The organism is Phyllobacterium myrsinacearum, from assembly GCF_014138285.1.
Classification (GTDB): Bacteria; Pseudomonadota; Alphaproteobacteria; order Rhizobiales; family Rhizobiaceae; genus Phyllobacterium; species Phyllobacterium myrsinacearum_A.
The window spans coordinates 1-115,343 of record NZ_JACGXN010000010.1 but is presented as its reverse complement, the minus strand read 5'-3'; the positions used below and the strand labels follow the sequence as shown (position 1 = coordinate 115,343).

The following is a 115,343-nucleotide window of genomic DNA, read 5'->3' as shown; positions in this document are numbered from 1 at the left end:
TCGCCCGGCACGCTGGCGAAGTGCTTCACCGGACGATGGCGGGCGAAATCCAGCCAAAGACATTGCTCGTCCGGAGGCCGATGCTTGAGGAAGCCAACGCAGGACGAACCGATGTTGGTCCCATGATCGGCTGGATCAGTGCAGCGCGGACCCATGAGAAGACATCCGGCGCGCTAGCGGTCAGTATCAACGGGGCTTTCCCGAATGCCGATATACCCGAGGTTGGCCCGACGGTGCTGGTCACATATGACGGCGACCCTGCTTCGCATCGGCACTTTGCCGAGAGTATTGCTGACCAGATCTGGGAAACCCGCTTTGACGTGTTGAACACGTTCCATACCGTGGAAGAGGCTGCGGAAATTGCCCTGAACTACCGTGGCGACCGGCCACTGATTGTTGCCGATTATGCCGATAATCCCGGTGCTGGCGGCTATGGTGATGCAACAACATTGCTTGGCGGCCTTCTAAGAGCGGGGGTCACTGATGCTTGTTTCGGTCCAATCGTTGATCCCGAAACAGCCCGCATGCTCCACGGCGCAACCGTCGGCGATATCATACATCTGTCGCTTGGCGGCAAGACCGACCCAAGTTTTGGCGGCTCACCTTTGCAGGTGAGTGCCAAGCTGATGCATCTCAGCGATGGCAAGCTTGTTGGCGACGGGCCCCAATTGGGCGGACTGACCTTTACCTTCGGCCTAACCGCAGTGGTCAAGATCGACGGCATCAGCGTGCTCGTTGTCAGTGAACCATCGCAAATGCGTGACCTGCAGCAGTTTCGTGCTTTCGGTATCGACCCCGGCACCCATCGTGTGGTCGGTTTGAAATCGATGCAGCATTTCCGGGCAGCCTTCGAACCCATCGCTGGCAAGATTATCGTCTGTGATAGCGGCGCTTTGTGCACGATGGATTATGGAAAGATGCCCTATCGCAATGTGCCGCGCCCGATCTTTCCGCTCGATCGCGACATGACGATTTGACCTGTCAGGATACATGATGTCTCAGACAGCGAATGAAGGAGAAGTCATCGTTCTGGGCGCCGGCATCGTCGGCGTCTCAGTTGCGTTGCACTTGCAGCAGCGCGGACGGACGGTGATATTGGTGGATCGGCGGGGAGCCGGTGAAGAAACAAGCTATGGCAATGCCGGTCTGATCGAGCGGTCGAGCGTCATTCCCTACGGTGTTCCCCGCGATCTTTCGACACTGCTGCGGTACGGTTTCAACCGGTCCGCGGACGTGCATTTTGATTGGCGCTACCTGCCTCGTATTGCACCTTGGCTTTGGCGCTTCTGGCGTGAATCCGCTCCCAGTCCACTTGCCCGGGCAGCCGATGATATGTGGCCGCTGATTGAACGTTCTGTCATCGAACATGAAAGCCTGATGTCGCAGGCTGGCGTGTTGCCCGTGTTGCGCAAAACCGGCTGGATCGAGGCCTATCGTACAGAAGAGACATTCCAACGGGCGCGCAATGCTGCTACCGCGCTACATCGGTTCGGCTTGAACTATGATGTGCTCGACACGAAAGCGCTACAGCAACGCGAACCTCATTTTTCCAACGTGCATGCCGGCGCCATACATTGGCTTGATGCAGCCACGGTGCCTGATCCCGGTGCTGTCGTAAAAGCTTATGCCAAACTATTCGTGGATCGTGGAGGTATATTTCTTTGTGGCAATGCGCGGGATCTCCAGCAAAAAGAAACTGGCTGGAGCATCACTACGGAGTCTGGAACTGCACATGCGCCGCAAATCGTGGCAGCTTTGGGACCCTGGTCTGATATGGTATTTCGGCCGCTTGGCTATAAGATTCCTCTACTGATGAAACGTGGATACCACGTTCATTTTGGCACTGAAACCAACGCCGTTCTCAACCACCCACTCGTCGATGTCGATGGTGGTTTTCTGATTGCGCCAATGAATCAGGGAATTCGGCTGACAACAGGCATTGAATTTTCCCGGCGTGACAGCGATCCTACGCCAATTCAGCTTGATCGCACGGAACCACTTGCCCGGGAAATCCTTCCACTGGGGCATCGGATCGAAACTGTACCCTGGATGGGCTCACGTCCGTGTCTTCCCGACATGCGCCCGGTTATTGGCCGCGGCTGGCGGCACAAAGGTCTGTGGTTTGCGTTCGGACACAATCATCATGGTTTCACACTTGGTCCAGTAACAGGACGATTGCTGGCCGAGATGATGACCGGCGAGAAGACATTCACCGATCCCACTCCTTTCGCCTTGAAGCGTTTCGAGAATGGGCGTTCTTGACGCCCCGTTATTCAACTGGGAATCAATCAACGCGTCAAAAACTTAAAATCATAGAGCGGAGAGCTTTATACTGGACACAAGTTGCTTAGAGACGGCATAGGGGGGGTTAAGGAACTGCATCCGCGCTGATAAAGCCCTTGGAAATCAACTGCTGGGCCGATCCATCCAATTTTGTGCGCTGTCGCCATACAAAAACGCCCGCGTTGAAAGCGGGCGTCGAACAGTTGCTGGTCAGTTGGTCCAGTGTGATTAGCGGGTAACCGATGCGCGGGCAACACTACGGATGTCGGCGCGGTCAATACCCAGATCCTGCAGTTCACGGCTGGACATGCGGCCAAGTTCGGTAACGGTCTGACGGAACTTGAGCCAGTTGTTGAAAGAGCGTGCTACGTTCATGATAATCCCCTTTCTGAGGGCTGTCTGACGTCAGCAGCCTTGCCTGGCCCCGGCGTCGTTTCGATGAGTGGGATATAGGCCTTTCAATCGGTTTAAAACAGGCACAATCCCTCATTCCACCTATGCATCCGGCGCAATGGTCATCAGTTCGTGGAGATTGAGAATGTCGTCAGCAAGCGAACATTTCGCTCTACCCTCAGCCGAGCGATGGTACGGCGTTGTGGCTTTGTATTATTGCTTGCTTAGCACGAGGGTTATTGCTGACGAGGCACTACGGCATCCGAAAATGCTGCCGGTCGCGCGCTCGTCCAGAACGGAGAGTTGCCCGTCCCTACATAGCTTAGTCAAAACGACCAATCCATTTCATGGTTTCTTCAACAGCATCCAGCGGCTCTGGGACAGGAAAAAGGCCGACCTGGTAGTCCTCAAAACGAATTGATTTTAACGCATCCGCGACACGTCGATAATCGTCAAGGACCAATCCCCTGTTTACATCGCCAATCTGGGCTTGATCACCTGCCTGAATAATAATCCCACCTTCATAGTCATGAATTGGACAAGTCGGGCCCATAACCGCCACCAGTTTTTCCTTTCCTCCGACCTTTTGTGAGAAATCCGCCGACAGGACAGTCAACCAGTTCGTCGTGAACAGATATTCACTGCTGTGGGGCTGAATCTCCACAGTGAACATACTGCTGTCACCACAATGAAGTCCGGGGAACCGTTTGATATAGGGGAAGGAATGAAGTTTCGCTGCAGTACTGGAATAAATGATATCAAAAATGACACTTAAACCGCAGATGCCATGAAACGGTTTTAGCTGTGAACTCCAATCGCGTACAAGTTCGAGCAACCGTGCATGACCGTGCTTTCTCACCCAACCGGCCGAAATAAAGGCCGATAACGAGGACCGGTCAACCGGCATAAGCTCGCCCGGTTGGTCGGGAGCAACACAGCTGGCTGCGAAACCAAAGTGACCAACACCGTCATCATCCTCGGCCTTCCCCGTCTGCCCATGGGAGAAAACAGCAAAATCAAGCGGCTCCTTTTCTGGAATTCTTTCGATTTTGGCTTCACTCTTGTCCAGGAACGAGAGATCGTTGAGCCGGCGAACACTATCAGAGCCCGGAGCTTGGTAATGGCTCAAATGATCAACGAACAAACTGCAGTAGTGTTTGTATATATTGAATGCGGCGCGGCGCTTCTCGAGTGTGCCACCTTCACCAAAAAACAGGGTGACACAGTATCCGATCCGCGCCGAAACATTGCCTTGATTGTCTAGTATCTCGAGGTGGTCGAGCTCGGCGATAATTGCCTGCTTCGCCTCGTCATGTGCTTGGCCTGACGTGCTCACCGATCTCTCCTTTTGAACATTATGAACCAGCAGCAGCTGTGGCCAGCCCGCCAACGGCAACTGCCCCTGCTGCCGTGCTGGCAGCAGTAGCGGCAGCGCCGGCGACGATCGCTCCGCAAGGTTCCAGAATAAAGCACGCGATCGCACCCACCACCGCGAGAGCGCCTACGCCAATAGCAACCCCCTGACCCGTCGTCAGTCCGGTATCCGAGGCGGGCGCTGTTTTCTTTTCTTCCTCCGTTGCGGGAACCGGTACAGGCTTCGGTTTTGGATCGACGCAGATACAATCGGTAGCAACCGTAATTTCATTTAACTGTTTGCCATGCTTTGCCGCTATCGCCTGATACCGGGACCGCTGGCTTCCCCTGAAACGATCACCCGGAAATTTCATCTCGACAAAGCTCGTCGGTTGTCCGCCTGCTACGGCGATAACGTCAAGCCGTGACCCGGGAACCCCCATGCGCGTCATAGGTGTACCATCAGGCAGCGTATACATATTTCCCGATGGATCGAACGTCACTTCAGAGAAAATACCATTTTGCGGTGTGTGTGGCATTGCCTTGATGGCCACGTCGACACATGTTTGTTGTGCGGTACCCGCCGCCTTACACTCACAAGCTATGTTGCATAAAACGTCCAGCAGCGGTTTGTCCGGTCCTGTCACAGGACCGGTGTAATAACCTCCCGCGGAAATAGTGTTGCCTTTGTTGAGCAACATGCGATCCGTCAGTCGGGTAACCGGTTTGCCTTCCATGAAGACATTTGGTGACCAGGATAAAAAGGTGGCGCGATGTTTGTTGACGCCGGATATAACGCCGCCGCCAACTCCGGGTTCATCACCATAGGATATCGAAAACTCCGAACCCTTTATCCCATTCATCGCGCCGCCGTTCGAGCGCACGGTTTTTGTCCCTTTGGCAAGATCCCGGGCAAAGGCTATGTTGGTATAGGGAACAGGTATGGTCGGGCTTTTGCAGACGTCCGGCAAAGTCGAACGGACCCAACCGGTGGAGTTCTTGTGGCACAGCGTTATGCCGTTGATCGCAACTGTTTCGTTCACACCGGATTCTCCGCAACGTAGCGCTCTATGATACCGACACAACGCAACCCGCTGCGCTGGCTAATGGCAATATGCGTTATAACACTTTTGGACGATACATTTGACAGTGTATCGGGTGGAGGGACGAGTGATAAAGCGGCCATAATCGCGTCTGTAACAACACCGCATTCACCGCAATAAAGAGGTGGAGTTTCAAAATCAGCAGCTAAATGGTCCGGTAAAGGTTGGGAAGCAGACAGAGCAACAGATATGTCTTCCGAACGCCAGCGCTCCCCGTTGAGATTGACCATAAACCGATCCGGCAGCACATCACGCAGTGCGAGCGCCAGCGGCTTCGCAAGTCCGCGGCCAAGAACACCTATTGGTTTTCTGAAACTTTCCTCTTCATACCCTCGATAAGCGGCAAGCACGGTGCCCAATGCCCCTTCTGTCCCAGGGTCTACCTGCGCAACGTACGCAATGACGGCGCCTTCACCTGGGATAACGCCATGTGGATTGTCCTTCGTCAAAAGGCGATCCTGAAGTGTCAGGATGTCGATCAACTCGGCATGCATCAAACTGTCAAGAGCTCCAACAAAGCAATCACTTGAGTTCTCCTCGGAAACGGATTGGAGAGCCCGTGCCAACTCAGCCAGAAATATCGTTTCCTTGCCGGAGAGAAAAGTTACCGTACGAATCCAGGTGCCGAACTGTTCAAGAATCCAGTTTTGCAAAGGCTCGCGCAGCGGATTTTCCATAAACCAGTCCGGAACGATCAATCGCAGATCAGCCGCCACTGTCTTCTGAGGTAATTGGGATTTCACATCATCTGCCGCGGTTTCAAACAATCGCTGCAGACGCAGTTCGAAATTCCGTGGCTCATTAAAGGCAAACACTGGAGCGATACGAACAGGTAGACCATCTGGCCCGATGACATCTGATGATTTTACAAAATTGCGCACGCCATTTTGATAGGATGTCGCTGTCTCTTTGAGTGACATGCCAAGCGGGCAGCATACCCCAATGGCGCGAATATCTGCGAGCGATGCCGTCATCACGCTACCCCGGCCATCTGCTTCACGATGACACTGCAGTTTCTTATTGCCGTATCACGCCCATTACATGGAACTGTTGTGTTCCACACCATATCGACCATCTTGTCTTTCGCATTCAAGCTCACGGCAATCAATCTGAACCGTGTCTCTACCGCCGACTGGCCAATCCACGTGGTGGCGCGCAGCACAATTTGCGGCAAGCGGAACGAGAAAATACCATCCGGATGCAGTCCTTCTGCCTCGACAGTTTCACCACCCTTCAAATCGAGTATCTGGTCCTGTGATGCTGCCTGATAAAAACGATCGGAAAAATCGTCGGGGAGAAGTGGTGCTTTCGTTGCCCGCCACTTTTCATCATACGTACCCGCGTGGCTGCGTCTTGGTTCCCAGGCAGGCTGCAATGGCCCAAAGCCATGCGGCTTGGGCAGAGGCCTGTCATACCGTATCAGGTTTTTGGGATCCTCGATCAACGGCAGGGCCATCTCAGAGCCCAGCGGGAGTTTGCCCCAGGCGGCTGTCCAGCCGGTACCGATCGGATTGTTGGAAAGTGGTTCGGCATCTTCACGACGATCAAACGGATCAGCACCACCAAGGCTGTTTTTCCATGTAAGAGCAATACCGCCAAATTCATCAGGCTCGGAAACAGCCGCACCGTTTCGCGAAACTTTCAAATGGCGCTGACCAAATACCACTGCATTCTTGTGGAGACTATTGACTGAAACGCGAATGGGTAACCGTCGCACTGCTGCCATATCCGGGGCGCAAGCAAAACCTTGCACGGTAAAGTCAGTTTGGGGACGGAACGGCGAAATGTCTGTTTCAGCGGTCAATTCCGCAGCATCGTCTTTGCGGTAAGTCGGTGCCAGTCTTACGGGCCCCTGCGCATCAGCCAGAGCAACGAGACCATCTCTCTGCACTGCGAACGTGGCGCGAACAGCAACCACCCAATGCTCCGCGCCATGCCTGTCACGCACGAAATAGCCCTGTTCAGAAAAGGGTGTCCGGTTGTTGACGTCCCACATGGTATGCGTACTCAGTTGAGATCAATAACACCGGCATCAAGAACAATATTGCGAGCAGCCAATTGTCTGATCGATTCTCCTTCGACGGTAATAACCCCATCTTGACGCAGAACCAATCGTGATTTGCCGTTCTGGATTGTCAGCGTTCCCGTTGTCTCATTGACAGAAATCAACTTCGCGAGTGCCATCAAGGTAGACCAAGCGTCGTTCGTTGCTTCATGCGAACGGGCATTCCGTTTGTCAAATTTAGGCTTGTCGTTCACGTTGTTCTCCTCTCAGCCCCCGTGGCCGGAATAACGGCGAAACATCTCAATACTTGCGTCGGGTTGCACTCAACCACAGGGAGAAACTTGGGTCAAATGGTCAGAACACATGCAAGAGCTTCTTCAATGGGGGGAAGTCGGCTCCGCTTCTGATGCATCCTGCTCATCATGGTGATCAGCAGCGAGCAGCATGTAGACCGCAGGCACTACGAAGAGCGTGAACAATGTACCGATGGCCAGCCCTGTGGCGATCACCAACCCTATGCTGAAGCGGGCGGCCGCACCGGCGCCGGCAGCCAGGATCAGCGGTGCCACGCCCAGAACCATGGCGCCCGTGGTCATCAGGATCGGACGCAGCCGAATACCGCAGGCTCCTTCAATCGCCTCACGCTTTGATTTTCCGGAAGCTTGCAACGTGTTCGCCACCTCGACGATCAGGATACCGTGCTTACTGATCAGCCCCATCAGCGTGACCAGTCCAACCTGAGTATAGATGTTCATTGTTGCGCCACCGATGCCAAGGGTGATGAAAGCGAGCGCGCCTGCGATCGACATGGGCACCGATACAAGGATAATCAGGGGGTCACGGAAACTGTTGAATTGTGCCGAAAGAGCCAGGAAAACGATAATCAGCGCGAGAGCGAAGGTGGTCGCCATACCGCTCGATTCCTGAACGAACTGACGGGACTGGCCGCCATAGTCAACCGCATAGCCTTGCGGCAGTGAACGTGCCGCGATCGACTTAAGGGTATCCAGTGCATCGCCGACGGCAACACCTGGCGCTGGTACGCCGGAGATGGTCGCCGAGTTCAACTGCTGGAAATGGGCGACCGAGCGCGGCGTTGCTTCGAGTCTGGCCGTGGCGATCGCCGAGAGCGGAATCTTGGCGCCGTTCACGCTTGCAACCGGATAATTCATTATCTGATCGATGGTTTGACGGGAGCGTTGCTCTACCTGCGGGATAACCTGATAGGAGCGGTTGTCAATGCTGAAATAATTGACGTAGCCGCCGCCCAGCATGGAGGCGAGCGCTGCGCCCACATTGTTCATGGACAGGCCAAGCGCCGATGCCTTGCTGCGGTCGATCTGGATCGAATATTGCGGATTGTCAATGTTCAGATCCTTCATCAGAAAGATGAACATGCCGGACTTCTGCGCTTCCTGCAAAAAGGTGTTGGACACTTCGTTGAGCTGGTCGAAACTCCCGGTACTGCCGATGGCGAACTGCACCGGCAAACCGCTGGCACCCGGCAGCGGCGGCATCTGGAAAACGACAGCCTGACCGCCCGCGATATTGGCCATTTCGGCCTGCACCAGCGGCTGCAGATCATTCGCTGTTCTCGTGCGTTGGTCCCATGGTTTCAGAACCATACCCTCGAACGATGTGCCCGGTGCCTCAACCTGCAGGGTCTTGTCGGTCTCTGGGAAGCTGCGGAAGATCTTGGTGACCTGGTCAGAATTGAGAAGCTTTTGTTGGAGCGTCGCATTGGGGGCGTTGGTCACCTGCGCGCCAAGAAACCCCTGGTCTTCGTTGGGAGCCAGTTCGCTCTTTGCACCGGCATAGAGGAAGTAAATGCTGCCGAGAATTATCGCAGCGAACATCAGGGTCACAGGGACCGTGTTCAGGCTGCCGTGGAGCATCCGCATGTAGGGCCGATGGATCTCCGAGAAGCGGCGATCAATGAAATCCGAGAGCCGCTCCTCCCAGCCGCTGCGGTCGGTGAGGTGCGGCTTCAGGATGCGCGAGCACATCATGGGCGTCAGCGTCAGCGCGATTATCATGGAAACGCTGACGGCGCCGACCAGTGTAAAGGCGAATTCAGTGAACAACGCGCCGGTCAGGCCACCCTGAAAGCCGATTGGTATATAAACGGCGATCAGGACAACTGTCATGGCAAGGATCGGGCCGACCAACTCGTGCGCTGCAGCCAGCGCCGCCTGCATCGGGGCCGCGCCTTCTTCGATGTGGCGGTTGACATTCTCAACGACGATAATGGCGTCGTCGACCACAAGACCGATAGCCAGCACCAAGGCGAGCAGTGTCAGCAGATTTATGGAGAAGCCTAAAATAAGCATGAGCGCGAAGGTGCCCACCAACGACAACGGTATGGCGATGATAGGAATAGCAACAGAACGGGGTGAACCGAGAAATGCGAACACCACAAAAATGACAATTACCAAGGCTTCAACCAAGCTCTTTACGACTTCGTTGATCGACGTCGTAACGAAAGTACTGGAATCATAGACGATGTAACCTTCCAGCCCTTGTGGCAGTTGTGCCTGAATGCCCGGAAACACCGCCCGCACACCCGCGATTACGTCGAGCAGATTTGCTGTCGGCGCGATCTGGATACCGATGAAAACACCGGTCTGTGCATCGAACCCCACCTGGACATCGGTGTTCTGAGACCCGAGTGTAACGGTGGCAACATCCTTCAGGCGCACGATCGCACCATCAATCTGCTTGACCACCATTTCTTTGAATTCGTCGGCTGAATGCAGATCCGTCTGCGCCGTCAGCACCGTCTGGGTCATTTGACCGCGCGTGGTACCTATGCCGGAGATGTAATTGTTGGCCGCAAGTGCGGTCCCCACATCACCTGCCGTCAATCCATAGGCGGCCAGCTTGTCGGGTTTCAGCCAAGCCCTCAATGCGAAAGTTCTGCCGCCCAGAATTTCAGCTGTCTGAACGCCGTTAACCGTTTGTAATTTGGGTTGGACCACGCGTGCCAGATAATCGGTGATCTGATTGCCCGCCAAAACGTCGCTGCGGAAACCAATGTACATCGCATCGATCGTCTGGCCGATGGAAACCGACATGGTGGGCTGCTGTGTGCCGGACGGCAATTGATTGATCACCGAGGACATCTTGGCGTTGATCTCGGTCATTGCCGCGTCGGCATCATAGTTGAGACGGAGGTTGACTGTGATGGTGGACGTGCCGCTTGTGCTCGACGAGGTCATGTAGTCGATGCCGTTGGCCTGGGCGATGGCATTTTCGAGCGGCGTCGTGATGAAGCCGGCAATCACGTCGGGTGCCGCGCCCGGATAGACGGTGGTCACCGTGACGACAGCATTCTGTGTGCGCGGAAATTGGCGGACCGTCAATGTGCGGAAGGACTGATACCCGATAACGACAATTAGTGCGCTCACCACTAAGGCAAGGACGGGGCGCCGGATAAAAATGTCGGTGATGTTCATCGCCGCGCCTCAGTTGGGATTTGCCGGATCAGCATTTGGATCGTTCGCTGGCTGCACCGAATTGTTGACAATGACCGGCGAGCCGTTACTCAGTTTCAACTGGCCGGAAGTCACTACGATCTCTCCGGCACTTAATCCCTTCGTCACCGCAATCTGATCGCCGCGCGCCTGACCGGTCGTGACAAATTTCTGACTGGCGACGAGTTGTGGCTTTCCGTCCGCTCCCTTGCCCTTGTCGGTCACCACATAAACGACATTGCCATAAGGATTGATGGTAACGGCGGTCTGCGGCAGGGTGATATAGTTTTGCGGTTCACCGACCACCACGGACACATTGCCGAACATACCGGGCAAAAGCTTGCGATCGGAATTGGAGAGACTTGCCCGGATCGTTAGATTGCGGCTCTGGCTATCCACCAGCGGGCTTATCGCCACGATCTTGCCGTCAAATGCTTGATTGCCGTAGGCATCCAGCGTTGCGGTCACCGGCTGACCAACTTTGATTTGTGACAGAGCCTGCTGGGGCATTGAGAAATCAAGTTGAATGGGATCCAGCAGCTGCAAGGTTACAACAGCGGTTCCGGCAGCAAGATACTGACCAAGGCTAACCAGCTTGACGCCAAGGTGCCCATCAAAGGGCGCACGGATCAAATATTGATCAACCAGCGCCTGCTGCGCCACAACTTGCGCCTGTGCGGCCCTCAAAGTTGCGAGATCACTATCAACCTGTGACTGCGGAATGGTGTTCGACTTGATCAGTTTAGAATCGCGATCATAGGTGATCTGCGCATTATCCACGGTGGCTTGATACTGCTGCAGTGTGGCGATCTGCTGATCGGCAAGCAACTGCACGATCAGATCGCCTTTCTTGGCATCCTGACCATCCTGAAAGCCGATTTTCTGCACGATGCCCTGAACCTGTGCCGAAAGGTTGGCACCTTCGACGGCATTGAAACCGCCCACGGATTGCAACGTCGTCTGCCATGGGCTCATCGCCGCAGTGATCGTCGAAACGGTTTGCGGCGGTGTCTTGAGATTGGCCAGATAGGCCGCGATCATGCGATTCTTGAATGCCTGAAAGCCGAAAATACCACCCAGGATCAGACCTATGACGATCAGCATTATAACCATGCGTTTTATCATGGCTTCAAACTCTACTCTTCAAGGACAGGCCGGTACGGCGCTTGATCAGTGCCACCCCCGCCGCGTCTTACGGTAAATGCTGCTCCGCCTGCGCTGCCGCAGGCTCGCCGCCGCCCTGGTTGAAGCTTGCGGCGTTCAATTCGGTAACCCTCAAGCACAGCGGACCAGTCAAACGTCATTGCAGACCTCCTTTTCTGAGTGAGTAGGCGTTTAGTACCAGAGGTAAAGATGCCTCGATTCTCAATAGAAGAACTTGCCGCCGCTTGCCCCGCCCTGGTAAGTAAAACTTAAAAACAGTGGCATAGCGATCTTCAGCGCATTTGGAATGCTAACCCGACGAATCCTAAAAAACTCGAAACAACACGTAGCTGAACGTTATTGTATGAACCTGTTGCGTGAGAACTCAAGCACAGATTTGCAATGTGGCAACCCTCGGGACATGAATTGGCACAGTTCCATCCGTCAAGAACTATCGATATCCCATTTACGCGACGCGTCATTGAACTCATGTATACGAGGAAAGTTCAACCGGCGAAACGCTGTTCTGGTACTCCAGTTACACCAAGCCCGGTGACGGAAAACAGGCTGCCGCGCAACACTCCATCCTCGGGGAAGCGCGGCAGCGGCGGTTTTGCCATGGAAGTAACATAGAGGATGTCGAGATTTGGCCCGCCGAACATCACACTCGTTACCTTTTTGACCGGCATCTCTATGATGCGGTCGACAGTCCCGTCTGGTCTGTAACGTATAACTTTTCCGTCATAGACCTGCGCATTCCAAAGGCATCCCTCGGAGTCAACTGTGGATCCATCCGCGGCCCCGCCGGTTGATGTATCGAGCTTGGTGAAGGTTCGCCGGTTGGCAACGGTTCCGTTGGCTTGATCATAGTCATAGGCCCAGATTTCACCGGACCAGGAATCGGCAAAATAGAAAGTTCCACCATCGGGGCTCCAGCATGGACCATTCGAGACGATGATTCCGTCATCCAGTTTTTGAACGCTAAGATCAGTGTCGATCCGGTAAAGCGCACCATTTGGCCCGCTTTCCATAGTATCCATGGACCCGGCAACGAAACGCCCCTGCTTGTCGACCTTGCCATCATTGAGGCGGTTGGCATGTTTCTCAGGTTCCGGGTCGTGGATCAGTTCGACGTCGCCGGTCCTGAAATCCAGGAGATGAAAACCTCTCGCCAACGCAACGAGTGCGCCGGTTCCATCCTTGCGCAGGGCCATCGATCCGATCTTCATCGGAACATCCCATGAGCGGATTTCGCGACCGTCAGCCGTGGCGCGGAAAATGCGGCCATCAAAACTGTCGATCCAGTAAAGCCGCTGCTGATCCACGTCCCACAAGGGTCCTTCACCCAGCGTCGTTTTCACGTCCACTACAACATCGATCTTCATCTTCTCTCCTCATCCCCTGAAACGTGGTTCCGGCAATCCGCGAACGCCGAGCCCGTGAACGGCAAAGACACAGCCCGCCTCCCGTTCGCGCGGATAGGTATTGCTGAATGGTCGTGCCATCGACGTGACGAACGCAACATCAAGATCGGGCCCGCCAAACGTGATACTCGTGGTGGATTGGGCGGGCAGACCGACAATGCGGTCCACAACGCCATTCGGATCAAAGCGGATCAATCGTCCCGAATAAACTTCAACACTCCAGACATAACCTTCCGCATCGACGGTCGCCCCATCGGGGTAGCCGCGCAAGGCGTCGAACGTGGTGAACACGCGCCGGGACAGAACCGCCCCGGTAGCGGTGTCATAATCATACGCATAGATCGTTTTTCTATGGCTGTCGGCGAAATAGAGGATTGACCCGTCCGGGCTGAAACAAGGGCCATTTGAACAGATGATCCCCGTATCCAGCGTATGAACCGAAAGATCAGTATCGAGACGAAAGAGCGTTCCCAACGGGTCGCGTTCTTCAAAATCCATCGAGCCTGCAATGAAACGGCCCTGGCGATCCACCTTTCCGTCATTCAGGCGCGGCCGCAGTTCACCCGGATGCGTTTTATGCAGAACGGTTGCTTCTCCGCTGTCGAAATCAAACGCATAAAATCCGTCTCTCAACGACAAAATTGCTCCGCCACCTTCCCGTAGCGCCAGAGATCCGATTGGCTGATCAAGCTTCCAAACTTTTAGGTGGCCGCCATTGAAATCACAAGAATAGATAGCCGGGCCGTAGGAATCGATCCAATAGAGACGTTGCTCTTCCACATCCCAAAGTGGACCTTCACCGAGCTGGTTTTGATCCGTACTGAAGACTTCGATGCGCAGCATGGTGTCCTCCTAGAATGCGACATTGTCGCCGCCCTTGAGTGCAAGTATGTCTCTGGCTTCGTCGGGTGTCGCAACTTCCATTCCGAGGCCTTCGATGATCTTGCGTGCGAGCAGCACCTGCTCGGCATTGGATTTCGCAAGTTTGCCTTTTCCCGCCCAAAGACTGTCCTCAAGTCCGACGCGAATGTTTCCACCGATAGCGGCGGCCTGTGCGGCAATGCGCAATTGGCTCGCCCCGGCTCCCAGGACCGACCAGCGGTAATTGTCACCAAACAGGCGGTCTGCCGTGCGCTTCATATGAGCGACATCTTCAGGATGTGTCCCGATGCCGCCGAGCAGCCCAAAGACCGACTGCACGAAGAACGGCGGTTTCACCAGATTGCGGTCGGCAAAATGCGCCAGATTGTACAGATGCGCGATATCGTAGCATTCGAACTCGAAACGTGTGCCATTGTCGTAGCAGGTAGCCAGAATATACTCGATGTCCTTGAAGCTATTGCGGAAGACCAGGTCGCGTGTGGCCTCCAGATGCGGCTTTTCCCAGTCAAACTTGAACTGCTTGTACTTGTCGGCCAGGTGATAGAGCCCGAAATTGATTGAGCCCATATTGAGCGAGGCCACCTCCGGCTTGAAAGTCGCAGCGGGTTTGACCCGTTCCTCGACCTTCATGTAAGGGCTGCCGCCTGTCGTTATATTGATCGCGGCATTTGTGTTCTGTTTGATGCGCGGCAGAAACTTGGCGAAGGCCTCAGGTGTCTGGTCGGGTTTTCCTGTTTCGGGGTCGCGGGCGTGAAGGTGAAGGATTGCCGCTCCGGCTTCTGCCGCTGTCAAAGCTTCCTGTGCGATCTGGTCCGGCGTGATGGGCAGATACGGTGACATTGTTGGTGTATGGATTGCACCGGTGATCGCGCAGGTGATGATAACCTTGCCCTTTAGGCTTGAACCATTGGATATCTGTGTCGTCTCGCTCATTGTCCGAACTCCTGCGTTGATTTTTTCTTGTGTGCGGCAAGCGCCATGAGATTGCGATCACGCCAAATCTGCCGTTCGATCAGTTTATCAGCTGGCAACCGCGCGCGCCGGTCAGCCTCGACAGAATTCAGGACGTCACCTGCCCAATCGACACGCCGCAGCATCTGCGGAAACAGTCGCTCGTAAATTATCTGGTAGCGATCCACGTAGTCACGCACACCACCCGGCGCGTTTAGATCAATCGTCTCAAACGGCCCCATGAACGACCAGCGCAGGGCAAGTCCATCACGGATACCGATGTCGACATCTTCGACCGTTGCATAGCCATCGGCAACGAGCCGGAATGCTTCCTCCAGCAATGCGCCCTGCATTCTATTCATAATAAATCCGTCCAACTCGCGTTTCATCACCAACGGCGCGTGACCGGCAGCGACAAGGAATGCGTGCGTACGCTCAATTATCTCCAGTGACGTCCATGGAGCGGGAACAACCTCAGCCGCAGGAATGAGATAGGGCGGATTGATAGGATGAACGACAAGACAGCGATGCCGACGCGTTAAGTGTGCCGTAAACGCTGAAGGCAGCAATGCCGATGTCGAGCTTGCTATGATAGCATCGGGATCTGCTGCTTCGTCAAGCCGAGTGAACACCTTGATCTTAACGCCGAGATTTTCAGGTGTATTTTCCTGGATATGGACGGCATCCTCAAGTGCCTTGCCGAGATCGGTTTCCGGTTCGATCCGCGCCAGCACCTCTCCCGGCATATTACCATTCAAAAGATCGTGGTGTTCGAGATCACCAAGTATATCGCTGATATAACTCAGGCCCTGTCCGACGGCATCCGGGGACTGATCCCACATGCTCACCCTGTAGCCAGCTCTGGCAAAGCTTATAGCCCATGCCCTGCCGATGAAGCCGCACCCGACGATGGCTATCTTTTGCATCACGCGCTCCTCCTCAAAGGGTTTCGACATTACCGTCAACACCGAGCGACTGGCCCGAAATGTTGACACCAGCATTGGACAACAGGAAGGCGACCATGCTTGCCACGTCGTAGGGGCTGACCATGCGCCGGAGCGAAACATTCTCCAGATAGCGTTCCGTCATTGCTTCGTGGGAAAGTCCAAGCTGCTTGGCCCTGTTGCTGATGACATTCTCGATACGTGGCCCCTCGACAATACCGGGCAAGATCGCATTGACTCGGATCGAATGCGGCCCAAGTTCCTTTGCCAGACTCTGGGTGAAACCGATCACGCCAAACTTGGCCGCTGAATAGGGTGTACGGTACGCATAGCCGTGGCGACCGGCCGCGGACGACATGTTGACGATCGACCCGCCTCCAGAGGCTTTCAACAGTGGGACAGCAAGGCGCGTGCAGAGGAATTGTCCGGTAAGACAGATATCGATGCATCGCCGCCAGTCATCTGTAGTGATTTCATCCACGCTCCCCGTTGGTCCGGCAATCCCGGCATTGTTGATGAGCGCATCGAGACCGCCGAGGGTACTCGTTACTTCAGCGAACATGCGTTCGACATCGTCCTCACGCGACACATCTGCGAGCATAGCGTGAATTGGTGTGATTGCCGTGCGCGCTTCGTCGAGCGCCGTTTGCGACACGTCGCAGATGACAACGCGAGCCCCCAGTTTCGAGAGCGTGGCAGCGATTGCGAACCCAATGCCTGAACCACCTGCAGTGACAAGCACACGCTGGTTGCGCAAACCACCCAGGAATTCATCAGCCGATGCCGGAGCAATCCTGTTCATTATTTTTCCTTTCGTTAAGACCGCTTTTCGCGAAGAGCCATGACAGCGCCCAGCACCACCAGACCGAACAGAATCGCTCGTGTTGCGTAGGGCAGTGTCGTTCCCGCCAGAAACATTTGCAGTGCCGTGAGCAGAAGTACGCCGCCAAGCATGCCCAGATAGTGGCCGCGCCCGCCGGTGATCAGTGCACCGCCAACGACGACCACAGCGATGGATGGCAACAAATAGTCATCACCCATGCCAAGGCTCGCCTGTCCGGAGAATCCCGTCAGCAATATGCCCGCAAGCCCTGCACACAAGCCTGAAAGGACATAGACAAAAATCAATGTACGGCCGACCGCGATGCCGGAGAGTTGTGCGGCGCGCAGGCCATTGCCGATGCCATAAACCCGTCGGCCAAACGCCGTGCGTCCCAACAGCAAAACTCCGGCAATCACGAACATCACCATGAAGACTACAACCGGAGTAACGGCCAGTATCTTTCCGGTCATGAACCAACGCAGCATCGGTGATGAGAAACCAGCCGGTGTGCCCTGCGAATAGATCAAAGCGCACCCTTGCAAGATGCCGTTCATCGCCAGCGTCATGACGATGGGCGAGATGCCGAGCACGACAATCCCGACTCCGTTGATCAAACCGATGAGGCACGCAACCAGCAGGACAAGTGGCAAGGCATAGAACAGGGCCGCGTCCGAACCGTTAACGATCCCTGCCAGCAATATGCCGGATAGCCCAATTGTCCAGGGAACGGACAGGTCAAGGCCGCCTGTTAGAATAACTGTCCCCTGCCCCAGGGCCAACACGGCTAGAAAGCTCGAAAGAACAGCGAGAGAATTCCAGTAAGTCGGGTTGAGAATTGTTCGCCCAAGCCAAAACTGGGTTACGAGCACAACAAGAAACAGACAGAGATAGGCGGGCAAAGCATAACGGATTGTCTCGCCGTTGCGGGAGAGAAAGGGTACCGGGCTCAGATTGCCGGTAACAGGCTGCGTTGTCTTCAGCCGCCGGTCTGCCTGATCAAGCTGAGACGGTAACAATCCCTGCCGCCATGCCGTCAAACGAGATTTCACGCCGCGTAACTGCAGCGCGAGGACCGACTGACCGGAGATAGAGCTGGCCAGTACGGCAAGGATCAGAATTGTCCCTTCTGCAATTGTCGAATAATAGGCAGACACATTGAGAACCAGCAGGATATTGACGACCATCATCAGAATATAGGCACCGAAAACAGTACCAACCGGACCTCCACGCCCGCCTCCCAGACGTGTGCCACCGACGACCACGGCGGCAAACATCGACAGAAGCAGCGGATTACCAACCAGCGGGTCTCCGCTCCCGGTCTGTGCACTGATGAATACGCCTGCGAGGCCATAGCAACCACCCGCAATGACATAGACCAGAAAACGTACGAGCGGCACACGTATGCCTATGGACGCTGCCGCGTCGGGATCGCTCCCAACCGCATAAAGTGCTGTGCCAAAGCGCGTATTCTTGAGCCACATCCACGCAAGGATAACCGCTGCGATGACAACCAGCGGCATTGGAAGCCAGCCAGGTATAGCGTCTCCCAGATAGAAGTTCGCAAGTTCCGGGGCTACGAACCCGCCCGGCTTATCCATGACCAGCAACGTCACGCCCTGTATGATGAACATGGTCGACAGTGTGACGACGATGGGCTGCAATCGAAAGAAGGCGATGAAGATACCGTTGAAAGCGCCTGTTGCCATGCCGATACCCACGCCGACACAGGTCCAGTAGAACACGCTCGTTTGCGCAACGGCCGGGTCCATGCTCTGTGCCAGCACAGCATTCACAAGAGAAATAACGGCACCGGCCGATAGATCAAATCCACCCGAGAGTACCACGATGGTCTGACCAATTGCCGCCAATGCAGATGTTGCGCCGCCACTCGACAGAAACGAAACATCAAAATAGCTGAGCGGACCCGTACTGACGAAGTCCACGATGCCCAAGAGACCAAAAAAGACGGCAATCGCGATCAACATCGCGCGACGTTCGGCTGGCATCTTGAACAACCTGAGACGATTGCTGCTTGCAGAGGTAATGCTGTTCATCGTCATTCGGCGGCCCCCTGCGCTGAAACCACATGACCCAATGCCGGGCGCATGATTGCAGCCTCCGTCAATTGATCGCGTGACAGGAACGCTGCCGAACGCCCCTCGTAGAGGACCAGAACACGATCACACAAATGGACAAGTTCAGGAACTTCGGTCGAGTGCAGGAGGATAGAGCCGCCGGCGGCGGTATAATTGCGCATCATGAGATAGAGCTCGTGCTTTGTACCAACATCGATGCCGCGTGTTGGATCGAACAGCAGCAAAATCCGGCTTTGCGCAACAAGCCACTTGGCGATGGCGATCTTTTGCTGATTGCCGCCGGAAAAAGCCCCGGCCCGTGTCCAAAGGGCGCGCTTGTCAATCTCAACGGTCGAAAAGGCTGCCCGAACGGCTTCCTCCTCTAACTTTCGCCTGATCAGGCCAAACCGGGAAAAGCGGTCTATGACCGGCAGAGATGCATTCAGGGTACCGTTCAACTTGAGAAACAGCCCCTCGGTCTTGCGATCCTCAGGAACCAGTCCAATCGCAATATTGGGCTCAAGGGCATCAGATGGCGAGCTGAATCTGACCTTGCGGCCGTCCACCAGAATGTCTCCGTCTTTCACTTCCGTCATACCAAAACAGGCAAGAAAGAGGTCGAGTTGTCCCATCCCTTGCAGCCCTGCAATGCCAAGAATTTCCCCTCTGCGCAGATCGAAACTGACATCGTGCAATTTGGCTCCTGCCCGCAGGCGCCGCGCGCCAAGGACCGGATCTCCAAAAGCAAAATCGCTCGGCGGACGCTGCGGAAATGTCTGGGCGATGGTCCTGCCAACGATGCTTTCGATGACCTGCGCGTCTGTAATCCCGGCCACAGAACCAGTGGTTATGTGACGCCCGTTGCGCAGGATCGTCAGCGTATCGCAAAAGGCTCTTACTTCGCGCATGCGATGCGTGATAAAAATGACCGTTGTGCCTTGCGCTTTGAGTCTGGAAATAATCCGTCCCAACCATTCGACATCACTTCCGGCAAGCGTCGATGTTGGCTCATCAAGTAAAAGGATACGAGGCTTCCGGTAGAGCGCACGCGCTATCTCGATCTTTTGTTGGACAGCCAGATCAAGCGTACCAATCTCTGCATCGAGATCGACGGAAAATTCCAGATCCTCCATATGCCGGATGATTGCACGCCGTGCCCGTGACCGGGGGATGATACCGGCAAACCCGATGGGAGCGTATGGCATCAGCATATTGTCCAGCACACTCAGATCGCGGACGAGGCTCATTTCCTGGAAGGCTGTTTGTATCCCGCAAGCATGCGCAATACGTGGAGATTTGAGCGTCACGATCTGCCCGAACACAGAGATATGCCCCTCATCGGGGCGAAGCAGCCCCGAGAGCAGTTTGACAATAGTCGACTTTCCCGCACCATTCTCGCCGAGCAAGGCATGCGTACTACCGGGTGCGACGCTGAATGAAACCGCATCGACGGCCACGGTCGCACCGAACGTCTTGCGCACGTTCGTTACTTCAATGGCCGATTGTTTGAAGTCGCAATTCATCGTGCTGGTCCCGCTCACGTGATTCAAATTTCGCCCTGTGAAGAGCGGTGAACCGCTCCTCACAGCAGCAATCAATTTTCAGGCTGGCCGACCAGTGCAGCGTTCAGACCGATTTCGGGTGTTTGTTCGGAGAAGATCGAGGCAAACCAGCCAGGATTGGAAACAATTGCCGGTTTGAATGCGTTGCAGCCCGCTTTCATCTCTGCCCAGCTCCCTTCCTGGCAAAGCTTGATCGTCTCGTTTGTGACAAGTGGCAACGGCAGGACCGTCTTCTTCGGAACGTCCTTGCCCTCAATTGCCTCGACTGCAAGTTTCAGGGCCAGCGCACCCGAATAGGGTGGAGACGCATAGGAAATTCGCGGCGCTCCAAGCGGAAGATATGGCGATGTTGCTCCTTCGGCTTCCGTACCCGCCGGCAGCATCTGTATACGGCCGCCGTTCGAGCCCTCACCCGCACATGGCAATAACTCAGTGGGTTTTTTGCCCGCTTCAAGTTGCATCGAGTTTGCAGTGAAACAGCCGACCTGCATCCACAGACCGTTAATGTCATTCCAGTTGCGGGTCGCGAGGATCTTGGACAGTTCAGTGCGGGCAACGGCCTGGCTCCACATACCCACCGCTTCTCCGACAATCTTGATATCCGGGTATTTGGCAAAAACTTCTTTTGCTGCTTTCGTGCGAAGGTTGTCCACCGAAGTGCCCGGTACGCCTGTAATGGCGATAATATTGCCCTTGCCATTCAGTTTCTTGACCAGCCATTCTGCAGTGACCCGCCCGGCCTCTTCCTGGTCTATCGCAACGTTATAGGCACATGGTTCGGTAATTTCGCCATCATAGGCGAATACCTTCACGCCCTTGTCGCAGGCGTTTTTCACCACCTGGTTCAAAGCCGTTGGGGAGATGGGGAAGACGATGATTGCCTCTGCACCCGCCTGCACCATCGCATTGATCTGCTGAATCTGGCGCTGTGCGTTGGGACCTGCGACCTGAACCTGCAAATCCACCTTGTCGGCAAGGCTCTTATGCGCTGCCATGGCCTTTACCATATTGGCGGCTTCAGCCTGCCAGTCATTTCCGATAAAACTCATGCTGAGAAAAATTTTGTGCTTTTCTGCCGCGTCAGCATGGCCAACGAGGGCTGCACTTGCCGCAATACCTGCACAGACGGCTACGCGCCGGATGCGTGATCCAATACTCATAATCTTCTCCTCCCCACAGTCGAAACGTCTCCCAAGAAGCACCTCACTGCCACTTGCCGTCTCGTTGGTGAAAACGTAACACCATTTGATCAAAGATCAATGATAAAATATGATTGATCAGAAAACCGCGCTTGAATGCTCGCAGAGCTCTTGACGCATCATCATGAAGGCTGCATTTCCAAATGGAATTGCATGCTACGATCCCGGAAAGGTGAGAATGCTTGGGAATGACTGAAGCCGGTTACAGAAAGCCAGGAGTTGAAATCCTGCCTCTTTCTAAAGAAACGCTGCAGGACAAGGTGTACCGTCAGATCACAAATCTCATCCTTGAAGGCAGTATCGTGCCAGGCGAGATGGTTACTGTGCAGAGTCTTGCCGACGCGTTTGGTGTCAGTGCCATGCCGGTACGCGAGGCATTGCGCCGCCTGACCGCGGCCAACGCATTGACCGTAGTTTCCGGACGCTCAATCGGCATCCCGCCTCTGAGCCACGCCAAACTGACAGACCTTCGGGATGTCCGAAGTGAGGTGGAGGCGATTGCCGGTGCCTGGGCGGCAAAACGGATCGGCAATGATGAAATCGAAGCATTGAGATTGTTGCTGGATACACTTGAGAAGGCCAATGCCGCAAGCGATGTTAAATCTTACCTGCATGCCAATCACGCATTTCATTTCTCAATCTATCGGGCATCCGGCTCCGAAAGCATTCTGAACATCATTGAGAACCTGTGGCTTCAGGTCAGCCCATATTTCAACATGCTTCATGACTCCGGCAATTACACAACGGCCAATACACACCATCAGGCCATGTTCGACGCACTCTGCGCGCGCGATGAAAATGCGATCAAGATCGCGATTAAAGCGGATATTGAAGCAGCCTATGACGTTCTTGCAGAACTTATGAACTAGAGCGGAGAGATTCCGGATCTGCCGCAAAGTTTGTGCAAAAGGGGTGGCTGATTGATCCTATGGCACTGTCTTTAAAAACGATACCGTATGCCGAAGGTGTTTGCATTCGAGCCCTCGCCCATATTCCCAAAAGTTCCATCGCCTCCGGACCGGTGATGCAATTGCCACGTTACTTCCAGATTGGGAGCACCGCGCCAGCGTAGCGATACCTCGGGTCCGAGAAATCCGAGGAACGATGCATCGCCATTATACCGGATTTCGCGTTGCTTTTCGATTTCGGTCTCGCCTGTAACCGCGCTAAAACCAGCAGTAAAAGCAGGTGAAATAACAACGTTGCCAATCACCAGGCCTTGATATTTTAACCGAACGCCTGCCCAAGCTTCGCCGGACATATCGTCGTCAGCACCAAAACGCACTGCCGCACCAGCAACCCCGCCCAGCAGAAATCCGGCTCCAAGATCATAAACATCCCGCCCATAGGTCACCCCCAGAAAATAGTTTTTGGTGTAGTCAACGCCAATAATGTGAAAAGCACCTCCTGCCGTGTTTCTTGCAAAAGGCCCACCCAGAACGGTTACGTCGTTGCGAGTGGCCGTTTGACCGGGTGCCAAGAAAGGATCTGAGGTTGCAAAGTGAATGAAAGGGTGACTTTTTTCAGCGGCGACGGCGAGAACCGGGTGAAAGCCGGAAATTGTAACGCTGAGGAACGCGGCCACCGCAAACGAATGCAAAGACTTCATGCTTGCTCCCCCGTGTTAAATGGGTGAACGAATCATTAACCTAATTGAGACCCCTGCCAGGTCGAAAAATCAACAACATCTTGGTCGCATCCTTACGGCTGCCGACACAAGACACGGTTCAAAACGTGCCGGCATATTGGGCGCTGAGACATCACTGACAATCGCGCAACATACTGCCAAAAGCCGTATGTTCCCGCGTGGCATTTACACTCGGACATCCGGCGTCGGACCAGAACTTGCTCTGCTCGGATTGCCTGGTGGGAAATCTGCACTCGTCTTGGCCGTTCACCAATCCCATGCTCGATAATAAACCATCGCCTTTACTGACAATGCCAGGAGACAAACGTTACGGCACGTCACAAAGGGGTATCGGCTGCAGGGGGCGTGCCGGATGATCTTTGCCGTACTGAGCAATGATCGGCTCCAGATTTTCTTTCGGCCAAAATTTTGGAACACCGATTTCTTTCAAACAGGATTCATTCCAATATAATCCTGACTTCGATAGCGACCGGCCGCTCGCCACGGCTTTGGCGATGGCAGCTATATCGGCTGACTCCGGGTAGATGTAGAGCGTCGTTGGATTGTCTTTCACCATGGAGATTATTTGTCCAGCGTCCGATTCAGTCCAGCTGGTGCAGCCGTCGCTGCGCCCGCCAGCGTATTCCACCAGCTTTCCGAGCGGAACGAATCCATCCCGATTTGCGTAGCGGCTCTCCGGATTTTTCTTCAGGCAAACGCCTGCCACCACTGCGGCTGCGTGCCCGCCAATAGCGCGCTGTCGCGCGTTTGCCGTCTCGCCCTCGCCATCAAACTGGATAAACGAGCGAAGCAGCGCCGCATCTTTCGTCCCCGAGACACGGTAATAGCCCTTGAAAGATGTTTTTGTTTCGCCCGTCACGTACATACCGCCGGCCGTAAGGTTCGAATCCATCGCATTACCGAAGTTCCTGGCACACTCTCGACCGTTGGCAAAATCTGCAACGCCCTTTAAATTCCGGCCACTGCCGTGCCCGGAGGAAATGACACGAAACGTCTGGGCAGCTTCACAGATAGTGTAAAACCGGCCTCCCGATTTACCGTCATTCAGATCGTTTGGACGCGTGGCGTCCATCGCAAAGTAGCAGGGATTCTTGACCGTGCCTTCCCGCACCTTTCGCACGTAAAGCGCGCGTGCCCGCTGCAAGACCGGTGGAGCGATTTGACCCTCGTTTTCACCGATATGGACTTTCAACCAAAGAGGAGTGTCCATTTGTCGTTCTGCGGCAAATAATTGCGGTGAGGCCGAGAATACCAGGGCGCCGACGCAGAGGCAGAGTAGACTGATGCTGCTCAGAAAAGTGTATCTCGACCACACTAGTTCACATCTCCTATTGAAACATTTGCCGTTCTACATCTTGTTACGGGTCGAAGTCATCAGGGGAGGAAGCTGACCCTGCACAAGCGGCGTAGAGACATTGCTTTGGACGTCGTTGAGAGGAATTTGTCTCATCTCCAAATATGAACAAGTCTTCGATGATTTTGTATATCCTCTACAGAGATAAATTCCTTGCCATCCCAACCTGCTTCATTGGCCAAGCTGATAATTTCTGGCTGGTCATCGAAAAATAACGGTTTCTCATCGGGTGAAATATCGAGGGCCCGATTGATAGCTTGGAAGAATTGGCGCTCTTTCTTTGAGAAGCCGATGCTGGCGCTGTAAAAGATGCCATCAAAGTGGTGTCGAAAACCAAGATCATCCCATAGATAGCGTGCTCGATAATGTTCCTGGCCCGTGGCAAGAAACAGCTTAATTTCTCCGTCATCAGCCAAGCGCCGCACCAGCTTCATGACGTCATCATTAATGAGGGAATCTTTCTCGAACCAATATTTGACAAAATCATCAACGGGGCCAGAGAAGCCGACCGAAGGCAGAATTTTGCGCAGGGCTTCCTTCAAATCACGTCGCCCGCTGGCACACTCCGCCATTGGTGAAAGATGACGAAAACCATCTATTCCAAAGAATCTGCGTTGAAAGCCGCCGCGGTCAACGCCAAGGTCTTTCTCTATGTTCAAATCCCAGGGTTTTCTCAATGATGGGTTTGCGTGCCATCCATTTATAAGAACGCCATCAACGTCGAAGAAAATGATCATACCGTCCTCCAAACTGGTATGAGGAGAATCTAAGCGATGTTCGGTTGTTCAATCAAATCACGTTAAATTCGCTCGCAGTTTTAGTTAGAAAACCGATCGCAAAAAGATGAGGAACGATACGACCAGCTTCAACCATCATCTATCCTTCGCGATCGAGGCGCACACAACGGAGAAGCCGTCACCGCTTCCAAAAGCACACGGAAAAAGCCGCAAGGTGCGTATTATTCCGAGCCTCGTTTCTTCAAGCATAAATTTCATATTATAATTCATATTATGTGTGTGTATCCGCACACTTCTTCAAAATTTGCGCGGAGATACGCACATAATCAGACGTATCCAAAACACATAGTCTGGAGAAATCATTGAAATTACAAATAGTTATTAAACATCACACAACTGGCACGGAGCTTGCTTCGGTATAAACCCAAGGACAGTTGATCGTTCCTTGTTACTGATTTTGGGAGACTGACAGGCATACTCTATCACAGTTAGGCTTATATGAGGGGGATAGGCCAAGTTACTGAACAGCGTGCACTCACAGAGTCTGTTGTGATAGCGAAGTCATGTCGTCCGGGAGTAATTCCAAATAGTTGGAACTTTGCTTGTTCTCAGTTGCTGTGAAAAAATGGAGGAATCTTTCATGACCTTACCGACAGTGAAGTCACAAAAAGCCAATACCAATGAAACGCCGTTATCTTTTGATGCTTCCAAATGGAACGCAATTATTTCTGTTGCGACAAAGGAACCGTCGGACGACAGCAAGCGCAAGCAAGCCGAGGCTTTGGGTATCGAATGGGAGCGGCCTAAAGGCGACAACCGATCGGCCAAATATATCATTGAAAACTCTCCCATGCTGAAAGACCTGATTGATCACAAAAACGGAGGCAAGAGCCGCCCGGACGTTGGTGACATGAAGGATGGCCTGAAGAAGCTTGTTGGCGACTACGAGAATGACTCTGATGCAGCCTTCAGGGCTGACCAGGTGCTTGAACATATTGAAAAATTCGACAGCGACGGGAAGCTTATTTCGGGCAAAGATGTCGGGAATGGAAAGATCGACGGGATCACTGATTCCGATCAGGTAAAGCACGGAACGGAAGCTGGCCGACTGAAGGATCTGGGCAAGTATGGATTTGAAAATCTGAAGGGTGATCTCATAAAGTCGAACACGTTCTGGGGTGATCAGAAAGCCCGTGAGGATGCGGCACGCCTCGGCATCAAGTGGGTTAGTCCCGAGGGCGATAACCGGTCAGCTGAGGACATAATCAACGACAATCCCCTTCTCAAAAACCTTGGCAACCAGAGCGGTGTAAAGGATAAGCTGAAGGATCGCGTCGGCGACTTCGAACATGATCGCGATGCTGCCTATCGTGCCGTACAAGTTCTTGAGCACATTGAGAAGTTCGACGCTGACGGCAAGATTCAGGACGGCAAGAACGTCGGTAACGATAAAATCAATGGCTTTACCAAGAGCGGTGAAGCCGAACACGGGACTGAAGCCGGACGTCTTCAGGATTTTGGTAAATACGGTTTTGAAAATCTGAAAGGTGAGTTGCCGGATCAGCTCGATCCGAAAGATAACAAGGAAGCGCGCAAGGAGGCAGAAGGGCGTGGTATCGAGTGGGTTCGTCCGGAAGGCGACGAACGATCTGCCAAAGAGATTATCGACGACAATCCCCTGCTGAAGAACATTGAGAACCATGGCAATGCAAAGGATATGCTGAAAGAGCGTGTTGGTGATTTCGACCGGGACGCTGATGCTGCATTCCGTGCGGCACAGGTTCTCAAACATATCGAGAAATTTGACGGCGACGGCAATCTTCTGGACGACAAGAAGGTCGGCAACGAAAAAATCGACGGCTACACCAGCAGCAACGAGGCCAAACACGGTACGGAAGCTGGCCGTCTGCAGGATTTCGGAAAGTATGGCTTCCAGAACCTGAAAGGCAATCTGGACGAGGTGCCCGCAAAGAAGAACGATAGTCCTCCAGCAGCACCGGATCAGGAACCACCGGCGGACGGGAAACCCGGATCAGGCGAGATTACCGACGAGGAGAAAGCACGCAAACAGGCCGAAGCTCTGGGTATCGAGTGGAAGCGCCCGAAAGGTGATGACCGTTCAGCCAAATCCATCATCAAGGACAGTCCCATGCTGAGCGACCTGATTGACCGGAAAGGCAGTAAGGGTCGTCCGGATATCGAGAATATGAAGGAGGGTTTGAAGAAGCGGGTCGGCGATTACGAAAATGATGCTGATGCCGCTTACCGGGCTGCACAGATTCTCAAGCATATCGAGAAATTTGATTCCGACGGGAAGACCAATTCCGGCAAAGATGTTGGGAATGACAAGATCGATGGGATTACTGATTCCAATCAGGTACGGCACGGAACTGAAGCCGGACGACTGAAGGATTTTGGCAAATACGGATTTGAAAACCTGAAGGGCAAGTTTCCTGAGCGATCTGAGTCAGGTAAGGACGAGGCTGCTCGCAAGCAAGCGGAAGCACTGGGCATCAAGTGGGATCTGCCGAAATACGACAAGCGCGATGCCGGGCAAATTATTGACGATAGTCCGCTGCTCAAGAATCTCGGCAATCAGAGCGGCGTAAAAGACATGCTGAAGGATCGCGTTGGCGACTTCGAAAATGATCGCGATGCTGCCTATCGTGCCGTGCAGGTACTTGAGCGTATCGAAAAATATGACGCCGAAGGAAAAATGCTTTCCGGCGATGGTGTCGGCAATCACAAGATCGACGGTTTCTCCAAGAGCGGCGAAGCCGAGCATGGCACGGAAGCTGGACGCTTGCAGGATTTTGGAAAGTTCGGCTTCTCAAGCCTGGCGGGCGTCAGTGACAAATATGGTGACTATCTGAAAAAGAACGGGGATGCCGACGACGCGTCTAAACTGATCGCGAAATATGGCTCTGCTCTTTATGAGAATTTCGACTCCATCAAGGATGCCACGGGGGCCGGGGATCAACTGACGATCAAGGATCTTCAGAAATTCAAGGAAGAGAACCCCAAGCTGATGAGCGACGACCTGAAGAAGGCCCTCGATTTCTGGAGCAAGCCCGGCAGCTTTGATATTCTTGAGACCAGCCACGACAAGCTGCGAAACGGCTCCGACGGAAAACTCTCCCAAAAGGACATATCGGACTGGTTGAGCAATGACGCACCGAAGGATGCAAAAGGCGCAATCGAGTTTGCTGTACGCGCCGCAGACGGCAATGCCGTATCAGGCGTGGAGGTAGAGAAATTTGACGACGAGATTTTCAAAAACCCCGGAAAATACAGTGCTCAGGAAAAGGCCGCCGTCGTACACGATTTGCAGAAAGCATATGATCTCGTCGGAATGGGCAAGCAGGCCGGCATGTGGGACAAGGACCACATCATAAAGAAACTTGGTGACCGGGCCGGAGTTGGCGGAGATCCAGAAGCTGTCCTGAAAGAAATCGAACAGCGCATTACGACTCTCAAGAAGGATCCGGAGGTTGCCAAATTCCTGAATGAGACAGGCGAGAAAACGCTGAAGGACTTTGTCGATAATGATAAAGACCTGAAGAAGGCATTGACGGGCATCTACGACAAGGACATCAAGTCCGGCGCAGAACTCGACAAGTTGTGGAAGTCGAAGTCGGAAGATGGAAAAACCATCGGTCCAACAGAGAACCTTGCGAACTTCTTCCAGGTCGGGAAGATGTACCAGGGAGCTTTGGGAATCAACGATACCAAGGCTTTGCAGGGCGCAGTCAAAAACTCCAAGCACAACGGTGAAGTCCAGGACGTCTACGAGAAATCAATGGTCTCCGGCGATCGTTTCAAGGAACTACTGAAAAACCATTCCGCCGAAGAAGCAATGAGCACTTTCAGTCTGGAAACCGCTCTCTACAACGCTGCTTTGGATCCTGAGTTTACGGGCAAGCACGATAAGAAACTCAATGAGAATTTTACCTCCATTGCTGAGGACGGTGCGTTCAAGGATGCGTCGTTTGACGACCTCAAGAAGGCATTCGGTGTAAATGGCAGCGATAAGCTGGATGAAAATCAAGTCGAGAAGATGATCGAGGAAATCGGCAAAACGAATCCCGAATCTCTCATCAATGCAAATGGTGAACCTGCAAAGCCGGATCAGATTCTGGCCGCCTTCCGTGGGCAATGGGAGTTGCTGCGGCAAGGCACCAAAGGGCTTGGGGCCTATGGTCTGATCGATGCCAACAACTCGGCCAAACAGCTTTTTGACAAAGGTATCCAGCATGGGGTGAGCGGACTGCTTCTGGGCGGTATCACCATAGCCAGAGGTATCGGGGCGAACGGCAGCCTGACGGATCGCCAGAAAGCCGATATTGCGATTGGCTCCGTCCAGACGGCCGCACTTTTCGCTGAGGGCGGGGTGAAGAATTACCGCGATTACCTGAAGAGCGCGGGAGTCGATCCCAAGAAAATCGATGATCCAAAGACTTTTAACGAGTACTTGCAAAAGAACGCAAGCCGGTTCGAATTCGGATTCAGAGGGCTTGGTGGAGGACTGGCTAATCTTGCACTCGGGGCCTACAGCATCTTCGATGGCGTAAAGGCCATTAGAAATGGCGATGTAGCGACCGGCGGTGTGAGTATCGCGACTGGTTCCATTGGTCTGCTCGGCGGTGCAGCGGTTACTGTGGAAGGCGGAATGGGTGTAGCCGGTCTTGTGGTTCCGCGCTTGATCCAAGGGTTAGGTGCAGGATTTGGCGTCGCGGGTGGCGTCCTGAGCTTGGCATCGGTGTTCATTTTTGCGGCTATTAACGAAAGCAAGGCTTCGTCTCTCCAGAATGACTATGGAGATCTTTTGGGAGATTATCTGAAGAAATATAAAATCGACGGTAAACCGGATGACAACGTTTGATGTGACTGATCAAGTACCGGTTGCGGACGCCGGAATGGTTCCATCACCGTCGAGATACACGATCGTGGCAACGGCATTGCAAAACCGCAATGCACAGCTCGAAGTGGCCAATACCCGCAGCAGCAAACGCACTTGGTATAAGTACAGCGGCGTTGAAGTTCTGACCTCGGTGGTGAATATCGGCTTGCCGATGCGACGGCATGCCGGATCAGAATGGGGCTTCACTCGGGAGAAATGGTGGTTGGCGATCTCGGTTATGATGGCCGTATTGACTACACGGTTGTTGGCGAAGTGGTAAATCGTGCGAAGCGTGTGGAAAGCGCCTTGCGTGGATTGGCACCAGAAAAACTGGTCGTAATGGCGGCAACTGAAATCACTCTGCAATCGGCAAGCTCTGACATAAAAGTCGACCGACTTGAGCCCTTGGTGATCAATGATGCGTGGCGGATTGGACGTGCCGATTCTGATCGTAGCTGATTCAGTTACACTTTTGTTGTCGTCACCGTTGATCCCCACCCGACAGATGACAAGTTGCTGGTATTATCGGCATGTTTCGGCCATGGATCGGGATTGGGCGGATAGCGGCCTGTCCGCTTCTTGCGACCGAAAGGGGCGGGCCACCATCCAAGAACGCTATTTCAGCGGCAGAAACAGTTCCGCGACCGCCTCGTGCTCCGGCACTTCGGGAAAGAAGCTCAGCCGCTGGCAATAAATCGGGAAGTCGCGTGCTTCCTCGCCGCTGGCCGGAAGCCAGTCACGATAAAGGTAGAGCGCGGCGGGCTCCAGATTGTCGGTGTTACCGACGACGCGCAGCACCGCGCAGCGGCCACCAGGGATCTCGCCGGCCTTGATCTGCTCGCCGTTTGCCTCGATCGGCTGGTCGGTCCCTGCACATAGATCCATGCTGTAATCGGCAGGCGACGCAGGACGCCGCTCGGAACGCCAGACAGTGAAGGTCGGACTTGTCTTGGGGTGCAGGCTCGCCGCCTTGCGCCACGCGATGAACCGTTGGATGGTGGCACCGATCATCACCGGGTCACCCCGATGTTCCATGATCGCCACCGGCGTCGGGGCCACATTGCGGATCATCACGTCGTCAGTGGTAAAACTCTTCTGCATGAGCTTGCTCCTTGCGTTGTCAAGAGGCCCGAGGGCCGCAAACCACGACTCCCATTCGGGAGATTTCCGGAACGACGAAGGCGATTGTCCGAAGCGTTGCCGAAAGGCGCGGGCGAAGGCGTCGGGTGCATCGTAGCCGGCATCCATCGCTACGTCCGTGACGCTTTGGGCGTCCATATAAGCCAGTCGGTGCGAAGCGCGCTTCATACGGGCGAGCTGGACATAGCGATGTACGGACAACCCGAAGGTTGACATGAACTGCCGGTGGAAATGGTATTTCGAGAACGCCGCAACGCCGCTCAACGCTTCCAAGCCGAGATCGTCGTCAAGATGCTGGTCTATGTGGTCCAGCACCCGTTGCATCCGGGCATGGTAGTTTTCAAGTGCTGCCTTCATTGTCAATTCGTCTCTTCCTGCGTGGCAACACCAGCTACACCCTTCCGGATATGCCGCGCTCGACCGATCTTGCGATTTTGGCGTGAATCGATCTGAAATATCCGACGAGTACTTACAAGCAAGTCTGATCTTCGCACGATCCTGCGGTCCGTTGCACGATAGCTCTCCTCAACCCTAAGCACGGTCTTTCAGCCCGAACGGCCGACAGCGTTTGGCTTCGGCTCAAAGAGTTGAGTGCGGCAAATGCCTTGTGCCCGGATTCAAGCCTATGTCGTTCGAAGAGTTCGCCCTCAGGTGAGCAAACTGGAAACACTCTGCTCGTTTGCCGCCCGCCCGATTGCCTCCCCAATCAGAGATGCAACGGATATCCGTCTGATTTTCGATGGCAGATCAGCGGCTACCGTTCTTTCGACAGAATCTGTAACCACCAGCTCTTGCAGGCCGGATTTCATAATGCGCTCAGAAGCACCGCTGGAAAGAACCCCATGAGTCGCATATGCGCAAACTCTTGCTGCACCTTCCTTGAGCAGAGCATCGGTTGCCGCCGCCAGGGTATTTGCAGAATCAACAATATCGGCAATGAGAATACAATCACATCCTGCCACATCGCCGATGACGTCCATGCCTTCCACTGTCAATGCTTGTGATCCACGTCTATCAACAATGGCCAATCCCCTTCCGAGCCGTTGCGCGATGGCCCTGGCCCTTGCTACGCCGCCAACGTCAGGAGAGACGATTATGGTAGTTTCCATATCGTGATGTTCTTTAATATCTCGTACAAAAATCGGCGCGGACAAAAGATCGTCGCTTGGAATATCGAAAAATCCCTGGATTTGGGCGGCATGCAAATCCAGCGTCAAGACACGATCAACACCCGATCTTGCAATTAAATTTGCCACCAGTTTTGCAGAAATCGGTGTGCGGGAGGCGGATTTCGAATTTTGCCGGGCATAGCCAAAATAAGGCAGAACCGCCGTTATGCGGCCGGCAAAGGATCGCTTGAGAGCATCCGTTATAATGAGAAGCTCCATCAAATTGTCATTGATCGGGTATGATGTTGACTGCAGAAGATAAACATCTTCGCCTCGGACATTTTCACGGATCTCAACAAAGATTTCATTGTCATGGAACCGCTTGACCCAACAATCCACCAATGGAAGATGGAGGTAGGCTGCGACTGAATTTGCCAGCGCGCCGTTGGAGTTTCCTGTAATCAACTTCATGGATTGATCCTGCAGTGACATTGACGGGGGCATAGCCAGTCGAATGTTACAGCATGATGACAGTAACCAAGGTATAAAAAACAACCTCATCGTCACGTCTGTTTTCATACAACTTTTAATCGCATAGTTCGCAATATGGTATTACGCCGACGCCACGGAGAGACATACCAGGGAACTGAGAATCTCAAAGAATTGTCCTGCTGAAAAGATCAGCCAGCCAATCCACCATGACCTGCAAGCGAGGAGACAGATGCTGGCGATGCGGATAAAGAATTGCGATCGGCATCGGCTCTGCCCGATGACTGGACAAAACCTCGACGAGGCTACCAGCACGCAACTGCATCTCGACATCGTAGGCCGGTATCTGAATAAGCCCAAGACCAGCTTCGCAACAGGCTATATACGCTTCCGCAGTGTTGACTGTCATGAAACTACGCATCGAAATTTCGGCCGAATGGCCATCTTCGGTATATTCCCACCTTGCGATCCTGCCAGTTGTCGGTGATGCGTAATTGACAGCAAAGTGCCGTCCCAGATCTTTGACCGTTTGAGGCAAGCCGTAACGGGCAACATAATCAGGACTGGCACAGTTTATCAGTGGCAGGTTGCCAAGTTTACGGGCCACCAGACTTGAATCGTTCAGTTCACCAACGCGAACAACGCAGTCAATCCCCTCCTGCACCAAATCAACGGCCCGATCGGTCACTCCCATATCCAATTCGATATCGGGGTATTTGTTGAAGAAGCCGGGCAAGGCGGGAGCGATGATAAGGCGTCCCAAACGGCCAGGTACGTTAATACGCAATCGGCCCTTGGGATTCATCGCACCATGCGTGAATATGGTCTCCGCATCATCGTAGTCTGCCAGCAAGCGAACGCATAAATCATAGTACGCCCGGCCGTCTTCCGTAGCGGCAACACTGCGCGTTGTCCTCTGCAGCAGTCTGGCACCAACCAGTTGTTCCAGTTCGCGGATAGCAACGGAAACCGTTGATCGCGGGACTTGCAATATGTTGGCAGCTTTTGTGAAGCTGCTACACTCAACAACCCGGACAAATATTCTCAGTCGATCGATACGATCCATGCCACGCTCATTGTTCGCTCATTCTGATCAGTGATATCAGAATTTAGCCCTTTATTGATCTAACTTAAACCAACCATATTGCGCATGGAAGACGAGGCATTCGGTCTCGTTTCAGAAAAGCGGCAATAGCAGTGCTTTTTTATGGAGAATTGACATGGTTGATCACAGCATCAAGGGAAAGATCGTGCTTATCGGCGGTGGTGCCAAGAATCTCGGCGGGTTGATTGCCCGGGATCTGGCAGCACAAGGCGCGAAAGCCATAGCCATTCACTACAACAGTGCGGCAACACAGGCCGCCGCAGATGAGACTCTTGCCGCAATCAAGGCGGCCGGTGCCGACGCGATCGCCTTTCGGAGTGATCTGACGACTGCTGCAGCTGTTGAAAAACTGTTTGAAGATGTGAAGGCAAACTTCGGTGCCATCGACATTGCCATCAATACAACAGGCAAGGTGCTGAAAAAACCTTTTGTCGAGATCACTGAGGCCGAATATGATGAGATGTTTGCGATCAACTCAAAGGCCGCGTTCTTCTTCATCAAGGAGGCCGGCAAGCACCTCAGCGACAACGGAAAGCTGGTAACGCTGGTAACCTCGCTGCTTGGAGCCTTTACGCCTTTCTATGCGGCCTATGCCGGCGCGAAAGCACCGATCGAACATTTCACCCGGGCTGCTTCCAAGGAATATGGCTCACGCGGCATATCAGTAAGTGCAATCGGACCCGGCCCGATGGACACGCCATTCTTCTATCCTGCGGAAGGTGCCGATGCGGTCGCCTATCATAAGACGGCCGCTGCACTTTCAGCCTTCAGCAAGACGGGCCTGACGGATATTCAGGATATCATCCCCTTTATCCGCTTCCTCGTTTCCGATGGCTGGTGGATTACCGGTCAAACCATTCTCATCAATGGCGGATACACGACCAAATAGAATTGTTATACCCTCACCCGCCACCCATCTTCCGGTGGCGGGTGAGGCTTTGACTGAACGCGGCGACCACAACCGCAGCGTTGCTTGAGTCGATTGGTCGCTGTCATTGAGCCTACGTTCGGGCAAAACTTCTGTGCTCAAATCCGGGCTCCTCTCCCAGTTGCTGCTTAAACAAAAGCTCGCATAAGGGTTCAATTCTTCGACCCGTTGTGATAAGAACAAATATCCCATCGAGAAAGCAAATGTTTGGCACTGCCCCGTGCGAACAGTGTTTATTTTTGCGCATCAAGAAGGCGAGTAAAATAATGGAAAAGCTCAACCATGACGTAACAGGCAAGATAAACTTGAATTCTGCTTACGATAAACATGAGCTAACATCCTGTTTTCCCATATCTTGCTTTGATTACAGAACTCCTCGAAAGGCGAAGCCTCGTTTCCAGCAATTGATTGAAGCGCGCCGCATACCTGATGCTGGCATTTCAATCAACTTCGAGCAGACAGCCCCAGATATGGCTGCAATTAAAAACGCTGATCGTATTATTTCAACCGGATTCACCTACATCACGGAGAATTCACCAGGACAACTGATCGACTTTTCTTTGCAAAAATGGATTTCGACATGAAACTGGATATCAATTTTCCACCCGATTTCCAGCCCCGCTACGGTTATGCTCGGGATATTTCGAAGCATATCCTGGCGATATTCTCGCATCACAATCCCCAAATGAACAAATTCGTCGCCGATCTGAAGAAACACCGCAAATGTTTCTCCGCGATTCCTCTCGAGGCTGACGCCAAGAGCCTGGAGCCGCGCTGGTTCAATGGCTGGTTTCCAAGCCTCGACTGCATGACACTCTATCATCTCTTGGCCGAGCGCAATCCGGCGACATATGTGGAAATCGGCTCAGGAAACTCCACCAAATTCGCGCGTCGTGCGATCAAAGATCACCACCTGCGCACACGGATCATTTCGATCGATCCGGAGCCGCGCACCGAGATTGACGCGATCGCTGATGAGGTTATCCGCTCGGGCGTTGAGTTCGTCGATATCTCCCTGTTCTCGCAGCTCGACGCCGACAGCGTGGTCTTTTTCGACGGCAGCCACCGCTCCTTCCAGAATTCCGACGTGACTGTCTTCTTTATCGACATTCTTCCGGAGTTGAAGGCAGGAATCGATGTCGGCGTCCACGACGTCTTATGGCCATGGGACTATCCGCCGACATGGGTAGAGCGATACTACAACGAGCAATATATGCTTGGCACCTACATGCTGGCCTTCGGCCGCTCGTTCCCGCTGATCTTCTCATGCGCGCATGCGGCGCGGACGTTCCAACCCGAACTTGCCGAGGTGTTGCCCGAAGAATTGTTTACCGCCTTGAAGGAAAAATCCGGTTATATCGGCGGCAGCGGCATCTGGTTCAAGAAGCCGGCAATTGACTACGGTGTGCATTGATATCCATCCAAATTTCGACGACGAACAACACCAATCGTTGATTATGTTGTCAGCGGCACCGTGCCTTCACCAAGAAGGTCGAGATAACTGCGATACGCAAAGACACGGCTGTCTTTCGACGCATCACTTCTTCGACGATACCAAGAAAGAACTCGAGCCAGGCTTCCCATGCTCCTTGTTCACGAACTCCGTATGCGCTGTGCGGTATCAGGGCGAAAATGTCCTTGATGTGCGCAGCGACAACTCGAAAGTGCCACCTGGCGTTGGGAAATGGCTAGATATCATTTCCCCGACCAAATGATCCAGAGCAGGTATGCGAACAGCCGTACAAAGCGGTTTCACGCGCACGGAGACAGGTCCCATCCAGCAACACTTGCTTGAACCTATCTCAGTTTCGCCTCAGGTTCAGATAATTTCCCCTTCAGCTTCCCATGGTATCGAGCGCCATGGTCTCCTTTGAACAACCCAAGGATGGATAGTTCATTCTTCGATGAACCCGCGCGCCATATCTTACTTGGTACAGAAAGCGGGTTTTGTCTGTTTCCCTCACAAAAGGTTGCAATATGTCAAATCATCCTGATAGCCATCATGCGCGTTCAAACCTCCTTGAATTTGCCAAGGAAACCAACCGGGCCCAGCGATGCTATGAGAATTTCCTGCAGAGCGAATTGACACGATGCGGGATATTCAACCTCGCGCCTGCGCATTTTCAAATACTTGTTGCAATTACCGAAGCAGGATCGACGGTCAAAAATCTGATGGCCAATTCCGGTGTGCACGGCTCCAATCTCTCCTATTATCTCAAACATCTGGAGAAGTACGATTATATCCTGCGAGCGAATGCACGCGATGATCAAAGGTACGTGTTTATTAAGCAAACCAAGAAAGCAAAGGCGTTGATCGCCGATTTGTCGCGCGATGCATCCCGTCGGGTAGAGGCTGCCTGGAATGAGTTGGAGGACAAGAACGCCCTGCATGACGTTCTTGTCAAAATATCGCTTGGTCTGGCAACCATAACCCCGCCCCGCAGAACGTGATTATTGACCAAAGGCAAACGCGGTCAACGCTCTTTTGGGGCCTAGCAGGTTCGTAAGTTGTCGAAAACGATGAATTCCATATCGGATTTGATCGAACTGCCGAACAGGTTAGCATCCACTTCAGGCCAATTACGATCGGGCTCGCTGATGGTGTTGTCACGAAGTTGGCTGTTGTTTCCATTCAGCACTGATCGAAAATTTTGCCACACCTGTCGAATTTGGCTCATTTCATGCGACTATCACAGTGAACAATCATTTTCCTGAAAGGAAACTAGCTGTGGAATATTTGTGTCTCGTCTATTTTGCCGAAAAGAAACTTGCGGATCAATCGGATCAAGAAAAGACCACGTTGGGACGAGAATCGAAGGCATATGATGAGCAGCTTGCTGCAAGCGGACATCTTGTCATGGCCCATGCTCTCGAAAGTCCCAGCAACGCAATAACCGTTCGCGTGCGCAACTCAAAAGTGTCAACAACGGATGGGCCATTTGCAGAAACCAAAGAGATTTTGGGCGGATTTATTTTGATTAAAGCTGGTGATCTCAACGAAGCCATTCGCATTGGCGCAGGTATTCCTTTGGCAAAACTTGGAAGTGTCGAAGTCAGACCAATTCACAACTGGTGACTCTCAATTCAGATGGATGCGGCGTCTGTCACAAGTTTGAGTGAAACGATGCAAGAGGTAACCAGCAATATTTATCGCATGGAATCCCGCCGGATTCTTGCAACGCTGATCAGGCTTCTCGGCAACTTCGAGCTCGCAGAGGAAGCTTTACACGACGCCTTTGTCGCGGCAGCAGAACAATGGCCTCGCGATGGAGTTCCCGTTTATCCTCGTGCGTGGCTTATTTCAACCGGCCGTTTCAAGGCGATTGACAAACTTCGAAGACGCGCTCGTTTCGACGCATCCCTGACTCAGCTGGCTCTCCAGATCGAACTGGATGGGGCGGAAAAACCCAGTGATCGTGAGGAAATAAAGGATGACCGGTTACGCCTGATCTTCACTTGCTGTCATCCATTGCTGACGCCAGACATGCAGCTGGCACTGACTCTGCGCGAGGTATGTGGTCTTAAAACAGAAGAGATAGCACGAGCGTTCCTAACCTCGGCCCCCACCGTGGCGCAGCGCATTGTACGGGCGAAGGCTAAAATACGAGAGGCGTGCGTTCCTTATGAAATACCCGCACTCTGCGATCTGCGGGACCGGTTGGAGATAGTGCTTCATGTCATCTATCTTATCTTCAACGAAGGTTATTCCTTCACATCGGATTCTGTATCCGAACGGCAAAACTTATGTGATGAGGCCATTCGGCTCGGATGTTTACTGATCGAACTGGTACCCGATCCGGAAGCTGCAGGGCTTTTGGCATTGATGCTTTTGCAAGGTTCCAGACGTGATGCCAACAGATCCCCCGACAAGCAAATCATTCTTCTGCATGATCAGGATCGATCGCGTTGGCACATGGAAGATATTGTGGAAGGAACAAAGCTGGTCAACAAGGTGATGGCCGGTAACGCTGTAGGTTTTTACACGCTACAGGCAGCTATTGCGGCCGTTCACGCGCAAGCGCGAAGTACGACAGAAACCAATTGGAACAGGATAGTTGCTCTCTACGACCTCTTACTGCTGGCCGATCCATCGCCTGTAATCGAACTCAACCGTGCTGTTGCTATCGCCATGCGCGACGGGCCAAACGCCGGGTTATCCTTGATTGATGCTCTTCTGAATCGTGGAGAGCTTCACAACTATCATTTAGCTCATGCCACGCGGGCCGATCTGCTGCGACGATTGGACAAACCCGCTGAAGCACAACAAGCGTATCAACAAGCGCTCCATTTGACGGTGGCGGGCCCGGACCAACGTTTCATCCAAGGAAAATTGGCTGAACTTAAAGTGCTGTTTTAAACCGCCCTCCCAGATCTGTTACACAAATATAAACACCCGCCCACATGTCGAATACCTGGAGATCCAATCGGCTAACTGCGTTGAGATTGCGTTCGACCGCGACCAGCAACCGGGTTGAAAGCTCGACAAACGCTCATAGGTGGAGAGTAGTTTAATGAAGAAACCAGTTTTTAAACGGTTGGAAGGCGGATGTGCATGCAATCATGTGCGATATCGGCTGGAGAGAAGCCCGATGATTGTGCATTGCTGCCATTGCCACAGCTGCCAGAGGTTGAGTGGCTCTGCATTCAGCATCAATGCCATGATTGAAACTGATCAAATCACACTGATTGGTGACGGCGCGCCAACAGCCCTTGAAGATGATCCATTGATGCATCGGTGCCCTAAATGCTTGCTGCCTTTGTGGGGCAATCATCCCATGATCGGGAAGGCGATTGCCTTTGTTCGCGTGGGGAATCTCGACAAAGCCGATCATCTGATACCCGAAGTTCATTATCATACGGCCAGCAAACTGCCTTGGGTCTCGATTCCGCAAAACGTGCCGACCTTCGAGCACGGCAATGAAGGGGATTCCTTGATGGATAAGGAAGCACAATCCCGCCTCAATACTAAACTGGAGCGCAGTGAATTGCCGCCTGATCGGGTCGATTAAACTTCAATCTTGGACGGTCGTCATCACTGCCCAACGGAACGATCCAGTCGAGATGCCGAGGCAATCCCTGCTTTGCGGTTCACTGCCACTAAGGCACCAATAACGGCTGGCACGTTTGGACCAGGGTTGAAAATTCCGGCGCTAACGCCGCAAAAGCGAATCCAAATTGCGAAAGATGCTCCGGCAGCAGTTTGCTGCGGAATACGCATGTTGGTTGGAAGAATAATTTGAGTTGACCGTTTTTGATAGCGAGGCGACACTTGCAACCATAACAGCCAGGAGGAAAAATGATGGATGAACCTGACCGCTGGCGGCACATGGCAACTGCCCCGAAAGATGGCCGTCGGATCCTCGTCACGATCCGCCCGTCCGAACAGGGGCCGGCAGAAGTTGACCTCGCGTATTGGTCGAATGGCGATCAATTCGGTACAGAAGGCTGGCGTGCTTCCGATTCCTCGCCCGGCCGCCTTGTCGAATATGCCGAGCCAGAATTGAAGTGCTGGATGCCAATGCCCACTGCCAATCTTAATGGCAGTTCCATGCCATCACCTTGGGAAGGCGACGACGCCCAGCAGCTCGATGGGACAGGGATTTAGCCACCCGCGCCGCTATGTTGCGGGGGACTCGATAGGGGTTTGGCGCAAGCACTGGAACTGGCTGCGATTACCAATCAGATGGGGTGACCTCCTCCGCTTGGCCCTACCGCGCCGGAACGGCGTTCATATCGATGGGCAGATCGACGTTCATCTCTGCGTCCGCGAGCTTGATCTCAAACACGGGCGCATCACTTTTGGCGAAGGTCAGTCTTATAAACTTTTCATAGGCCTTATCACCTTGAACACCTCCCTGGAGCAGTTCAAAGGTCAGCTGGTATTTTCCAGCGCCGAACACCGTGGTCCGCTCGTCCATGACCGACCCGATAACCAAACGATCTTGCGGCACGTCGAACGGCACCAAAATCACCCGCGTTGGCTCAGCCGACAATTGACTGTCTTCCTGTTCGGTAAGCACTTCAACAAAGGCAGCGTTGCCGTCTGGCACGGCAAAGGAAACACTCCCTTCGCGCCAAGAAAACCCTTGAGTGTAATGACGCTGGTTCCAGGCGTTGAAAGAGTTCTCGAGATCGGGATCGAACACGGCGATCTGCGCATAGCTGATGGTAAGAGGAAAGCATTCGGTCATTCTTTATGGTCCTCTTGCTATAGTTATCCTGCACCAGACTCCGGCTTCAATCCTGTCGAACGATGGTGCCGATAGCGTTGACGATAATGCGCGCCGCGGTCAGAGCCGATATGCCGGCGATATCGGCGGGTGGATAGAACTCGACTAGGTCGAAGCCTACCAGTCTGGCCCGCCTGCTTAAACCTGCAATAAGGTCAATCACCTGTGTATAGGTGAGTCCGCCAGGGGTACGCGCTGCCACGCCCGGCATAATGCTGGGATCGAGGCTGTCACAGTCGAGAGTGACAACAACCCTTGCTCCTTCCGGAATATGCCGGAGAGCGGCTTCAACCCCACGGGTGTGAATCTCGCGAGCCGTGACAAAGCGGCTGCCGTATCGTCGCGCCGCTTCGATATCAGTGATGCGCGCGCTGCCGACGCTACGCAGACCGACCTGCACCATGCCGCCGACATGCGGCATCTCGCTCGCCCGGCGCATCGGACTTGAATAACCATAGCGTTCGCCATGCACCTCATCGCGCCAGTCAATATGGGCGTCAATCTGCAGGATCCAGATCGGCCCGTAGTCCGTAAACCCTGTGAGGAAAGGAAAGGTCACGGAACAATCACCGCCGAGCAGGATCGGTACGGCTTGCAACGCCAGAACCTCGCGCGTCTTCGCCTCGATCCGGTTCCGATTGCCGGCATTGTCATGCATGGTGGTCTGTATATCGCCAGCATCAATGCAGCATCCGAACTCGCCATTGAAGAGTGGCCCTTCGAGATCGAAATCCCAGTGCTCTACGAGCGGTGCATCATCCCGGCTTCCAGCGCGAATGGCGCCAGCCGCCAAGGTATAGCCACTACTGTCCTTCACCGGATAGGTGCTGCCGTGACCGGCTCCAAATATCACCACACGGGGCATTCGGCCATTGTCGAGTTGAGCAGGAAAACCAAGAAAAGCGGATGAGACATTCATTTGGATGGTCCTTAGGAAGCTGAAATTTCGATTTTAAGCATGCAGAATGTGCAATGGACAGGTGGATGGTCAAATTGATCGCCTGAAGACCCAATGAACATCACTTCTTTGCTTAGTCACCAATGCCTTGTCGAAGCACGAAAGTGATTGGAAATCGATTGGTTGTTTGTGGAGCTAACGCCTCGATTGCGGCAAGTTGGTTTGGATGCGCCAGAAGGATGGCACTCAGGTGGCGACGTCTGAGCCTCCATTCCCGCCCACACCATCGCAGCGAAGTCTCAGGGTGAGGATGGCCGTGTAACACCGATTTGTCTGATTGAAGTCGAGCACGGCTGGCTTGCAAAAGGCGCTGGACAAACACATCATCCGTGATTATATGGCCGGTCATGACCTTTGCATCCGCCCCGTATTTTTTCTGGTATTTTGGCTTTCGCAGGCCGCAGGCGGAGGTAGGGGTGCGCTCGATCTAGAGATAGCAGCAAATAAGTCCCGAACAACCGCCAGCCCATCTGGCGGTTTTTTTGTGCCGCCAGCCGGGAACCAAGCAGCCCCCCGAGAAAATCCCAGAGACTGGAACCAAGGCCATGTTGAGCACTACTGACGATCTTCGCATCCGTGAAATCAAAGCGTTGACGACCCCCGCTGTCGTGTTGGGCGAGTACCCGCGCACGCTGGAGGCAACCCGCACCGTCACACAATCCCGCCAAGTATTCCACAACATCCTGCGCGGCAGCGATGACCGCCTGGCAGTGGTGATCGGTCCTTGTTCCATTCACGATCCAGTGGCAGCACTCGACTATGCCAGCCGTCTGGTAAAACTGCGGCAGCAGCTTGGCTCGTCGCTGGAAATCATCATGCGCGTCTACTTCGAGAAGCCTCGCACCACGGTGGGCTGGAAGGGTTTGATCAACGATCCTGATCTTGATGGCAGTTTCCAGATCGACAAGGGTCTTCGCATTGCACGCAAGGTCCTGCTCGACGTCAACAATCTGGGCCTTCCGGCAGCCTGTGAATTCCTGGACATGACGACACCCCAGTATATCGCCGATCTCGTCGCCTGGGGAGCGATCGGCGCCCGCACCACGGAGAGCCAGATCCATCGCGAACTTGCGTCCGGCCTGAGTTGTCCCGTCGGTTTCAAAAACGGCACGGATGGCAATGTCCGCATTGCCGTGGATGCCGTAAAATCGGCCTCGCAACCGCATCATTTCATGGCGGTTACGAAGGAAGGTCAGTCCGCAATTGCTTCGACCACCGGCAATGAGGACTGCCATATCATCCTGCGTGGCGGCAAGACGACGAACTATGATGCGTCGAGTGTCGAGGCAGCCAGCGCCGAGTTTGTGAAGTCCGGCCTCTCGCCAGTGGTAATGATCGATGCCAATCATGGCAACAGTTCAAAAAAGCCCGAGAACCAGCCGGTCGTGGTCGAGGACGTTGCCGGACAGGTCGCGGCCGGGGACAATCGCATCATCGCATTGATGGTTGAGAGCAATCTCGTAGCCGGAAGGCAGGATCAGGTAGAGGGTAAACCACTCGTCTATGGCCAGAGCATCACCGATGGCTGCATTGGCTGGGACAGCACTGTGCTCGTGCTGGAGCGCCTGGCACTTGCCGTCCAACAGCGTCGTATCGTCAACCGCACGGCCATAAAGGTCGGGGCATAGTCAGGGCCCGACTGCCGGCGAGAGCCAGGCAGTCGGGCTTTTGCAGGCGCAATTTTGGTGTCAGTCGTGTGTTGCAACGTCTGGATCCGTCGCTTAAACAGCACCAGATCGCCGTCCTTCCTGTAATTGAGCGAACCCAAGGGGCCGTGCCGTCGTCCACCTCAAGCATGCACAGCGAGCCTCAACGCACAGCCGGAAAATCAATATGGATAGCACTCAGCCCGTCAGAGACAGCGTTCTTCGCCATCCAGGTTATCTCAACTTCGCAGCATCACGGGTTTTCTCTTCGCTTGGATTTCAATCGACAGCAATCGCCGTGGGTTGGACCGTTTATGACCAGACCCACAGCGCTTTCGCCCTCGGACTTGTCGGCCTCTGTCAATTTCTGCCAATGGTGATGTTGACCTTCGTTGTCGGGCAGGTCGCTGACCGTTTTGACCGTCGGCGGATTGGCCTGGTCTGTCAGATCATTGAGTGCATGACCGTCCTGACGCTTGCCCTCGCCGTCTGGCAGAATGTATTGAACCCTGTAGGCATTATGACCGCAGTCACTATTCTTGGCGCAGCCCAGGCGTTTGAACGACCGACAATGGCAGCGCTATTGCCCAGTATTATTCCAGCGACACTGCTCCAGAGGTCGATCGCGACCACGACATCGATGATGCAAACGGCGCTCATCGTCGGACCTTCACTCGGCGGTCTGCTTTACGGTATCAATGCCGTTGCTCCCTTCGCAGTCTCCTCCGTACTTTTTCTCATCGCCAGCATCAATGTCATCTCCATTCGTATGGAGCGGCGCGTAGTTACGCGCGCTCCGGTAACCCTTGCTTCGGTGTTTGCTGGTGTGTCCTTCATTCGCCGCAAGCCGATCCTGCTTGGCACAATCTCGCTCGATCTCTTCGCCGTGTTGCTCGGGGGTGCGACGGCTCTCATGCCGATGTTCGCGCGCGACATTTTGCATGCGGGGCCATGGGGGCTCGGCCTTTTGCGGGGGAGTCCGGCAATCGGCGCATTGGCCATGTCCATCATGTTGGCGCGCTACCCGCTTAATACCGGAGCGGGCCGAAAAATGTTCTGGGCGGTTGGAATTTTCGGCCTCGCAACCATCATCTTTGCACTCTCGACAAACATTGCATTATCAGTCGCGGCGCTGTTTGTTGTCGGAGCATCCGATACTATCAGCGTTGTCGTGCGCAGCTCATTGGTGCAGTTGCTGACCCCGGACGAAATGCGCGGCCGCGTCAATGCGGTCAACTCACTGTTTATCGGCACCTCGAACCAATTGGGTGAATTTGAATCCGGCATGCTTGCAGGCCTGCTGGGCCCCGTGTTGACCGGCGTCGTTGGCGGCGTTGGCACGATCATCATTGTGCTCGTCTGGATACGTCTTTTTCCTGACCTCGCGCGGGTCAAGACATTGGCTGGCGAGTAATATAGGAGCTCTATCTGGGGTGATCTTTTCGGTTTCTTGGCAGCGGTTTAGGGACGCCTATCCAGCGGCTCCAAAGAACGAGAGCATTAATGAGTAATGACTATTTGTAGATGCCGACAACTGGCAGTTTCAGGCATCGAACCCGGACCTGCTAATTGTAGTTGAAACCTCTAGATAGAACTCCGGCTCTTTTGTTCGGCCCAAGTATTCTGATCGAGGCCCGTTGCGTATCTTGAGTTCCTGTGAAGGTTCGCTTGTTCCTTATTTTTCTCCGAGGATGATTTCTACGAACAACCACTTAATGAGGCTTCCATCCCCTGATATGATAGGTAATCTTCGATTTTATTAAGAGAACGGCTACGTTCAGAGGTTTGAAGGCCCATGCAAAACTTTCATAAAGGTCTGTTTATCGCCGTGACCCTCTTAGCTGGCGGTATACTGGCCTCTTTCCTCTTTCTCTACTTCACAGGACACGATCCCGATGAGCGGCCGCTAACCGTGACTGAATGGGTAATAGGCGGGATCCTGATTGGCCCAGGATTTGGCTATCTCGTGAGGTGGAGAAAGTTAAAAGATGATTAAGGTCGCCAAGTGCCGCCGGCAAGTGGCTGAAGCGCAGTGCCGTATATCTGAAGGCTGAGCGCTGGGTCAGTGGTTTCGTCTATATCGGCCTTGGCTCGACGGCCGCCTTTGCTGGCAATCAAAAGAAATAGACCACCGGTGTTGCCCTAAACGGCTAGCCTGTCGGTGACTATCTGGAATCGACGGCACGCCATCGTAAAAATCAGATAGCCGTTCGCGTTTTTGGGTTCACGTCCTAGTTCAAGAAAACGTACTGGTTTTATCCGTGAGTAAAGGATCCTCGCTTTCAGCCTGTGCATTCAGCGTCGGCTTCAACGAGACTGCCAATCATGTGATAGAAATGACGGCAAATCGCACGATATTATCTGTTACTTGTTCATCTTGTTGGCGCCGACTTCGCGGTCCCATTTTTCAAACGCGGCAACGAGCGACCGCGGCTTTAGCGGTACCTCAACGGGATATTTTGCAATCAGCGCTTCATAGGTCGGCCGGCCGAATTCTGCGATGACATCCTGACTTTCCTGTGGTGCCAGATTGAGCGGTACATCTTTCACGGCGGGGCCGGGATAAAAGTAACCCTTATCATAGGTGTAAGCCTGTTGTGCCGGCTCAAGCATAAAGGACATGAGCTTCAGAAGCACCGCTACCTTGTCATTGTTCACGCCCCGCGGAATGCACATGAATTGCGTGTCGGGGACCCAATGTGTGCCCTCAAGCGCGAAAGTTTCCGCCTCTTTGGGAACGACCCCAAGGACACGCGGATTGATATCCCAGCCGAAGGTCGACACAACCATATCACGTGTGCCTTCCGCAAACTCCTTCATGGTCGCAGTGGTGCCCGGCGGGTAGTAATCAATACCCTGATCGAGTTCCTTCAGATAGGTCCAGGTTTTCTCCCAGCCATTGATAGGATCGCTTGGATCCTTATCGCCGAGAATGTAGGGCATCGCCATCAGGAAGGTCCATCCCGGGCCTGAATTAACGGGACGGGCATAACAGAAGCGCCCGGGATTTGCCTTGACCCAAGCGAGCAGCTCTTCAGCGTTCTTCGGTGCCGTCTTGACCCGTTCCGGAGCATATTCGAACAACGGCCCAGAGGGCGAATAGACGACAGCCACCCCTTCATTTTGGCCGAAATTCTTCTGCATCATAAGTGCCTTCTCATGATAGATTGCATCGGCTCTCGGTAGAAGATCCGGGTATTTCGTCCAGACATCGATCCATAGTCCTTGCGTGATACCGTCCGACATGGCGCCCGGGCCGGTCAGCACTAAATCAATATCGACACGATTGGCGGTCTGCTGCGCTTTCAGCTTTGCAGGAAGTTCCGGCGAAGGTGCCCTTGAAAAGATCACCTTCGATATAAGTGACTGGTTTTCTTTGGCAAATTTCTCGATTGCGGCCTGCGTCAACTGCAGATTTCCGGCCACATCAATAATGTTTAGCGCTACCGGCGATGACGGCAAAGCCAGAGATTGCGAGGAAGCAAAGCGCGGCAAAACGCTTATTCCTGCAACGCCAGCCAATCCCCCGATTGCTTGTCGGCGATTAATTAGAATCATTCTTTTCCTCCCAGAAATGTCCGATTATTCTCGCTTCTCCCAAAACAAGAATAACATATTAGTATATTATTTAAGGAAAATGCAACTCGCCCTTGGGCTTGGGTTGTAGGGCGAAGCGCTGGTCGAAATGGTGACGTTTGAACATTTGAAATTCCTGGCTTAACTAAAACCAGCATCAAACCATCACTCAAATTGACAAATATTTGCTACAGATCCCGCACAGTTACCTTGGTCATAAAACACCAGCAGAAGTCTTCCTATAAGAGCCGCTCGCACCGATGCAACGGATGCACTCATCTTGAACACCCACGCGAGCCGCTCTTCGACAAGAACTCACGCCAGCTAATTGAGGGCGAATGGCCAAATCTGATTGATAGATTCTGACCGTTAAGTGCTCAACAAAGCATAGCACTTGCGATGCAATAGCTGTGAATGTTGTGGTCCGTCATTTCAGGAATTGTTGGATCGGCTTTTCAAACCAAATCGGGATTTCAAGAGAGCGTTATGGCGCGAGCTGATGAAAATTGGTGACCGATAACGAAACTCAGCAACTTTGCGCTACTAGCCTCCTATATGTTCACTGGCTCGCAGCCGTTTGGCCGCAAAATCGACAAACGCCCGCATTCGTGCGGAGGCAACCCGTCCTTCTGCATGGACAACATGGATCGGTACGGGTTCTTCTTCAAAGTCTGCCAAAACGTGTTGTAACCTGCCAGACTGAATATCGTGTGCCACCTGATATGACAAAAAACGCGAAATGCCCCAACCCGCTGCAACCGCATCAATGGCTGCTTCATTGGTGTTGCAAAGGAAGCGGCTTGTGACTGGAATTCTGATTTCCGAGTTCCTGCCGAAGCTCCACTCCAGAGTTCCGAAGAGCCCGCTACGCGCAACGAACCGATGGACATGCAAATCTTTCGGTGTCTTGGGAATACCATGTTTTTCGAAGTAGGCAGGCGCTCCACATATGACACGCCTGACGTAACCAACCCGCAATGCGCTTAGCCCGGAAACAGGAAGATGGGCGATCCTTACTGCCACATCAATGCCTTCGTCGATCAGGTTGGTGACGCGATCAACAAACGCGGTCCGAATGCTGATCCCGGGATATTGGTCGAGAAACTCTAGAATAATTGGCAAAACATACAGACGCCCAAATATTGTGGGAGCTGTGATTGTCAGTGTGCCGGCCGGCGCCGAAAAACTGCCAGCAGCCTGCGCCTCAGCCTCATCTATTTCTGCCAGAATACGCCTGCAATCTTGCAGATATCGAAACCCCACCTCCGTGAGTTTTACCGAACGAGTGGTCCTTACCAAGAGTCTGGCTCCGAGGGAGTGTTCGAGCATTGCAACTGCGCGCGTTACCGTGGCAGCGCTCATCCCCAAAGTCCTGGCAGCACTGGCAAAGCCTTCCTGCTCCGCGACCAGACTAAATATTCGCATACCATCCAAACGGTCCATCAGCTGCCTCTGATCTTAATTATTTCAATTTCTGGAATAGTGAAGTGCACAAAGTATGGATTGAGTTACCTTTGGAAAGCAATCACATTTGACGGAGTTTAATCAATACTCCGAGGTCAGAGCCATGCAACTCCACTACCACCCTCTTTCAGGTCACTCTCACCGGGTGCTCCTGTTTCTTTCACTCATCAGTGCCGATCACGAACTGGTCCTTGTCGATATCAAGAGTGCCGAGCATAAGAGTGATGCTTTTCTTGCACTCAATCCTTTTGGCCAGATACCCGTACTGGTTGACAACCAGAATGTTGTCGCTGATTCCAACGCCATTTTGGTTTATCTGGCCAAAAAGTTTGGGCGTACGGATTGGCTGCCGGAAGACGCGCTCGGTGCCGCACGAATCCAGCGTTGGCTCTCGGTCGCGGCAGGACAGATAGCATTTGGTCCGGCTGCTGCACGCCTCATCACACTCTTCAACGCGCCATTTCGCCCAGAAGAGGTAATCGGTCGAGCCCACGCCATTTTAAAGCTGATCGACTTCGAACTGGCATTGCATAACTGGATTGCTGCTGACCGGCCGACGATCGCCGATGTTGCCCTTTACAGCTATGTTGCGCGTGCGCCTGAAGGGAATATTGATCTCACCGTCTATGGCGCAATCCAGGCTTGGCTACAGCGCATGGAAGCACTGCCAAATTTCATTCCTTTTGTGGAAACACCGCTCACAACAAGAGCCTGATCCTTAACCAGTCCGGAGTAACGCCATGACAGACCACAACGCTTTATCGCCTTGGCACTTAGGAGAAGTGGCACTTCAGAACGCGATGGGCGTTGCCGATCGCATGGCGGAAATTGGAAAAAAGGTTATCCGGACTGAACTGATCGAGCAACATCGGCAGTTTTATCCACTATTACCAATGGTCGTGTTGGGAGCCATCGATCCGGCCGGCGACGTGTGGGCAACAGTCCGAGCCGGTCCTCCTGGCTTCATGACTGCGCCCACTTCCCACTCACTCCACGTGCACTTGCCGCGGGACCCGTCAGATCCAGCTGACGCAGGTTTGTACGATGGCGCGCCATTGGCTCTACTTGGTATTGATCTGCGAACTCGCCGTCGAAACCGGTTGAACGGACATATCGCACGCAGCAGCAATGACAAGTTCCAACTCGATGTGGAGGAGAGCTTCGGCAATTGCCCGAAATACATTCAACTCCGTAGCATGGACCTGCTCGATGATCCTCGACGGCCCTATACCGGGACAATCGAGGAAATCGAGACCTTGGATGCTGCAGCAAAAAGCCTTGTAACCCAAGCCGACACCTTATTCGTTGCGTCTTACATTGGCGGGTCTGACGCATCCAGACGGATTGATGTTTCACACCGCGGTGGACGCTCTGGCTTTGTTCGCGTCGAAGGTGATGGAAGCCTCATTATTCCCGAATTCATGGGCAACCGGTTCTACAACACTCTCGGAAATTTTCTGGTGAACCCACGTGCTGGCCTTGTTTTCACAAAAGCCGGCCAGTTGCTACAGATGACAGGCACTGCCGAGATTAGCGAAACGGAACAGACCCGTGGTTTCCAAGGCGCAGAGCTGTTCTGGAGGTTCTCTCCCAAGAGAGTTATACGCCGGGAAAACTGTTTGCCCCTGCAGCTCGAAATAGCGGATGATGGCTGGTCACCAAATTCACTGGCAACGGGAATCTGGCCGGAAAATGCAATCGCAGCTTCCACGGGTTAAGGATGGGATTCGGGTGGCATTTATAGCTCAATCGTAAAACCGCACATCACCATTCCCGTCATCTCCGCTGGCGCAACGGCAACCGTCAGAGTGAAAGTCGAGGCCAACATAAACCATTCTTTCCATCAGCTCCTTCCTAGGCTTGCAACTGGCGTTTCGTGCAGATGTCGCCATTGGAGCGAGCCATCTGCAGAGGCTTCGAGCAGCACTGTCGAGCGCCGTACGGTTTGAAATCCGTCTGAATCTGCATGGGTTTCGCGATAGGTGAGACAAACTCCACCTGGCCATTCGTGGCTGGTATCCATCTGATCGATGGAGATGCGCAGTTCGGGGCGCTTTCCGTGCATTCGTCCGAACAGTTCGGCCACCTCCTCTTTGCCGAGCGTGTTCCCTTGCATGGAGACCATCTGAAACGTGGGCGAGAAACGGGCGAGCAGCGGTACGAGCTCGGCAGGCTCTGCTCTGCCGGTGAACCAGCGTTCAATCGCCCTATGGATATCGACGATCTCATGGAAGAATCTTGTCGTTTCGGTCATGTTCGGCTCCTTGTCGGACAATATGAAAGAATGAACTAGACGCTTGGCTCAAGCGGCTGTAGGCGCAGAACGAAGGGCAGCGGCAGCACGATCAAGATGGAGGCAATCACGAAACAGGTGCGGTAAGGCATGGCTGTGCCCGCACCGCCGTTTGTGACAAGGAAAAGCCCGAGTAAGCCCCCGAGCACGCTGCCTCCAAGCGAGAAACTGAGTTGGCGGTTGATGTTCCACAGCGCACTAGCCTCTGCCGTCCGCTCGGTGCGAATCGACGTAAAAGCGGCCGTCTGCGCAGTGCTCGTACAAAGACTTGCGCCGAAGCCCATGGCGATAAAGGACGCGATCCTGACAAGAAACTGGCCAGCGAACGGCGTTGCCAGCAGCAGCACACCAACTGAGGTTAAGGCCATGCCGACAAGGAAGAGCGGGCGTGGGCCCCGCGATGCAAATAGCTTGCGCGTGGACATGATCGCGACGAAAGCCGCACCGGCCCATGGGAGCATCATCATGCCCGTCTGCGTAGCCGTCAGGCCAAGACGATCCTGGAAATAGAGCGAGGCAATCAGATTTACGCCCGTGAAGACCCCCGGTACGCAGAGATAGATGATGCTGCCGGTCCTGAGCATCGGATCGGACAGCAGGCGCAGGTCAAGCAGAGGCTCGCGTGACCGCAGCGCATGGCGGACATAGGCAACGCCTGCGACTGCCGCTATAACGAGGAGGATCATCGCCTGAGGGCCGCTTCCCGTTTGGCTGATTAGGGTCAGACCCAGAGGAAGACAGAACAAGGTGATGGCGCTCAACAGAAAGCCTTGAATGTCGAGTGCGGGCTTTGCGCCCGTCAGCCTATCGACCGGGGCCCAGACAAGGGCCAACACGGCGATGGCTGCAGCCAGCGGTGCGATGCCGATAAATACCCAACGCCAGGACACGTGATCGGCCGCGACCCCGCCAATGGCAGGTGAAAGCGCCGGGACCAGTAGAGCGACAGTCATAACCACCGCTGTCAGATGAGCGCGGTCCTCTGGCGGATAGGCGCGATAGGCCATGCTCTGGCCGACCGGCACGAGCAGGCCGCCGCCAAGACCCTGAACCAGGCGCCAGGCGAGTAATGTTGCAATCCCGCTGGCCTTGCCCCCGCCGATGCTGCCTACTGCGACAATGAGCAGCGAGGCGACCAACACGCGGCGCTCGCCAATCCGGCGTGCGAGCCAGCTTCCCAACGGAATAGCGACGGTCAGACCAAGCATGTAGATCGTGCCGACCCAGGCAAGTTCTGCAACCGATGCGGCCAGCTCCCGCCCTAATGCCGGCAGGGCGGCATTGAAAATGAACATATTCGCTAGATCGATGGCAAAGCCGAGTAGATAGAGGGTGGCAATTCGGGCACGGGCGGACAACGGGGAAACCTTCCAAAGAGACAATACCCCCAAGATATTCCCTTTTCTTACGTCAAACGAGACGATATAATTCTACATCACTTGTCGAATATGTTTACCAATGGATCGCGTATATGGGAGTAAGCCTTGATCGTCTGACGGCCTTCCGGGCCGTGGTTGAAACCCGATCATTCACGGGGGCAGCCAAGCAGCTCAATCAGGCCAGAGCCGCGGTTAGTTTCAATGTGAAACAGCTTGAAATCGAATTGGGCGTCACCCTGCTTCACCGCACCACGCGCAGCCTTGCTCTGACCGATGCCGGTGAACGGTTCTATGCACGTGCTTTGCGGATTCTCACCGAAGCGGAAGAGGCGATCGCCGAAGCGCGTGCGGAGCAAACTGTGCTGAGCGGCAGTTTGCGGCTGACATCGACTGTTGAATACGGCGTTGCGGTGATCGCTCCGGCGCTGCAGAAATTCACCACGCTTCACCCGGACCTTGACGTGCAGTTCGAGGCCTACGCGACGAATGTCGACCTCCTGCGGGACCGTTTTGATGTCGCAATACGGTTGGGGCGCAACGAGCAGTTCCAGATCACGCCTTATGTCGGGATTCACCTTGGTACCTATCAGCTCAGGCCTGTCGCATCACCGAGCATCATTGCCGGACTTGCGGCAGGGGCTGTCGGCACACCTGAAATGCTGAGTGCGCTACCATTCATTAGTAACGCCACCGTCGCTCATGTGAAGAGCTGGACAATGTTCGATCCAGATGGGGGCGAATGCGCCATCGAGCTGTCTCGCCATTCCCGCCTTCTTGCCAACAACGCATCGGTGGTCAAAGCACTGGCGAGTGCGGGTGCAGGTGTCGCGCTCTTACCGGATTGGTTCGTCAAACAGGAACTAGCCGATGGCACCCTGGTCGATGCCCTGCCATCCTACCGCCTCCCGGATCAACAGATTTACGCGATGCACCTGCCCATGCCGACGGTCCCACAGAAAATCAAGGCATGGCTCCGTTTCCTTAAGGATCATGTCCGGCGTTGATCCCATTTCAGCATGGCAAGTTGAAACATTCATAAAGATGCAGCCCAGCGCGCTCTGAAGGCCCCTCAATTTCCATCAGGCGGCAGCACTTTGCGTTGTGCGAAATACTGCGCCGGTGTTCTTCCGGCTTTTGCAGGTCAAGGAAGCAGACCTCATCCAGCCCGATATCTGCGTTGTCGGCGGCATCAGCGAGATGCGCCGGATAGCAACGTTGGCCGAAGCCTTCTTCGTCGGCGTGGCTCCGCATCATCCGATGGGACCGCTGGCGACTGCCGTCAATGTTCATTTCTCTGCCGCTGCTCAAAACTTCCGCATTCTCGAATACCGGCTGCCGAAGGGTCAGCCTTAGTCTATGGCGGAAAAGATATCGAAAAGCGGCAGGGCGAAACCCGCTGTGTCGTTGACCCCTACCTTCCTAAGGACGGCTATCTGGAGCTGCGCCCTGACAGGCCAGGCTCGGGGGTCGAGATGGACGAGAAGGTAATGACAGAGGAAGGCTACCTTCACTGGCAACGACGTGTGCCGAAGCGACCCGACGGCTCCTATGCCTTCGCCTAGCAATATTGGCAGTCGAGCTAAAAGCTATTGTGAAGGTCAGAAAAAGCCTGCAACCAGAATGTCGAATCGCGGGTAACACCGACTTCAGGTGGAGCGGTCGAACTAATCAACGTCCTCTGCAGGGTCTTGGACACCAAGCAATTTACATTTGTTCGGGACGATCCCCTGATGTCGCTGCCCCTTTGTACAAGGGTGCAGTTATAAAAAAATGGCATTCGTAGTATCCGTCGAGAAGCGTATCCGGGTGCTGGTCACAGGATAATGAAAAACTCTCTCCAAGCAGCAATCAAGGGCAATGAAAGGCGTTCATTTTCACTTCAAAGTCCAAATCGCCGCTTGAGTTTGGTTTTCCGTGAAGAGCATAGTCCTTGATGTTGGAATAAGCGGCCGACGGCGTAAACCCGTGTATTTCAAAAAACTTCGTCATCTCTGGGCAAACGAGCCAGAACGGTTTACACTCAACCCGCACCATCAAATGCCGGGACTAAACACCTAGCTTGTTGCGCCACTGCAGCTTCAGAAGCTACGACAACCGCCAAGTTCGCAGAGGCCGCTCGAAATATAGTCCTGTCCGAGTTCGGTCACGCTGAGCTGTCGCGTCGATCGGTTCAGATGGCGTGCACCAAGCTTCTCCTCCATTCACCATACAGTGCGGCTCACTCCGGCTTTGTCCGTTTCGAGGCGTTCCGTCGCTGCCGTGAACGATCCATCCGTCACCACAGCGACAAAAGCCTGCATTTCAGAGAAGTCTATTGTTGTTGTCATGAGCAATGACGTGTCACTTCATGATCGAACTTACGATATCCGCTTCACCTTATGCCATCGCATGCAAGGAGGCTATCGCACTACTGGTCGCGGCACGTGCGGCTAAAAAGCCGGTGCCCAAGCTTAGAGAGGATTGGAACCGAGAGCGATGCGATTAACAAAAGGCTTTAGCCGATCAATGCCACCCCAATCACGGTACGGGATTTATGGAGCTCCACGTGATCAACTCACCATATATCAACGATTTCTTATTCCGTTCGATCAACATCTCTCCGCTCTGGTTGAGCTGTCCCGGCCCTCAGAATTTTCCGATGACATTGAGGAAGACGCCCTGGTCATTGAGGGTGAGATCTCTCAGATCATCGGAGAACGAACCAAAGTTATACCCAACGCCGACTTTGAAGTTTTCGCCCACATGGCGGTAGAGCGCCACAAGCGCACCGAAGTCGGTGGTCTTGGCTTCGGGCATATGCATCACTCGCCCTTCAAGCAGACCATCCCAGTTCTTGACGATGTGCAGGTCGGTGCGAACGATACCGAGATGCGCAGAGGACGTTTGCCAGGAGTCGAACTTGTCGCGGTCGCCTTCGAGCAATCGCTGGCGCACTTCGCCATAGCGGAAGCCGTATTTGCCGCCGACGGAAAGCCAAGGGAACAGATCATAGGTAAAGTCCGCCGACAGGATATGGCTGCGCTGCGACGGTCCGTACTCGTCGCCCGTCACGGCACTGACCTGGTTCTCGCCCGGCGAGTCATAGAGCCAGGTATATTTGAACAGGGCGTTCAGACGGTCATTGTTAACCGGCCGGTAGGCATATCCGAAAGACGCTTCAACATAGTTGCCATCGCGAAACGAGGCATTGGAATCGGAATCAGACAGGACCGCATCGACATTGAACAGTACCCGCCAATTGTCATTCGTCTTCCAGTTCACACCCGTGGCGAACAGATATGTGTTCCTGTCGCGTGTGCCGTCCTCTGAATCTTCAAATCGCGCTTCACCGCGAATGCGGGCAGTTATCTTGTCGTTGTCCTTGTATCCGACGGAGAGCGACACGGCTTTCCGGTCGAAGTCGGAACGGTCGAGACCGGTATCCAGATCAACCGTGTTATCTTCGATTGTTCCCGCTTCAAAGCCGCCATCCAACGTCCACTGCTTGTCAGGTGTATAGACAACACCATAGGTCTTGGTCAGAGAATCCCTGCGGCCGAAGAGGTCGTAATTGTTCTCCGCATAGGCCGACCAGTACTCGTCGAACTTGCGCCGCGCGCCGATAACAATGGCGCCCTTGTCAACGCCGGAAAGATCATAGGACCGCTCAAGGTCATAGGCGCGGTCAGGATCCAGGCGATACCCGATGTAATAGCTGTCATCCGCTGTCGGATTGTAGACTATTCCCGCCAGTGCCCCGAGACCATTGGTGCCGTATGAGATCTCGCCCTCGAGATCGATCTTGTCAGTCAGCTTGTATTTCGATCCCACGCCGATCCGGTCGCCACGGTCGATGTCGCCCGAATGAGTCAGGGTTCCCTGGCCAAAGACGTAATAGGTGTGATCCGCATCCGGGGCATACTCAAGACGTGCGCCTGCATCGAGACGCGATCCGTTATAGCCTGATTTGCGCACCGACGAAGCACGCGGATTGGACAGGTCCGCGTAGGTGACACCGAAAGACACCTTCCAGTATTCATCGAGTTGCCGGCTGACGGCCGTACTGCCCTTGCGTTTGATTCGTCCTCCCAATTCCCGCCCGTCGAACTCGCTGCGGGCATTGGATTCCGTAAAGTCGTCATAGGCAAGGTTCAGCTTGGTATCCTTGGCGAGGTCCACATCCGCATGGACACCCCATATACGCTGATCCACGGATATCTGATCGGAAAGCGTGGAGAACCCGGCCTGCTTCTGCTCGTAATAGGCACCAACAGTACCCTTTACGCCGCTCTTGCTGATATCCTCCAGATCGACCTGCCCCTTCGCCCGCCACGCCATGGCGGCACGATCGCGGGTGCCGGTTGTATCGACATCGCTCAGGGTAAGCCCGCCGTCGGTCGACCGCGACGAGCCAAACCCCGGACCTTTCGAGTGAGATACTTCCGCCTCGAGGAACGTCTTTTCCGAATGGCGGATCTGGATGTCGGCACCATAGGCCTGCTGGTTGGCAAGCCCGGTGTTCTCATTCATGCCGGTCACACCGATACGGACCTTGTCATCGAACCATTTCTGGGCGCGCCCGCCATAGACATAGCCATCGAGATCACCGGCCACGGGAGTAAATTCGTACTGCGATATCAGATAGACCCTGTTGCCGCCAAGCGCGCCTTCGCGCACCGGCCCTGTCGTCCCCGTTGACGAGGAGAGCGGCCGCTTGAGGATGACCACACCCTGCAGATAGTCGAAGGAGTAGTCCTCGCCATAGCGCAGCGAACGGCGCTCAATGATCTGGTTCGTGGTGGAATCGCGCACCTCGACAGTCACCGTTTCGGAGCCGACGGTAATATCCTGCCGGCGCATGAAGTAGGCCGAGCCGCCGGTTCCCAGAAACTCGTCGCGCTGCGGCAGCGTGTCGGGCTGCGCCGCATACAGCGTCACTTCCGTTTTGCGCTCGCCAAAGGGCGTCGTGGCTTCCGAGCGATACACGCCGCTTGCGCCATACAGTGCTCGTTCGGAGCGCATGAACTCCGTGCCCTTGATGATGGCCTTGTAATTGCCCCACATCACATGGCTGTCACCCCGGTCAAGGCGCACGAAAAACTTGCCGTTGGTCGGCGCATCGTCGATCACGGTCGAGTCGTCACCATAAATCGGATAGAACTGGTTGGGATCAATCCGGCGCAGCAACTGCCGCGGATCCTTGGAATCAAGCCCGCGGAACATGTTTTCCAGTTTGTCCTCACCGGTATCGCCAGCTGCAGTCAAAAGGTATTTTCCCTGGATTTTGCCTTTCACGTAAAAAGCCAGCCTGCCCTTGGTATAGACATCGTCATATTCGCCCGAGCGAACTGTCTCGATGTTCTTGTCACCAAACCGCTTTCCGACGGTAAGGTCAGCGATGGCCACATAGAACCAGTCATTTTTCGGGATGTTGATCTGGCGCTTGAAGTCGAGCGCGCTTCCCTTCAATGAACCCAGAACCGCCACATCCACATCGTGATCGCCGGGCGGCAGGATACGCTGCATGACAAAGGCATGATCAGGGTCAATCGGGATCGTGTCGTTCAACGCCCGCACCTGATAGCCCTGCGGGACATTCCGGCCATAAACGGTGACTGCACCGCCATAGATCGGAATATTGCGCAAGGCGGTGTTGTCATCACCCATGCCGGGCGCGACGGCATCGGTTACCTTGCCCTGATTTTCCGGCGGAAGCTCTCTATCCGTGCGCGCGAGCGAGCGCGGCAAGGTCTCGTCATAGCGGCCCTTGTCGTCATAGACACGCAAGACATATTTGAAGCGCGTTTCATCGTTCTTGGTCAGCGGCATGACCCAGCCCGCCTCGCCATTGACAGCAACGGGGATAACAGAAACCGGCTTCTCGGTGATCTGATCCTTCGCTTCAAAAATCCGGATTTCCGAGCGCGTGATGAAAGCAGGATAATTGGATGTGGCGAGGAACCGCACCGGTTCGCCCACCCGGTAGGACCGCCTGACCGGGGTCGTCGATACATTCAGCAGCGGCTTTGTATCGAGACCGTCGAACTTCACCTGGATGTCGACAGCACTCAGACCCACGTCCGCCTTGCGTGCACGATCCGGCGTCTTTTCCGTAAGGGCCTGCGCTGGCTTTGCCGGCGCTGTTCCAGGCTTTTCGGGCTTCTTGCTTTCGACGACAGGTTCGCCGTCAACACTGATCGAGAACGGGATATTTCCGATTTCGCCCGGTTTTTCCTGTTCGACGTTCGGGGCTATGCGCGCGCCTTTGACAGCGGTACTGTCGTCCAGAACCTTGCCGCGCAAAGCGCTCGTGCAGGCCGCATCCAGACATTCCGGCTTTGGTGTCTGTTCCTGTGCATGGGCGGGATTGCCCGCAAAGCCTGCGCCAATGACGGCACAACCGGCAAGCAGCATAAGGCAGTACGATTTTGACGATACGCGAGAGACGTCGTGAAGGGATGAGTTGGCGCGGGTCCTGATCATTTGCCTGCCTCCACGCGTGTCTCAATATTCAGTTCGTAGTCACCTCCAGCTGATTTCCAGCGTTTTGCGATTTCCTCCTGAATGGCATCCATCCGGTCTTTGGCGATCTGTGTATCGGAGTTGGCGACATAGCTGATGCGCAAGGTCGATGGCTTTTCCTTCAGCACCACGATCAGCTGGTCGATGCCCTTGTCCCATTGTTCCTTCAGGATGGTGTTACCGGACTGGAAAGCCTCATCCTTCAGATCAAGCCGCACCACGCGGCCGAGCGATGCACCGAAGTTCAGCGACGACATCTTGCCGGCCGTCAACCGGATGACCCGCGGGTTTTCCGTCGTCAGACGGTAGCCGGTCGGCAGGGTGCGCGGATCAAGCTTCATGATGAAGTTGGAACCGATGCGGCTGTCGGGCAGATCCGCGCAAGCCACATGGAAGCGCCCGAACTTGTCGGTCGTGATCAGCAGGCCGCGAACCGTTGCAACCCGCACACCCGGTAATCCGGGCTCGCCCTCGTCCTGATAGCCGTTGCTGTTCAGATCGTCGAAGACCTTGCCAACGATATCACCGCAATCGAAGACCGGCTCGACCACGATCTCGACCGCCGCACTTGCCTCGGGCGCAAGCGTGTTGCCGCCCGGGCCGGTTACCCGCGCCCGGTTGACGTGCTTGCCGGGACCCGCCGTGCTCAGCGCCAGCATCTGCAGGCGAATGACAACCTCGGCCTTCGGTCCGAGCGCAATGTTTTCGAACAGAACATTCAGGCCATTGATGACAGGCGTCACCGCAACGCCATTGATCGACGCCGAGCCGTCCACGTAACGGAAGCCAGAAGGCATGCGGTCGATCACATTGACACCGCCCACATTGCTGTTGGTCTTGTTCGTTACCTTGATGGTGAACGGGGCTTTTTCGCCGCGACGGATCTGCCGCAGCCCCGCCTGTTTGGTGATCGTCACATCGGACGGTTGCGCAGCCGGCAGATCAAGAACCGCCTTGGCCTCGGCCGCATCCACGGCCGTCCCACCCGTTGCGCCGCCCTTGTAGTAGCCGCGTGCAGTCGCCTTGTTGAGAACGCCGTCCTTCACACCTGCGGCATCATCCACATCGGACTGGGCCAGTTTATATGTCGCGGTAAACGTATGGTTCTGACCGGGTGCGACAGCTGCGGGTCCCGATGAGAACGCACTGAGCTTGTTGGCTGCCGGACGTCCGTTGAACGTCGGTCCCGCATCAAGCGGTGCAATATCATTGACGACGACGTTGCCGCTGTTCTTCACCACAAAGGTATAGGTGATCGTATCCTCTGCGTCGACAAAGCCGTTGCCGTTCACATCGTTGATCTTGCCAGCCTTGGTGACCTCAATCTTCGGATTCTGCTGGATCGGTGACACCGTCGAACTTGGAGCGCTTGTCACCGCCGTCCCGCCACTCGACGGGGTGCCCGAAGCCGTAGCCGAATTGGCCACCTGCCCTGAATCAAGGTCAGCCTGCGTCAATGCATATCGCGCCGTGATCGTCGTGCTGTCCGTCTGGCCGGGGGTAAGCAGTGCGATTGGCCCGCCTGTGAGCACCACGTTTGGAAGCGTGTCAGCCACTGTGACATTCGTCAGATCCACGTTGCCTGTATTGGTAATCGTGAACGTGTAGTCGATTGTCGAGCCGACAGTGTTGCCCGATGGCGTACCGGCCGTCTTGACGACAGTGAGGGCTGCATTCGGCGTGACCGGCGTCGTTACCTGGCTCGGCGGACTGGTGAACGGATTTCCACCCGTGGCCGGACTGCCGGTGACCGTCGCGGTATTGACAACCTTTCCGGTGTTGAGATCGGCTTGGGTCAGTGTGTACTGTGCCTTGAAGGTCGTCGTGTCCTGTAGACCTGGTGCCAGATCGATCGGTCCACCTGTCAGGACGATGTTCGGAAGACTGTCGTCAAGCGTGATACCCTTTACCGTGACGTTGCCGGTGTTCTTGACAACGAATGTATAGTCGATCGTCGAGCCAACCGTATTGCCCGACGGGGTTCCAGCTTTTTTCTCAACGCTCAGACCAGCAGTCAGAGCGGCCTTGACTGTTGCCGTGGCAACCGGTGATGTCGTGGTACCGTCTGTTGCAGTCGCCTTGTTCGTCACCGTGCCTGCATCAAGATCGGCCTGTATGACCGTATAGGTGCCTGCGCAGGTCAGTGTTGCCTTCGGAACGAGGCCACCGGTTGGCAGTGCTGGGCACGACACCGCCGCGATCTTGTCGTCAGTAACCGAGATGGCCTGAGTAATCGTGACATTGCCGGTGTTGGTCACAACATACTGATACGTGACCTTCCCGCCCACTGCGGTGTAAGGATCACCAGACGTTGCCTGCTTGACCATGGTGAGCGCCGGCGTTGCCGCAATCAGCGCTATTGCCGTGCTTGATGCAGACACAGCTGCGCCCATAGGTGGAGTACCAGTGACAGTGGCGGTGTTCTCAATCTTGCGGGCATCGATATCGGCCTGCGTGAATTTGTACGCGGCCGTAAACGTTGTGGTGTCTTCCTGAGTTGGTAGGAGCTCCTTGATGGGCCCGCCCTTCACTTCGGCACCGAGCAGCGGATCAGCCAGAGTAATGTTCTTCAGCGTGACATTGCCTTCATTCTTGACCGTGAATGTAAAGGTAAGGCTGTCCCCAGCCTTGTTGCCGCTGGGAACGCCGGCAATCTTCTTCAACGATATTTTTGCGTCCGCTGTGATGTTCGTGGTTACCTGCCCGTTGGCGGTTACCGGTTTGTTGTCCGGGGTAAGACCATTTGCGATGATCTTGTTTGTAACCGAGCCGTGATCAATATCTGCCTGTGTCAGCGTATAAACAGCTGAGAAGGTGGTCGTATTAACAGCCGCCGGATTAAGCGTTGCAAGTGGCCCGCCGGACAGGACAACGCCCGCCATCTGATCGGAAAGCGTGATGTCCTTCAGGGTTACGTTGCCGGTGTTTGTGATCTTGAATGTGTAGCCAATCGTTGATCCGACCGTATTGCCCGACGGCGTGCCGGCAATTTTTTCCACCGTCATGGCCGGAGCAGACGTTATCGGCGTTGAAACTGCGCTTTCAGCCGTCACTGCAGCACTGTTGTCCGGCTTGCCCGATGCGGTCACCTCGTTGTCGACCTTGCCGTCATCAATATCCGTTTGGTCCTTCAGCGTGTAGCGGGCCTTGAATGTCGTTGTATCTTCCTTGCCCGGATCAAGATCGATAGGACCACCAGTCAGCACGACGCCAGCCAGCGTATCATTCAGTGTGATGCCCCTGAGGGTCACGTTGCCGGTGTTTTTGACTGCAAATGTGTAATCGATAGTCGATCCCACAATATGCCCGGACGGAGGGCCAGCTGTCTTGACCACGCTGATTGCAGCCGCAGATGGAATGGGAGTTACAACGCTGCTGCCGTTGCTTACATCGGGTCCAGAAGGCGGTGTCCCCTTCACAGTGGCACTATTGTTAACCGTGCCGGCATTCACGTCGGGCTGCATCAGTGTATAGGTGCCGGTACAGGTCGTCGTTGCATTCGGCGCCAGTTCGGTAGCCACGCAAACCGGTGGTGAGAGCAGCTTCGTGTCGGTCACGGCAATACTCTTCAAGGTCACATTGCCGGTGTTCTTCACCGTGAATGTGTACGCGATTGTCGAGCCTTCTGTATTGCCAGTCGGCGGCCCGGCAGTTTTGACCAAAGAGATGCCGCCCGCCGGTGTGATGGATGACGTGACAGTGGCATCACCCTTGACCACGGAGCCGTTTGGCGCAGCACCGGAACCCGTCACCGTATTGGTGACGTAACCCCCGTCCACGTCTTCCTGCTTGAGCGTATATTTGGCGGTAAATGTGGATGTATCCACAATCCCTGGCTCAAAGGTGGCAATCGGTCCGCCGGAAAGAACCACGCCGGCGAGCTGATCGGAAAGTGCGACGTTCGTGAGCGTAACATTGCCGGTATTTTCGATCCGGAATGTATAGTTGATTGTCGAACCGACGGTGTTACCAGACGGCGCGCTGGCAAACTTCTCGACCTTCAGCGCCGGTGCGGCTGTAATGTGAACAGTCGCCTCGTCATCGGCAGTTATCGCAGAACCTGTCGGCGGCGTGCCCGTTGCAGTGGCTTCGTTCACAACCGTCCCGGCATTCACATCGGCCTGTGTCAGTGTATACGTGCCGGTGCAGGTGGTGCTTATACCCGGTTCAAGTGATGTTGCGGCACAGATTGGCGCAACGGTCAGCTTGCTGTCGCTGACAGCAATGTCGGTCAGCGTCACATTGCCGATATTGCGAACTGTAAATGTGTAGGGAACAGTCGAATCCTTTACACTTCCTGTGGGCGTTCCAGCGGACTTGTCAAGCGATATACCGGGGGCAGATTTAATCGGAGTTGAGGTATCTGAATCGGTACTGGTAACAGTAGGCCCACCCCGCGACGGTGTACCTGTAGCGTTCGCCGTGTTGTTGATAACGCCTGCATTCACGTCCGCCTGTGTGATGGGATAGTTGCCGGTGCATTGAGCCACGTCCTTCGGATCAAGCGTGGTCTTGTCGCAGGTGATCGATGCGATCTTGGCGTCATGCACGACAATACCGGTTACCTGCACATTCCCGGTATTGGTGACGGTGAATGTGTACGGAAGGATCGAACCTTGCGACTGGCCTGAAAGCGTTCCGGCAGATTTTACAATGGTCAATGCCGCGTTTGCAGGAACCGAAACATTTGCCGTAGAATTACTACCGATAACTTCTTTGCCCGATGGGGTGGTTCCGGTGGAATGAGCCGTATTGGTGATGGCGCCGCTTTCGGCATCATCTTGCGTCAAAGTATAATCTGCTGTGAAGAAACGGACCTCGCCCGGTTGCATCGTATAGGGGCCGCCGCTGATGATCGGTTGGATCTTGGGATCGACGATCTTGACGAGCGTCAAAGGAATATTCCCGGTATTGGTCACTTTGAATGTGTAACGGACAATCGAGCCAGCCGTATTGCCAGTCGGTGTCGCGGCGGTCTTCTCAGTAACCAGTGCGCCCTCTTCCAGAATTGTTTTTTCAACTGTTGACGGCGGGCTGACAACGCTATTTCCCCCTGCGGTCTCGCCGGCGGCGGTCGCGGTGTTTGTTACCTTGCCTGCATTGACATCGGCTTGGGTCAATGTGTGCGAGCCCGTGCACGTTGTTTCAGCACCGGGAGCCAATGACGTTACAGGACATGTCGCAGTCGCATCCAGCTTTCCGTCGCTGACGGAAATGTTGGTCAGCGGCACGTTGCCGTTGTTGGTTACGACAAAGGTATAGTCGATCTTTGAACCGGCCCTGTTCTGGGCAGGCGTACCGGCGACGACGTCCTTAACGATGGCCACAGAGGGCTTTTGTTCAAGCGGCGTATCCGTGGAACTCCGTAAACTCGGCACTGTCGCGCTGTTGGTGTCCGTTCCGGACGCTGTCGCACTGTTGGTGACATGCCCGGCATTGATGTCGGCCTGTGTGATCGTATAAATACCGGTGACTGTCTTGGTCTCGTCAACAGCAAGCGTGGCAATCGGATTCCCGGTCAAAACAACGCCTGGAAGGGATTCGGTTACCGTGACATTGGTCAATGGCAGGTTGCCAGTGTTCGTCAGTGTGAATGTATAAGGGATCGTCGCACCGGCATTGGTGCCGGATGGGGCCCCATGGGTTTTGATCAGGCTGAGCGCTGGCGCCTGCGTAATACGGACGACAACACTGTCGCTGTCATTGACCGTAGCACCCCCTGCAGTCTGGCCGCTTGTTTGAGCGGTATTCACCACCTCACCTCTGTTAACGTCAGCCTGCGTAAGGACGTAGGTGGCGGTGAAGACTTGTGTAGCATTGGGGGCAAGCGATACCGACCCGCCGGGAACGGCAACCAGAGGGTCCGTAACATTGACATTGGTCAACGGCAGATTTCCTGTGTTCTGCACTGTGAAAGTGTACAAGATTGTCGAACCAGCTGTGTTGCCGGACGGCACGCCCGCAGTTTTGACCAGGGTGATGGCTGGCGCGGCTGCAATCGGTGTTGTCGTGCTGGATGGATTGCTTGTGACCGGCGACGTGCCCCGCGATGGTATCCCGCTGGCTGTCGCAGTATTGATGACAACACCCGCATTCACCTCGGTCTGGTCGATCGTGTAGGTACCCGTACAGGTGGTTACGGCCTCCGGTACGAGCGAGGTCGCGTTACAGACAACATTCGTCAGCTTCGAATCGTTGATGGTAATGTTCGTGATGAGGACGTTGCCTGTATTGGTTACGGTGAAACTATAGGCAATCGTCGACAGGGCCGTGTTGCCCGATGGCGCTGCTGCGCGCTTCACGAGAGACAGGGCTGGCGCCGCAGTGATGGGAGTCGATGTTGTTGATGGAGTGCTGCTGAGTTCGGCACCGCCTCCTTGTGGCGTGCCTTTTGCCGTGGCGCTGTTATTGACGACACCAGCCTCAATATCCGCTTGAACGAGGGTGTAGGTGGCCGTGAATGTTGTCGTATCGACGGCACCAGGCACGAAGGTGGGAATGGGACCACCCGCCAGAACAACATTCGGCAGAAGATCCGTAACCCTGACATTCGTCAGTGTCACATTGCCTGTGTTCTCGACCCTGAAGGAATAGGTGATCGTATCACCGACCTGATTACCCGTTGCAGGGCTGGCAGTCTTGAGAATGGTCAGATCAGGTGTACGCGTGATCGGAGTGGCGGTGGTATCAGGCGGGCTGGTAACGCCGGTTCCGGTCGGCGACGTCCCCGTCGCAGTGGCACTGTTGTTGACCGTGCCCGCATTGACCTCATCCTGTGTGACGGTATGGACACCCGTACAAGTGGTATCCGCACCGGGTGCCAGTGTTGTGACAGGACAAGTGGCTCCCGGCGCATTCAACTTAGGGTCGGTTATACCAAGTCCGGTCAGGGTTACATTGCCTGTGTTGACGACCTTGAATGTATAGCTGATCGTCGCTCCCGCATTGCTGCCTGTCGGCGTACCTGCAACCTTGTCGACCGTCAGTGCTGGTGTACGGGTGAGTGGCGTCTCGGCGGTGGATGGTCCACCTGTGATTACAGGCCCCGAGGGCGGCGTTCCGTTGACGGTCGCAGAGTTCGTTACCTTGCCGGCATTCACCTCGGCCTGCGTAATCGTGTGGGTGCCGGTACAGGTCGTATCCGCACCGGGTGCAAGCTCCGTAACGGTGCATGTCGCGCCAGGGGAATCGAGGTTCACATCGGAGATGGCAATGGTCCTTAGCGTGATATTGCCGGTATTCGTTACCGTAAATGTGTAAGGCACAGTCGCGCCGGCGGCGTTACCGGTCGGGGTACCTGCAGACTTCACAATCGCAATGGATTTTGATTGCGTAATCGGTGTTGACGTTGTCGAAGGTGTGCTGGTGACCGGTCCCGTCGGTGACGTGCCGGTTGACGTTGCCGAATTGTCGACCTTGCCGGCATTGATGTCCACCTGGGTGATCGTATAGGTACCGGTGCAGGTCGTGTTTGCACCGGGTGCCAGTATGGTCACCGCACAGACCGGTGCCGTCGTCAGCTTTGAATCATTGACCCCGATAGTCGTGAGCGTCACGTTGCCCGTATTCTCAACCCGGAACGAATAGGTGATGGTTGAACCCGGAGTGTTGCCGGTTGGTGCACCGGCAGACTTGGCAATGGCAATCGATGACGTACGGGTCAAAGGGGTGGACGTGCCGTCAGGACCACTGATCGCCTTTGGTCCCGTTGGCGGCGTGCCGTTAGCGGTTGCCGTATTGTCAGCCGTTCCTGCATCAACTTCAGCTTGCGTAATCGTATGCGTGCCTGTGCAGGTCGTACTGTCGCCCGGCTGAAGCGTTGTTACCGGGCATGTCGCGGGGCTGCTCAGCTTTGCGTCATTGATGCCTACGGATGTGAGGGTTACGTTGCCTGTATTCTTGACAACAAATGTATAGGCAATCGTTCCACCGGCAGCGTTGCTGGTCGGAGTGCCGGCTGACTTGTCGACGGTCAGAGCCGGCGTACCGGCGAGAGGGGTTGTGGTTGTGCTGGGCGGACTTGTTATGGCGCCACCGGTCGGCGGCGCGCCGCTTGCAGTTGCGCTGTTGTCTGAAGTTCCGGCATTGACCTCGGCCTGCGTGATCGTGTGCGTCCCGGTACAAGTTGTGCTTGTGTTGGGAACAAGTGTCGTTGCCACACACGTCGCCGCTGCATTCAGCTGTGCGTCGTTGATCACCACCGCGGTGAGCGTGACGTTGCCGGTGTTCCTCACGGTGAACGTATAAGGGATTGTCGAACCAGCTGAAGCGCCCGTCGGGGCGCCTGCAACTTTGGCAACGGTCAGCGAGGCCGACCGTGTCAACGGCGTATTCACCGTCGAAGTGATGCTGTTGACAGGATTGCCATCAGGACCAGTCGTGGTGGCACTTGCGGTATTGCTGGACGTTCCCGCGTCTATCTCGGCCTGGGTGATGGAATGCGTGCCCGTACAGGTGGTGACCGCATTGGGCGCCAGTGTCGTCTGCGCACAGGTCGCCCCCGGCGCATCAAGCTTGGCATCATTAATGACCAGATTTGTCAGCGTCACATTGCCGGTATTCTGTACCCGGAACGAATAAGCCACGGTTGAACCCGCAGCATTGCCCGTAGGGGAACCTGCTGTCTTTACAATCGTGACCGATCCGGCGCGGGTAAGCGGCGTCGACGTCGTGCTGGGGCCGGCAGTTACGGGGTTGCCGGTCGGCGGTGTACCACGCACCGTTGCGCTGTTGTCAACCTTGGCAGCATCCACTTCGGTCTGCGTGATCGTATGCGTGCCGGTACAGATCGTGCTGACATTCGGTGCCAGTTCTGTAACCGGACAGGTCGGACCGGGAGCCGGAATTTTGGGGTCGGTGACGACAATGGATTTCAGCGCCACATTGCCCGTGTTCGTGACAGTAAATGTATAGGCTATTGTCGACCCCGCCGTGTTTCCGCTTGGCGCACCTGCAGCCTTCAGCACGGTCAGCGCACCGGTAGCGGCGATTGACGTGGTTGTCGTGCTGGGCGGTGTAGTGATCGGCGTTGCGCCGCCGGGAGGTGTGCCTGTTGCCGTTGCGCTGTTGTTGACGGTACCAGCATCTATTTCCGCTTGGGTGATCGTGTGAATACCCGTGCAGACTGCCGTAGCACCCGGAGCCAGCGGCGCAGATGGGCAAGTGGCGGCGGCATTCAGCTTGGGATCGGTAATGGAAAGTGGGGAGAGCGGCACATCACCGGTATTGGTGATGGTGAAGGAGTACTGGATAGTCGAACCAGCCGTTGTTCCCGTAGGCGTCCCCGCACTTTTCACCATCGTCATCGATGGGCGCTTGGGCGTATTCGTGAAGGTACAGGTGATGTCATCACCAGCCGTTGGGGTAACGGAGAAGCTTGTTCCTGCGCCAGAAGGCAAGACGGTCGTACCGCCAACCCTCGCATTCGTACAGGCTATTGTTCCGCCGTACAGGGCAATCGGGCTGGAGCTGCCGCTGGCCATGGCTTCTGACAGTGTATAGGCGCTGCCGGCAGCTATATTGGAAAGCTGTGCCTGACCATTCGCGGCTGCCCCGGCACCGGTTGTGTTAGCTGTAACCGGCCCATTGGAACCTGCAATCGTCAGAGCGAACTGATCGGCTGCCGCGACACGAGTGGCAGTCAATGCTTTCGTGACGGTTAGACGGGCATCATCATCAAGAATAGTGTAAGTGGCCGAACCGTTTGCAGCCGCACCGCAGGTCTGCGTACCGGCGATGGTATACGAGCCTGGATTGGCCGTCATTGTAAACTGAATGGTCTTGTTTGGCTCAATCTGCGTGTCATTAACGACGGAAACGCCAGTTGCAATGCCTTGCGCGCCATTGTAGTCACCGGCCGGAACTGTAACGCTGAATGTATTGGTCCCAGAAGGTGTCGTATAGTCTGTGCCAAGCGTTGCCGTACCGGCAACTGTGACCTGAACGGTGATCGCGGAGGTAAGGGTACCCGCAACGCGAATGGTCGGCAGATTCGCTGTGGCTATACTTTCTGCCCCGGAACCATTTCCAGGCTGAAATTCAATGTAAGGTGTCAGCGTAATCTGGATATTATCGAGAAAATTACCAAAACTACCAGCATTCAGGGACTCAAAACCCAGGGTCTGCACACCAGACCCTCCGTTGTAGGTATAGGTTCCACTTCGGTTGAACCATCCGGCCGCATTGGCAGCTGACGTTGTAATGTTTGTTCGCGTACCCGTTGCGGTTGGCGCGATGTTGAAGGATAGACTTTCGGTGCCGCTCGCTGCGCGCCTGCGATGGGAAAAACGCCAGCTAAACTGCTCTCCGTTGACGAGACAAACGTTTTGGTAGAGCCGTGACGATTCGTTGGCATTTAGTTCAGCAAACTGCGAACCCTCTGCTGAAGGCACCCCCTGAAATCCACTCCGCCACATTTCAATTAGCGGGCCGGTGGTTGGATTGGCAACGATGGAGCAGTCTCCACCGGTCGCAGCGTTAGGATGTGTTGTCTTCCAGCCCGGAACCTGATCCTGAGCGAGCAATTTGTAGCAACCGGTTGTACCAAGAGCCGGGCTTTCAAAACCCTGATTGATGAAGCTGCGCTGAACCTGCGCAAATGCACTCTCTGACAGTCCTACGCTAAAGAGCGCCAGTATCAGGGCAAAGAGAAGGGAGAGACGCGAATTAAATTTCAGGCAGATGTTTGCGCCGCTGTATCTCAATTAAACCCACCCTGCTCAATTTAAAGTTGATCATACAAGATGTTCAACCATAGGTAGTTTACTTGGATGCAGCTTTGCAACGCTGAAAAGCGAAGCAAAATACAAAACCTGAAAACCCCCAGCCCCACACTGTGCAAATCAACGGATTGCAACTTTCGTATTAGTGCACCCAAGAAGTTGGGGTCAAGCAGTTATTGATATAAAGCGGCGTTTACCAACGTGCTTTTTTACATAGAAAATTTGAATGTATACATTTCTGCCACACCCTGATTATTTGACTGAAATATCAGAATAAAAATACCCTGCTTTTCCCCTTCGTTTTTGAACAAGTGTTTCTTTTATGATGCAAATATAGTGGCATTTTACGCTCAAGAAAACGACCGGCATTGTCACGTCAGTCGAACCTGCGCCATACGCCATCTGCCGTAGTTCGATAGACTGAGCGGCAAGTTCTCGGGATTTTTGCCTTGGAGCGTGGAATTAATGATATCGATAAAGAATCGAGTTTTTCAGGCGGGCAGAGTTCATTCTATCATCAGCCCATCCTGCCTTAGCGCGACCGATGGCGTGTCGTGCAGAACTTCCCTGGCCATCCGATGCGAAACACGGCGGAGCGGCTTAACCAGAATAGGGCAACCGTTCCGCGTCTGGGCTTTCATTTTCCCACTTCCGCCATCAAAGCTTCTCGTTCTGGAGCCAAGTACGGATGGCCAGGATGTGCTCTGCCTTGCGTTCCAGCGGCAGCCAATGTCCGGCGGGCACACTCACCACGGTTAGGTCTGCGCAGGCCGCGCGCATCGGTTCGCCTTGGCGATTTCCGGCCACGCTGCAGATCTGATCAAAGTCGCCGTTGACGTACAGCACCGGCTGCGACAGGCGGCCGCCATTGGGCGCCATGCGAGCGTAGGCGATGTTGGCGTCATCGTTCAGGTACCACGCGCACGCGGGGCGGAAACCACGAGCTTTGAACCCCTCTACCATCACGTCGAAATCCGCCGGCGGCCAGAGAGCCGGATCAGGTTGGGTCGGCGGGGCGCGATGCGCGGCGCCGTAGCGCCCTCCGTTGCGCGTGATCATCGCTGACGGCGAAATCTTGCCGATTGCGTTGGGGCTGGCAGGTCGATAGACCGACGCCAGCGTTGCTTCCAGGTCTGCGTCGAGGTCGGCGACCGCCGCCTCGAAGTGCGTTTTGTAGTAACGGTAGTAGTCCCATTGACCGTCGGGATATTGGTCAGCCGGGTAAAGCGTTCGATCGACCAGCGGGATGAGCGTGGGCAGGGCGAACGCGCCAGGAAAATACGCCAGCGAGGTGAGGACGACGCCACGGCTGCGCTTGGGCTCATGCGCGGCCAACGCACCGGCGACAGGACTACCCCAGTCGTGGCCAACCCAGATCGCAGGCTTGCCGCCAAGGTGGTCGTGGAGCTCCGCCATATCTGTCACCACTTCCTCGACGGTGTAGGCGTCGTTGGCAACAGGAGCGGAAGAACCGCCGTAGCCGCGCAGATCAGGAGCCACGCAGTGCCAACCGTCGGCCGCGAACGCGTCAATCTGGGCGTGCCATATCAAACCGTTGCCCGGCCAGCCGTGGAGAAAGATCATCAGCGGTCCGTCGGCCGGTCCGCATTCGATGTAGCGCGTTGTATGACGAGGCGTGCTGAGAGTGCGCGAAACCAGCATGGAGGCGGGCTTTCCCGCTGCTGCGCCCGACAGGGCGGCGGCGCCAATCCCGAGGAGGATGGAACGTCGATTTAACGTCAGTCCGGCGGCCGTACGGATCAGTGAGAGCTGGCCTGTCATATCGTGTCCTCCATTTGCTGATTGCTGAACATAAACTTGCTTACTGATGGTTTTGCCTGTTTTGCTAATGGGGAGGCTCAAGCACGCCCCGTTTTTTGCCATCAATGAAACGATGTTGAACCGCCGCACTTCATAATGTAGGTCGATCATTTTCTTGCGATTAGCCCGATAATCGCGCATGTTGTCTGAAGTAAAACTTCAAAGTGAAAACAATTGCGTCAGAAAAATCCAATCGAAGGCGTCGCTGTGTTTGTTGCTGTAGCCGAGACTGGCAGCTTTTCGGAAGCCGCGAAGCGTCTGGGCATCTCGCCATCGGCGGCAAGCCAGGCGATCCGCGGTCTCGAGGAGCGGATCGGTACACCGCTTTTGCGCCGTTCGACCCGAAGTGTAAGTTTGACCGACGTAGGCACCGACTATCTCCAAGCGGCAGCCCCTGCCCTGTCGCAGTTGAGGCTGGCGGCAGAGGAAGCCGCGGGGCGAGGCGGACAGCCGTCCGGCCCTTTGCGCCTAACCATGCCGCGTGCGCCCTTCGACCTACTTATCGCTGCGACGTTAGTGGCTTTCCAGGACGCCTATCCGGAGGTGGAGCTCGAGATTTCGGTCGAAGCGCGCCTGATCGACATTATCAAACAGGGCTACGATGCAGGATTGCGCTATGGGAATTGCCTTGAAAAGGACATGGTGGCCGTCCCCGTCGCGTCCACGTCTGAAGCGGTTCTCGTGGCCTCACCTGCCTATCTTCATGCGCGGGCGACGCCGCGCGTTCCAAGCGATCTGCTCGAGCACCGCGCCGTGATGTGCCGCAGTCAGATCACCGGCTTGATCATACCATGGACCCTGCAATGCGCTGACGAGACCGTACAGATCGCCCCGCCGGCGGCAACGATCGTTCACGATCTCGCCTCCCAGATTGAGCTGACCGTGAGGGGTCTAGGAATTGTTAGCGCTCCAGCTGCGATCATATTCGACCTCCTCAACGCTGAAAAATTGTCACGGGTCCTGCCCGCGTGGTCTTCCCCGCTGGAAGAGCTCTACCTCTACTTTCCAAGCCGTCGACACCAGTCAGCGGCATTACGTGCATTCGTCGCGTTTCTGAAGGGCCGGTCCTATCTTCCCGCCCGTATGTAAAAACCTAGCGAAATGCCATAATGTTTCGCCCATCCATGCCCTCGGAGAGCAAGATGGATCGACTGAGCGAACTTGAGGCATTCCTTGCAGTTGTTGAGACAGGGTGGCTTTACTCACCGCCGCCCGCAGGACAGGGGCGTCACAGTCGGCGGTGTCCAAAGGGTTTTAATCAAACCACATCTTCGGCATTTCGCCCCCTCCCGCAAACACCCCCTTTATGACTTGGCAGCAAGCGGTGTTTCCCTCGCACATTGACCAAAAACCTGGATTCTGCGTAAGGACCAATGGGCTCGATAGCCATGGCGACTATGGACCAACAGCGGCCATATCAGTCGGTTACCGAAGCAACCCGGATGCTTCAATAGGCAAATGTCACTCGTAGTTGCGTCATGGCTGTCAGCCGGCGAGAGCCAAACTTCCGTGACGGCCAATGTCTCTCTCAATCTCGCTGACCAAGCTGTCCAGCGCCGGGTTCCTCGATTTCCTTGCTCGGCGGACGACATACGCCAAGGCTGGCGGCCGAGGCAGTCGTTCAACGACAACGTGCATCTCGCCACGGATATGGCGGTCGCTCAGGAGCGCCACGCCCATGGCCGCGTTGACGGCCGAAACGATACCGGCGGCACTCGTGCACTCGAAGATGGTCTCGAGAACAACATCGTCCTGGCCGATGTCCAGGGCCCACTGACGGTAGAAGCACTCGTCGTCAAACGACAGAAACGGAATCGGACTGTCCCGCGGTAGCGCCAAATCCGGATGCTTCACCCAGTGAAGGTCTTCACGAAAGAGGACAATGTCGGTTGGTCGCACTTCGTGGCTGAAGAGCTGAACGATTGCGGCATCCAGCTCGCCACGTTCTAGCATGGCGCGCAGGACGAGGCTCATACGGACCTTGGTACGGACCGAAACGTTCGGATGCACACGCCGAAATCGTCCCAGAATTCGGGCGAGGTCTGTACACGCTGTGTCTTCGGTGAGTCCGAGGGCAAGCCTACCCGCGAGTGTGGTCTTCGAAAGGCTGAGCAAAGCCTCGTCATGCAGACCGAGGATACGCCCGGCGTAGTCGAGCAAGTCTTCTCCTGTAGCGGTAAACATCGGACCGCCCGCTTTCCGGCCGAGCAGCTCGCAGTCGAGGCTGACTTCCAGCCTCTTGATCTTATGGCTCACGGCCGACTGTGAGAGGCCCAGAGCGACGGCCGCTCTGGTAATGCCGCCATGTTGGCGGATTGCGGAAAGCGCCCGCAAAGCGTCGATCTCGAGGCGGCGACTGTTGAGTTCATTCATGGCCATATCCGTTTCGTTCTTTCCAGAAAGAAACTTATCACGAACGACGCCCGTCATGACACTGATTCGTGAATTGTCATGTCGCCATCGAAATTTGTCATGTGCGCATATTGTGCGATCCGCATATCAGTGGATCGTATTCCTCGCATCAGAGCGCTTAATGACCGACACTTCTCTTCCTTCCATCACCGCGAGCCGCCATCCTTTGCTATGGCCACTGCTCGCCTCTCTCCTGATCATCGGATGGAGTTCAGGCTTCGTCGGCATCCGGTATGCCAACAAGGAGGCGAGTGTCATGCTTCTGCTGTTCTGGCGGACATTGCTTTCGGGACTGATCCTTCTGCCCTTCGCTTTGGCGATCGGGCCGGGCATATCCATGCGTGCGGTCAGAGATCAGGCTCTGTTCGGTATCATGGCCGTGTTCCTGTATCTGGGAGGCTTCGCGCTGGCTATCGAGCAAAAAGTGCCCACGGGGCTGGTCGCGCTCATCGCCGACCTTCTTCCGCTGGCGATCGCCGTCCTTTCACAACCCGTCCTTGGCGAACGGTTGACCGCACGGCAATGGCTGGGCACTGCAATTGCCGTCATCGGTGTTTTGATTGTGTCCTTCGACAGCCTGGGTTTTGGTACGGCCCCGGTGTGGGCATACGCACTGACGGTGGGTTCCATGCTGATATTCGCTGTCGCCTCGGTCCTGCACAGGAAACGCAAGACGCTGCATATGCCTGTCCATCAGAGCCTTTGTATCCAGACACTGATGGGTTCGGTTCTCTTCGGCCTGTGCGCGTTGACGCAGGGCAGCCTTATTCCACCGATGACCCGTGATTTCGCGGTCGGGATGATCTGGCTGGTCCTGATCGCGACGTTCCTCGCGTATGCCGTCTACTATACCAGTCTGCGGCTGTTCCCCGTTGCCAAGGTGAGCGCGGCGATCTATCTCAGCCCGCCCGTGACGATGCTGTGGGCATGGATGCTGTTTTCAGAACCCCTGACATTTGCGATGTTCGTCGGGCTAGTGGTGACATTGGTGGGCGTGTGGATGACATCACGCACTTGAGCAACAAGCTGGGGTGGCCGGTATTTGGAGTTGTGCCGGCCGTGGTGCGCCAAGTCCGCCGAATGGCGGACCAATCCGGCATCCAGCCGTGACAAGAAGTCACCGGCTTTGGCCGGTGGTGCATTCACTTTTCTAAAATCACACCGGTCAGGTATTCATTCAGGTCCCGAAAATCTTTAACTGTCCACGCATGCGAAGGTAGCTTTACACCATTTTCTCGCAGGGTTTTGGGAATTAGATCTCCGTTCGGGCGAAGTATTACTGATGACACAATGACTCCTGGATAATCGAGCAGACGTTTCTTGAATGCCATTCTCGTCAGGTCAGGTGTTGGGGGTTCACTTTTATTCGCCAACGGTCCTGAACCTTTGGCATCGGTTCCGTGACACATTGCACATCTTTCAGAAAAGAGCTTCTTTCCATTACCACTATCAGCAAAAGCGGATGATGATCCACAAAGCACGATAGAAAATGCAATGCTGGAAACTATTTTGAATTTTATGAATTTAGCTTGCGTGATGGCGAACATAATTGAGTGTCCTATTGCGACGCTTCAAAACACGGACATATCACATGAATGAAATTGCGCTCACAGTCTTTCAGGGTCGTGCGGGTGATCACAATGATCTTGCTATACCAGCTGCCAAGGCTGTCGGGGCAGCTTACGAGGCTCGATTGGGCATTAAACCAACAATTATTGGTGAGCCCGAAGCAGCCTTGAATGGTAACTGGGAACCTGAGCTAGAAGCCGCCATGCCGTCCCTTCGAGCCATGTCAGCCCATTATGAGATACAGATGAAAAGAGGGAAGGGTATTCTCACAGCTTTAAGCCGCTGCGCTGTGGCGCTTTCAACTCTCCCAGTGGTTGCGCAGCATCGCCCCGATGCCGTGATTGTTTGGTACGACGCCCATGCCGACCTCAATACTCCTGAGACCACGACGTCGGGCTATTTGGGTGGGCTTGCGCTGGGTGGCGCAGTGGGATTATGGAATTCCGGTTTGGGTCATAGCCTGGACCTTTACAAGGTGATACTTGTTGGGGTGCGTGATTTGGACCCGCCTGAACAACAATTGATAGATGATGGCAAGGTAGCGCTGATCGAACCACAAGACGGTATGGTTGATAAACTGAGGGCTGCAATTTCCGGCCGCCCGGTCTATGTTCACCTCGACTGTGACGTTCTGAATCCCGGCATCGTTCCAACCGATTACTCACACGAAGGCGGCATCGACCTAGATCAGCTTAACAAACTCTGCACCGTTATGGCCGAAAGCGAAGTTATCGGCCTTGAAATTGCGGAGCTTCAAAATGCTTGGGAAAGTAATGGCGCAGCCATTTCACCAGATGCATTGCTTGATGCGGTCGAACCACTCATCACGAAGATGGGGGACTATTCACACCTCAAGCAGTAGATTGACAAGCGCACTTTGCCAAGCTCGATCCGGACGAATGTCTACCGGGCCCTTTGCTGGCATACGTAACTGAGCAATTGGGTGTTCGGGTTGGTAGTTTCGAGCGCCCTGTAATTAGAGAATCTACCCGGGTTGAACATGTTTCCCGGCTACTTGCCCATCTCGGGGAGCGCAACGCAACACCGGGCAAATAAAGCAGCCAGGATCGCGACGGCCAATTGCGCGAGACGTTGCAGACAGTGACAAGAACTAGATCGAGATTCAAGAAAAAGAGGGTCCAAGCGACGAAAGTCCCCTTCATTTGAACGGCAAGCGCAGGGATAGGGGTGTCCGAAGGGAACCGGAACAGTTCCCCTCGCCGATCACGCTACTTTGGCGGACTCGATCGTCAGCTTAACACCAAGGGCTGAGACTATTTTCTGCACCAGTCTCATAGCGTAGCTTTGCACCCGGCTTTAGCGCCTTATACAAGCTCTCCCGTCCAAGTCCGGTTTGTCCGGCAATTTTTGCCATGCCCCGGGCTTTTGCGATATCACCGAACGCTGCGATGAACAAATCAGGGTTGCCATCCTCAAGAGCTGCTGCAAGATATTCTGCAATCATTTCCTCGCTATCGAGAAATTCGGAAGCGTCAAATTTGGTGTAACCCTTCATGGCCGTTCCTTTCCTAATTCTTTTTGCCATTGCGACGGCGCGTCTGATATCGCGTTTCCGGTAGAAATGTCGCGATGCGTGCAAGATCAAAATGTCGTCCAAATAATCTGCGAGGCTTGTCGCCGGTCACTGAAGCATGTCAGTCCACCACATCCTGTTCCGCATGTCGCCGCAAAGCCAAGGGGTTGGTGACGGTTATGGAGCGATAACCCGTCTCAATCCAACCCGCCTCGATGAAACGTTGGATGGCATTGTTGACCTGCTTGCGTGAGGTGTTCGTCAAAATACCGAGATTTTCCTGGGAAACGAAAATCGGGACATCCGTCGCCCATGACATGCGATGCAGGACTGAGGCAATCCTGGAGCTGACACTTTTTTTCTGCAGATCATGCACGATCCTGAGAAGTTTATCGGCCGCCAGGATCGAAATGACGCCGAAAGCGCGAATGTTGTCAGGGTCAGAGGCGGCCATCTGCTCCATCTTATCGAGTGGCACATGCATCACCCAGGTCTCACTCCTCGCGAAGAGCTCTATCCGTCTAGGCTTGCCGGTCATGAAGCTGTCTTCGCCGGTCCACCCGCCGGGTACGGCGATGTGGATCAGGCGCGGCGTTGAATCGAGAGGCGCGGTATCCACTGTCACAGTCCCTGAGACAAGACCATAGATGCCACCGGCAGGGTCACCTGGACGAAATATGACCTGGCCTGCGTCAAACTTCAAAAGCAGCGCATTTTCGAACAGGCGCACCCTGAAGGCTTCGGGCATTTGAGCCAGCCAGCCGGCCTCGCACATGATGCGTTCCGCATTCGCCCGTGACATACGCGCCATTTTCTTCTCCTTATTGTGCGGTTTGACACAATGTCCCGTTCAAAAGCCTTGTACCAACTTTATGACGAGAAAAAAGAGGCCGCGACGATCAGGGGCAAGGCGGTTTCTTTCCATTTAATTGAAAGTCAATTGGCCAGGAACCGAGGCTGAGATTGAAAGCATGGTCAGCGTTTTGCGGGCGGCGACGCTTGATGGCTGCTCACGTCCTGATGCCTGCTCATCCACATTGAATTGTTCCGCCGCGCGCGTGTGGCCGTGAGTTTCATCGCTCAACGATTGATGCTGGGCTGAAGGACCGGTATCCCCGCGCTTTTAACTCCTGATTGAGGCCCGTTTCGCTTTGGAGCGTATGACGGTTGCCGTGTTCACCGTTGCTTGCTGATCGGCCATATGCATCAAAGAAGGAGCAATTTCTTCACGAGTGACAGCACCTCCTTGAAGGGTAGTTTCGTCGCGCCCGCCACTGCGAAAGGAATGAGGGCTGCGGCCGCAACCGGCACCACGGCGCTTCTGTCAACGAGGATCGTTGAAAGCTTGCGTGTCGCGTCATAGAGCTTGCTTGGGTCCGAAAGCTCCGTGTCAGGCTCGGACGCGGAATCGGAAAACACGTTCCGACCAAGGGTCTTCCGCTCTACAGATCGACAAAATTGCGTTGCCTGAGTTCCCAGCAACGAAAGGCTTTCCTCCTTCAATCGAAGAAGAGGAAGGGTGAAGGCAGAGAGCGGATAGGCGAAGACGCCGATGATGATCGCGAGCCAACCGCTCATGAGCATACTGAGCGTTGTTATGGAGGGATCTTCTTGGGCCAGGCTCTTGGCGACTACCGACGCAATGCCGCAACTCAATCCAAAGACAAAAATGGCATAGGCATTCGGATACTGTCCCAGAAACGCCAATCCGCCCTTGCCGTCAGGATGGGTTGCAACCAGTCGAAGATCAAGCTTTGCAAGTTTGCGCAGCATGCGCGCCCACAAGAAGTGCCTCCACCCTCCCCGCGCAAGAAGAAACACGAACAATGGAAGGCTGACGCAGATCGACCACCAGCCGGCAAGCGTCACGCGATTGCCGGCGGCGAGATGTTCGACCGCCCATGACGATGCTTCTGTCGCGTGGAGGTTAAGAAAGGAGAGGATCGAGGCGAAAAGCGCCAAGACCAGGCAGGCAAACTCAGCCATGCGGGAATCGCGCTCGCGAAGCGTAGAGGCTACGATGGTTGCGGCGGTCGGGATGAATGTCGGAGCTATGATGGGTGCGCGCACAAGATGGGATAACCTGGCCTTCAGGCCTGCTTCGACCTGTTGTTCGGCCAGAACAAATGCACCGATCCCGATGAAGAACTTCGCCCATACTCCAAGATCAGCAAGATAGGCGCCATGGCTGTGCTCCACAGAGAAATTGCGCGGTAAGCCAAGCAGAAAGGGAACGCCCCAGGCCAAGGCCACAAACAGGGCGGCTCGGGGCCCGACGCGAAGCGTATTGTGGCGAAGCAATTTCATTTGCCGTTGAAGTTCAAAGAACGGCCCGCCGTGGGAGACAAGAAATTCCCCGAGAACAGGCGCGCCACTCAGGGGTGGATTTTCCGTATTCGCTGATCTCTGGTCACATGTATCGTTCATTTCGCAATCCATTTGTTGAAATAGCGATCCTCGATGACGTCATGCTGCGATCAACGGCGGTTGTCTTTCCTGTGCGCATTCTGATGATCTGAGCGCCTGGGCATGTTTGACCGCCTCCGATATCAGGAGAACGGCCGCTTTCCCATCTGTCCGCCCGGGGCTAGAAATGGAACACCATACCCAATATTGGTCCCTTTTGAACCACGTCGTAGACGAAGCCATCCCGACTGTAGTCGACACCAAGTGCGCGATAGCCTGCGACCGCCGATAGGTTGCCCCTGAATTGGTATCCGAGTGTTCCGGCCAGGTCCCAATCGAGCTTTGCCTGTCCGGCACCCACGACGCCCCAACCACTTAAATACAGATTGTCTGTGAGGAAATACTTTCCCCTTATGCCAGCGACAGCATCAACCCAAGTGGCACTGTCGCGACCGCTGTGTCCGTCAAACAATCCGCCATTAAAGGAGATTTTCGTGCTCGCATACCAGACGCGTCCTCCCGCTACTGCATCAAGACGGTTTCTTCCATCTTCAAGCAGACTGTAACCTCCACCGAAAAAGCCGGAAAACGTCTGGGATGTAACATCGACACTTTTGCTGAATACGCCAAGAGGGCTCTGACCACCTGTCGATATTTTTGTATAAATGATATCGCTGAACAGACTATAGCGATCATAATGCCCTTCAATGACACCCATAAACGAGAAGTCAAGGTCATTGAAAAGGCTGCCGAAGTCGGATTGCATTTTTGCAGGAGGCAGCCCAAATTGACCCGCAGTGCCGCTGATACCAGCGGCCCAGAAATAAGGACTCGCGCTAAAACGCCATCCGTCCGGTTTGATCTCCCGCCTGTCAAATTCAGGCACGGCGGGCGTCAACGGAATATCCGCGCCAACAGCCACAGACTGGCTGCCAATCAACGCAGCCAGTGAAAGCGCGAGTAGCCTATAGTGATGCATTGGTCCCCCCGGAAATTACGCTGCGGTGATTTGTTTGGAGAAAGAATTGTCAGCGCTTTTGCTCTGAGAGCACTTCGTCCTCAACAGCACAGTCGGCTGTCGGGGAACTGGCTGTTTCCAATTCCTTGCGCGCGGCTTGAATATCGGCAAGGAATTCGGCATTGCTATGGAGTTTGGCAACCGTTGCGGCGCCCATAATGCGCCCCCCGTCGACATCACTTTGCCAGTGAGCGTTGCAAATCACCCGGCTTTGCCCGAACGACAATCCGCGCTGGAGCAGTTTGTCGGCTCGCTTTGGATTGACTTCGGCCAAAGTAAGCGCCCAGGCCCAGCCCCCAGCAGTGTGCCCCGATGGATAGGAGCCATCCTGGCGCAACACAGCTTCTTCGTCTGGCTGACACGTGCCCTCATTGTGCACGACGAAAGGACGGATTCTGTTGTACTGGTTCTTGATGCCATAGGTCGACAACCCTGCATCGGTCAGCACTCGCTGCATCAGACGATAGAGATGCGGTGTCTTCTCTTCGCTGATATCCGCGCCCATGGCACAAGAAAAATTCTTCGCAGGCTGTGGGAATTGCAAATCGGCGTCTTTCCGCGCGAGATCCCAGCGCGCTTTTCCGCGCAGCGCTATCACAGCTTCTCTGGCAGCCTCGTCACGCGCCAACTCCGCACTTCCGTCCGCTGGAGGGGGCCCAAGTAAAACGAGACCGTTGGGAAGTTCGCTCGATTGCAGATAGCCCGGCGCCAGATGAAAATGTGGATCAGTTACCTTCGGCCCAACAGCCGTTTCCGCTACCGCACAACTTATATTTTGACCAGATAGGGCTACGGCGGTGAATAGGGCCATTTGACAGATCTTTGACAACATCCAACTGCTCCTCAAGATATAGTTCCGGGTACCATCTGCGCGTGGTTCCCGCTGGGACTCGTTTTAGCGCTTGGCCTCGGGAAGCTTCCACTCGCCACTCACAAGGGTTGGCTCCGGACGATACAGCCGAACAGTGTAGTTCCAGCCCTCAACGATCGGCAGGCAGTTCGGGATTTTGCCGTCACAACCACCGAACTGGGCGGTCACCGATCCGTCGGCATTTTTCGTCGCAGTGATGTTGTTGATCGAATAGGCATTGTAATCGTTTTTTTCGAAGAAGCCTTTTGCGTTGTAGACACTGATCGACCAGAAAGCCTTCACCGGCACGCTCTTTGGCACGTTAAGGGTGTAAACCGTTTTGCCATCGTTTTTCTCGGGAGTAAAACTCGGGTACATGGCGTCCTTTTCCGGAATGCCACCCCATCCAGAAGCTGTGCCAATTAAGTGCTGGATCGGATCGACCTCGCCGCGGGCTCCAAAGGAACCGTGATACGACGTTTGATGTTTTGCCAGCGAAAGCAGCCCATTGCGGATGTCCGTGAGGCCCTCTTCATCCCAGTTTGGAAGATCGAGCTTGCCTGTCTCCTTCTGGCTGACCTTGATGGCATCCTGAAGCCTGTGGACCTCGTCGAGATCCTTCGGATCGTTGGGGTCAACCAGCGTCCGGACAGCGACAAAGGCATATCTGGTACCAACCGACTTCTGCGTCAGCGTAACCGGGTTCGTCCCGTAGGCGACGATTGGCAGGTAGTGATCCTGATCGACGACCATCATCGACATATAGCGCTTGCCCGCGTCAGGCAGCGACAGCGTTACCGGCCCTCCAGCAAGATCAAATACCGCAAACGAATACAGCGTATCCCGGTTCATGCGGATGACCGTTTGCTTATCGACCGGTACGGGCTCGCGGGAGTGCTTGAACTTGCCCAGTCCGCCTATGTCCCTTGCATTGGCTGTGAGGTAATGGTCGGTCTCCGCGCGGACGAAATTATCAACTGTGACCGGCATTTTGCTGCCTGATGTCTCGGCAAATGCTCCGCTGGCCCATACAACCGAAGCAACTGCCAGACTGATCCTAACCGAGCGGAACATGGATATACCTCTTCGTTCAAACTGACTAACGACCCCGTGCCATTCCACAGGGGGCGACACGGGGCATGCAAAACACCATCTGACCGATTATCATGTGAACAACCGGCAAATTCTAATCAGTCCGTTTTAGGCATAGGCAGATCACCGGTCTTGCCATTTTGTGCCAAAGTCTATCCGGCAACGGCATTCCTCCTATTCAAGAGGAACGGCGACAATTATTCCGAGAGAAACACTTATCGTAACCGCGCTTGCGCGCGAAACTGCCGCGGCGTAACACCGGCTATTCGCCGGAATGCACGGCTGAAATGTGCCGGATCAGAGTATCCAGAAGCAAATGCGATATCAATAATCTTGGAATCGGTATCACGTAAAAGGGCGCTCGAGCGCTCAAATCTGACGATATCGAGTATATCGGAATATGCAAAATCAACGTGAGAGAGTTTGCGTTGAAAGGAGCGCGTGCTGACGCCCGCCATCTCCGCGACCTCGGGAAGTGTTGGAACGGCTCCATCGAGATAGGATGGCAACATCAGTTTGAGCACTTCGACGATGTCATATCCAGAAGGTCCATCCTCATGCTCATGCGATGAGGGAAACAATTCGGTCGAACGATTGGAGAGACTAAGACACGGGATCGGTATGCTGATCCAAGCGGCATGCTGTTCAGACAGGAAGCGCACTTTTGGCCAGAAGGATTGCGTCACCGCACTCGGCGTATAGCGAGCTTCAAATGCCATCGTCGGCGGCATCCAGTTGGGCCCTGCGAATTGGCGGACGATGTAGACAGAGAAAATATTCTGAAGCCATTGCGCATGCTCCAGATGCAGGAGCGCGCTTGCTCTGCCCAGCCTGCTGCAAACCCGCACGTGATCGTTATCGTGTTCGATCCACATGCTCAGGATCGTGTCCTCCCGTGACGCCCAGTTGCAGGCGTGCCGCAACGCAACAAGCAGTGTCGGGGAGTGAGCGATCAGCGCTCTGGTCTTTTCTCTCAGATGGGAATAATGCAGGCGCTGGCTGGCCAGGAAGCCAAAATCTTGAATGCCCTGGATGCTCTGGGCGGTTTCAATAAAGTGGATTGCCGGCAAGAGCGGGACGTAGAGATCGCTTTTTGTTTCCAGAGATGATGGCAGCCGAAATTTTTCCAGAAGTGAATTCGTCGGCGCACCAATTTCATCAAGAATTCCGATAAAAGGGAGAAGAAACTGGCTGCGAGTTATGGGGATGGTAGCCATTGCACCTAGTCGCGCTCACGTGGTTGACGCTTTCACTTGCCAAGATTTCATCGAAATTGCGACGTGTGAGAGCAGTGAATTTCACCGTTGTATTGCCAACGCATCCGGCTGACTTACTTGGCAAACATAAATGTCAGGGTCGTGCGCAGCCCCCATTCTGGACTGCCCGCGGGTCCATCAGCGTAGTAACGCCCGCCCAGTTGAATGCTCATAGCCTGATCATTGATCTTGAAAACCTGGCTAGCGCCCAAATTGATTGGCACTGTCCATTGATTGGCCTCCCAGTCATAGGTTGAATCCACGCTGAGCGACATCGATCTTCCGTGGCCAAAATTATAGGAAACAAATGGCTGCAACAGACTGGCACTGACATCTTGCCTGCTCGAAGATCCAGCAACGGACCAAATATGATTGCCCAAAGCGCCGACCGTCCATTCTTTTCGCTGGACAAGCGCTACCGCTGTCGGCCCAAGTCCAAATTTGCCGCTACCAAGATAGTCGTCGGTGGCCGTGGGCAGAAGAAACACGGGACCTGCGCCCCATATCAAACCGCCAGGACCTGCGTTTTTGGGAGACAGAAAAAGGCTGGCATTTATATCGCCCAAACCGGAAACGCTTCCACCTGGCGTATAATCCCGATAGGCGAACGGTATGATCGTACGTGATATAATGTTCCACTCATCGTTTATACTGAATGGAATAACAGGCTGAATGTTGAGCCCGTAGGCAAAGCCGCCTCTGCCGGTACCGGCCTTAAAATCAAAATTATTTTGCAGGGGAACGCTGATAAGACTGGCCAGCGGATTGGCTAATTGTTGCGACAGATCGTCAGCAGAAGGTTGCGACCAAACCGCGCCAGGGTTGAATGCCATAAAGCCAATAGTCGAAATAATCGTGGCACAGGGCCGCTTACGCCCACTGAACAGATCATTTATGCACTGCATTTTCCACCCCTCCCCAAACAGACCATGCGATTTGTAACGTTTCACGTTTTCACATTGGAAACTGTGCCGATCGACACAGTTTCCAATGTGGAATTTGCTTTTATTATCATTGTTTTTTTGTAGCCCACATCTCGGCAAGATCGGATCACCAAGGAGAAATTGTTACGCGAATTTTGGGCAATGAATCGCGTCGAATGAAGCGATTGGAGAAGAAAGTGCCGCGTATGTCACGGGCGAATGCGGAACGCGCAACCCTTTTCTTCCATGGCCCAGGCCACAGTGCTCCTCCTGACTAACGGCCCCTGTGCCATTCCACCAGAGGTCGACACGGAGCAAGAAAACGCCACCCAACCGATCATTGCGCGATCGACCGGCAAATTCTAATTGAGTCACTTCTAGCAGAGGCGCATCATCGGTCTTGCCATTTTGTGCCAATGGCTGTCCGGCGCTGGAATCCATCGCAGACGGCTATGTTCCGAGTGCGCCCTGGAACCGCGAATTGCGACCGTCCCAATGGCTGGCCACTACAGGAAGTCGGCACACTGCCTGGAAGACCGATGCGCCCAATGACTGAGACGTACCGTTCAAGCAATATTGCTGGTTGGATCGGCGGAACCGGTTTGCATATCCGTGTCCGGCGAGGTTAGGCAGGATAGATACGGCTTCAGGCCCAGCTCGACCTGCTGTTCCGCAGGAACAAAGGCGCTGATGGCGATCAGGAAATTTGCCCAGGCGCCGAAATCCATGATGAACGAGCCGGGCTCCAGTGGAAGGGTGGACGAAAGTGAAAGGGGAGGCGGAACAAGCCATGCGAGACTGCTGAAGACAAGCGTCCGCTGCCCGGCCACGAGGGGTGCAGTCGCGCAGAATGGAAAGGCACCTCTGCATCTCCTGGAAAGGGCCGCCATGGTATGCCAGAAACACCAGCTGATGCTCCGGATCGGGCTATGTACTCATCGGCTTTTCTGGCAAGTTCTCGCAGCTGGTGCCTTCAACGCTCATCGACGGTCAATCTCCGGTTATGTGGTGCGATGCCCACTCAGCTGCCTGTCCAGGCAATAGGGATGGCGTTCCAGCCGGGAGTGTTTTCCCGCGGCATCGTGCGTTAACTCACCGCAACAGTTTTAGTTGGGTTCTTTCCTGGAAGCGGAGTTCTACTTCGATCTCCGCTTCCAGTCGACGAGTACTCGACGTGGGCAAGCGACCGCTTAATTTAGATACACGACCTTAAGGCGATTGATCTTTCCATTGAATGCAAATGGCTTGCGTTCAAAATATGCAAGTGAGACTGGTGAATAGCTGTCCTGGCCGACATCAAAGGCGTCATTGGCAGTAAACGGGAGCGCTGCCGAGCGAGGGACACGACCCTTGGTTACCTCTTTACCGTCCACGCGGATGACGATGTCGAACGCAGAGCGTGCGCCGCCGGTCGCGCGTGTTTCGACTTCAATCTTTACCTTTCCGGTCGGAAGTGGAGTGGACGTTTCGATCCGGGTCCGTTCAATCTCGAACAGATTGTATTCGTAGCTGAGCTTGCCGTTCTCGACCCACAATGAGACCCCGCCCGAGAAGGCACCAAGAGCGTAGAGTACTCCCTTCGAGTCTGGCTGCAGCTCTGCGTCGATGGTGACGAGATTGCTTCGTGCTCCCAGTCTGGGCGCGGTGAACTCAGGTACGCCGACGACATCCTGGGTATAGTGGAACTCTTTGGCCGGATTGGATGGCGCGTCTTCCGGATGGAAGACCACAGACCACAATCCCCCACCAACGGGATATACCTTGTTGTCTTGCGCAGCTACGGCAAACGCCTGCTTCAGCTCCTCGACTTTTTCGGGATGCGCTGCCGCGACGTCGTTCGCCTGTGAGAAGTCGTTTTTGAGATCGTAGAGCTCCCACACATCTTTATCGGGTGACCATTTCGCGATCGACGGATCGATGCCCGTTTGCCAAGGTATTCTCGGCCCGAAGACCGAAGCTATCCAGCCGTCCTTATACATGGCGCGGCTGCCCATAAATTCGAAATACTGTTCCTTCTTCTGGTCAGGCGCAGCGGGAGTGTCGAAGCTGTATGTCATGCTGGTGCCGTCGAGCGGATCCTGCGTGATGCCATCAACCAGCTTTGGCGGCTGGATGTTCAGGACGTCGTAGATCGTCGGAACGATATCGTTGACATCGTGAAACTGCGGATGTGGCGTCTTGTCGGGCTTGATCCTGCTGGGCCATGAGACCACGAGCGGCGTGCGTGTCCCGCCGAAATGCGCAGCAATAAGCTTTGTGGACTTATATGGTGTGGCACCCGCCCAAGCCCAGCCGGCATGATACATGTTGTCGGCCTTGGGCGATCCGAGCACATCCAGACCGCCGAGTTCGTTCATTGTGCGGATGTGGTCCTTGACCTCGGAGGCAATACCACCTTGCGCCAGAAGTTCGCTAACCGTGCCATTCTGGCCCTCGGCGCTCGAACCATTGTCGCCCCAGACATAGAAGATGAGCGTGTTATCACGTATGCCGAGTTCATCCAGGGCATCTATAAGCCGGCCGGCCTGAGCATCCGCATGTTCGGTGTATCCAGCGAACACTTCCATCAGCCGCCGCTGGAATGGCTTCTCATCCTCCGGAATATCGTTCCATGCAGCAAGTGTGCTCGGCCGGGGTGTTAGCTGGGTGCTAGCCGGTATCCATCCGAGCTTTTTCTGGCGCGCGAAAATATCCCGACGCATGGCATCCCAGCCGCCATCGAACTTGCCCTTATATTTGTCCGCCCATTGCTTGAAGATGTGATGCGGACCATGGGAGGCACCGGGAGTCCAGTACATGAAGAAAGGCCGATCCGGCGTCAGCGCACGCTCCTGCTTCATCCATGAGACCGCCTTGTCGGTCATGTCTTCGGTGAAGTGATATTCTTTCTTGCCCTCGGAAGGATTCACGCGAACCGTGTTTTCGACCACCGCAGGCTCCCATTGCGAGGATTCCCCGGCAAGGAAGCCATAGAAGTAGTCGAAACCGATCCCTTGCCCCGCCGGCCAATTCGTATAGGGGCCGACGGCCGTGGTCTCGTTGGCCGGCGTGTTGTGCCATTTGCCGAATGCGGCCGTCGCATAACCATAATCGCCAAGCACTTTCGCTACGGTCGCCGACGTGCGCGGAATGCGTCCCGAATAACCGTCCCAGTCGTTTGCCAGTTCTGCGATCTGACCGAACCCGACGCGGTGAGGATTGCGTCCCGTCAGCAACGCTGCTCGCGTGGGAGAACACACGGAAGCATTGTGGAAGCGATTGTAGGAGATCCCATCGTCAGCAAGACGGCTGAGTGTGGACGTATTGATGACGCCACCAAAAGTCGACGGGAGTGCGGGGCCGACATCATCGAGCATGATAACGAGAATGTTCGGTGCATTGGCTGGAAGGTGCGATTGTGCTGGTAGTGGACTATAGGTCGATTCAGCAATCGTCGGTCCGGCCTTGCTCCCCGAAGGGGTTGACGGAAAGGGCAATGATTCCTGGGCTAGCACAGGCGATCCCAACAAAAGGAGGGACGTGCTCACGCCCAGCCAGAGTGCTCCAAGATGAGTATTAAGAGGCTTTTTCATTGGGTTCTCCGTTTCGAATAACACATCTGAATCCGACATGACTTGTCGAAGTATCGATCGCTTCGGGATGGCGGGCAGCAGGCCGATAGCGACGGCAGTAATTTGGTGCACAAAGATACGATCCGCCCTTCAAGACCTTTCGCGGTATTGTAATTTCAGGCTGACACGGATCGTAGCTGGCAGACTCAAGCCCCCCGCGAGGATTTTGGGGGATGCAGCAGGCTTTCATCGTGTCTGCTTCGTGCTGCGAGGAGAACCAATCGGATGTCCACTCCCAGACATTTCCAATCATGTCGTAGAGACCATATCCGTTGGGCGGAAAGGCTTTCACAGGGGACGTGCGGGAGTATCCGTCCTGGTTATGATTGACCGTCGGAAACGGTCCTTGCCAGGTATTGGCCATATGCTGGCCAGCAGGGGTTAATTCCGATCCCCAAGCGAATTCGGCCTGATCGAGCCCTCCTCGGGCGGCGAACTCCCATTCGGCTTCGGTAGGAAGATCCTTGCCTTTCCACCGAGCATACGCCAACGCGTCGTGGTGGGCGACATGGACGACGGGATGATCATCTCGTCCTTCGATGCTACTAGCTTGACCATAGGGACGACGCCAGTTGGCGCCCTCTAGAAACGACCACCATTGTGTCCAGTCGTGAAGATCGACACGCCCCGTCGGCTCTTGAAAAACCAGCGACCCCGCATACAACATCTCGGGCAGTATGCCGGGATAATCTCGTGGATCAGGCGCAGATTCGGCAAACGTGCGATATCCGGTTGCGGCCACGAACTCTGCAAACTGAGTATTGGTGACAGGAGTCTCATCAATGAAGAACCCATCGACACTGACGCGGTGAGCCGGTCTCTCTTCGGGGTAGTGACGATCCGAACCCATCCAGAACGTTCCCGCGCCCACGAAGATCATGCCGTCTCGCGCACGTTCCGACAGAAAACCCGCTCGAGCGGTATCCGTATGCATAGCCGATCCCCCGTCAACCTATAATCAGATGCATATTGTGCCGCACGGTGCAGTTACCCATGCGTCTCGCTGCAGGTTCAATCGACGTAGATTTGAACGTAGCGCCCGCCGTAGGGCTGGTAGTAGACACTGCCGCAGCGCCACACCACGGCGCCATAGACGCTGGTGCTGATGCAGCCGCCAGGCAGAGTGGCGGCATACATCGTGGTGCGACGAACGACCCGGCGTGTAGTGCGTCGGGCAACGCCGGCCACGCTATATGGCGTCAACGGCCGTCCGATAATTGCCTGAGCTTCGGAAACGAACGGACTGAACGGCAGCGGCAGGACACTGTCCACCGTGAGCATGGCCAACAGAGCGATGGCAGCCACCAAGAGTCTGCTGTACAATTTGGGCATCTTCATTCTCCCGCCTGGAGTGACAGTTCGCCGGTGACATCGGCATGCACCTGTTCGAGCTTTTTAGCGCGCGCAGGCGGGGAGAAAGCGAACCGGGCGGCATCGATCCCATCGGTCTTCCAGCTTCTCAGCCGCAGTGTGTATTCCGGCGCGCCGGTGACCCATTTGGTTGTGATGACGTATTTGAGCGGCAACGGCTTGTCGCCCTTGCTGATCCAGATCTGCCAATCGACGGCATCGGTTCTGAATGCGAGGTGATCGCATTCGACGCCACCGACAATGGCCGAGCCAACGATGGTTCCCTCAGTGACCCCGTCGGTCAGAACGGCATAAGGATCGCTCGCCAGAAAGTCAGCTCCAGGAGCATCGAGGCCGGTAGATTCGCGGAACTCCCTGGTCGCGTCCTCAACACTCGGGCTGGCACTTTCGATCTGCGCGAACACGTTCATTCCCTTGCCGTAGAGCGATATCATCTTGCCGTCGAATGTTACTTCCACGTCGGCATACGGTCCCTTGCGAGTGATCCGGAAGCCCTTGTCGCGATCGAGTTCAATGGAACCCGACGCGCTGTACTGGATCTTCTGACCCTCCAGGGTTACGATCTCGTGATCGGCGTCGTAATCGGCGCTGACAGTCGAAAGCGTCTTTAGATTGCTGGTCATGGCGCTGAGAATCTTGTCCGCGGCCGGGTCGATGACAACCTGCGCCTGCGCCGAAGCTGCCAAGGGTGTGAACGCCATGCCGGCCGCCACGCTTAACGCCAATACACGCATGCGCGAAGCGGAAACTTTATGCCATCGTTCAAGTATCAATTTTTTCACGGCCTTACCTCGAAAATAGCGCGCCTGGCGTGCGCTGAAACCTACCTACCCTTCCCGGCAATGGAGCATACGCCCAAAGGCCTCGCCGGTAGAGATCCCGAACTGAGCTGAGACGGCTGAGCATGAAAGAATAGCAGCACTCAAAACAGTCCATCGAACTTCCAGCACATCTTCATTCAATCTGACTAATGCCCCGCTTGAGCCACTCCACAGGGGCTATCCACAGCAGCAAACGCCATCCAACCAATCATGACGTGATCGACCGACAAGGTCTAATCAGCGTGTTTCTAGCATAGCCGGATCACCGGTCTTGCCATTTTGGGCCAATGTCTGTGAGGTGACGTTTTTAAATGTGGTCTATGTTTGTTGTTCGTTTTCCCGTTCAATTTCTAATGTTGGCGAGGAGAATTGCCGATGAAGAACCTTGTTTTTCTGTTGAGCAGACTGTCGCGGTGTTGAAGCAGACGAAGCTTGGATTGCCCATTGCTGACCGGATGTGGCAAATTGGCATATCGGAACAGACGTTTTTACCGCAGGCAGCATCTCCTCGCGCTTCCATTCAGCCATTGCAACAAATCCCTTTGGTGTTCATATTTCTTTTCCGATACTACGCACTGTCATTGGAGCCACGCTTGATTGGCACGACATGCTTGCCTATGCATGCGGCGCAATTATTGTCATGTCAGGTGAACGGGTGAATGGATTATCGTGCCGTGTAAGGTCGTTTCAGCGCTTGATGCGGACACAGGCGAAATAGTGCAAATAGAAGTCACTTGTTCTCGTCAACCACTGGTGCTGTTGCCGTCATGAGAAAGCTGACTCGGCAGAAGGCAAAGGCCATAGACAAGTGTTGGTTGTGTTGCAACGTTTTGAGTACCGGCACTGTGGCAAGGAGGACCTCTGACATTTCGGAGGATTAAATGTTGAAGGGCCGCCAGTTCGACCAGTCGGTGATCCTGCTTTGCGTGCGCTGGTACCTGGCCTACAGTCTGAGCTTGCGTGATCTGGAAGAGATGATGGCCGAGCGGGGCATTGCCCGTCGACCACACGAGTATTCACCGCTGGACGGTCCGTTATGCCCCGCAACTGCTGGAGCCTTTCAACCCACGCAAGCGGAGCGTTACCGGCAAATGGCATATCGACGAGACGTACATCAAGGTCCGCGGCCAGTGGATGTACCTCTACCGCGCGCGCCATCGACAGTGTCGGCGAGCAGCGTGACTTGCTGTCGGCCAAGCGGTTCTTCAGAAAGGTGCCGACCCGACCGCGTTGTCATCGACGGTAGTCAGACCAACCTGGAGGCTATCGTTTCCTGTGACACCACAAATCGTTTGCAGGATCGCCCTCGACGCCGGCTGAAGCTGATCGAAATCCGCAAGAGTAAATACCTGAGTAACCGGATTGAACAGGACCATCGGCGCATCAAGCGCCGCGTCGGGCCAATGCTTGGATTCAAATCACAGGCAACAGCCGCGATCATCCTGTCCTGCATCGAAATGGTCCACATGATGCGCAAACGACAGGCGAGGTTTGCCTGCAATCCGAATCCGTCCCGGGCTGAGCAGTTCGAAATTCTTGCCACATAATTGGCTTCGTATCACGCCTCTTTGCGCTTCCATTCAGCAGTTGCAACAAAACCCACATTAAACGGTCAGCCTTCACTGTCCATCTGCACTGCCTCAACGCCATCATCGAATGGAAAGCGGCGCCTGGAGCGCTTGCTTGATCTCTGCAGTTGCCGCCACTTTTGAATCCATCTGAAACAGCATGACAAGCCCTATCGTTTCTACAAAGCAAGTTCCCGCCGCAATATCTCGAGCCGTTCCATCGCAATTACCCCATCATGGATGGTAGGGGCAGCGGTCAACGCGCCGCCAAGCGCCGGCACTACATCGGCCAAGAGCGAATGATAACCCTTCGGATCTTCATTTGCCGCTGCGGTGAAATTCGGCTTCCACATCAGCGTATCGACGTCATCGGTGAGCGTCGCATTCGGATCATCCACTTTGAATGGTGGATTGCGGTTCCAGCGTACCTCGATCACGTCATCCACTTCCAGCCGCTGATGATCGCTCATCAGTTCAATGCGTTCAACCGGCGCACCACGCGACTGGATTGTGCCCATGGCGATATTGCCGATGGCGCCGCACTCGAACTCGAAGCCTACGTGGAAGAGCACCCTGCCCGGCGTTTTCTCGACCTTCCGGGCCGAGATGGTCTGCACCGGCGATACAAAAAACGATACCAGATCCATATAATGCACACAGTGATGCAGGAAGAAGCCAGTATAGTCGACATTGCCGGTAAAATATCCCGGTGCTGTCATGTAATATCCTGTAAGTCCAAGTATGGGCCCGAAGCGCCCCGACTGGATGATGTTGTGGGCAATCTTGTTGCCAACAGAATAACGCTTCATGAAACCGACCAGCAACGGTTTTCCAGAGCGTTCGGAAGCTGCACGCAATTCACGCGCGCCGTGCGCCGTGCCTGAAGGCGGCTTTTCCATGAACACGGGCAATCCTCGCTCAAGAGCCAGTTTGCCGAAGTGCAGGTGTTGCTCGGGGCCCACAGCCATGCCGACAGCATCAATGCCGGACGTGCGGATCAACTCTTCGGCATCGCTGGTGAGGCGGGATACGCCGAATTGCCGGCCTGCATCCGCCAGGCGTTTACCGTCGATATCGCACAGTGCAACGATCTCGACATCGTGGCGAACAAGTTGCGGAAGAAGCATCTGAGTTGCGTGAATACCGCAACCAATCCAGCCGATTTTCAATGTCATCGCCGATATTCCGTCAGTGTGAGGTGGGATTTGATAAAGGCCGCGCTTGCCGCCAGGCGCTCGCTTTCATCTTCATGAGGCGGACGCCACTGTGCGAAAGGAACGCCAAAACGGTCGTCATTACGTCGGAACGGTTCCAACGATACCGGTCCCCTGTAGCCGATCTCATGCAGCGCCCGAGCGACAGAAACCCAGTCTGTCGATCCGGTACCCGGAAATCCGCGATGGTTTTCATTTGCCTGAAAATGCACCAGATGTGCTCCGCCCAGCCGTATGGCTTCGGCAATTGACGCTTCTTCCATATGCATGTGGAAGGTATCGAGCATCAGTTTTATGGCCGGATGATCAACTGCGTCGAGAAGTTCGATGGCCTGCTGTGTCGTACACAGCACATCGCTTTCAAACCGGTTGAGCGGCTCGATGGCAAGCAGAACACCCGCATCTGCAGCATGGTTACCCGCTTCCACCAGACCTTTGACACAGCGCTCCTTGCGCGCCAGCCGCTCTGCCTCCGGCACGGGCAGAGGAGCGCGTCCGGCAAACACCAGTGGATTGCCCGTCAATGGTCCGCCGACCACGCGCGCGCCGAGCGCTGCCGCGCAGTCTGCCGTATAGCGCAGATAGTCTATCCCGGCGCGATGCGCATCCCGATCATCTGACGAGAGGTTACGCTGAAGATTGACGCGCGCTGCAAGCACAACATCAAGTCCTGCATCCTCCAGCGCACGCCTGGTTTCGGCAAGATCGATTTCTCCAGGTTCAGGCACAAGCAGTTCGACAAAGTCGAAGCCGAGATCGCGCATTTTTTTGAACAGGGGGAAATGCTCGGCGGTAAATGGCCTTGCATATTGCATGGAGATCAATCCGATGGGATTCATCATAGGTCCTCTTTGATAAATATGGGTCATCCCTTCACCGCCCCTTGAGTAAGGCCACCGATAAGACGGCGCTGAACGAGAAGGAAAAGGAGGGTGGCAGGCAGCGCACCGACAACGCCACCTGCGGCAAGCAGACCCCATTCGATCTGGTATTCACCGATCAGGGTCTGGATCGCTACGGTAACAGGCCGGACATTGCGGCCACCCAGGGTCAGAGCATAAAGATACTCGTTCCAGGCGGTGATGAAGATATAAATACCCGTCGAAATGATGCCGGGCATCGCCAGAGGCAGAACAATGCGCCGCAGGGCCTGAAGCCGCGAACAGCCATCGATCATTGCCGCCTCGTCGAGACTGCGTGGAATGGCACCCACATAACTGGTCAGCATCCAGACGGCAAAAGGAATGGCAACCGTCGAATTGGCAAGGATCAGCCCGATATGGGTATCGAGAATACCGATCTTCCGCATCAGGACGAAAAGCGGCAGGATCAGGAGCACTATCGGGAACATATTGACCAGGAGGAACTGCAGCATGATCAGCTTGCGTCCGGCAAACCGAAAGCGCGACAATGCATAGGCTGCGGTAACCGAAACGACGAGCCCGAGGATCACGGTGCCGCCGGCGATGATCAGGCTGTCAAGCATGTTGTGAAGAAACGAGGTCTGCCTGAGAAGCCGGGCATAATTGTCGATGCTCCATCCAGCCGGTGACAAGGATACACCTGACGCAGACAGCTGCGCGGTCGGCGTCAGCGAGGTGAGCATCATCCAGACAAATGGCCCTATGGCGAGAAGGATGATCAGAACAACAGGAATGTCGGTTGTGAGAATGCGCCGAAGCGTCGAAGGCTTGTTCATCTTTCCACCTCGCGCAGCGTGCGGACGATATAGACGGCAACGATCGCCCCGAGCAGGATCGTGAAGGTTACGGCGATCGCTGTCCCATAACCGAAATCGAGATTTTGACGCGCCTTGATGAAGGCGTAGAGCGGCAGCGTGTGCGTCGCATAGCCCGGACCGCCGCCGGTCATCACAAAAATCACGTCCATGGAATTGGCAACCCAGATGATCCGCAGCAATCCTGCGGTTGCCAGAACGGGCGCAATTCCTGGCAGCGTTATGTGGACGAACTGCCGCCAAGGGCTGGCACCATCGATCGAGGCGGCTTCATACTGACTTTGCGGAATGCCTTGCAGGCCAGCCAGGATCATCACCGCAAAAAACGGAAAGCCCTGCCAGGTCAAGGTAGCGATCACCGCGTAGAGCGCGAGGTGGGGATCGGCGAGCCAAGGGACCGTCGAATGGATAATGGAGAGATAGAGCAGGATATCATTGAGCACCCCCGTGGTCGGGTCATAAATCCAGCGCCACATCAAGGCGATGACCACACTCGGCAGTGCCCAGGGGATGATGACCAGCGCCCTCGCCAGGCCGCGCCAGGGAAATTCACGGTTGAGCAGAAGTGCCGTGACAAGACCAAGCCCCATCTGCAACGGAACCGTCAGTCCGATCCAGATTGCCGTGTGGCCGAGCGAAGTCCAGAAAACCGGATCACGCAAAAGCTTAATATAGTTGCCAAAGCCAACAAAGCGATTGGCGTTCGGTTTCCACAGGATGACATCATAGAAGCTGGTGACAACAGCCTGGAACATCGGAAAAAAAACGACGAACAATGTCACCAGCACGGCCGGCACCAGTAAAGCATAGGGCATCAGCCTGCTGCGAAGCGGGCGTACCTGTCTAAGATCTTCCGGTGCAGCTGGTGCGAGCGTAGACATGGGCTGACTTTCTTGCTGTGACCAATGAGGAGCATCTGAACACGCTATTGCGCGAACAGATTTTCGAGTTGCTCCATCATCTGCTGCGACGTGATCTGGCCAGTGAGCGCCTGCTGCATTGACGTCTGCCACGCGGTGTTGACGAACTCGGCCGTCGCGGTGCTTTGAGGCAATACATGAGCAAAAGGCAAGGACTGGACCGTCGCGTCAACAAATCGGCGTTCGTGCAGGGTCCAATGTTCAGCTCCACTCTTGGTCACGGTCATCTGGCCGGTTGCCTTGTTGAAGGCCACGTTGTTTTCAGCTTCCGCCAGGAAGGAAATCCACTTCCAGGCAGCATCCTTCACTTGTGAAGAAGAGAATATCGCCAAGGATTCGTCACCATAGGAGGTCCACTGCTTGCCACCGCATTTAGGGACTGGCACCGCGGAGACCTTGTCACCGAGCGCTTTGACCAAATCATTGGACGAGCCGATATGGTGGATGGTCATAGCAGTCTTGCCGGCCTTGAACGCTGCGACAATTTCCTGGAAGCCGTCATTGGGCGCTGACGGAGGAATGACCTTGTCCTTTTGGAACAGATCTATCAGCCACTGGTTGGCGGCGATAGCCGCTGGCGTGGTCAAACCGCCCGGCTTGAGCTCAGCCCCTTGCGAAAAGACAAATGCTCCCCATTGATCCCAGCCGCCCTTGCCGCCACGCAGGCCAAAGCCATACGTGTCAGGCGCCTTCGTCAGCTTTTGAGCTGCTGTGCGAAATTCCTCACAGGTGGCGGGCGGATTGAGGTTCGCATCTTTGAGCAGGTCGGCACGATAATAGAGATAAAGCACGACATACTGGATCGGCAGATAATATTGCTGACCGTCCGGCCCCTTGTTCAACTCCAACAGATTGTCCAGCAGGTCGGCTTTGCCTGGCCAAGCGTTGATACGTTCGCCAAGCGGCTCGAGTGCACCCATTTCTGCAAGTCTTGGCTGCGCAAACAGCTTGACCATTCCGGCGTCGGGTGCGTTGCCGCCAACCAAAGACGTATAGAGATTATCGTAATAGCTGTTCCATGGAACGTTCTCAGCTTCGATCTTGATATCCGGGTTTTTGGCCTCGAATTTCGCCACGAGTTCCGACATCGGATTCTCTGGATTGTCGAAATGATACCAGAATCGTACCGTTTCAGCCGCGTTGGCCGTGCTCATCGCCAACCCGGTCAGGAATGCGCAGCTGATACCCAGCTTCTTGAGAATGCTCATTGTTTCCTCCACCTTTATTATGCAATTATCGAATGCCACCGATCATTCCCCGGGCAGTTTCACCGGCCGATGCAAGCGCCTCCCGCGCTGCGGCCAGTTCATTGGTATTTTGCAGAAATCCATGCGTGACCCCCGGCACCACTGACAGGGGATCATCGCGGCCGACCGCTTTCAGCCGTTCGGCAAAAAGAAGCGTATCGGACAGGAGCGGATCTATGCCCGCAGCCATAAGATAAAGTGGCGGCAAGGATCGCAGCGCGTCATCATCGGCTTGAAGCGGAGCAGCCAAAGGATTGCGCCGCGCATGATGATCCGCGCAGTACCAGTCCCAGTAACGCTGCATTTTACCGCGCGTCAGTCCAGGGCCATCGGCAAAACGCCGATAGGAATCCGTATTGAAACCAGCATCAAAAGTGCCATAAAACAGAAGTGCACCCGATGGTAGCGATTGCCCTGCCTTCTGTTCATGCATGATCGCAGCGAGGGCGAGATTTGCCCCGGCTGAATCTCCCGAAATGATAAGCGGTCCCGCTGATACGCCTGCCTGCGCGGTCGCAGTGAATGCCGCACGCAGGCAGGCGACAACATCATGCAAACCCGCTGGAAACGGATGTTCCGGCGCAAGACGGTAATCGGGAATAAGGACAGGCAGCCGGATCTCGCTGGCAAGAACACGGGCACATCGTTCATGCGTCTCGGGGCTGCAAAAAGCGAAGCCGCCGCCATGCACAAAGATGACAGCTCCAGCACCCGCCCCGTGCGGAACCAGAACGCGCAGACGGCAGGCCGAGGAGCCAAGCTTTGTGTCAGCGGCAACGAGCACTTCCGTCATTACAGCGAGCGGCGGCAGATCGACGTTGTTACGCGCGTTTGCGCGTTCAGATTGTGCCCTGCCTTCGGCGGGCGTCAGCAATGTAGGGTCGGGCTGCGTTCCCAATTCGCGCTCCGCGCGAAGCAACACCTCACGCATATCCGTGGAAAGCTCATTGCAGGAACCGGGCACGTCGTTCATTGATCCGCGTCCGGAAATACGGTCGGTCCGAAGTCGACGATTGTCATGATATGATGACGCAAGGTTTGCGTCGCAGCAGAAACATCGCCCTGCTCGATAACTTCCATTATGGCACGATGCCGCAACGCTGTGGCCATAAGATCGCGCGAACCGATACTTCTTGATATCTTGAACCGATGATTATGGACGAGGCAGCGATGAAGGATCGGATCGAGTGCGGGAAGATCGGCATCACGAAAGATTCTCCGATGAAAATCCCGGTCATATGCCGCCAGTTGGAGTTCGTCATCGGCCTTCGCCGCATCCACCATATCGCTTGCGATCTCGTGCAAGTCGGAGATCAGCGTGCGGCTCTTGTAGCGCAGAACCCGGATGATGCCGTTACACTCGATCTGCTGCCTCACCCGGAACATCTCGACCGCTTCGTCGACGGTGCAGGCTGATACCAGCGTGCCGCGGTGCCCCTGACGCAGTACGAGTCCCTCTTCCTGCAATTGCAGCAGCGCTTCCCGGACCTTCCCCTGGCTACACTGGAAGCGGGCGGCGAGGTCCAGTTCCGTCAACGGCTCTCCAGCACGCAATTCACCAAGCATGATATCGCGTTTGAGCGAGTCGAACACGGTGGATGCCTTGGAGGCAGCCGGATTGCGCGACGGACGGATTGGCCGCGAAGCGATGGTGTCTGACACTGCTGGCTCTCTTCTCAAGTTGCGGACTGCGCGAATTATCATTATTGATATTGATATCGATAATGCAAGTCAATAACGTATTGGCAGAGGAGGAACTACACATGACAGCGATCAGCCTGAAGCAGATCAAAAAGCTCTATGGCACGGTTCCCGTGATCCACGGTGTCGACATTGACATTGCGAGCGGCGAGTTTCTGGTTCTTGTTGGTCCGTCCGGTTGCGGAAAATCCACCCTGTTGCGCATGATCGCCGGATTGGAGGAAATCAGCGCCGGTGAATTGAGGATTGGCGAAAAGGTGGTTAACGCCCTGCCGCCGTCGGACCGTGATATAGCCATGGTCTTTCAGGATTACGCGCTCTATCCGCATATGAGCGTTGAAGAGAATATGGCATTCGGACTGAAGATGCGCAGCGAGCCCCCCGGCGAGATCAATCAGCGCGTAACAGGCGCTGCCGATATCCTCAAACTTCAGGACTATCTTGAACGGCGCCCCGCACAGCTTTCGGGTGGCCAGCGCCAGCGGGTTGCTATGGGCCGCGCCATTGTACGCCGCCCGAAGGCTTTCCTGTTTGATGAACCATTGTCCAATCTCGATGCGGCACTTCGCGTAGAGATGCGACTTGAAATCGCCAAGCTGCATCGCCGCATGCAGGCAACGACTGTTTACGTCACCCACGATCAAGTGGAAGCTATGACATTGGCCGATCGGATTGTCGTGATGAATGCCGGGCACGTCGAACAGATCGGGCACCCACTCGACCTTTACCGCAAACCGGCAAGCCTGTTCGTTGCACGTTTCATCGGCAGCCCGACGATGAATACCTTCCCCGTGAGTTTCGTTGAATCCGCCGGCAATAATCTCGTTGTGCAGTTGTCGGCAGGCAAAGCGGCAATCCATGTCCAGGACCGGTCATCCTCGGTTGCAAGAACGATTACCTTCGGCATTCGCCCGGAAGATTTGACTGTCTGCGATGCCGGCGACGCATGGTTCAGCGGCGAATTGGTGGTGGTTGAACGGCTTGGAAGCCAGACCTTCGGTTACCTCGACGCCGGCACAGAAAAACTGATCACCATCGAGTTCCCGAGGGCCGCAGAAGTTCAGGTCGGCGAACGGATTTCAGTCCGGGGCGAGCCTTCCAACGTCCATCTTTTTGATAGTCAAAACGGACAGCGGGTCAATTGAACAATGAATCCGGGGCACCAATGGTGCCAAGGACAAACTCAGTACTTGATCTGCCAGTCCCAATGCCTTGCGGGGAGATGGGACCGATTGGCTCGGTGGGCCAGCAATAATTCGAACCGTACTGAAAGCCAACGGTATTCCCAACACTCCAAAAGCTGGACCAAGAGAACTGTTGGTATCGTACATTTAAAGTGGCTTGGTTGGACGTTACTCTGATTTGGGGGTGGAAGGATGCGCTTCGAACCGACAGGGCCCGTACTGCTCCGAGGGACAGTTGGGGAGGGTTCCGGAGCACAGTTATTTGGTCGGCTGCAAGCAATGCCAAGGTCCCGCCACGGTCATGAGAGTGTGTCTGGGAGGAGGACATAGTTCATTGGTCTGTACAAGTGTGCATGTCAGTAGAAATCGATCGGTTATATGCGCCGCAGATGCTTTGAAAAGCTTCGTTTGGAAATGCCGATAATAGCGGATCTTCGATCCGTTTTTGATTGGTTCCTTAATGTCTACAATATCTCTAAGCGAGCCAGCAACGCTTCCTTGACGAGCGAAGTCGCCTTGAAAGTTCCTATTGCCCAGGTTCCGCGGGCTGTAGTAGACTTCGCCTCATGAAAAATCACAGTCTTCATCATCCGGCCCGTGAAACTACTAAAAGTAGTTGGACGCTTACGAGTACGCGCGGCGAAAGAATAAGTGCCGTCGAGGGTATGAAACTGACGCCACGGATGGCAACGGCGTTAGCTGAGTCTCGAGGCAAAACCGGCGACGAACGTCGTACTTTAGTCAAAGAGCAGCTGGCAAAAACCACGCGCAAATAGTGGCTATACCGCTGAATCCGACCCGCTCTGTTACCCGGGCACCACGGTCCTGCGCAACAAACTTGGTTTACAGAATCAAGACGATTTAGATGAAGTAGAGCTGGCACTGTTCCTAATCCGTGCGGACGAAGAGTTTCCATACGGCCGGCTCGATTACCCGCACTATATGGCGCTCCACCACCATCTGTTTCAGGACGTCTATGAATGGGCAGGTCAGCCGCGAACCATTCGCATTGGTAAGGGCGGCAACTGGTTCTGCTATCCCGAATACATCGACAAACAGATGCAAGCTGTATTTGCATTTCTTGAACGGCTGAATTTCCTTATGGATATGCTGCCGCCTGAATTTGCCTCGAATGCCGCTCACATTCTTGCGGAAATCAACGCGATTCACCCGTTCCGAGAAGGCAACGGCCGAACTCAGCTGACGTTCTTATCCCTGTTGACGGATAATGCCGGATTGCCGTTCGACGTCGAGGAACTTGGAAGGGAGCGTGTTCGGGACGCTATGATCCAAAGCTTCGATGGCAACGAGCAACCGTTGGCAGACTTAATCATGGATATCATTTCTTCCACCCAGTAATCATGCACACCGAGACCGTTGCTTTCTTTATAGGGCTGGCCACCCAGTTGGGGGTGGTTTGCAGGAAACTCGTAACGAAACTTGAACGCCTTGAGAGGATTCGAACCGAAAGCCATGCAATTGACAAAAGGCTTCGCCAAATCCGATGCCACGGATCACAGTACGGGATTTATGGAACTCAGAGCATTGCGTAAATGTTTACTGCCCTTGCACTTTGCTTTCTTTCGAGCCCACATTTGACTGGGCTTGAGCACATTTGGAGCTGGTGAAACTCAACACCAATAGGCCCGAAAGTGCGATTGGCCATTTGAAAGACCAGACGAGGTACGCGGCGCGAATTGACATGTTCGGCGTCGGGATATCCCGACGGCATTAATGTGCCACTTACTGGGTCAAACCATGGGGACTAGCCGTCCTCCATAGGCCTCCTTCTCGAATTCAGCACCTGCTTCCCCCGGAAGAGACGTGCCATCCTTGAAATCTCCCCAATGAACCATCTCATGCAGAACCGTGCGTTCAATCATAAGGCGCATTGTTTCGGGGTCTTCATATATGCCCGACTTCTCGATACTATCACAAACACTCAATGCGATAAAAACGGTATTCTTGTACCTATGATCAAACTGGCCTTTCAACATGTGGCCAGGTTTTCGTTTGTGGGGTGTTTGAACCATAGCCCGACAGTCTATCGTCGGCAGGCTGCCGAGTGTCAGAGCCAAGTTGGCGGCAACCTCGCTTAGCTGAGAGTGCCGCATGAACGCCTTGAATATCTTTGTGTTATACTTTGTCTTCGGGATATTTTCGGATATCCATTTTGATAAATTTGGATAGTCTTTAATCATTCGAGATGAAAGTCTCATGCTTTTACCCTGTGGCTTTGATCCGCGGACAATTACACCGGCCATATTAATTGGCAAGCGTGATGAGATCGCGCGACTAAGGCTCTGTTACTAATATCGACTTTGGTTATGACGGCCGGTAGGGCCTTCCCCGCCGAACTATTCCACAATCCTAAGAAGGCTATGACAACTATCAAATGGCAGGAATGATCCAGATTTACTAGCATTGTCCACACACACCCGTAGTCAGAAATCGATCAGTTCGCATCCAGCATGCAAAACGAGATGGCGATAATCAACCAGTGAACAATCATCACGTGCCGATGCATACCAATTAGCCGAGGTTGAGCCGCTTTCTCAGTTCGGCATTTTCGGCACGGAGTTTCTCGGCCAGTAGCGCGCGCAACTTACGGTTTTCCTCCTCAAGTTCCTCAAGATCAGCAATCTCATCAATCGCAGCACTCGTCAATGCTGTCACAGTTTGCGCTGTCTTCGAAGCATGGCTAATAGGCAGGCGCTTGGCTCTGCTCTTACCTTGGTCGGACCTCGGCTTGCGTGCATTCTTCTGTTTTCCAGCTGCCGTTCCCACGCCAATCTCTACAGGCCCCGCTTCAGCGACTGCCTTCCTGGCTCGAGGTTTGCGCTGCATCTTCGGCGCAGCGGGCGCTACATTAGCGGGAGCTCCGGCATCTATCGTCGTATCTTCATCAGCCATTATTGTCTCCTCCAAATTTGGTACAGTTGTCTGGTGTACACTCATCTCTGTCAAGAATAGCTCGGCCGGGTCTCCTGCAGGCAAATTCCCCTCTCCTGCTGGGCTAATAGACTGCGCATCTACCTGCAGGAATGACGACTTCTCTTCCTGCATGTCCTGCACAACAGCTGTGAGATTAATGTTTCCCCAAATAGAGTTTGATTTCGGTTCGGATTTTCGCCGGCTCGATTTGTACTCGATGGCAAAACCGCGTTGAGCTTTTTTCAATTTACAAACCTTGAACGCCTACAATCATGTAATGGCGATGTCCTGAACATCGCAACGGGTCCCGCAGATAACAATTACCGCACTGAAGGTCTATCCCACTCGCGATATTTCCGGCAATCCGGATCACTGTACGGGATTTATGGAACTGTGCGCGACCACGCCGCCATTCATCAACAAATTGAATCAGTCGAGCCAATCCGATTCAATCTTTGAACTGGAAAGATAAGGGCCATGAGCTGATACTAGACCCATGGCGGGCGAACTCACTGACTTGCATTACCAGCGAATAGATCCGGCGCAGAATATGGCTCGATACTATTCGTTGTCGCTGCAGCCCACTCTGTTCGGAGCGACCGCTTTGGTGCGGACGTGGGGCCGGATCGGATCGATGGGACGACAAAAGTCGTCCATGTTCTCTGACGCTACCGATGCTGTCACTGCCCTTGAAAAACTGGCGCGTCAAAAGCAGCGCAAGGGCTACTGGTAAGTCTTCCTTTGAAAATGCCGATAAGAGGTGCTTCTCAAGCAATTTGGATTGTAGCTTGAATGTCTACAATCTCTCTTAAAGCCTCATTTTTACAAACAAGGCGCTTATAGTAACGCCTCGAAGAGCTGCGACAGGCTTGGATCTGCTTCTGCCGAGCGATAGCTCTCCGCCCATCGCGGCCTCCAGTTTTTACACGTAACGCTGGTAAGCCCAGGTAAAGCGAATAGCTTCGAGGGTTTTCTCAGACTGATATCCATCAATTCGCACGAGACTGGCGTTGACGCCCTGCGGGGCCAAAGCAATGAAATAGTTTCCGCCGGATCCTCCGGTGCCGATCTCCCGACCAAGGTTTGTGCGAAAAATCAGTTGATCGACGGCGCCCCCCGCACCGCCAAAAACTCCGATGATGGCTTCGCCCTCTTCGAAGTTCCAGTGATGGGATTTACCACTGCTCGGACTGCCGTGTATCGGCCCGGGCTGCCCACCGTAGATCATCTGAATAGAATCGATGATACTACCGCTCCGCAAGACGACACCCGTAACCGGCGAACTTGGGTCATCCTTGAAAGGTGTTTGGGACGGATCATTGTCCGAGATGAGAAAGCTTTGTACCTGGTGATATTCGCGGGTCGGAACCTTTGTATTCTCAACGGAAAGATATTTCCACAATCGAACGGGACTCAGGAGGGCATCTAGTTGAATTTTGTATTCGTTTCCAACGTATGATTGACGTTGTAATAGCTGCTCCTCGGCAAATGCCAGTGAAGGGTATTTCCCAGATTTGTAATTGGCCGGAGGATCGATGACATAGTAACTTCCTCCTTCATTCGATATTTCAATCTGCCCTATACGCCAAACCAACGCGTCTTTCGCTCCAGAATTTGCCAGTGCAGTTAGCTGTGTGATGTTTTCAGAAACTATGTTCTTATGTTCTTCTGCTATTTTGTCTTTTTCTAAGTAAATTTCTTCGTAAAACAGGGCTTGTTCCCTAAGCAAAACGATGAGAATTGTACTCATTGGGATCATGTAGATTAATGTACTCGATGGGTCATCTGGATCTACAAAATATGGCTGATCCGCGCGGACTTCTGTTAGAAGGGACGAAAACAGGCTTCCCTTTTGACTAGTTCCGTACTCGGCTTGATTGTAGGAGATCAAGACTCGGTAGATTCCGTTAAGCGTGCTGTGCAAGTAATCGGCCTTAGCCTGTTCGATCAGACTGCTCAATAACGCGTCGATATATAGCTTGATGCTGTCCCATACCTGCATCGGTTCTTGGGGACTGGGCCATAGTGCGCCGACGAGCCACTCCAGCGCCGTGCCAACTTGGGGTACGGTACCGGCGATCCCCGCTATTAGGGACTCCAGGGATTCGCTTGCATTCTGCTCCTCAAGACTGAGCAGGGTTTGGACATTCTGCCCGTTAGGGGTGCTGGGGATCCAGTCATTTGGTCGAGTGTCGAATACTTTCAGGCTCTGTGGTGTCGACATCGCGAATCCGGCGGAAAAATTTTGTATCAAAGAGTTGGGTCCAAGACTGATCGGTGAACCGCCGAAGTCCCTATCGGAATAAAGCCTGACCCAGGTTGATGGTCCCGTAGTGAGTGACCACGGTACATTTGTCCCACCCCACAAGGAAAAGCGATCGGCAGTGCCGGGACCGTTGACTCGAGTTGGATAATCGCTGCTGAATCGAGGGGCGCCATAAAAGCGGACCCAACATTCGCCTGGAGCATCTATGTCGGATACAGGCCAGGTGATCGGTCGGTGACTAAAGAGGCGAAAGCTGTTCGTATTGCCTCCCATGTTGTAGTCATCGAGGTTTGGATAGCTGGAGTTCGGCGGGACCCGCAAGACGTTTCCGTCATAGTTCTTTTTAATGTACAGTTCCAGCCAGCCGGTCGCTCCGGTCTTTAGTGAGTCAACGTTATCGTCTAGTTCTCTGTCGCGCCCGTCAGGATTTACGAGTTCGTATTCCGACATGTTAGGTACATCTATTGCTTTATCAAATCGGCGCGTCCCCTTTTTGTAGTCATCGCTTTCCCAAAACTGGACCCAACAATCGGAATTTGTCATTTATCCCTCCATTGATAACATCTGAACAACAATTCGCCACTCGCCTTAGCTTTTCTGCGATGCAGCCAGTGCTACAGTATGCCAATCTCAGCGATGCTGTATTTCTCAGAAGTTCATCGTAAAATCGGCCTTGAAACCATGCTCTCGGGTGTTGTTTGCAATCTGCCCCGAATAGGACACACCAAGCGTGGCATTGGACGAAACCGCAAGATCGATACCAGCCTCCAAAATGGCAGCATCCTTGGCGATCGGCACACCGGCGATTACGAACGTTTCGCCGCCAGCAAAAGCGTTTGCCGCAAATGGCGTCGTATCGCCGAAAGCATGACGCCAGCCCAGCATTCCACGCACTGATGCGTTCATCGTTGCTAATGCGAAGCTGGACGAAGTACGCAAACCGATCGTCGTAAATGTTGCGTCGATGTCGGAACTTTGGCTTGTCAGCGCCGCGGTACCACCCTTTTCCGCGAAGCTATCCGTATGCAGGTTCACATAGGCAAGACCCGCGACCGGCTCGAAATCGAAACTGCCCTGTTCGATCTTATAACCGAGTTCACCAAAGATTTGTGTGGTGCCAGCGTCATAATCAGCAAGCAATCGGTCGGCAAAACCGGTGAAGGAAACGGATCGGGCGGTTTCAATCCTATGCCAGGTGTAGGCGGCACCAGTTCTGAGACCCAAAGCGCCCCATTGCGCGCCGCCATAAATGCCGAGATGATAATTGTTACCGGATCCAGACGAAACGCGCTGATCGAGATCAAAGGACGAATGACCATAGCCGGCAAGGGCGCCAATACGCCAATTGCCGATCGGTGCATCCGCACCGATAAAAAACCCACCAGTATCGTGGCCGAGAGAAGCTGCGTTGCCGTCTCCGTCGATTTCACCCCATGAGCCGAAGCCGTGAGCCCACAGGGCAAAACGATCGACATTGCCTGGAGCAGGAGCAAAAGCACTTGCATTTTTGCCCTCTCCTGCCGTTGCTTCCCCTTCGGGGCGATATACAAAAACCGGTAGCGTCGAGGACACGGGACCCTCGAAGGCTGCGCGGATGCGTGCCGTAGCTGCCTCGCGCGTGAAGCGGCTGTCCTCCAGCATAGCACCCTTTACGGAAGCATGAATCTCGCCGGAGAGCTGATCAAAGGCAGCGCGCGCTGTCTCGCCGTCCGGCAGGCCGGCAATGGTATGATAAACTGGGTTACCGGGTCCCAGACTCTCTGCGCCGTTACCGGTTGCACACTGGTTGCCGGTCGCGGCAACATCACAGAAAGAGACAGCGTTGCGCGTAACGTCCAGATAGACAGCAGCAGGATCATAGGTGAGCGTCAGGTCGACAAAGGGTGTATTCTGGTCGAGCACGTCATAGGTGCCGGTCACCTCGGCAGCGGTCAGAACGGTATAGCGTGTTCCCGCATCATACCCGCCCGGCGCCTTAAGGGCAAAGAGCGTGCCTCCCCCGATTTTTGCTGCGCCGCTAACATCTATCAGGTCCGACTTCCCGCTCGGATCGATTTCTACCTCATAGCTGGAACCGGCGAGCTGCGTATAGTCGCCATTGACTGTGAGTGTGCCGATCGAATTGCCCGGCGCGATTGTACCGGACAGGATCGTCGTGCCGACCGTTCCCGTACCCTGAAGACGTCCGTTGGCTAGCACATCAAGGGTACCGTTGAGTGTACCGTTCACGGCAAGCACGCCGGAAGCGAGGGTTGTCGTGCCGGTAAAAGCAGCAGAGTCGCCGGAGAGCACCAGCCCGGCTGCACCACTCTTGACCAAATTACCTGAGCCCGAGACGATACCTGCATAGGTGGCATTGACGCTCTGATCAAAGATAAGGCCACTGCCTGCGTCGATCGAGACATTGCCGCCAAAACGCTCGGCCGCGCTGTTCAGACGGCCTTTCTCGATCTTCCAATCCAGCGAGCTGTGCCCGCCAAGCAGCAATGTGCCGTCACCATCCTTCACCATATTGCCCGATCCGCCAATATTGCCGGCAAAGGCCGCATTGTCGGCTTGGCTGAATATAACGGTTCCATCACTACTGATATTGCCACGGATCGAACTGACATCGCCAATAAGCGTGCCACTTTCGACCAAGGTATTTCCCGTATAACTGTTGGCGCCTGTGAGCGTCAGCGTGGCGTTTCCCGTCTTGGTGAGACTACCGGTGCCAGAAATTGGCCCGCTCACAGCAAGATCGTCGTTGGTATGGAAGGTTCCTCCCCCCGTCCCGAGGGTGACGGTTCTCCCTGTCTGGAATGCAGCCGTGTTTTGTATTGTCCCGCCATCGAGGGCTAGACCACCAGCCGCATTACCAAGATTGACATCCGATGAAACCGAGAGGGTGCCCCCATTGATCGCCGTCCCACCCGTATAGCTGTTGGTGCCGGACAGGATGAGCGTTCCTGAATCATGTTTCACCAGCCCGCCGCTTCCCGCGATTGCCGCTGAAATCGTAGTCCGGACGCCCGCATCGGTGCGGATGACCGTCTCTGCCGTATTTGTGGTAAGCGTGCCGCCACCGATCTCATAGCCATCTGTCATGAATTGCATGCCGGTGAAGAAGATATCACCGGCGGTGTTGTCCACTCGCACCGTGCCTGCCACGCCAGCAAAGATCGCGAAATTCTGGTTCCAGGAGCCATTCAGGGAACCATCCATATTTGCCCAGCTGCGGTCGGCCGCATCCCACACACCATCGCCGCCGTCATTCACACCGTTGTCGTGCATGGCCGTATTGCTCCCGTCCCAAAAATTCAGAACAGCGCCGGCACTGCTGATCAGGTTAACCTGACCGTCTATGTTCGTCTGGACGAAGAGATCGGAAGCGCTGACGCCCGCTGGCAACCCGCCAAGCGTCAGTCCACGATCGATGAGGGCACCACCGTAGTTCATCAGGCGATATACCCCCGCGCCAAAGCCGCCAATGTCAGTGACATTCAGCGTCCCGTCGAGAGTAAGGCCGCCGGTGATTTCGATCAAATCATTGGTGCCACCGCCTACTATGTTGGCCTGGCCAAGCTCATAATCGAGGAATGAACTGCCACCAAGCTGGAGCGAGCCAACCGTCATCGTACCAGCACTGGAACCGGGTGCGATCACGCCGCCATCGGCGATGGTCACACCGCCGGCGATCGAACCGGAGCCACCGAGCGTCGCACCACTGGCTACACTCGTTGCTGTATTACCAAGCGAACCTTCAATCTCAAGCGTGCCGTTCGATACTGTTGTGCCACCTGTGTAAGTGCTGTTGCCGCCAAGCGTCTGCGTGCCGCTGCCCTGCTTGATGAGAGATCCCGTGCCGGTGAAGCTTCCGGAAAACGTACCATCGTTGGCTGTGCCGAATGTAAGCGACTTGCTACCCAGCGCCACCGCGCCGGCACCGTTCAGGTCACCAATGGCTGTTCCCGCAGGCGCGAGACCACCTATGTTGAACATCGTGCCGGCATTCACTGTCATTGCGCCTGCGGCATCGAGCGCTCCGGCGCCTACAAGTTCGAGGGTTCCACTCGCAATAGTGGTGCCACCTGTGTAGCTCTGCAGGTTGAAATACCTGACAGTGCCGCCCGGTGCCGCGATCACGACGTCGCCGCCGCTGCCTCCGCCAATGCCACCGTCCGCGATGATACCGCTCCAGTCACTAGAGGAGTTACCAAAGCCAAGCACAAGCGTTTTGGAACCGAGGTTAATAATGCTGCTGGCGGTACCGTTGAGCTGGATGACCCGTGCACTCGCATCGACTTGGGAAATATCGAACACCGTTCCTGCACCGACAACGATATTGCCCGTGCCGATCGTGCCGGCACCTCTGAGTGCGAGCGTTCCCGAGTTGAGGACGGTGCGGTTTGAATATGTATTGGCGCCGCTCAACGTCAGTGTGCCGGCACCCAGCTTGTCGACGAAGTTACCGCTGTTGTTATTCGCACCATCGGCAATCACCCCGCTGAGGGTCAGATCGAAGCCGTTGGTGTCAATACTGTTGGAGGTTGAGCTGCCGAGCAGCAGACCGTGGGCGGATGAAAAAGAGGTGCCGGCCTGCAGCTTTCCCCCTGCCAGATTGACGATGCCGGCAATGTCACCGAGCGATGCGTCGGAGGAAATATTCAGCGTTCCACCAGTGACCGTCCAAGGCATGAGCGCAGTCGTCGTCCCAGTCAGTGTCCAGGTGCTCGCACCCGTCTTTTCGAATGCCTCAAAGCCGCGATATTGCGCACTATCGCCAATCGCAGAAACGTCGAAGACCGATGCCACGCCACCTCCGAGGGCAAATGTATCATCAGTTCCGGCTGTAGCGTCAACATTGCCGGTGATCTCCGAACCTTTGCGCAGTTCCAGACGGTTGACGCCTCCGGCGAACCCGATTGCATTGGCACGGCTGGTTGTGTCGCCGCTCATACCTCCCGAAACCGAACCGGAATTGATGATGGTTACGCTGTCCCTGACGGCATAGATGCCCGTGCCACCCGAACCATTGCTGCGGACACCGATGCCACCAGTGCCGCCGTTGATATGGCCCGCCTGAACCAGGCTTCCGGCATCAAGGATTAACCCGATGCCGCCATCGCCACCATTGGCGCGGCTGGTGGTGTTTCCTGCGGCCCCGCCTGCCCCGCCACTAAGGTTCCCCTCAACGGTCAGGGACGAGCCTTGATATGCCAATCCGGCTCCACCATCGCCGCCATCGCCGGCCTCATATGTAGCATCACCGCCTTTTCCGCCTTGTCCTCCGGCTAGGCTGTCACCTGCCAATACAGCGCCCGCTCCGCCAACGGTTATAACAGCACCGTAGCCGCCAGCCCCACCGCCTCCACCATCACCGCCCGTATTGACAACGCCGATCCCTGTTGCGTTTCCGCCTCTGCCGCCATCTCCGCCAGTGAAGGTGCCCGTCGGGATCGTGGCACCTATATATCCATGCGCACCGCCACCGCCACCGCCAGCGCCGGCAAAAGTAGCATCGGTCACGTCGCCACCCGCGCTCCCATTAGTCCCCGCTACGCTTCCAGCGTTGCCGCCCGCCCCGGCACTTCCCGATCCGGATCCGTAGCTGCCATCGCCACCGTTGGCGCCGGGTCCGCCGCCACCACCGCCAGCTGCCGAGCCCTGACCATCCTGTCCCGGTTGCCCCGAATGACTGGCATCAATGCCGCCGCCTGCCCCGCCAGAGGAGCCTCCGCCATCGCCGCCCCCCGCAAATGCGGAACCGGAAACGAGCAAGAGCGCGAGAACAGAGCCTGTTGCCAAGGTGGAGGCGAAGGTGTTTCCTGGCCGGAAAGCAGAATGTTTGCCAGTATCGATTGAGGACAGCGCTGTCGTAGCGTCAAGAGTACATTTCAGTGTGCTGGGATAAGAACCCAGAATTCCTCCCATATCGCGATGCGCGCGCCCCAACCGTCCTACCATTCTCAATATCCCTCCCCTACAACCAGAACGGCGCCAAGGCGCGCTATCGAACTGGCGCGCTCTCACAAACATCACCGGGTGAACAGGGAGACCCCCGCATGCCCCTGATATGTGGTATGTCATCACATACGTTCACTTATTTCAGCTGTTAACCCAGACGGTTTTGTCTTTGCGCAGCGGTCAGCTCAGCAAGTTAATGCGATCATCAAAGACATAAATATCCTCCGCCCGTTAACTATCTCGATATAGATATATTATTGAGATAATGAATAATATCTCCTAGATTAACAATAATGCCTATGCAAAAAAACATGTCAACACTTAAATTATACTATATTCTTACTAATTCTTACTAATTCTTTCAATATTAACCTTGCAAATTTTTTCTTGCAGTTCACCAAAGGCGAACTTTAGCGCCCACACGAACGCCACGAAAATATAGAATTTGCCTTCGCAATCTGGACTTCGGCTGTCGTCCGATCCAATCGCACTGGAGGCAACGATGCGGCGCGCACCGCGTCAGGTGCGGAATGGTCGAGCAGAGCATGGATACAATCGTCAAGCGGTTTATCGCACTGTAGCGGAGGCGGTGAAGGTATAGCCAACGCCATAAACCACCTTGATCGGTGCTGGCAGGTTGGTGCGCTCCTCCAGTTTGCGGCGTAGCCGGCTGACGACGGCGTCGAGATGCCTGTTGTCAAAGCTCACCCTGGGACGGGCCAGAGCTTCCAACAGATCCTCGCGCGCACAGATTTCGCCCAAACGGTTGCACAGCACGTTCATGAAGGCGAACTCGGTTGCAGTCAGCTTGAGGGAATGGTGATTGGGCGCCGTCAGCGTCCAGTTCGTGCCGTCCAGCACCCATCGGTCATTTTTACCATTGGCAGAGGCAGGATAGTGGCCCGTCCGTCGCAACAAGCTGCGAATTGCGGCTTCAATCTCACGCAAGGTGCTGTGTTTGACCAGGTAGATATCCGCACCGCTCTCAAAGCCACGGATACGGTCATCACTGTCACCAAGTGCCGTCAACATGATGATACCACAGCTATGCGACTTCCTGATTTCAGTTGCCAATTCAAATCCATTCCCATCGGGCAATCCAACGTCGAGGATAATGACCGCAGGCAAATTGCTGCCCGCGAGCGCCTGACGCAATTCTCCTGCCGTCGCGACCGTTTCCACTTTAAAGCCCGTCAGCTCCAGGAAATCGGCCAGATCCTTACGAAACCGTGGCTCATCCTCTACGACGAGAATATGTGTCATGCCGTTAACTCCTTCAGCGAAGTTTGATCTGTCGCTTCGCTCGACAGAGGCAGTCTCACGATTGCTGTCATGCCCTGCTCGTCATTCGCAATGATTTGCAGTTTGCCACCGTGATAGGCAAGCAGCTTGCGTGAAGAGTAGAGACCGAGCCCGGTTCCGGTTCCTGCCATTGTATTGGAAGCTCGAAAGAAGCGTCGGCCGATCTTGTGAAGCTCCGCCGACGGAATACCGATACCATTGTCACGAACCCGGATAACCACATCTCCACCTTCCTTGCCCACATCGATATCAATCGGATGGTCGGCCGAAGAGTATTTGAGCGCGTTGTCGATGAGGTTGATTAAGACCGTCGCCAGCATTTCAGGATCGGCGAAAAGCGAAAGTCCATCGTCATCGGTGGTAAAGACCAAACGCTCGCCACGACCGGTCATCTCGAAATGCAGGCGTACATCCGCGATCAGGGAACCGATGCGTATCGGATCTGGTCGGAAGCCGCTTTCGCGATCATTGGTCATGAAGCGGTCGATAAGGGAAAACAGGCGATCCAGCGCTTCACCGATGCCAACAATCCGTTCCCGTGTTGCTTCGGGCGATCTGTTACCAACAAGGCCGATCATGTCGACTGCATTGCGGATAATGGCGAGCGGGGTACGGAACTCGTGACTGACTATGCGCATGAAGTCTGCCTGCTCGTCGCGAAGAGCGCGCTCGGCCTCCAGACTTGCGTTCAACTGGCCTTCGAGCCGTCTTCGTTCCTGCACCTCCCGCAACAAGGCGCCGTTCTTCTCGCGCAGGTCGGAGGACAAGCGCGAGCTGACCATAAAGAGCAAGCAGGCGAAGAATGCGATCAGAAACAGTGTGCCTTGCAGCAGATACCAGGCGTTGCGATCAGCCAGAACCGGAGCGCTTTGGAAATCAGCCGGCAACCGGATCTCGATAACACTCTGGATAATGCTGGCCGCCATATATTCGGCAAGCATACCGATCGTGATCCAGCGCAGAAGCGGGCGTTGCGTCCGGTCCCGCATGAGCCCGAAGCACATCAATGACATAATCACCACTGTAAAGATGGTCGAAGTATGAATGCGGATGGCGAGATTGCCCGGATCAACTGCAACAGCGACGCTCCAGGCCACTATCTGGAAGATCAGCAGAGAAATACCAATCCAAATGTAGCGTGGCTGTCCCAGAAAGCGCGCGAGCCCCTCGGCCAAAAGCACAAGGCCCAGTTTGATAATCGTGTTGTGGAGCACGATTGCCCAGGATGCTGGCTGTTCACCGCGCAGGAGTATAAGCAGCACGCCCGCGGCAATAGCAATGAAACCAGCCGCAAGAAATTTCAGCTCATAAAGATGGCGCCATGCCAGCCAGACAAAGAACCAAATAACGGCTTGCAGGCTTGCGGTTGCGAATGTGACAACCAGAACGGTCTTGAGATCAAGCATCCCTGAGTATTCGCACGGGGTTCCCCTACCGTACCCCTCCTATTTCGAATGTTGAACCTTGCAGGAGTTGCAAGAGGAAGCAAGCGTGGGGCTTGCTTTGCAAGAATTGATCAGAATTCCATTGGATTGGTCTGTGCAATCGTCAAAAGCCGCTGTTATTCTACACCGCATGCGTCCTAGCGGTTCGTCGGATAAATTATGAAGAAGCTTTTGCAATACGGGGGTGGTGATCCCAAAACTGTGGAGTTTTTAAAACTATATTTATTCAATAGCTTAGGATAGATTCACATCATTCAAGAGCACGTCCGCATCGGACCAAGTCACACATTTGGCGACACGGCTGGCCTGTAATCCAGCCCATAGTCGATGCGTAATTCGCTGACGTGAGAATACCTGACGCGCGGATGACAGCCAGTTGGTTTCGGAGAAACGAATTGCCACTCCTGCAGCATTGAACTTGCATGGCGCGTCTTATGTCCCCCATGTTGGCTTGAATGCCATCGAATAATGAGCAACGCGTCGCGATCTCTCGCCCGTTTTAGCTCGCACCAAACACGAGGCGGTTCAGCAAAATAAAGCGGCCCACTCGGATTACTGATGCTTTAGAGCCCAGCGGAAGTTCAATAATCGACTACCCCATCCAGTGCGTAGTGCTTAACTGTCTTGCGGTTGGCGATCAGTTCTTCAACCGTAGGCTTACCAGTCATCGCACGTGATACGGCGAGCTTCGTTGCTTCGTAGTTGGTCCGATAGAGATCCTTACGGTCAAGATTTTCATCTTCCGCGCAGCGCGGATCGAGCCAGACAGTAATGATCATGCAAAGATCGTCGGCCTGATCTCTTGGAAGGACATCTTCAATAAGACAATCAACAATTGCATCACCCATTGCCGCCTGGACAACACCACCGAGCAGTTCCGCATAGGCCATGTTTTTGATAGTGACCTTAGTCGTCATCAGCGTGGCAGGACGCACGGCCTGGTTAAGGTCGCGAACGACGAACATGCGTGTATGGCCTTTTACCTGTCCCATCATCGATGCAAACGCCTGACCAACCGGTCCCCTTACCGACCCTAGCACAACCTCAGGCATGGCATCAGTCACTTGCCCCTCCGCTGCCAACACCGTTGCTTCCCCAGTCCTAAACCAAATATCGGTCATGCCAACTCCTTCAAATTGCATTTGTAAAATTATGAGCAATAACACCGGTGGTCGAGTTGACCAAGAGTCGCTATTTAGCTGGTTTCTACGAAGGCGGTCCGAATCATAATTCAAACGGCCAGAACTGCGACGATCGTAGGGTACAAAGTACCAAGTCATGACTAAACGATCAGTTCTTGTCGCCGCCCCGTTCTGGGATGCCGTCGAGGCCGGCGCTAACGGCGCCGTTCCCGCTCCATTGTTTCAAGAATATCCACAAAGGCGCGCACGCGCGCCGGTCGG

87 protein-coding genes and 2 pseudogenes (1 of these 89 running past the window's edge) are annotated in these 115,343 nt (G+C 54.7%); 27 read left to right on the top strand and 62 right to left on the bottom strand.

The window, feature by feature from the left end:
* Both FHW16_RS22805 and FHW16_RS22800 read left to right on the top strand, forming a co-directional pair.
* Positions 1-977, top strand: the 3' portion of a protein-coding gene (locus FHW16_RS22805) for a M81 family metallopeptidase (protein ID WP_182551579.1). 514 nt of this gene lie to the left of the window's left edge; only the last 977 of its 1,491 coding nucleotides appear in the window; its start codon lies off the left edge, out of view; its stop codon occupies positions 975-977.
* Between the two features lie 13 nt (positions 978-990).
* Entirely contained in the window at positions 991-2,262 is a 1,272-nt protein-coding gene (locus tag FHW16_RS22800) for an NAD(P)/FAD-dependent oxidoreductase (protein ID WP_432652074.1), read from the top strand.
* Positions 2,263-2,511: 249 nt separating this feature from the next.
* Here FHW16_RS22800 and FHW16_RS22795 read toward each other — a convergent pair whose 3' ends face one another.
* The 16 genes from FHW16_RS22795 to FHW16_RS22720 form a co-directional block, all read right to left on the bottom strand.
* The gene (locus FHW16_RS22795; protein WP_182549775.1) at positions 2,512-2,658 is read right to left on the bottom strand and encodes a DUF1127 domain-containing protein; all 147 of its coding nucleotides are present in this window, start codon (positions 2,656-2,658) and stop codon (positions 2,512-2,514) included.
* Positions 2,659-2,998: 340 nt separating this feature from the next.
* Positions 2,999-4,012, bottom strand: a complete 1,014-nt coding sequence (locus FHW16_RS29220) for a type VI immunity family protein (RefSeq protein ID WP_182551577.1) — start codon at positions 4,010-4,012, stop codon at positions 2,999-3,001.
* Positions 4,013-4,031: 19 nt separating this feature from the next.
* Positions 4,032-5,072: a PAAR-like domain-containing protein gene (locus FHW16_RS22785; protein ID WP_182551576.1), complete on the bottom strand. Its 1,041-nt coding sequence runs from the start codon at positions 5,070-5,072 to the stop codon at positions 4,032-4,034.
* Positions 5,069-6,106 (bottom strand): hypothetical protein, encoded by a 1,038-nt coding sequence (locus FHW16_RS22780; RefSeq protein WP_182551575.1) that lies wholly within the window; start codon positions 6,104-6,106, stop codon positions 5,069-5,071. The genes FHW16_RS22785 and FHW16_RS22780 overlap by 4 nt, the downstream gene beginning before the upstream one ends.
* On the bottom strand, positions 6,106-7,128 hold the full coding sequence (locus FHW16_RS22775) for a DUF2169 family type VI secretion system accessory protein (RefSeq protein ID WP_182551574.1): 1,023 nt from the start codon (positions 7,126-7,128) through the stop codon (positions 6,106-6,108). Before FHW16_RS22775 ends, FHW16_RS22780 begins: the two co-directional genes overlap by 1 nt.
* 11 nt (positions 7,129-7,139) lie before the next feature.
* Entirely contained in the window at positions 7,140-7,391 is a 252-nt protein-coding gene (locus tag FHW16_RS22770) for a hypothetical protein (protein WP_182551573.1), read from the bottom strand.
* Between the two features lie 123 nt (positions 7,392-7,514).
* A complete protein-coding gene (locus FHW16_RS22765) occupies positions 7,515-10,592 on the bottom strand; it encodes an efflux RND transporter permease subunit (protein ID WP_182551572.1) in 3,078 nt (1,025 codons plus the stop codon).
* A 9-nt stretch (positions 10,593-10,601) separates the two neighbouring features.
* Complete coding sequence (locus FHW16_RS22760; RefSeq protein WP_246711911.1) at positions 10,602-11,723, bottom strand: efflux RND transporter periplasmic adaptor subunit; 1,122 nt, start codon at positions 11,721-11,723, stop codon at positions 10,602-10,604.
* 536 nt (positions 11,724-12,259) lie between these two features.
* On the bottom strand, positions 12,260-13,138 hold the full coding sequence (locus FHW16_RS22755) for an SMP-30/gluconolactonase/LRE family protein (protein ID WP_182551570.1): 879 nt from the start codon (positions 13,136-13,138) through the stop codon (positions 12,260-12,262).
* A 9-nt stretch (positions 13,139-13,147) separates the two neighbouring features.
* Entirely contained in the window at positions 13,148-14,020 is an 873-nt protein-coding gene (locus FHW16_RS22750; RefSeq protein WP_246711910.1) for an SMP-30/gluconolactonase/LRE family protein, read from the bottom strand.
* A 9-nt stretch (positions 14,021-14,029) separates the two neighbouring features.
* On the bottom strand, positions 14,030-14,992 hold the full coding sequence (locus FHW16_RS22745) for a 3-keto-5-aminohexanoate cleavage protein (protein ID WP_182551569.1): 963 nt from the start codon (positions 14,990-14,992) through the stop codon (positions 14,030-14,032).
* Complete coding sequence (locus FHW16_RS22740) at positions 14,989-15,936, bottom strand: 3-hydroxyacyl-CoA dehydrogenase (protein WP_182551568.1); 948 nt, start codon at positions 15,934-15,936, stop codon at positions 14,989-14,991. Before FHW16_RS22740 ends, FHW16_RS22745 begins: the two co-directional genes overlap by 4 nt.
* 13 nt (positions 15,937-15,949) lie before the next feature.
* Complete coding sequence (locus FHW16_RS22735) at positions 15,950-16,756, bottom strand: SDR family oxidoreductase (protein ID WP_182551567.1); 807 nt, start codon at positions 16,754-16,756, stop codon at positions 15,950-15,952.
* A gap of 14 nt (positions 16,757-16,770) precedes the next feature.
* Positions 16,771-18,783 (bottom strand): ABC transporter permease subunit, encoded by a 2,013-nt coding sequence (locus FHW16_RS22730; RefSeq protein ID WP_432652075.1) that lies wholly within the window; start codon positions 18,781-18,783, stop codon positions 16,771-16,773.
* A 50-nt stretch (positions 18,784-18,833) separates the two neighbouring features.
* Positions 18,834-20,375 (bottom strand): sugar ABC transporter ATP-binding protein, encoded by a 1,542-nt coding sequence (locus FHW16_RS22725; protein WP_182551565.1) that lies wholly within the window; start codon positions 20,373-20,375, stop codon positions 18,834-18,836.
* Positions 20,376-20,446: 71 nt separating this feature from the next.
* On the bottom strand, positions 20,447-21,574 hold the full coding sequence (locus FHW16_RS22720; protein WP_182551564.1) for a sugar ABC transporter substrate-binding protein: 1,128 nt from the start codon (positions 21,572-21,574) through the stop codon (positions 20,447-20,449).
* Positions 21,575-21,801: 227 nt separating this feature from the next.
* On the opposite strand from FHW16_RS22720, the gene FHW16_RS22715 reads away from it, so the two are divergent.
* Positions 21,802-22,482 carry a GntR family transcriptional regulator gene (locus tag FHW16_RS22715; protein WP_182551563.1) on the top strand — a complete coding sequence of 227 codons (681 nt, stop codon included), beginning with the start codon at positions 21,802-21,804 and terminating at the stop codon, positions 22,480-22,482.
* A 71-nt stretch (positions 22,483-22,553) separates the two neighbouring features.
* On the opposite strand, the gene FHW16_RS22710 is transcribed toward FHW16_RS22715, so the two are convergent.
* The 3 genes from FHW16_RS22710 to FHW16_RS22700 all read right to left on the bottom strand — a co-directional run bounded on the left by FHW16_RS22710 (position 22,554) and on the right by FHW16_RS22700 (position 25,352).
* Positions 22,554-23,198 (bottom strand): hypothetical protein, encoded by a 645-nt coding sequence (locus FHW16_RS22710; protein WP_182551562.1) that lies wholly within the window; start codon positions 23,196-23,198, stop codon positions 22,554-22,556.
* 370 nt (positions 23,199-23,568) lie between these two features.
* The gene (locus FHW16_RS22705; RefSeq protein ID WP_182551561.1) at positions 23,569-24,576 is read right to left on the bottom strand and encodes a hypothetical protein; all 1,008 of its coding nucleotides are present in this window, start codon (positions 24,574-24,576) and stop codon (positions 23,569-23,571) included.
* A gap of 131 nt (positions 24,577-24,707) precedes the next feature.
* Positions 24,708-25,352, bottom strand: a complete 645-nt coding sequence (locus FHW16_RS22700) for an HAD family hydrolase (protein ID WP_182551560.1) — start codon at positions 25,350-25,352, stop codon at positions 24,708-24,710.
* Between the two features lie 640 nt (positions 25,353-25,992).
* On the opposite strand from FHW16_RS22700, the gene FHW16_RS22695 reads away from it, so the two are divergent.
* Genes FHW16_RS22695 through FHW16_RS29305 form a run of 3 tightly spaced genes read left to right on the top strand, consistent with a single transcriptional unit; the run spans position 25,993 to position 30,711 of the window.
* Complete coding sequence (locus FHW16_RS22695; protein WP_182551559.1) at positions 25,993-30,234, top strand: type III effector HrpK domain-containing protein; 4,242 nt, start codon at positions 25,993-25,995, stop codon at positions 30,232-30,234.
* Positions 30,221-30,532, top strand: coding sequence for a hypothetical protein (locus tag FHW16_RS22690; protein ID WP_182551613.1), 312 nt, complete (start codon positions 30,221-30,223; stop codon positions 30,530-30,532). Before FHW16_RS22695 ends, FHW16_RS22690 begins: the two co-directional genes overlap by 14 nt.
* Complete coding sequence (locus tag FHW16_RS29305; protein ID WP_432652073.1) at positions 30,448-30,711, top strand: hypothetical protein; 264 nt, start codon at positions 30,448-30,450, stop codon at positions 30,709-30,711. The genes FHW16_RS22690 and FHW16_RS29305 overlap by 85 nt, the downstream gene beginning before the upstream one ends.
* Positions 30,712-30,867: 156 nt before the next feature.
* Here the strand turns inward: FHW16_RS29305 and FHW16_RS22680 are convergent, their stop codons facing one another.
* The 3 genes from FHW16_RS22680 to FHW16_RS22670 form a co-directional block, all read right to left on the bottom strand.
* A complete protein-coding gene (locus FHW16_RS22680; RefSeq protein ID WP_182551557.1) occupies positions 30,868-31,749 on the bottom strand; it encodes an AraC family transcriptional regulator in 882 nt (293 codons plus the stop codon).
* 290 nt (positions 31,750-32,039) lie between these two features.
* Positions 32,040-32,993 carry a ribose-phosphate pyrophosphokinase gene (locus FHW16_RS22675; RefSeq protein ID WP_182551556.1) on the bottom strand — a complete coding sequence of 318 codons (954 nt, stop codon included), beginning with the start codon at positions 32,991-32,993 and terminating at the stop codon, positions 32,040-32,042.
* A gap of 163 nt (positions 32,994-33,156) precedes the next feature.
* Entirely contained in the window at positions 33,157-34,056 is a 900-nt protein-coding gene (locus FHW16_RS22670) for a LysR family transcriptional regulator (protein WP_182551555.1), read from the bottom strand.
* A gap of 154 nt (positions 34,057-34,210) precedes the next feature.
* On the opposite strand from FHW16_RS22670, the gene FHW16_RS22665 reads away from it, so the two are divergent.
* The 8 genes from FHW16_RS22665 to FHW16_RS22630 all read left to right on the top strand — a co-directional run bounded on the left by FHW16_RS22665 (position 34,211) and on the right by FHW16_RS22630 (position 40,628).
* Entirely contained in the window at positions 34,211-34,984 is a 774-nt protein-coding gene (locus FHW16_RS22665) for an SDR family oxidoreductase (protein ID WP_182551554.1), read from the top strand.
* A 305-nt stretch (positions 34,985-35,289) separates the two neighbouring features.
* Positions 35,290-35,607, top strand: a complete 318-nt coding sequence (locus tag FHW16_RS22660) for a hypothetical protein (RefSeq protein WP_182551553.1) — start codon at positions 35,290-35,292, stop codon at positions 35,605-35,607.
* A complete protein-coding gene (locus tag FHW16_RS22655) occupies positions 35,604-36,437 on the top strand; it encodes a class I SAM-dependent methyltransferase (protein WP_182551552.1) in 834 nt (277 codons plus the stop codon). Before FHW16_RS22660 ends, FHW16_RS22655 begins: the two co-directional genes overlap by 4 nt.
* 563 nt (positions 36,438-37,000) lie before the next feature.
* Positions 37,001-37,474 (top strand): MarR family winged helix-turn-helix transcriptional regulator, encoded by a 474-nt coding sequence (locus FHW16_RS22650; protein WP_182551551.1) that lies wholly within the window; start codon positions 37,001-37,003, stop codon positions 37,472-37,474.
* A gap of 277 nt (positions 37,475-37,751) precedes the next feature.
* Entirely contained in the window at positions 37,752-38,099 is a 348-nt protein-coding gene (locus FHW16_RS22645; protein ID WP_182551611.1) for a YciI family protein, read from the top strand.
* A 48-nt stretch (positions 38,100-38,147) separates the two neighbouring features.
* Positions 38,148-39,380 carry an RNA polymerase sigma factor gene (locus FHW16_RS22640; RefSeq protein WP_210278244.1) on the top strand — a complete coding sequence of 411 codons (1,233 nt, stop codon included), beginning with the start codon at positions 38,148-38,150 and terminating at the stop codon, positions 39,378-39,380.
* 154 nt (positions 39,381-39,534) lie between these two features.
* Positions 39,535-40,032, top strand: a complete 498-nt coding sequence (locus tag FHW16_RS22635) for a GFA family protein (protein ID WP_182551549.1) — start codon at positions 39,535-39,537, stop codon at positions 40,030-40,032.
* Positions 40,033-40,322: 290 nt separating this feature from the next.
* Entirely contained in the window at positions 40,323-40,628 is a 306-nt protein-coding gene (locus FHW16_RS22630; protein WP_182551610.1) for a hypothetical protein, read from the top strand.
* 103 nt (positions 40,629-40,731) lie between these two features.
* Here the strand turns inward: FHW16_RS22630 and comJ are convergent, their stop codons facing one another.
* Entirely contained in the window at positions 40,732-41,214 is a 483-nt protein-coding gene (gene comJ, locus FHW16_RS22625; protein ID WP_182551548.1) for a competence protein ComJ, read from the bottom strand.
* Positions 41,215-41,260: 46 nt separating this feature from the next.
* On the bottom strand, positions 41,261-42,172 hold the full coding sequence (locus tag FHW16_RS22620) for an agmatinase (protein ID WP_182551547.1): 912 nt from the start codon (positions 42,170-42,172) through the stop codon (positions 41,261-41,263).
* 584 nt (positions 42,173-42,756) lie between these two features.
* On the opposite strand from FHW16_RS22620, the gene FHW16_RS22615 reads away from it, so the two are divergent.
* On the top strand, positions 42,757-43,839 hold the full coding sequence (locus FHW16_RS22615; protein WP_182551546.1) for a 3-deoxy-7-phosphoheptulonate synthase: 1,083 nt from the start codon (positions 42,757-42,759) through the stop codon (positions 43,837-43,839).
* Between the two features lie 205 nt (positions 43,840-44,044).
* Positions 44,045-45,271 carry an MFS transporter gene (locus FHW16_RS22610; protein ID WP_182551545.1) on the top strand — a complete coding sequence of 409 codons (1,227 nt, stop codon included), beginning with the start codon at positions 44,045-44,047 and terminating at the stop codon, positions 45,269-45,271.
* 950 nt (positions 45,272-46,221) lie between these two features.
* On the opposite strand, the gene FHW16_RS22605 is transcribed toward FHW16_RS22610, so the two are convergent.
* A complete protein-coding gene (locus FHW16_RS22605) occupies positions 46,222-47,412 on the bottom strand; it encodes an extracellular solute-binding protein (protein ID WP_182551609.1) in 1,191 nt (396 codons plus the stop codon).
* Between the two features lie 564 nt (positions 47,413-47,976).
* Positions 47,977-48,876 carry a LysR family transcriptional regulator gene (locus FHW16_RS22600; RefSeq protein WP_182551544.1) on the bottom strand — a complete coding sequence of 300 codons (900 nt, stop codon included), beginning with the start codon at positions 48,874-48,876 and terminating at the stop codon, positions 47,977-47,979.
* A gap of 124 nt (positions 48,877-49,000) precedes the next feature.
* Between FHW16_RS22600 and FHW16_RS22595 the strand changes: the two genes are divergently transcribed.
* Complete coding sequence (locus FHW16_RS22595) at positions 49,001-49,612, top strand: glutathione S-transferase family protein (protein ID WP_182551543.1); 612 nt, start codon at positions 49,001-49,003, stop codon at positions 49,610-49,612.
* Between the two features lie 25 nt (positions 49,613-49,637).
* Positions 49,638-50,615 (top strand): pyridoxamine 5'-phosphate oxidase family protein, encoded by a 978-nt coding sequence (locus FHW16_RS22590; RefSeq protein ID WP_182551542.1) that lies wholly within the window; start codon positions 49,638-49,640, stop codon positions 50,613-50,615.
* A gap of 125 nt (positions 50,616-50,740) precedes the next feature.
* Here FHW16_RS22590 and FHW16_RS22585 read toward each other — a convergent pair whose 3' ends face one another.
* Together FHW16_RS22585 and FHW16_RS22580 are read right to left on the bottom strand one after the other, a co-directional pair.
* Positions 50,741-51,151: a DUF4440 domain-containing protein gene (locus FHW16_RS22585; RefSeq protein ID WP_182551541.1), complete on the bottom strand. Its 411-nt coding sequence runs from the start codon at positions 51,149-51,151 to the stop codon at positions 50,741-50,743.
* A 35-nt stretch (positions 51,152-51,186) separates the two neighbouring features.
* Positions 51,187-52,548, bottom strand: coding sequence for an MFS transporter (locus FHW16_RS22580; RefSeq protein WP_182551540.1), 1,362 nt, complete (start codon positions 52,546-52,548; stop codon positions 51,187-51,189).
* A gap of 113 nt (positions 52,549-52,661) precedes the next feature.
* Between FHW16_RS22580 and FHW16_RS22575 the strand changes: the two genes are divergently transcribed.
* Together FHW16_RS22575 and FHW16_RS22570 are read left to right on the top strand one after the other, a co-directional pair.
* The gene (locus tag FHW16_RS22575; protein ID WP_182551539.1) at positions 52,662-53,573 is read left to right on the top strand and encodes a LysR family transcriptional regulator; all 912 of its coding nucleotides are present in this window, start codon (positions 52,662-52,664) and stop codon (positions 53,571-53,573) included.
* A 118-nt stretch (positions 53,574-53,691) separates the two neighbouring features.
* Positions 53,692-54,131, top strand: a pseudogene (locus FHW16_RS22570) (enolase C-terminal domain-like protein); the annotation flags it as partial.
* Positions 54,132-54,770: 639 nt separating this feature from the next.
* On the opposite strand, the gene FHW16_RS29110 reads toward FHW16_RS22570, so the two are convergent.
* The 4 genes from FHW16_RS29110 to FHW16_RS22555 all read right to left on the bottom strand — a co-directional run bounded on the left by FHW16_RS29110 (position 54,771) and on the right by FHW16_RS22555 (position 71,753).
* On the bottom strand, positions 54,771-54,896 hold the full coding sequence (locus tag FHW16_RS29110; protein WP_281410138.1) for a LysR family transcriptional regulator: 126 nt from the start codon (positions 54,894-54,896) through the stop codon (positions 54,771-54,773).
* A 298-nt stretch (positions 54,897-55,194) separates the two neighbouring features.
* Complete coding sequence (locus tag FHW16_RS22565) at positions 55,195-59,031, bottom strand: TonB-dependent receptor (RefSeq protein WP_246711909.1); 3,837 nt, start codon at positions 59,029-59,031, stop codon at positions 55,195-55,197.
* Positions 59,028-69,773 carry a DUF7507 domain-containing protein gene (locus FHW16_RS22560; RefSeq protein ID WP_182551538.1) on the bottom strand — a complete coding sequence of 3,582 codons (10,746 nt, stop codon included), beginning with the start codon at positions 69,771-69,773 and terminating at the stop codon, positions 59,028-59,030. Before FHW16_RS22560 ends, FHW16_RS22565 begins: the two co-directional genes overlap by 4 nt.
* A gap of 675 nt (positions 69,774-70,448) precedes the next feature.
* Positions 70,449-71,753: an alpha/beta fold hydrolase gene (locus FHW16_RS22555; RefSeq protein ID WP_246711908.1), complete on the bottom strand. Its 1,305-nt coding sequence runs from the start codon at positions 71,751-71,753 to the stop codon at positions 70,449-70,451.
* A 33-nt stretch (positions 71,754-71,786) separates the two neighbouring features.
* Between FHW16_RS22555 and FHW16_RS22550 the strand changes: the two genes are divergently transcribed.
* Entirely contained in the window at positions 71,787-72,701 is a 915-nt protein-coding gene (locus FHW16_RS22550; RefSeq protein ID WP_182551537.1) for a LysR family transcriptional regulator, read from the top strand.
* 396 nt (positions 72,702-73,097) lie between these two features.
* Here the strand turns inward: FHW16_RS22550 and FHW16_RS22545 are convergent, their stop codons facing one another.
* A complete protein-coding gene (locus tag FHW16_RS22545; RefSeq protein WP_182551606.1) occupies positions 73,098-73,985 on the bottom strand; it encodes a LysR family transcriptional regulator in 888 nt (295 codons plus the stop codon).
* 160 nt (positions 73,986-74,145) lie between these two features.
* Between FHW16_RS22545 and FHW16_RS22540 the strand changes: the two genes are divergently transcribed.
* Positions 74,146-75,042, top strand: a complete 897-nt coding sequence (locus FHW16_RS22540; protein WP_182551536.1) for a DMT family transporter — start codon at positions 74,146-74,148, stop codon at positions 75,040-75,042.
* Positions 75,043-75,166: 124 nt separating this feature from the next.
* Here FHW16_RS22540 and FHW16_RS22535 read toward each other — a convergent pair whose 3' ends face one another.
* A complete protein-coding gene (locus FHW16_RS22535) occupies positions 75,167-75,571 on the bottom strand; it encodes a cytochrome c (RefSeq protein ID WP_182551535.1) in 405 nt (134 codons plus the stop codon).
* A gap of 44 nt (positions 75,572-75,615) precedes the next feature.
* Here FHW16_RS22535 and FHW16_RS22530 point away from each other — a divergent pair, with 44 nt between their 5' ends.
* Positions 75,616-76,455 carry an arginase family protein gene (locus FHW16_RS22530; RefSeq protein ID WP_182551534.1) on the top strand — a complete coding sequence of 280 codons (840 nt, stop codon included), beginning with the start codon at positions 75,616-75,618 and terminating at the stop codon, positions 76,453-76,455.
* Between the two features lie 393 nt (positions 76,456-76,848).
* Here the strand turns inward: FHW16_RS22530 and FHW16_RS22525 are convergent, their stop codons facing one another.
* From FHW16_RS22525 to FHW16_RS22460, 14 genes are all read right to left on the bottom strand, one after another.
* Complete coding sequence (locus FHW16_RS22525) at positions 76,849-77,109, bottom strand: addiction module antidote protein (protein WP_348643926.1); 261 nt, start codon at positions 77,107-77,109, stop codon at positions 76,849-76,851.
* A gap of 139 nt (positions 77,110-77,248) precedes the next feature.
* On the bottom strand, positions 77,249-77,938 hold the full coding sequence (locus tag FHW16_RS22520) for a Crp/Fnr family transcriptional regulator (RefSeq protein ID WP_182551533.1): 690 nt from the start codon (positions 77,936-77,938) through the stop codon (positions 77,249-77,251).
* 395 nt (positions 77,939-78,333) lie between these two features.
* Complete coding sequence (locus FHW16_RS22515) at positions 78,334-79,554, bottom strand: hypothetical protein (protein ID WP_182551532.1); 1,221 nt, start codon at positions 79,552-79,554, stop codon at positions 78,334-78,336.
* A gap of 160 nt (positions 79,555-79,714) precedes the next feature.
* The gene (locus FHW16_RS22510; RefSeq protein ID WP_182551531.1) at positions 79,715-80,512 is read right to left on the bottom strand and encodes a hypothetical protein; all 798 of its coding nucleotides are present in this window, start codon (positions 80,510-80,512) and stop codon (positions 79,715-79,717) included.
* A gap of 49 nt (positions 80,513-80,561) precedes the next feature.
* Complete coding sequence (locus FHW16_RS22505) at positions 80,562-81,383, bottom strand: acid phosphatase (RefSeq protein ID WP_246711907.1); 822 nt, start codon at positions 81,381-81,383, stop codon at positions 80,562-80,564.
* Positions 81,384-81,446: 63 nt separating this feature from the next.
* The gene (locus FHW16_RS22500) at positions 81,447-82,475 is read right to left on the bottom strand and encodes a DUF1254 domain-containing protein (RefSeq protein WP_182551530.1); all 1,029 of its coding nucleotides are present in this window, start codon (positions 82,473-82,475) and stop codon (positions 81,447-81,449) included.
* Positions 82,476-82,708: 233 nt separating this feature from the next.
* The gene (locus tag FHW16_RS22495; protein ID WP_246711906.1) at positions 82,709-83,710 is read right to left on the bottom strand and encodes a helix-turn-helix transcriptional regulator; all 1,002 of its coding nucleotides are present in this window, start codon (positions 83,708-83,710) and stop codon (positions 82,709-82,711) included.
* 113 nt (positions 83,711-83,823) lie between these two features.
* The gene (locus tag FHW16_RS22490) at positions 83,824-84,699 is read right to left on the bottom strand and encodes a transporter (protein WP_348643925.1); all 876 of its coding nucleotides are present in this window, start codon (positions 84,697-84,699) and stop codon (positions 83,824-83,826) included.
* 539 nt (positions 84,700-85,238) lie between these two features.
* Positions 85,239-85,400: a hypothetical protein gene (locus tag FHW16_RS22485; RefSeq protein WP_182551529.1), complete on the bottom strand. Its 162-nt coding sequence runs from the start codon at positions 85,398-85,400 to the stop codon at positions 85,239-85,241.
* Positions 85,401-85,862: 462 nt separating this feature from the next.
* The gene (locus FHW16_RS22480) at positions 85,863-88,244 is read right to left on the bottom strand and encodes an arylsulfatase (RefSeq protein WP_182551528.1); all 2,382 of its coding nucleotides are present in this window, start codon (positions 88,242-88,244) and stop codon (positions 85,863-85,865) included.
* Positions 88,228-89,217 carry a formylglycine-generating enzyme family protein gene (locus tag FHW16_RS22475; protein WP_246711905.1) on the bottom strand — a complete coding sequence of 330 codons (990 nt, stop codon included), beginning with the start codon at positions 89,215-89,217 and terminating at the stop codon, positions 88,228-88,230. The genes FHW16_RS22480 and FHW16_RS22475 overlap by 17 nt, the downstream gene beginning before the upstream one ends.
* A 77-nt stretch (positions 89,218-89,294) precedes the next feature.
* Positions 89,295-89,621 (bottom strand): hypothetical protein, encoded by a 327-nt coding sequence (locus FHW16_RS22470; protein WP_182551527.1) that lies wholly within the window; start codon positions 89,619-89,621, stop codon positions 89,295-89,297.
* The gene (locus FHW16_RS22465; RefSeq protein ID WP_246711904.1) at positions 89,618-90,355 is read right to left on the bottom strand and encodes a DUF2092 domain-containing protein; all 738 of its coding nucleotides are present in this window, start codon (positions 90,353-90,355) and stop codon (positions 89,618-89,620) included. The genes FHW16_RS22470 and FHW16_RS22465 overlap by 4 nt, the downstream gene beginning before the upstream one ends.
* Positions 90,356-90,793: 438 nt before the next feature.
* Positions 90,794-91,003, bottom strand: coding sequence for a hypothetical protein (locus tag FHW16_RS22460; RefSeq protein WP_182551526.1), 210 nt, complete (start codon positions 91,001-91,003; stop codon positions 90,794-90,796).
* Positions 91,004-91,356: 353 nt separating this feature from the next.
* Between FHW16_RS22460 and FHW16_RS22455 the strand changes: the two are divergent.
* A pseudogene (locus tag FHW16_RS22455) lies at positions 91,357-92,022 on the top strand (IS6 family transposase).
* A gap of 200 nt (positions 92,023-92,222) precedes the next feature.
* Here FHW16_RS22455 and FHW16_RS22450 read toward each other — a convergent pair.
* The 7 genes from FHW16_RS22450 to FHW16_RS22420 are packed head-to-tail and all read right to left on the bottom strand — an operon-like array spanning position 92,223 to position 98,824.
* Positions 92,223-93,218, bottom strand: a complete 996-nt coding sequence (locus FHW16_RS22450; RefSeq protein ID WP_182551525.1) for a Gfo/Idh/MocA family protein — start codon at positions 93,216-93,218, stop codon at positions 92,223-92,225.
* Complete coding sequence (locus tag FHW16_RS22445; RefSeq protein ID WP_182551600.1) at positions 93,215-94,096, bottom strand: TIM barrel protein; 882 nt, start codon at positions 94,094-94,096, stop codon at positions 93,215-93,217. Before FHW16_RS22445 ends, FHW16_RS22450 begins: the two co-directional genes overlap by 4 nt.
* A 26-nt stretch (positions 94,097-94,122) precedes the next feature.
* Positions 94,123-94,956: a carbohydrate ABC transporter permease gene (locus tag FHW16_RS22440; protein WP_182551524.1), complete on the bottom strand. Its 834-nt coding sequence runs from the start codon at positions 94,954-94,956 to the stop codon at positions 94,123-94,125.
* Positions 94,953-95,876, bottom strand: coding sequence for a carbohydrate ABC transporter permease (locus FHW16_RS22435; RefSeq protein WP_182551523.1), 924 nt, complete (start codon positions 95,874-95,876; stop codon positions 94,953-94,955). Before FHW16_RS22435 ends, FHW16_RS22440 begins: the two co-directional genes overlap by 4 nt.
* 44 nt (positions 95,877-95,920) lie before the next feature.
* The gene (locus FHW16_RS22430; RefSeq protein WP_182551522.1) at positions 95,921-97,123 is read right to left on the bottom strand and encodes an ABC transporter substrate-binding protein; all 1,203 of its coding nucleotides are present in this window, start codon (positions 97,121-97,123) and stop codon (positions 95,921-95,923) included.
* A 25-nt stretch (positions 97,124-97,148) separates the two neighbouring features.
* Entirely contained in the window at positions 97,149-98,135 is a 987-nt protein-coding gene (locus tag FHW16_RS22425) for an alpha/beta hydrolase (protein ID WP_182551521.1), read from the bottom strand.
* Positions 98,132-98,824: a GntR family transcriptional regulator gene (locus FHW16_RS22420; protein WP_348643924.1), complete on the bottom strand. Its 693-nt coding sequence runs from the start codon at positions 98,822-98,824 to the stop codon at positions 98,132-98,134. Before FHW16_RS22420 ends, FHW16_RS22425 begins: the two co-directional genes overlap by 4 nt.
* A 101-nt stretch (positions 98,825-98,925) precedes the next feature.
* On the opposite strand from FHW16_RS22420, the gene FHW16_RS22415 reads away from it, so the two are divergent.
* Together FHW16_RS22415 and FHW16_RS22410 are read left to right on the top strand one after the other, a co-directional pair.
* Complete coding sequence (locus FHW16_RS22415; protein ID WP_182551519.1) at positions 98,926-100,008, top strand: ABC transporter ATP-binding protein; 1,083 nt, start codon at positions 98,926-98,928, stop codon at positions 100,006-100,008.
* Positions 100,009-100,872: 864 nt separating this feature from the next.
* Positions 100,873-101,406, top strand: coding sequence for a Fic/DOC family protein (locus FHW16_RS22410; protein ID WP_182551599.1), 534 nt, complete (start codon positions 100,873-100,875; stop codon positions 101,404-101,406).
* A gap of 392 nt (positions 101,407-101,798) precedes the next feature.
* Here FHW16_RS22410 and FHW16_RS22405 read toward each other — a convergent pair whose 3' ends face one another.
* Both FHW16_RS22405 and FHW16_RS22400 read right to left on the bottom strand, forming a co-directional pair.
* Positions 101,799-102,266, bottom strand: coding sequence for a hypothetical protein (locus tag FHW16_RS22405; RefSeq protein WP_182551518.1), 468 nt, complete (start codon positions 102,264-102,266; stop codon positions 101,799-101,801).
* Positions 102,267-102,579: 313 nt separating this feature from the next.
* Positions 102,580-103,227 (bottom strand): transcriptional regulator, encoded by a 648-nt coding sequence (locus FHW16_RS22400; RefSeq protein WP_182551517.1) that lies wholly within the window; start codon positions 103,225-103,227, stop codon positions 102,580-102,582.
* A gap of 250 nt (positions 103,228-103,477) precedes the next feature.
* On the opposite strand from FHW16_RS22400, the gene FHW16_RS22395 reads away from it, so the two are divergent.
* Entirely contained in the window at positions 103,478-103,714 is a 237-nt protein-coding gene (locus FHW16_RS22395) for a WGR domain-containing protein (protein ID WP_182551516.1), read from the top strand.
* 189 nt (positions 103,715-103,903) lie between these two features.
* On the opposite strand, the gene FHW16_RS22390 is transcribed toward FHW16_RS22395, so the two are convergent.
* The 5 genes from FHW16_RS22390 to fae all read right to left on the bottom strand — a co-directional run bounded on the left by FHW16_RS22390 (position 103,904) and on the right by fae (position 115,061).
* The gene (locus tag FHW16_RS22390; protein WP_182551515.1) at positions 103,904-105,790 is read right to left on the bottom strand and encodes a jacalin-like lectin; all 1,887 of its coding nucleotides are present in this window, start codon (positions 105,788-105,790) and stop codon (positions 103,904-103,906) included.
* Between the two features lie 105 nt (positions 105,791-105,895).
* Positions 105,896-111,193, bottom strand: a complete 5,298-nt coding sequence (locus FHW16_RS28920) for an autotransporter domain-containing protein (protein ID WP_182551514.1) — start codon at positions 111,191-111,193, stop codon at positions 105,896-105,898.
* A gap of 567 nt (positions 111,194-111,760) precedes the next feature.
* On the bottom strand, positions 111,761-112,456 hold the full coding sequence (locus tag FHW16_RS22380; protein ID WP_182551513.1) for a response regulator transcription factor: 696 nt from the start codon (positions 112,454-112,456) through the stop codon (positions 111,761-111,763).
* On the bottom strand, positions 112,453-113,901 hold the full coding sequence (locus tag FHW16_RS22375; RefSeq protein WP_182551512.1) for a sensor histidine kinase: 1,449 nt from the start codon (positions 113,899-113,901) through the stop codon (positions 112,453-112,455). Before FHW16_RS22375 ends, FHW16_RS22380 begins: the two co-directional genes overlap by 4 nt.
* Positions 113,902-114,521: 620 nt before the next feature.
* Entirely contained in the window at positions 114,522-115,061 is a 540-nt protein-coding gene (gene fae / locus FHW16_RS22370; RefSeq protein WP_182551511.1) for a formaldehyde-activating enzyme, read from the bottom strand.
* Positions 115,062-115,343: the final 282 nt, after the last annotated feature.

What these genes read in the sequence shown, in the direction of transcription:
- FHW16_RS22495 (WP_246711906.1), bottom strand. Translation starts at nt 83,710, where the DNA reads ATGGCTACCATCCCCATAACTCGCAGCCAGTTTCTTCTCCCTTTTATC.
- FHW16_RS22540 (WP_182551536.1), top strand. Translation starts at nt 74,146, where the DNA reads ATGACCGACACTTCTCTTCCTTCCATCACCGCGAGCCGCCATCCTTTG.
- FHW16_RS29305 (WP_432652073.1), top strand. Translation starts at nt 30,448, where the DNA reads ATGGGGCTTCACTCGGGAGAAATGGTGGTTGGCGATCTCGGTTATGAT.
- FHW16_RS22600 (WP_182551544.1), bottom strand. Translation starts at nt 48,876, where the DNA reads ATGGACCGTTTGGATGGTATGCGAATATTTAGTCTGGTCGCGGAGCAG.
- FHW16_RS22680 (WP_182551557.1), bottom strand. Translation starts at nt 31,749, where the DNA reads ATGAAGGCAGCACTTGAAAACTACCATGCCCGGATGCAACGGGTGCTG.
- FHW16_RS22640 (WP_210278244.1), top strand. Translation starts at nt 38,148, where the DNA reads ATGCAAGAGGTAACCAGCAATATTTATCGCATGGAATCCCGCCGGATT.
- FHW16_RS28920 (WP_182551514.1), bottom strand. Translation starts at nt 111,193, where the DNA reads ATGGTAGGACGGTTGGGGCGCGCGCATCGCGATATGGGAGGAATTCTG.
- FHW16_RS22635 (WP_182551549.1), top strand. Translation starts at nt 39,535, where the DNA reads ATGAAGAAACCAGTTTTTAAACGGTTGGAAGGCGGATGTGCATGCAAT.
- FHW16_RS22750 (WP_246711910.1), bottom strand. Translation starts at nt 14,020, where the DNA reads ATGCTGCGCATCGAAGTCTTCAGTACGGATCAAAACCAGCTCGGTGAA.
- FHW16_RS22765 (WP_182551572.1), bottom strand. Translation starts at nt 10,592, where the DNA reads ATGAACATCACCGACATTTTTATCCGGCGCCCCGTCCTTGCCTTAGTG.
- FHW16_RS22670 (WP_182551555.1), bottom strand. Translation starts at nt 34,056, where the DNA reads ATGGATCGTATCGATCGACTGAGAATATTTGTCCGGGTTGTTGAGTGT.
- FHW16_RS22620 (WP_182551547.1), bottom strand. Translation starts at nt 42,172, where the DNA reads ATGAATGTCTCATCCGCTTTTCTTGGTTTTCCTGCTCAACTCGACAAT.
- FHW16_RS22565 (WP_246711909.1), bottom strand. Translation starts at nt 59,031, where the DNA reads ATGATCAGGACCCGCGCCAACTCATCCCTTCACGACGTCTCTCGCGTA.
- FHW16_RS22520 (WP_182551533.1), bottom strand. Translation starts at nt 77,938, where the DNA reads ATGGCGCGTATGTCACGGGCGAATGCGGAACGCATCATGTGCGAGGCC.
- FHW16_RS22740 (WP_182551568.1), bottom strand. Translation starts at nt 15,936, where the DNA reads ATGCAAAAGATAGCCATCGTCGGGTGCGGCTTCATCGGCAGGGCATGG.
- FHW16_RS22545 (WP_182551606.1), bottom strand. Translation starts at nt 73,985, where the DNA reads ATGAATGAACTCAACAGTCGCCGCCTCGAGATCGACGCTTTGCGGGCG.
- FHW16_RS22390 (WP_182551515.1), bottom strand. Translation starts at nt 105,790, where the DNA reads ATGACAAATTCCGATTGTTGGGTCCAGTTTTGGGAAAGCGATGACTAC.
- FHW16_RS22795 (WP_182549775.1), bottom strand. Translation starts at nt 2,658, where the DNA reads ATGAACGTAGCACGCTCTTTCAACAACTGGCTCAAGTTCCGTCAGACC.
- FHW16_RS22510 (WP_182551531.1), bottom strand. Translation starts at nt 80,512, where the DNA reads ATGCATCACTATAGGCTACTCGCGCTTTCACTGGCTGCGTTGATTGGC.
- FHW16_RS22470 (WP_182551527.1), bottom strand. Translation starts at nt 89,621, where the DNA reads ATGAAGATGCCCAAATTGTACAGCAGACTCTTGGTGGCTGCCATCGCT.
- FHW16_RS22650 (WP_182551551.1), top strand. Translation starts at nt 37,001, where the DNA reads ATGTCAAATCATCCTGATAGCCATCATGCGCGTTCAAACCTCCTTGAA.
- FHW16_RS22555 (WP_246711908.1), bottom strand. Translation starts at nt 71,753, where the DNA reads ATGCGCGATTATCGGGCTAATCGCAAGAAAATGATCGACCTACATTAT.
- FHW16_RS22800 (WP_432652074.1), top strand. Translation starts at nt 991, where the DNA reads ATGATGTCTCAGACAGCGAATGAAGGAGAAGTCATCGTTCTGGGCGCC.
- FHW16_RS22460 (WP_182551526.1), bottom strand. Translation starts at nt 91,003, where the DNA reads ATGGCTGAATGGAAGCGCGAGGAGATGCTGCCTGCGGTAAAAACGTCT.
- FHW16_RS22725 (WP_182551565.1), bottom strand. Translation starts at nt 20,375, where the DNA reads ATGAATTGCGACTTCAAACAATCGGCCATTGAAGTAACGAACGTGCGC.
- FHW16_RS22435 (WP_182551523.1), bottom strand. Translation starts at nt 95,876, where the DNA reads ATGTCTACGCTCGCACCAGCTGCACCGGAAGATCTTAGACAGGTACGC.
- FHW16_RS22715 (WP_182551563.1), top strand. Translation starts at nt 21,802, where the DNA reads ATGACTGAAGCCGGTTACAGAAAGCCAGGAGTTGAAATCCTGCCTCTT.
- FHW16_RS22375 (WP_182551512.1), bottom strand. Translation starts at nt 113,901, where the DNA reads ATGCTTGATCTCAAGACCGTTCTGGTTGTCACATTCGCAACCGCAAGC.
- FHW16_RS22465 (WP_246711904.1), bottom strand. Translation starts at nt 90,355, where the DNA reads ATGGCGTTCACACCCTTGGCAGCTTCGGCGCAGGCGCAGGTTGTCATC.
- FHW16_RS22735 (WP_182551567.1), bottom strand. Translation starts at nt 16,756, where the DNA reads ATGAACAGGATTGCTCCGGCATCGGCTGATGAATTCCTGGGTGGTTTG.
- FHW16_RS22695 (WP_182551559.1), top strand. Translation starts at nt 25,993, where the DNA reads ATGACCTTACCGACAGTGAAGTCACAAAAAGCCAATACCAATGAAACG.
- FHW16_RS22535 (WP_182551535.1), bottom strand. Translation starts at nt 75,571, where the DNA reads ATGTTCGCCATCACGCAAGCTAAATTCATAAAATTCAAAATAGTTTCC.
- FHW16_RS22760 (WP_246711911.1), bottom strand. Translation starts at nt 11,723, where the DNA reads ATGGTTATAATGCTGATCGTCATAGGTCTGATCCTGGGTGGTATTTTC.
- FHW16_RS22480 (WP_182551528.1), bottom strand. Translation starts at nt 88,244, where the DNA reads ATGAAAAAGCCTCTTAATACTCATCTTGGAGCACTCTGGCTGGGCGTG.
- FHW16_RS22405 (WP_182551518.1), bottom strand. Translation starts at nt 102,266, where the DNA reads ATGAGACTTTCATCTCGAATGATTAAAGACTATCCAAATTTATCAAAA.
- FHW16_RS22665 (WP_182551554.1), top strand. Translation starts at nt 34,211, where the DNA reads ATGGTTGATCACAGCATCAAGGGAAAGATCGTGCTTATCGGCGGTGGT.
- FHW16_RS22430 (WP_182551522.1), bottom strand. Translation starts at nt 97,123, where the DNA reads ATGAGCATTCTCAAGAAGCTGGGTATCAGCTGCGCATTCCTGACCGGG.
- FHW16_RS22445 (WP_182551600.1), bottom strand. Translation starts at nt 94,096, where the DNA reads ATGAATCCCATCGGATTGATCTCCATGCAATATGCAAGGCCATTTACC.
- FHW16_RS22450 (WP_182551525.1), bottom strand. Translation starts at nt 93,218, where the DNA reads ATGACATTGAAAATCGGCTGGATTGGTTGCGGTATTCACGCAACTCAG.
- FHW16_RS22775 (WP_182551574.1), bottom strand. Translation starts at nt 7,128, where the DNA reads ATGTGGGACGTCAACAACCGGACACCCTTTTCTGAACAGGGCTATTTC.
- FHW16_RS22615 (WP_182551546.1), top strand. Translation starts at nt 42,757, where the DNA reads ATGTTGAGCACTACTGACGATCTTCGCATCCGTGAAATCAAAGCGTTG.
- FHW16_RS22755 (WP_182551570.1), bottom strand. Translation starts at nt 13,138, where the DNA reads ATGAAGATCGATGTTGTAGTGGACGTGAAAACGACGCTGGGTGAAGGA.
- FHW16_RS22730 (WP_432652075.1), bottom strand. Translation starts at nt 18,783, where the DNA reads ATGCCAGCCGAACGTCGCGCGATGTTGATCGCGATTGCCGTCTTTTTT.
- FHW16_RS22610 (WP_182551545.1), top strand. Translation starts at nt 44,045, where the DNA reads ATGGATAGCACTCAGCCCGTCAGAGACAGCGTTCTTCGCCATCCAGGT.
- FHW16_RS22505 (WP_246711907.1), bottom strand. Translation starts at nt 81,383, where the DNA reads ATGTTGTCAAAGATCTGTCAAATGGCCCTATTCACCGCCGTAGCCCTA.
- FHW16_RS22530 (WP_182551534.1), top strand. Translation starts at nt 75,616, where the DNA reads ATGAATGAAATTGCGCTCACAGTCTTTCAGGGTCGTGCGGGTGATCAC.
- FHW16_RS22395 (WP_182551516.1), top strand. Translation starts at nt 103,478, where the DNA reads ATGGCGGGCGAACTCACTGACTTGCATTACCAGCGAATAGATCCGGCG.
- FHW16_RS22515 (WP_182551532.1), bottom strand. Translation starts at nt 79,554, where the DNA reads ATGAACGATACATGTGACCAGAGATCAGCGAATACGGAAAATCCACCC.
- FHW16_RS22525 (WP_348643926.1), bottom strand. Translation starts at nt 77,109, where the DNA reads ATGAAGGGTTACACCAAATTTGACGCTTCCGAATTTCTCGATAGCGAG.
- FHW16_RS22500 (WP_182551530.1), bottom strand. Translation starts at nt 82,475, where the DNA reads ATGTTCCGCTCGGTTAGGATCAGTCTGGCAGTTGCTTCGGTTGTATGG.
- FHW16_RS22585 (WP_182551541.1), bottom strand. Translation starts at nt 51,151, where the DNA reads ATGACCGAAACGACAAGATTCTTCCATGAGATCGTCGATATCCATAGG.
- FHW16_RS22475 (WP_246711905.1), bottom strand. Translation starts at nt 89,217, where the DNA reads ATGCATACGGATACCGCTCGAGCGGGTTTTCTGTCGGAACGTGCGCGA.
- FHW16_RS22485 (WP_182551529.1), bottom strand. Translation starts at nt 85,400, where the DNA reads ATGGATTTCGGCGCCTGGGCAAATTTCCTGATCGCCATCAGCGCCTTT.
- FHW16_RS22425 (WP_182551521.1), bottom strand. Translation starts at nt 98,135, where the DNA reads ATGAACGACGTGCCCGGTTCCTGCAATGAGCTTTCCACGGATATGCGT.
- FHW16_RS22675 (WP_182551556.1), bottom strand. Translation starts at nt 32,993, where the DNA reads ATGTCACTGCAGGATCAATCCATGAAGTTGATTACAGGAAACTCCAAC.
- FHW16_RS22590 (WP_182551542.1), top strand. Translation starts at nt 49,638, where the DNA reads ATGACAGACCACAACGCTTTATCGCCTTGGCACTTAGGAGAAGTGGCA.
- fae (WP_182551511.1), bottom strand. Translation starts at nt 115,061, where the DNA reads ATGACCGATATTTGGTTTAGGACTGGGGAAGCAACGGTGTTGGCAGCG.
- FHW16_RS22655 (WP_182551552.1), top strand. Translation starts at nt 35,604, where the DNA reads ATGAAACTGGATATCAATTTTCCACCCGATTTCCAGCCCCGCTACGGT.
- FHW16_RS22595 (WP_182551543.1), top strand. Translation starts at nt 49,001, where the DNA reads ATGCAACTCCACTACCACCCTCTTTCAGGTCACTCTCACCGGGTGCTC.
- FHW16_RS29110 (WP_281410138.1), bottom strand. Translation starts at nt 54,896, where the DNA reads ATGACAACAACAATAGACTTCTCTGAAATGCAGGCTTTTGTCGCTGTG.
- comJ (WP_182551548.1), bottom strand. Translation starts at nt 41,214, where the DNA reads ATGACCGAATGCTTTCCTCTTACCATCAGCTATGCGCAGATCGCCGTG.
- FHW16_RS22660 (WP_182551553.1), top strand. Translation starts at nt 35,290, where the DNA reads ATGGAAAAGCTCAACCATGACGTAACAGGCAAGATAAACTTGAATTCT.
- FHW16_RS22380 (WP_182551513.1), bottom strand. Translation starts at nt 112,456, where the DNA reads ATGACACATATTCTCGTCGTAGAGGATGAGCCACGGTTTCGTAAGGAT.
- FHW16_RS22700 (WP_182551560.1), bottom strand. Translation starts at nt 25,352, where the DNA reads ATGATCATTTTCTTCGACGTTGATGGCGTTCTTATAAATGGATGGCAC.
- FHW16_RS22415 (WP_182551519.1), top strand. Translation starts at nt 98,926, where the DNA reads ATGACAGCGATCAGCCTGAAGCAGATCAAAAAGCTCTATGGCACGGTT.
- FHW16_RS22630 (WP_182551610.1), top strand. Translation starts at nt 40,323, where the DNA reads ATGGATGAACCTGACCGCTGGCGGCACATGGCAACTGCCCCGAAAGAT.
- FHW16_RS22780 (WP_182551575.1), bottom strand. Translation starts at nt 6,106, where the DNA reads ATGACGGCATCGCTCGCAGATATTCGCGCCATTGGGGTATGCTGCCCG.
- FHW16_RS22440 (WP_182551524.1), bottom strand. Translation starts at nt 94,956, where the DNA reads ATGAACAAGCCTTCGACGCTTCGGCGCATTCTCACAACCGACATTCCT.
- FHW16_RS22745 (WP_182551569.1), bottom strand. Translation starts at nt 14,992, where the DNA reads ATGAGCGAGACGACACAGATATCCAATGGTTCAAGCCTAAAGGGCAAG.
- FHW16_RS22720 (WP_182551564.1), bottom strand. Translation starts at nt 21,574, where the DNA reads ATGAGTATTGGATCACGCATCCGGCGCGTAGCCGTCTGTGCAGGTATT.
- FHW16_RS22575 (WP_182551539.1), top strand. Translation starts at nt 52,662, where the DNA reads ATGGGAGTAAGCCTTGATCGTCTGACGGCCTTCCGGGCCGTGGTTGAA.
- FHW16_RS22690 (WP_182551613.1), top strand. Translation starts at nt 30,221, where the DNA reads ATGACAACGTTTGATGTGACTGATCAAGTACCGGTTGCGGACGCCGGA.